This is a genomic window from Actinoallomurus iriomotensis, assembly GCF_030269445.1.
GTDB lineage: Bacteria > Actinomycetota > Actinomycetes > Streptosporangiales > Streptosporangiaceae > Actinoallomurus > Actinoallomurus iriomotensis.
In genome coordinates, this window is sequence record NZ_BSTJ01000005.1 from 114,601 (window position 1) to 225,066 (window position 110,466).

The window sequence follows — 110,466 nt, forward strand, 5'->3', positions numbered from 1 at the left end:
GCCGAGAGGGCGGCCAGCTCCGGGATCCGGGCCGGGCCGCGCAGCAGCTCCACGCCGATCGCGGCCTGCGCCGCGCCGCGCAGCAGGTCGGCGGCGAACACCACCCGCTGGGCCGGGAACCGGTCGGCGACCACCCCGGCGACCGGCAGCAGCAACAGCATCGGGAGCAGCTCACAGGCCAGGACGACGCCGAGCGTGGCGGCCGAGCCGGTGGCCCGCACCACGGCGAGCGTCAGGGTCGTCGGGATGAGCGCGGTGGCCAGGGCGGCGTTGGTCCGGCCGAAGATCAGTCGACGCATGCACCGGAAAGTAGTTCGCTGACATATGATTCGTCAACGAACTATTTGCCGACGTAGCATAATGGCCCGTGTGGAGGACTCCGTCGATCACCACCTGGCCCGGTGGCGCGGCAAGGCACCCTACGACGAGCGCACTGAGGCGATCATCACCCGGATGCAGTTCCTGGTGAAGCACGTCCACCAGGCCAAGGACCGCGCCCTGGCCGAGATCGGGCTGCAGGAGTTCGAGTTCGAGACCCTGCACCGGCTGGTCTCTCACGGCGGGTCGATGACGCCCTCCGAGCTGGCGCAGGAGCTGCTGCTGTCACCCGCCGGAATGACCGGGCGGCTGGACACGCTGGAGCAGGCCGGGCTGGTAAGGCGGCTGCGCGGCACCGGCGACCGGCGCCGGGTCGGGGTGGAGCTCACCGACGCCGGCCACGCGAAGTGGCTGGCCGCGATGGAAGTGCGCGCCGTGGTCGAAGGCGACATGGTCGCCGCGCTGGACCCGGCCGCCCAGGAGACGCTGGACGCGTTGCTCAGGCAGATGCTCGCCAAGGTGGAGACCGACCGGAACGCCGCCTCCACCCGCTGAACACCGGGGGCCCGCGCGGTTTCAGGCGTCGTCGACGAGGCCGAGGTGCACCCGGCCGTCCGCGTCGACCCGCCAGGCGGGGTTGTGGCAGATCTCCCAGACGAGGCCGTTCGGGTCGGCGACGTGACCGTGGTAGCCGCCGAACGCGGCCCGCTGAGGCGACTTCACCGTCCGCGCGCCGGCCTCGACCATCCGCCGTACGGTGGCGTCGACGGCGTCGGGGGAGTCCACGTTGTGCGACAGGGTGAGACCGCCGAGCCGGCCGTCCGCCGGAGTGCCCTCCATGTCGGCGACGAACTTGTCCGCGTCGAACAGGCCGAGCACCGTTCCGGGCGCCACCTGGAAGAAGATGATCTCACCGGGCACGTCCAGCAGGGGTCGCCAGCCGAGCCCGTCGCGGTAGAAGGCGCGGGCGGCGTCGAGGTCGGGCGTGGACAAGGTGATGAAATGGGCTCGTTGTTCCATGCCCTCAGCATGGCCGGACCAGGGGTGGGCTGTCTTGAACGGATCGGACGCGGGCCTGCCGTCGTGCTACCGCGAGCGGCGTGCGGCCGTGCCGCATCCGTTCGTCGCGTGCTGGTGGGAACAGCGGGTCGGCGACGACCGGGACGGCTACGTCCAGCGGGTGGTGCCGGACGCGTGCGCGGACGTCATCGTCTCCTCGGCCGGTACGGCGTACGTCGTCGGCCCGGCCACGAGCGTGCAGTTGCCGCGTCTGGCGGGCGGTGAGCGTCTGCGGGGGCTGCGCCTCCGTACGGCGGCGATCGGCGCGGCGCTCGGGCTGCCCGCACGGGACCTGCGCGACCTGCAGGTGCCGCTCGCCGAGCTGTTCCCGCGCCGGGAGGCGGCGCGGATCGCCGACGACGTACGGGGCGGGCGCCTGCCGTCCGTCCTGGACACCGGCGCCCGGGATCGCCGGGTGGAACACGCGGTGGGCCGCCTGCTGCGGCCCGCGTCGCGGGTCGCCGCCGTCGCGGACGACCTGGGGATCTCCGAACGCCACCTGCGGCGGCTGGTCGCCGACCATGCCGGGCTGGAGCCGTCGACACTCCAGCGGGTCGCGCGCTTCCAGCGGTTCCTGGCCCTGTCGGACGGGGGCGGGCGCGAGGCCGGGCTGGCGGAGCTGGCCGGGCGGACCGGGTACGCCGACCAGGCCCACCTCAGCCGTGAGGTGCGGGCCCTGGCCGGCCTGACACCGTCGGCCCTCCTCGCCGAGCGGCGTCGAAACGTGCCGCTCGGCGAGGAGACGGCCCGATGACGGGACCGCCTCCTCGTTCCGTCTGACGGACGGCGCGGACCGGCGGCCGCGCGGATCAGGCGGCCTCGGCCTCTTCCACCTCGGCCGGCGCGATCCCGGCGCGGTGCGCTCCGCCCTGCCGGGCGCGGCGGCGTACGACGAGGGGCAGGAGGGCCATCGCCAGGCCGGCGACGGCCACGAAGGTCACGAAGACCAGGCCGGGCCGGTACGCGTCGAGGACGCCGGCGGCCGTACGGGCCGGGGGACCGGCGGAGATGACGGCGGTGGTGATGGCCAGCACCAGGGCCGCGCCGACCTGCGCGGCCGTCTGCACGAGCCCGGCCGCCAGGCCCTGCTCGTCGTCGTGGATCCCCGCCGTCGCCTGGACGTTGATCGAGGGGAACCCGAGCGCGAAGCCGACGCCGAGCAGGATGGCGGTCGGCAGGATCGCCGTGACGTACACCGGGTGCGTGCCGATCGGCAGGAACAGCACGTAACCGGCGGACATCGCCGCCAGGCCGCCGACGATGAACCGCGCCGTGCCGAACCGGTCGATCATCGTGCCGGCGAACGGCGCGCTGAGCGCGACGAGCAGTCCGGCGGGCAGCAGCGCGAGCGCCATCTTCAACGGGGCCCAGCCGAGCACGTCCTGCAGGTAGAGAGTGATGATGAACTGGAACGACGTGTAGGAGCCGAACAGCGCGACGATGGCGAGGTTGGCCCGCACGAGCGTGCCCTTGCGCAGGATGCCGAGCCGGACCAGCGGGTGCCGCACCCGGCGCTCGACGTACACGAACGCGGCCAGCAGCACGATCACCCCGGCGGCCAGGGCGAGCGTCACGGGTGAGGTCCAGCCCCGGGCCGGAGCCGACACCAGGTCGTAGACGAGCAGGAGCATCGCGCCGGTGGAGGTGAGCGCGCCGAGGACGTCGTGACCGCCGGAGGAGGCGGGCGTGTCGCGGGGGATCAGGGTCAGTCCGGCGGTGAGCGCGACGATCGCGATCGGCACCGGCATGAGGAACGTCCACCGCCAGCCGAAGCCGGTCATCAGGCCGCCGAAGATCAGGCCGGAGGAGTAGCCGCTGGCGCCGAAGACCGTGTAGATCGACAGCGCCTTGTTGCGCATGCGGCCCTCGGCGAAGGTCGTGGTGATGATCGACAGTCCGGTCGGGGCGGTGAACGCCGCGCTGACGCCCTTGATGAAGCGCGTGGCGATCAGCAGGGGACCGGAGTCGACGAGGCCGCCGAGCAGCGACGCGACGGCGAACACCGCCAGGGCTATCAGGAAGACCCGCCGCCGGCCGAGGAGGTCCGCGGTGCGGCCGCCCAGCAGGAGCAGGCCGCCGTAGCCGAGGACGTATCCGCTGACGATCCACTGCAGGCTCGAGGTCGCCAGGTGCAGTTCGGTGCCGATCGACGGCAGTGCGACGCCGACCATCGACACGTCGAGACCGTCGAGGAACAGCACGAGGGAGAGCACGGCGAGGACGCCCCACAGGCGTGCGGGCCAGCGCTGCCGTCGGGGCAGGTCGTTATCGGACAGAAGGGAATCAGGTGTCACGGTCGTGGTCACCGGACCGAAGTTACATGCACATGCATTGGATGTCCACGCATTTAATGTGTTTGCATTGAAGTGGGGAAGGGTGGTATGTTCCGCCCATGAGCGATGCCGGTGAAGAGGCGGTCGTCCGGCGCTGGCGCGACCTGCTCGCCTGCTACAGCACGGTTTCGTGCGCGCTGGACCGCGCACTGCAGGACGCGCACGGCATCGGCATGAGCGAGTTCGAGGCGCTCGACCGGCTCGTCGACGCGACGTGCGAGCAGCGCCGCATGCACGACCTGGCGGGCGACATGTACCTCAGCCAGAGCGCGCTGTCCCGTACGGTGGCCCGCCTGGAGCGGGCCGGTCTCGTCGGGCGCACCATGTGCGACGACGACCGCCGCGCGATCTTCGTAACGCTCACCGAGGCCGGCCGCGAACGCCACGCGCAGGCCCGCCGCACGCAGCGCGCCGTCCTCGCCGAGCACCTCGCGCCCGAGCCGGAGCCTGCGCGAGCGGGCGCCTGAGCAGGACCGGTCGCACACGCCGGTTCGTCGCGTGTGGCGCCATCGGCGCGTCGCTCCGCGCGGCACCCTAGCCGGATGCCCTGCCCGAAGGGCGCGTTACGGTGCGTTGAACCACTGTGGGGTGTCGAGCTGGAACGCGTCGGGTGGCGTGACCTTGCGCAGGTCCTCCACCATGGCCCGCAGCCGGTCCTCGCCGATGGTCTCGGCCCACTGGCCACGCAGGTCCTCGAAGATCTGCTCCGACCGCTCGAGCGCGTCGTAGGCGTGCGGGGTCAGCGTGTAGGTCTTGCGGCGCGCATCGCCGGGATCGTGCCCGGGCCGCACATAGCCGAGCCCCTCCAGCGTGTCGATGGTCTTGCCCGCCGCCTGCTTGGAGACGCCCAGCGCCCGGCCCAGGTCGGCGGCCGTGGTCCCGTACCGGCCGCCGGCCCGCATGATGGCCTGGAAGACGAACCCGTGCATGGGCCGCATCCGCGGGTGGCCCTGCCGGGCGAGCTCCTCGTGCAGCTCGTCGATGAGCACCCGGAACCCCAGTAGCAGCCGCAGCGGCAGTTCGAAGCCCCGCAGTTCACTTGACACGATGGACAACCTCATTAACCATATAGACAACGACCTTGTCTATCTTAGGGATGTGAACCGTGACGCTCGTCCGTCATGCCGAAAGCCGTCGATCCGAGACCCCGAACGCCGTCATGACCACCTTCGCCTCGCCGACCCTGGGCGGTGCGCGATCCTCCGTCTGGCGTACCGAGGTCGAGCCCGGCGTGAAGGGCCCCGTCCACGTCTTCGACGTCGAACAGATCTGGACCTTCCTCGACGGGGAGGTGACCATCGAACTCGACGGCGAAACCTCCACGGCGGGCCCCGGCGACACGGCCGTCCTGCCCGCCCACACCACCCGCCGGCTCACCGCCGGCCCCCAGGGGTACACCGCCATCGTCACGGCTCCCGCCGGCGCTCACGCCTGGACCCTCGGCGACGCCGACAACAAGATCACACCCCCCTGGATCGCCTGACCGGCAGCCCTCACGGCCGGTACGCGACTTCTCCGTGGAACCGTGCGGCCCTGATCCGCCGCTCGTGGCAGCCGCGCCGCGGGCCGGGCCGCCGCGGCGGTCGGTTCGTTTCGCAGGTCGCGCCGGAACTGCCCGACGGCGGCGATCACGTTGATGACCAGGGTGGTGGTGGCGGCGGCCAGGTCGTGGGGTGAATTTCGGCCTAGGACGGTTTCGCTTCGGGGACGAAGGCGGGCAGCTTCTCGAGACTGCCGCGCACGGCCTCGGCGCCGTACTCGAACATCTGCCGCTCGTAGTCGTCGACCGCGCTGGGCAGATCCTGGCGGCCTTCGTCGACCTCGATCAGGCGGCGGCGCAGCAGGTCGGCATCGCGCAGCGCGGTGTTCGCGCCGTTGCCGCCGGTCGGGGAGGTGGCGTGGATCGCGTCGCCGAGCAGCGTGACCGGGCCGGACGCCCAGCGCTCACCGGGCTTGACCACCCGGATGGACAGCAGCGTGCTGTTGTCCGGGTCGGCCTGCTCGATCAGCGCGCGCAGCTCCGGGTGCCAACCTTCCATCCTGGACAGCACGGCGTCCTTCGCGGTCAGGTCCTCCAGCGAGCCGTTCGGCGGAAGGATCATGGCCCAGCGCACGTAGTCGCCGATGTCGGGCAGCGTGACTTCGGGGGCCAGTTGCTCGGCGGCCTGCCTCGGCGGGGTACGGAAGCGCATCGCGCCGAGCAGCAGGCTGACGCCGTCGCCCGTGACCTTCGAGCCGTAGGCCTTGGACAGGCCGGCGAACTCGTCGGTCAGCGGGGTGCGGCCGATGACGAACCGGACGCCGGTGTCGGTCGGGGCGGTCTGCGGCGACAACACTCCGCGGACCGCGGAGGTGACGCCGTCCGCGCCGACGAGCAGGTCGGCGGTGGCCGGGTCACGGCGGGCGAACCGGGCTTGGACGTTGCCGTCGGCCAGCACGTCGTAGCCGGTCAGCGTGGCATCGGTGTGCACGGTCAGGCCGGTCAGCAACAGGTGCCGCAGCACCTGCCGGTCGACCACGATGCCGGTCCGGCCCGCGCCGAGCTTGCCGATCTCGTTCAGCTGCGGGTCCAGGATCAGCTGCTCGGCGGAGGCGTCCATGACGATCTCGTCCAGCAGCGGGTGCCAGCGCGTCGGTAGGCAGTCGCGCACCGCCTGGAAACCGATCAGGTTCAGCACGAGCCGGTAGCCCTGGAACCGTGCGACGATCCCCGGGTCGCGCTCGAACACGTCGGCCTCGATCCCGGCACCACGGAGACCCTGCGCGAGAGCCAGACCTCCCAGACCGGCTCCTACAACGGAAACTCGCATCACACACCCCCGGGACATTGATACGAACTTAGTTCGTTCATGACGATCTAAGTTCTACCTCAACGAACTTAGATCGTGTCAAGCTATAGTGGCCGGCATGTCCGCCGATCCCCGCCAACGCCGCGCGGCTCGCCACGCCCAACCCGCGGCGGAGGCCGCCGCGTCGGCACCACGCAAGAAGCCGATCACCGTCGAACGGATCACCGACGCCGCCCTCGAGGTCGTCGCCACCGAGGGGTATGACGCGCTGACCATCCGCCGGGTCGCCGCCATGCTCGGCACCGGTCCGTCGTCGCTGTACGCGCACATCGTCAACAAGGCTGACATCGACGACCTGCTGATCGGGCGGCTGTGCTCGGAGCTGGTGCTGCCCAAGCCCGATCCAGCGCGGTGGCGTGAGCAGATCCGAGACGTGTGCGCCCAGATCCGCGACCAGTACCTGAGGTACCCGGGTATCTCCCGGGCCGCGCTCGCGATGGTCCCCACCAACCTGGAAACCTTGCGGGTGAACGAGGGGATGCTCGCGATCCTGCTCGCCGGGGGTGTCCAGCCGCAGACCGCGGCCTGGGCCATCGACGCCCTCTCGCTCTACGTCGCCGGCTACGCGCTGGAGACCTCCATGATCCAGCAGCGGCGGAAGGACCCGGAGGCGACCTGGGTCCTGACCCGGGACCAACTGGTCGATCGCTTCCAAGCCCTGCCCGAGGCCGCCTTCCCCAACACCAGGCAGTACGCGACCGAACTCACCTCCGGCACCGGATATGAGCGCTTCGACTTCGCCCTGGCGCTGCTCATCGACAACCTCGCCCCGCAGGCACCACCCGCGTGACCCCCGCCCCGTCGACGTGCCAGGTCAGGGGGTAGGTGAGCGGCTTGTAGCACAGCGGTAACAAGCGAGACCCAGACCCGAAACGCCTCCTCGTAAAGATCGTGGTCAAGTCGTCTCCGGGGAGAGGGTGAGCGGATGGCCGGCCGCTGCGGCATGGTGGGGTACGGGAGGGCGGCTCGTCGTCCGGCCGAAGCGTGGCCCGGTCGCGCGGGCCCGCACGAACCTTACTATGTAAAGGCGGCGGGCTGTGACGCGCCACCCGGGTCGTCCGCGATGACCCGGCGCCGGGTCGAGGCGGCCGCATCGTGAGCGCCGAGCCGCTGGCCGGGTTCACCGTCGGCGTCACGGCCGCCCGTCGTCACGAGGAGCTGTCCGGCCTGCTGGAACGCAAGGGTGCGCGGGTCGTGTACGCGCCGGCGATCCGCCTGGTGCCGCTCGCGGACGACACCGAACTGCTCGACGCCACCCGCGACCTGCTGGCCGAGCCGGTCGACGACGTCATCGTCACCACGGGGGTGGGCTTCCGTGGGTGGCTGGAGGCGGCGGAGGGCTGGGGCCTGCGGGGCGACCTGGTCAAGCTGCTGGCCGACGCCCGGATTCTCACCCGCGGGCCGCGGGCGAGGGGCGCGGTCCGCGCGGCCGGGGTGACCGAGACGTGGTCGCCGCAGACGGAGCGCTGGGAGGAGGTCCTGCGGCACCTGCTGGAGGAGGACCTCGGCGGGCGCCGCATCGCGGTGCAGCTGTACGGCGAGCCCACCCCGCAGCTGACCGGCATGCTCCGCCGCGCGGGCGCGCGGGTCGTGGAGATCCCGGTGTACCGGTGGGCGCGCAGCGACGATCCGACGCCCCTGCGCCGCCTGGTCGGGCAGGCGGTGGCCGGCACGGTCGACGCGATCACCTTCACGAGCGCGCCCGCGGTCGCCGCCACCCTGGCCGTCGCGGCCGACGACAACCTCGAAGGCCTGCTCCTGGGCGCGCTGCGGACCAACGTCCTGGCCGCCTGCGTCGGGCCGGTCACGGCCGCGCCGCTGGAGGAGAGGGGAGTGGTCCCGATCAGCCCGGAGCGCGCCCGGCTGAGCGCGCTGGTCCAGGTCCTGTCCGTGGAGCTGCCGGCCCGGCGGGCGAGCCGGCTGGCCGTCCACGGGCACGCGCTGGAGCTTCGCGGGCACGCGGTCGTCCTCGACGGCCAGCTCAAGCCGATCGCCCCGGCGCCGATGGCGATCCTGCGCGCGCTGGCCCGCCGTCCCGGGCACGTCGTCTCACGCGCGGAACTGTGCGGGGTGCTGCCCAGCCGCGCGCTGCCCGGCGGGGCGTACGGCCGGCCGCAGGCCGACGAGCACGCGGTGGAGATGGCGGTGGCGCGGCTGCGGCGGGGCCTCGGCGGAGGCGGGCTGGTGGAGACGGTGGTCAAACGCGGATACCGGCTGGCCTGCGATCCGATCTTCACCGGTGACCGTCCGCTGCCGACCGGGACCTCCGGCTCGCAAGAATCTACAATGTAAAGGCGGGCGGCGGGTCGTCACCGCATTCCTGCGGGAGAGCCCACATCCGGTTGCTACGAGGTCACCGTCGACTCGACGGTGACCAGCATGTCGGTGAGCCACGCGCGTTCGGCCGATGAGGTCACCCGGGCGATGTGCTGGATGCCCGCCTGGAAGGGGGAGCGGAGTTCGTCCTGGCGCAGCACCCGGTCGTCGTCGACGAAGAACCCCCGTCGCGGGTCCTGGAGGAACTCCAGGCGCTACCGGAGCACCCGGGCCTGAGCATCCGCCGACGGCAGCAGGTGCAGGAAGGCCGGCAGCAGGAAGTACTTGTTGCGGTCGCTGATCTCCAGCTCGTCCGGTCGCTCGAGGCGTCACCGCAGCTCGGCGCGGCCGGCGTCGGTCAGCTCGAAGACGCGGCCCTCCACCACGACAACCAGGCGCTACGCGAGCACCTGGACAGCCGCACCGGCAAGATCGTAGACCTGACCACCCGCAGAGAAGAACGGCGCGACGGGCCGGTCATCGGGCCCTGCTGACTCGCTGATCCTTCGGGGGCATCACGTCGATGGCGCGGTTTGGTCGTTGAGAGCTGCGGTGTACCGGTCTTCAGTTGCGAGTGCGCGCAGGAGCGGTCCGGCTAGCCGCCGTGTGACGGCCTCTGGGGCTTGGGTAAGTTCGGCCCAGGTGGCGGTGGTTGTTTCGGCGTAGGTGTCTTCGTCGTAGCGTGCTGGGTTGCCGAAGCCCAGGCTCCTGTGAGTCACACAACTCCAGACCTCGCCATCCAACCTGGGCCTGGGAGGGCCACGTCGCGCGCCTCGCCCGCAGGCACCGCCTGGTGCCATATCAGCCCAGCGGGCCAGTCACCGTGGGCGCCGACGGCGTCCATCTGGCGGTCTGCTGGTCACTAGGCCGTTCTTGATCGGACAGCCTACGGACCGGTTGCGATTCAACGCCATGTCCCATGAGCGCATCCGCTGAACGCGACACGGGCGACCACGCACCCACCTTGACAGCCCGACTGCTGGAACAAATCAACGCAGCACAAGGGGATCCTGCCGAGTGCGTGACCAGCACACGCGCTCTTGCCGCGTCCCTCGGATCGTCACGGCGCCGCATCCAGCGCATCATCGGCAAAACGCGGCATGGTTAAACGGGACTACGGAGACCGGACGGCCGATCGCGACTCGATTGCGCCGCATCACTCCGGTCGATGTACGGTGAGCGCCTAGCTGTACGAACCTTTGTGGGAAGGGTGGGCTACAGCTTCTGCCCGATCTCCTCGGCGACCCGGCCCGCGAGGTGAACGGCGCCAGCCCGATAGATTCGCGCACAGCTGATCGCGCCATGGATCACCAGCGAGTGCTTCCCGCCCCGCATCGGCCGAAGGACCTCCATCGCCCACGGCACGTCGCTCTTTCTGCCGCCCTTGGTGGCCGGCCCCGGCCACCGCTCAGTGCTCCAGCCACTCGTCAGGCCATGGCTTAGGCAATGCCTGACCTGGATCCAGGCCTGCGACTCTTCGAGCAGTTGCTCCCAGCCGATCGGCTCCGCCTTCCACCAGCTTTTCGCTCCAACGGCGGGCGGCCTCAGTCGTTCCTCGGCTTGCAACCCGTAGGGGCGCTGGTGGGCGCGGCCGGGGTGTCCGTGCTGATCCTCGCCGCCCAGTACGCCCGCAAACGGGAACTGACCACCAGGATCACCAGCGCGCCGCGGCCCGGACCGAGGAAGACCAGCGGCAGCGTCGACAGCGCGACGACGGCCGGCCCGGCGGCCAGCACCGTGCGGCTCCCGAGGCGTCCGATGAACCGGCCGGCGATCACTCCCGCGGCCACGGAGGCCAGGCCCGGCACACCGAAGATCAGACCGGCGGCGACGGCCTCGCTCCCGGCGATTCGATCGTCATCGGGAGCGAGGCCGGCCGGTCCGCGTCAGTGGCAACGGTGGGGTCCGTCCGGTCGCGGCCGTACGGCGCCGAGCTCGTCGGAGTGCCCGGCCTCCAGGCGCGGCCACTGGGCGATGGGGCGTCCGCCCGGCCGCCCCGACGCGGGCTGCCAGCGGGGCGAGCCGGCGTCGGACCTGGTGTCGGTGCACTCCTGCGGCCAGGCGGGCGGTGAGTCCTCCCAGGACTCCTGGCGTCCGTACACGGTGAGGTCCATGAGCGCGTAGGCGTAGTCCATCGCCTCGACGCCGCGCCGGGTCGTCCAGTAGGTCTCGAAGACGCGGTCGCCGTCCCGCAGGTAGCAGACCAGGTGGAACAGGCCGGCCTCGCGCCCGGTGAGCAGGCCGCCGAGGGACGGTTGCGCCGAGTACCAGGGCATCCGCCAGCCCATGAAGTCGCGATAGCGGAGGCTCTCCTCGTAGGAGGTCCGGGGGTCGGCGCCGCCGACGGCGACGTTGCGGCCCTGGCTGAAGACCGCGTAGGTGATGTCGCGCGAGTGCAGGTGGGACAGCTCGGCGACCTGGCCGGCGGAGAAGGTGCAGCCTTCGCACTGCTCGGCCGCGGGCCGGGCGGGGTTCCACATGAAGTAGTAGGCGATGAGCTGCCGGCGTCCTTCGAACGTCTCCAGCAGGGTGAGCGGCCCATCCGGGCCGATCAGCTCCTGGTCGGCGTCCACCTCCACCATGGGAAGCCACCGCCGGGCCGCGGCGATCGCGTCGCCTTCCCGGGTGTGCGCCTTCTCCCGTACGCGCAGCCGGTCCAGTTCGGCCTGGAAGGCGTCCCGGTCGACGACGGGCGGCAGGGCGGAGGGGCGAGGGTCGGGCGCATTGCTCATCGGGACTCCTCAGCGGGTCGGGTCTGGACGGAGTCGCGGTCAGCGCGAGGCGGCCACAAGCGGTTCGCTCCGCAGCGCCGGCCGCGCGTCCGGACGCGGTTCACGGGTTGACCTGTCCCGCCGACGTGTACGTGTTCACGACGATGCCGCACGCGTACGACTTGGAGCGTACGAGCGTAAGCCGGAGACCACCGGCGACAGACCGGAACAGGGACTCGCCGCGACCGACCGCCGTTGGATTGACGTACAACTGATACTCGTCGACCAGGCCCGCGCTGGCGAGAGCGGCGACGAATCCCGTGCCGCCGAAGGCGATCATGTCGGCGCCCGGCCCTGCCTTGAGGCGCGCGATGGTCGCAGCGAGCCCGCCTGCCGCCCATCGGGTGCGCGGCCATCGGAGATGACCGCCTTCGGGGGCAGTGGAGAAAACGATCTTCTCCGCGTCGCCGACCTTACGGGCGAAGGCGAAGTCGGGCTCGTCGGGATGACTCTCAGCGATTCGTGTCCAGTGATCGAGGTAGCCTTCCTCGACCATTTTGCGACTGAGGAGTATCCGGTCGACCGCGCGGAACGTCTCGTTGAAGTCTCGCTTGAGCTCGTCGTCCCATGGCCAGTTCTGCCCCCAGTCCCAGACCTGCCACCGCACCGCCGGGTCGGCCGCTTCGACATAGCCGTCGGCGGACGTCTGCATCTGCACGACGAGTCTGCTCATGTGGTAGCCCCGGCCAGCGCGGCGTGCGCCCAGTCCCGAAGCGACGTGGATGTCGTGGTCTCGTCGTCGCGAGGTGCCAGTGCCCACGGCTGGGCGTCGTTGAAGCTGCGGGCGGTCTCGACGACAGCGTCAGCGAAGGACGGCGGCATGCCTGATGCGAGCATGCTCGCTCTCGCCGCCTCGTAGCCGACTTGTTCGTACGCCACGTCGAGGAGTCCGGCGGCCTCCGCCAGGATCGCTGTCGCCTCCGTCATCGTGAGGTCGGCGTGGCCGTGCAGCTCGTGGACGCCGAGTCGCGGATGGCGCTGCGTCAGCAGTTCGGCGGCCCGCTGCCCGACGTCGCGCGCGGCCACTGTCGGCATCGGCCGATGGGCGGTGAAGGGGGTGCGGAACACGCCGGTGTTCTCTGCCTGTGCCCTGAAACCGAGCCCGTCGGTGAAGTTCTCCATGAACCAGCCCGCACGCAGCACGATCGGCTCGGGGACCGAGCAGGCGCGCAGCCGCTCCTCCATCAGGGCCGCGCCGAGGGATGTACCACGCCGCAGGTGCGCGTTCAGCCCGCTGAGCAGCACCACGCGAGGCACGCCGCTGCGGCGGATGGCGTGTTCGAGCCGTTCCGCGATCGCATCGTCGCGAGCATGCAGGTCCGCACTGGCAAGGTCGAAAGGAACGAGCACGAACGCCCCGTCGGCGTGCTCGAAGGCACGCTCAAGCGCCACGGCGTCATCAACGCCGACCCCACGGCTGCGGGCAACGGCCCGTACGTCGTGGCCATGGCTGGTGAGGTGTCGCTCGACCTCACGCCCGGTCTTGCCCGTCGCGCCGACGACGACGTACGTGCGGCGCTCACTCAACTGGTAGTTCTTCACCCCTGGTGCACCGTATGCACCAGGGCCATGATCGCGAGTCATCATCGTTGTCTCCTTCGCTCGGTGACGACGATGCCGGGTGACGATCGATAGGTCTAATGCCAGTTCTCGCCTGGACGCATGCCTAGAATTTATGGATGGTGACTCTGGTGCAGCTTCGCGTCATCGACGCCGTGCGGCGGCACGGCTCGGTGACCGCGGCCGCGAAGGAGCTGCGGTACACCCAGCCGTCGATCAGCCACCAGCTGTCCAGGCTGGAGGCGCAGGTCGGTGCCCGCCTGGTCCAGCGGGTGGGCCGCGGGATCCGGCTCACCGCGGCCGGCCACCTGCTGGCCGACCGGGCGGCCGAAATCATCGGCCGGGTGGAATCGGCGACCGCGGAACTGGCCGCGCTGGTCGGGTTGAACGCCGGCCGGGTCAGGCTGGCCGGCTTCAACTCCGTCATGAGTTCACTGGTCCCCCAGGCGGCGACCGTCCTTGCCGGGCAGCATCCCGGCCTGGAGCTGGGCCTGACCGACAGCCACCCCGAGGATGCGCTGGAGCTGCTCCGGGCCGGCCAGGTCGACGTCGCCGTCATCTTCCGGTACGACGACACCGTCCCCGAGGACGGCTCCGTCCGCCTGACCCACCTGCTCGACGACCCGCTCTACCTGCTCACCACCGGCGGCGGAACCCTCCTCGCCGACCACGCGAACAAGCCCTGGATCGCGGGCTGCGAACGCTGCCGTCGCCACCTCGTCGAGATGTGCGAACGCGCCGGCTTCTCCCCGCGCCTGGCCTACACCACCGACGACATGGTCGTCATGCAAAGCCTTGTCGCCGCGGGGATGGGCGTCACCACCATTCCCGGGCTGGCCCTGCGCGCCCATCAACACCCCGCGATCACCGCCACCCCGCTACCGACACCATCCCGCCGGATCTACGCGGCCACCTACGGCGAACCACCCGATCCCCCCGCCACCGCCGCACTCCTCGACGCCCTCACCCACGCCGCGACCATCCTGCGGTAGGGCGGTGAGCCCTGTCGCTGCCTCCGTCGGGTTGCGGCACCCGCGAAGACGGCGAGGTACGCCAACAACGGCAAGGCGAGCGTCTCGGCCACTATGGTGAGCGCAGCCGGCCATGGCGTGAACACTCCGCCGCCGCCGGTCAGCAGGGCCGCGGAGCACAAGCCCACGACGAGCACCTCGGCGGGCCGGTCCCTCAGCAGCCCGCCGACCGCGGTGACCGCCCGCGGCAGGCCGTCACGCGGAGGGCACTACCTCGATTCGAGGTAGCCGGTCGATGCTCATTCGCGGTGCCTTCCAGGCCGGGCTCTCCCGTTCAGGCGCCGGCGCCGCCGTCCACCGGTACGATCGCGCCCGTCACCATCGAGGCGCGGTCGCTGAGCAGCCACGCGGCCACCTCGGCGACCTCGCGCGGCTCGGCCATCCGTCCGAGCGGCACCGATGCCTTCACCTGCTCGACGATGCCGGGAGTCGCCGCCTCCCACGCGTCGATCATCTCCGTGGCGGTGCCGCCGGGAGTGATGCCGTTCACCCGGATGCCATCGCCGGCCCAGCTCACCGCGGCGGTCTCGGTGATGCTGTTGAGCGCGCGCTTCATGGCGCCGTACGCGGGGAGAGCGGGGTTCGCGCGACGGCTGCCGATGCTCGACGTATTGACGATCGCCCCGCCGCCGTTCCGCCGCATGAGCGCGGCCTCGGCGGTCATGGCGGTCCAGTGCGCCCGGAAGTTCACCGCGAACTGCTCCTCGACGTCCTCGTCGCTCGTGGTGTCGAGCGGACCGGGCCGCTGGATCGTCGCGCCGTTGTTGAAGGCGCCGTCGAGCCGGCCGTGCACCTCCTCGACGCGGTCGAGTGCCGCGCGGATGCTCGTACGGTCGGCGAGATCCACTGTCACGGCGTCCGCGACGCCGCCGTCGGCGCGGATCTCGGTGACGATCCGCTGGAGGGCGTCGGTGCCGCGGGCCGCGAGCACGACGGCGGCACCTTCGGCGGCGAAGAGGCGGGCCGCGGCCGCGCCGATGCCGCGGCTGGCGCCGGTGATGAACACGACCTTGCCGGTGAGCAGGCCGACGGGTGCGATGTTGATGTCGTTCGTCATGGCGACAGTGTCCGGCCGGCCTCCAGACCGGATGCAGGCACAGGTGGTACCAGGATCCGTCGCCGCGCCGCGTGCAGACTTGGGGTATGGACAAGCAGGAACTCGGGGCGTTCCTCCGCAGCCGGCGCGAACGGCTCCGGCCGGAGGACGTCGGCCTCCCCTCGGGCCCGCGACGCCGGACGCCGGGTCTTCGCCGCGAGGAGGTGGCGGTCCTCGCGCACATCTCCACGGAGTACTACGTCCGGCTCGAGCAGGGCCGGGCGCCGCGACCGTCCGGCGAGGTCCTCGCCGGGATCGCCGGTGCGCTGCGGCTCACGGACGCCGAGTCCGATCACCTCCACGTCCTCGCGGGCACCGCGCCGAGCCGTACCGGGCTGCATCGGCGCGACGTCCGCCCGAGCATCCTCGCGCTCCTCGAACGGCTGCCGCAGACGGCCGCTTTCGTGATCTCCGCCGCGTTCGAGGTGCTCGCGTGGAACGACCTCGCGGCCGCGCTCATGGAGGACTTCGCCGAACTCGCCCCGGAGCACCGCAATCTCGCGCGCCGGGCGTTCCTCGGGCGCGCCGAGGCGATGCTGTACGGGGTCTCCGACGCCGCGGAGTTCCGGCACCACGTCGTCATGGAGCTCCGAGCCACCCAGGCCCGGTACCCGTCCGACCCCGCGGTGACCGGACTCGTCGAGGAGCTCCGCGACGCCAGCCCGGAGTTCGCCCGGCTATGGGAGCGGCACGACGTGCAGGCCGCGTCGATGCTCACGAAGACCTTCCGTCACCCGGTCGTCGGGGAGATCACCGTCGACTGCGACACGCTCGCGCTGACGGACCGCGACCAGCACCTCGTGCTCTACAGCGCGCCGCCGGGATCCCGTGACGCCGAGGCTCTGGCGCTTCTGAACGTACTTGGAGCCCGGTGCGTCAACGAGAACAGACCGCTCTGACAGGCCGCCGCGACTGGTGAGTAGCGCGGCTCCCAGCGTCCCGCGCCGACGAGCAGGTCGTACGCGTGGTGCAGCGGCGGGGAGTTGGGTGCGGCGGCGAACGGCCCCTGCGCCATGCCGCCCACCCAGTGCACGGGCCGCGTCCACGTCGACGGGTCGTCCGGGTCGCAGCCCGTCTCCCGCCACAGCAGCCGCGCGCAGTCCGCGACCACACGCGGCGCGACAGTGCCCTCCAACCTCACGAAGCCGTCGCGGAGGAAACGGGATACCAAGGTCGTGTCATCCATGCCCTCATCGTGTGGCGACACCGGCCCCGCTCACCCGACATTCTCCGCACCGCCTTTGTCGGGTGATCACCGGAGCGCGTCAGGCGGCGTCCGGATCACGAGCGCGCCGAAATGATCCTCCATCCCGTCCCGGTAGGCCTGGTGGATGGTGTCGCACTTGCCGCGGTAGGTGTCGTCCACCGGGTCGACCCGAGAACAGAACAAACGAAGACAAAGCGGCTCACAGGGTTACGACAACGCCCCACCCGAGCCTGCCTGACGTGGGCGACCCGGAGAGCGCCGCGACATCTCCAGCCGTCGCACGCGCCGGAAGATCTCGACGGAATCTTCCTGTGGGCGGTGTCGGATCGGGTCGGTGGTGTTCGTGGTGGTGGTGAGAGGCCGCCCAGGAGGGGCGCCCCGACGGAATCGAGAAGGACGTTCCTCATGACCACCTTGATGGAGCCGGGCACGGTCACCGCACGCCGCTCCAGCCGCCTGATGTGGGCGATCCTGGGGCTGGTGCTGCTCGCCGACGCCCTCGACGTGATCGACGCGACGGTCACGAACATCGCCGCCCCGACCATCGCCCGAGAGCTCAACGGCGGTGAGAGTTTGATCAAGTGGCTGGGACCGGCGTACATGCTCGCCATGGGGGTCCTGCTCGTGGTCGGCGGACGGCTGGGTGACAGGTTCGGCCAGCGCAGGCTTTTCCTGACCGGCATGGGCGGGTTCACCCTGGCCTCGGCGGTCGCCGGGTTCTCACCCGACCCGGCCCTGCTCATCGTCGCCCGGGTCGCTCAGGGAGCGTTCGGGGCCCTGCTCATCCCGCAAGGCATGGCGATCATGACGAAGGCGTTCACCCCCGCCATGCTCGCCAAGGCGTTCGGGCTGTTCGGCCCGGTCCTGGGCCTGTCCAGTGTCGGCGGCCCGGTCCTGGCCGGTTTCCTCATCAGCGCCGACGTGTTCGGTCTGTCCTGGCGCCCGATCTTCCTCATCAACATCGTCCTTGGCGTCATCGGGCTGGTCATGGCCGCCAAGATCCTGCCGCGTGACGACGACGCCGACCGGTCCGCCGTCGTCGACGGCTGGGGTTCGGGCCTGCTCGCGGTGACCATGCTCGGGCTGCTGTACGGCCTGATCGAGGGCTCGACCAACGGCTGGAGCGCCCTCCCGATCGTCTCGATCGTCGTCGGCGTCCTGTTCTTCGCCGCCTTCGCCTACCGTCAGCGCACCGCGACCCACCCGCTCATCACGCCCTCGCTCATGAAGAACCGGGGTTTCACCTCCGGACTGCTCGTGTGCCTGGTCGCCGTCGCCGCCGGCACCGGCCTGCTCTTCGTGCTGTCGCTGTTCCTGCAGGAAGGGCTGCACGTCAGCCCGCGGGACGCCTCGCTCGGTCTGGTGCCGCTCACCCTGGGGCTCGTCGCCGCCGGGTTCGCCGCCATGGGAGGCCTGGTCGCCAAGCTCGGCCGCCGGCTCATCTTCATCGGCCTCACCGTCGACCTCGCCGGTTGCGGGTGGGTCCTGGTCCTCATCGATCACTCCGGGACGAACGCCGGCCTCTGGGCGCCGGCCCCGGCGTTCTTCGTCATCGGCATCGGCCTCGGCCTCAGCTTCGCCACGATCCCCACCGTCGCTCTCGGCGACGCCAAACCCGACGAAGCCGGCAGCGCCAGCGGCGCGTTCAGCTCCATCCAGCAACTCGCCTCAGCGATCGGCTCGGCCGCGATCACCTCGATCTTCTTCCAAGCCACGACCTCCGGACCCGCCCACGCGATGAAGGTCAGCCTCATCGTCGTCCTGGCCGTCACCGCTCTCAGCCTCCCGGTCGTCGCCCTGATGCCCCGCACGGCACCGTCAGAACCCCAGCAGTGAGCGACCGGCGATGGCCGGCCGGCGGGGTGCCTCCCAGCCCGTCGGCCGGCCAGACCGCTTCGGTCATGACGGGAGTCTGCGTGGACTCCGGATGTCGGGGCGCTCGGCGTACAGGTCGGTGTAGAAGCCGCCGCCGACGGCGATGACGCCGTCCGTGACCGGTCCGTAGACGTAGTCCGCCTCGCCGGTGATCGGGCTGCGGCCGAGGACCCTGCCGGTCCGGCCGTCGAAGACGGCGAGTTCGCGGACGGCCGTGCCGTTCCTGCTGACCTCGGACACGACGTAGACCCGGCCGTCGGCCACGGCAAGGCTCTCGCCGAGCTGGGGGATGTGGCCGGATGGGCTGCGCCACAGCTCGGCGCCGGTGACGGGATCGTATCCGCAGATGGCCTCGTCCTTCTTGTCCATGCAGACGTTGAGCTGGAGCCCTCCGGCGAAGGCGACCGGCTGGTCCTTCCACCGCCGCTCGGCCATGACCCGGCCGGTCGCCGGGTCGAGAAGGCTGGTGGTGTCATCGTTCGCCACGGCCAGCCGGCCGCCGACCAGCCCGAGGGTGTCGACCATGTCACTGGGGCGTGACGCCCCGGCGGACAGCTGTGAGACGCGCAGCACCCACCGTGTGGCGCCGGTCGCCGGGTCGAAGCCGACCACGGCGTTGTTCCGCGAGCCATAGTCGTTACAGGCGATGGCGAGGGTGCCCGGCACCACGGTCACATGGGAGAAGTCGCTGTCGTACGGACAGGTGCCGGGCCACTTCGTCGTCCAGCGGACCTTGCCGGTCGTACGGGAGATCCCGGCCATTCCGTCGCTGCCGATGAACGCCAGCGTCGCCGCCTCGGCGTCCGGCACGATGGAGCGGTCGTCTCCGATGCCGGGCATCTTCCGGGACCATCGGATCCGGCCCGAGCGGATGTCGACCCTCACGAGCTCACCGCTCGTCGATTCGAGGAAGACATCGCCCGCCGAACGATCGACGCCGCCCACCGGCACCCCCTTGCCCTTCGGGTAGCGCCAGTAGACCCGGCCCGTGACGATGTCGACGGCCCGCACACCATCACGGGCGGGCATGATCGCGAGCCCGCCGTAGATCACCGTGGACCGGGGGACGGAGGCCACCGGTCGCGCCGAGCGCACGGGTGGCTGCGCCGCCACCGGCTGAGGGAACCGCCCGTACGGCCCCCGCATCCCGTCGGCGAACACCGCCCAGAGACGAGGCGCACCCCAGAACGCCAGGACGACCGCGATCAGAGCCGCCACGACCACGCCCAGTCGCCACCACGGCCCCCGCCTGACCGCCGGTTCGTCGACCGTCCACGACATGACGGTCTCCACGCGCGGCGTGGTGGAGGACGGGCGGGGCCGCGGTTCGCTGTCGTCGGTCATCGGTGATCCAGTCTCAGTCGGCGGAAGTCAGGTTCAGGCCGGAAGGCCCCTGGACTTCTACCACGGCACCGGGCCGTCCTCGCTGAAGAAGCCGGCGGTCGGGCCGTCCGGGCCGAGGGTGGCCAGGCGTACCAGGACCGCGGCGCCCTCGGCGGGGGTGAGGTGGCCGGTGTGGTTGTTGGCGTCCGTGGCGACGTAGCCGGGCGCGACGGCGTTGACGAGGAATCCGTCCTTCCGCAGCTCATTGGCGTACTGCACGGTCAGGGCGGTCAGCGCCGTCTTGGAGGGCGTGTACGCGGCCGAGGGGAGCAGCGCCGTGAAGGGGCCGTCCGGGTCGCTGTTGATGGTCAGCGACGAGGCGTGGCTGCTGACGTTGACGATGCGCGGTGCCGCTGAGCGCCGCAGCAGCGGCAGCATGGCGTTGGTCACCGTGATCACCCCGAACACGTTGGTCTCGAACACCGTCCGCACCATGTCCAGGTCGACGGAGCTGGGGATCTGGTCGCGGGCGTCGGCGGGGTCGACCCGCCCGGAGCCGCTGATGCCAGCGTTGTTGATCAGTACGTCGAGGTGGCCGAAGCGCTCCTCGACCAGTTCGGCGGCCGCCTGCACGGTGGCCGGGTCGGTGACGTCCAGGGTGACCGCGTGCACGTCGCCGCCGGCCTCGCGCAGCGCCGCGGCGGCCTCCTCACCGCGCTGTGGATCTCTGGCGCCGATCAGCACCGTCATGCCCAGCGCGGCGAGTTGTTCGGCGGCCGCCCGGCCGATTCCCTTGTTCGCCCCGGTGACCAGCGCGACCTTCTGCTGTGCGCTCATATCCCGCTCCTCGTCATGGGAGGGTGCGTTCTGCTCGGCACCCGTCTTCGCAAACGGAGACGAGGCAGCGCGCCGCTCTGTGACATCCGGCGAAAAGAAAGGACCCCGCCGGTCGGGCGGGGTCCTTGACGGTGCGGTGCTCAGCTGGCGAAGTCGAGCAGCGGCCGGGCGTTGCTCGGGTGCCGCAGCTTCGACAGCGACTCCTTCTCCAGCTGACGGATCCGCTCGCGGGTCAGGCCGAGGTGCTTGCCGATCTCGTCCAGCGTGCGCGGCGTTCCGTCGTACAGGCCGAAGCGCATCGCCATGATCTTCTCCTCGCGGGCCGACAGCACGCCGAGGGCGCGCCGCAGCTGGTCGGCCATGAGCTGGCGGTCGACCAGTTCGGAGGCCTCGGGAGTGTCGGTGTCCTCGATGAGGTCGCCGATGCGGGTCTCGCCGTCCTCGCCGATCGTGGAGTCCAGGCTGATCGGCTGGCGGCTGGTGCGGAGCAGCTCCTGGACCTGGGCGGGGCTCTTGTCGAGCTCCACGGCCAGCTCCTCCGGAGTGGGCTCGCGGCCGAGACGCTGGTGCATCTCGCGCTCGACCCGGCTCAGCTTGCTCAGCATCTCCAGGACGTGCACGGGCAGCCGGATCGTACGGGCCGAGTCGGCGAAGCCGCGCTGGATGGCCTGCCGGATCCACCACATGGCGTACGTGGAGAACTTGTAGCCCTTGGTGTAGTCGAACTTCTCGACGGCGCGGATCAGGCCGAGGTTGCCCTCCTGCACGACGTCGAGCAGCGACAGGCCGCGGTCGGCGTACTTCTTGGCGACCGACACCACGAGCCGCAGGTTGGCCTCCAGCATGTGGGCCTTGGCCCGCTGGCCGTCCTCGGCGACGAGCCGCAGCTCTTCGCGGGCCCGTGCGGACAGCTTGGCGCCGCTCTCCAGCTTGTGCTCGGCGTAGAGCCCGGCCTCGATGCGCTTGGCGAGGTCGACCTCCTGGGCGGCGGTCAGCAGCTGCCGGCGGCCGATCGCCTTGAGGTAGGTGTGCACCGAGTCGCCCATGACCGAGGACTGGTCGTCCAGGTCGGTCGGGGCGTCCACCTCGAAGTCGTCCGTCTCGGCGGTGGTGACCGGCGTCTCGACGGGAGCGTCGGCGGCCAGGACCTCCTCGGCCGGGCCGTGCTCCTGCTCGACGGGCTCGGTGACCTCGGTGTTCTTGGCCTTGGCCGAGCGGGCGGTCCGGGTCGTCTTGGTCCGGGTCGCCTTCGCCTTCGGCTTCGCCGTGGCGCGGGCGGGCTTGGCCGGCGGGGCCTTCTTGACAGCGCCCGTACCCTTTTTCTTGGTGGACGAAGTCTTCGGCTCACCGGCGGCCTTGTCCTGACTGGCCAGTCGCACTCCGGCGTCGGTCAGCTCACGGATGATGGAACGGCCCTGCGCGGGGGTGATACCGGCTTCCTGAAAGGCGTTCCGCACCTCGTCAAGCGAGAGGTGCCCCTGAGAACGGCCACGGTCGAGAAGCTCCTCGAGAGGCGTCGTGGTCGGCGCTGCGTGCGCGGCGGTAGCAGCGGTTCGCGGCATGAGGACACCTCCCTCCCTTCGTACGTATCTTGGCGGCATGGGACGTGCGTCTCTGGCATATGCGCGCACTATCCGAAACGCGCAGTTGTGTCTGGGTTGTTCCCGCAGGGCGGAAACTTTCACCTGCCCGGGGTGGGCTCCACCGTAAAGCCTGACGCTCGCGGGCGTCGTCTCCGCGGCCGTTCGGGCCGGTCGGACCACGGTACGCCCCTTCCGAGGCGGACTCCAGCCGCACTGGTCACGCCGATCCGGCGGCCGCTCCGTGTGACAAGTAACACTATGGGACGCGGCGGCCCCGGGAGCCCCATGGTCAGCCGCGCGCCTGGATCGTCGTGGCCCTCAGCGTGCAGGTGGCGACCCTCAGGCGGGTCGAGCAGGTCCAGCGGTCGATCACGGCCAGACCGGCGCTGCCCTCGGCCGGAGTGGTGGGGTCGTAGTACTTACGGAACACCCGCAGCGCCGTGACGCAGGTCGTGCGTCCCTTCACGACGACGACCCGGGCCGGATACCCGCCGAGCGCGTCGACCCTGCCGCAGACGGCGCCGGCGAGGGCCGGGCGCGGCGGGCCGGTCGGCGTCCGGGCCGGTTTGGGGATCACCAGCGGAGGGCCGGAGGGCTGCTGTCGCTTTCCGGAGTGTCCTCCGGTCGAGCATCCGGCGAGCGCGACAAGCGCCACCAGAGCGAGTACGCGGGGTACGACCACGGGCAGCGATTCTCTCAGAGCGGGCGGCGCAGGCGTACCCGATCCGGCTTCCCCGACGCCAGCAGCGGAATCTCGGGGACCAGCTCGACGGCGCGCGGCGCGGCGTGCGCGGGCAGGGTCGCACGGACGTGGTCGCGCAGCTGCTCCAGGGTGGCGGATCCGACGACGACGGCGGTGACCCGCTCGCCCCATTCGGGGTCGGGCCGGCCGACCACGACGACGTCCTCGACGCCGGGGTGGGTGCGCAGGAGGTGCTCGACCTCGCCGGCGACGACCTTCTCGCCGCCGGTGATGATGACGTCGTCGGCGCGGCCGCGTACGCGCAGCTCCCCGTTCTCGATCACACCGAGGTCGCTGGTGACGAACCAGTCCCCGTCCAGGACCGCGGCGGTCAGGTCGGGCCGCAGCCGGTAGCCGTCGAACAGGACCGGGCCGGCGAGGCGGATCCGCCCGTCGTCGCCGACGGCCGCCGAGACGCCGTCGAGCGGCACGCCGTCGTAGACGCAGCCGCCGCAGGTCTCGCTCATGCCGTAGGTGGTCAGGACCCGGCCGCCGGCCGCGCGGGCGGCCGCCAGGAGATCGGGGGGAGTGGCGGCCCCGCCGAGCAGGATCGAGGAGAACACCGACAGGTCGTGGTCGAGCATGCGGCGCAGCTGGGTCGGCACCACCGAGATGTGCTGGGCACCGCTGGCCACCGCGTCGGCGGGGGAGAACCGCTCGTGCACGATCGGGGTGGTGCCCGTGACGATGGAGCGGGTCAGCACCTGGACGCCGGCGATGTGGTCGGTGGGCAGGCAGCACAGCCAGCGGTCGCCGGGGGCGGCGCCGATCCGGTCGAGCGTCGCGGTGGCCGAGCGGGTCATCGCCTCGGCGGACAGCTCGACGATCTTGGGTCGGCCGGTGGAGCCGGAGGTCGCGATGAGGACGGCCGCGTCGGTGGGCTGCCCGCCGTCGCGGCCCGCGATGCCGTCGGGGGTCTCGACCGCGGCGGGGGAGAGCGCGTCCAGGATCGAGCGCAGCGCGGGGTCGGGCAGCGCGGGGGAGAGGGGACAGATCGCGGGGCCGCTGCCGTCGAGGGCGGCTTCGAGCCGCTGGGCGATGGCGGGTCCCGGCGGGAGGATCACGGCGTGGAGGGGTCGGCTCATGGCGCCGTTCAGGCTATCGAGCGCCGCCGCTCCGGGCACGCCGGGGACGCATGAAACTTACTATGTAAAGGCGCCGGGCTTGAAAATCCTCCTTTTCGAACGAACACCAGACCCCGATCCACGACACAGGCGGCGGACCGCTTGAATGGCAGGGCGCCGATCGCCACGAAAGGACACGCATGGTCTCCGAGCTGTTCGACCCGGACGCCTGGAAGGCGGTGGAGGGCTTCGACCTCACCGACATCACCTACCACCGGGCCGTCGATCACGGCACCGTACGGATCGCGTTCAACCGGCCCGAGGTGCGCAACGCGTTCCGTCCTCACACCGTGGACGAGCTGTACCGCACGCTGGATCACGCGCGGATGTCCAGCGACGTCGGGTGCGTGCTGCTCACGGGCAACGGCCCGTCGCCGAAGGACGGCGGGTGGGCGTTCTGTTCGGGCGGTGACCAGCGGATCCGTGGCCGGGACGGCTACCGGTACGCCGAGGGGGAGACGGCCGAGACGATCGATCCGGCGCGGTCGGGGCGGCTGCACATCCTTGAGGTGCAGCGGCTGATCCGGTTCATGCCCAAGGTCGTCGTCTGCGTGGTGCCGGGCTGGGCCGCCGGCGGCGGGCACAGCCTGCACGTGGTGGCCGACCTGACACTGGCGAGCCGGGAGCACGCGCGGTTCAAGCAGACCGACGCGGACGTGGCGAGCTTCGACGGCGGCTTCGGGTCGGCGTACCTGGCGCGGCAGGTGGGCCAGAAGTTCGCCCGGGAGATCTTCTTCCTGGGCGAGACCTATGACGCCGAGGCGGCGCACCGCATGGGCATGGTCAACGCCGTGGTGCCGCACGCGGAGCTGGAGCGGACGGCGCTGGAGTGGGCCCGCAAGATCAACGGCAAGAGCCCGACGGCGCAGCGGATGCTGAAGTTCGCCTTCAACATGATCGACGACGGGCTGGTGGGACAGCAGGTCTTCGCCGGTGAGGCGACCCGCCTGGCGTACATGACGGACGAGGCCGCCGAGGGCCGCGACGCCTTCCTCGGCAAGCGTGAGCCCGACTGGTCTCGTTTCCCCTGGTACTACTGACCTCCGATGTACGTGCCGGGGACGAGCGGTCGTAGGGTTGGGCGAACGCGAGAGTGACAGGATGAGGGGTCGGGCCATTGCGGGTGTTCGCCATCCCGATGCGCACGCGGTTCCGCGGCGTGACGCGAAGAGAAGGGGCGCTCGTGCGCGGCCGGGCGGGATGGGGAGAGTTCTCCCCGTTTCCGGAGTACCGTCCGGCGGAGTGCGCCCGCTGGCTGGCGGCGGCGTACGAGGCGGCCGATGAGGGCTGGCCCGAGCCTCGGCGCACGCGGATCCCGGTCAACGTGACGGTGCCGGCGGTCGGCCCGGAGGCCGCGCACGCGATCGTCCGCTCCTCCGGGTGCCGTACGGCCAAGGTGAAGGTGGCCGAGCCCGGGCAGGACGAGCGTGAGGACATCGCGCGGGTCGAGGCGGTGCGTGACGCGCTCGGGCCCGGCGGCCGGGTGCGGGTGGACGCCAACGGCGCGTGGGATCCCGACACGGCTGTTCGCATGCTGCGGGCGCTGGGTGAGCTGGAGTACGCCGAGCAGCCGTGCGCGACCCTGGAGGAGCTGGCGGCCGTACGGGCGCGGGTGGACACGCCGGTGGCGGCGGATGAGTCGATCCGCCGGGCCGAGGACCCGTTGCGGGTCCGCGCGGCGGACGCCGCGGACATCGTGGTGTTGAAGGTGCAGCCGCTGGGCGGGGTACGGGCCGCGCTGGCCGTGGCCGAGGCGTGCGGCCTGCCGGTGGTGGTCTCCAGCGCGGTGGAGACGTCGGTGGGGCTCGCGGCGGGTCTGGCGCTGGCGGCGGCGCTGCCGGAGCTGCCGTACGCCTGCGGATTGGGCACCCTGTCGCTGCTGGAGGGCGACGTCGTCGCCGATCCACTGGCGGCGGTGGACGGCGTGATCGAGGTGCGGCGGCCGCGGGTCGATGAAGAGATGCTGGCGCGGTACGAGATCGACGGTGACGGCTGGCGGCGGCGCGCGGACGAGGCGCGTGCGGTGCTCGACGAGCGGCGGGGAGCGGCACTGTGAACCCGGCGACCGCCCTGGCGACCGTCCTGGTGGACGAGCTGACGCGCTGCGGGCTGACCGATGTGGTGCTGGCGCCGGGGTCGCGGTCGGCCGCGCTGGCGCTGGCGCTGTTCGAGCAGTCGAAGGTGCGGCTGCATGTGCGGATCGACGAGCGTTCGGCGTCGTTCCTGGCGCTGGGGCTGGCCAAGCGGAGCGGCCGGCCGGTGGCGGTGGTGTGCACGTCGGGTACTGCCGCGGCGAACTTCCACCCGGCGGTGGTGGAGGCGCACGAGTCGGGGGTGCCGCTGCTGGTGCTGACCGCGGACCGGCCGCCGGAGCTGCGGGGGACGGGCGCGAACCAGACGATCGACCAGGTGAAGCTGTACGGTTCGGCGACGCGGTGGAACTGCGAGGTCGGCGTGCCGGAGGAGCGGCCGGGCATGATCGCCTATTGGCGGTCGCTGGCGAGCCGCGCCTGGCACGTGGCGCTGGAGCCGGATCCGGGTCCGGTGCATCTCAACCTGGCGTTCCGTGAGCCGCTGATCCCCGACGGCGACGAGTCGTGGTGTGAGCCGCTGGACGGTGACGCGACGGGGCCGTGGACGAAGGTGCGGGCGGCGACGCCGGGGTCGGTGCTGCATGTGCCGCCGACGCGGCGGGGTGTGCTGGTGGTCGGCGACGGCGCGGTGAACGTCAAGCGGTACGTCGCGGCGGCGTCGATGGCGGGCTGGCCGGTGCTGGCGGAGCCCAACGGCAACGCGCGGTACGGCGATCACGCGCTGTCCTCGCATCACTTCCTGCTGGGGGTGCCGGAGTTCGTCGAGCGGCATCGTCCGGAGGTGGTGGTGACGCTCGGCAAGCCGGGGTTGTCGCGTCCGCTGCTGTCGTACCTGCGGCGTGCGGAGGAGCACGTGGTGGTGACGCCGTCGCTGGCGCGGTGGCCGGATCCGGTGCGGTCGGCGACGCAGGTGGCGCAGGAGGCGGAGATCCCGGTCGTGTCGGGCGACGACGCGTGGCTGAAGGGGTGGCGGACGGCCGACCTGGTGGCGCGGAACGCGGTGGACGCGGTGCTGGATGAGTCCGGTGAGCTGTCGGAGCCGCGGCTGGCGCGTGATCTGGTGTCGGCGATGCCGGGCGGGTCGCTGTTGCTGGCGGCGGCGAGCATGCCGATCCGGGATCTGGATCAGACGATGCATCCGCGGCGGGGGATCCGCATCCTGGCGAACCGGGGTGCGAGTGGCATCGACGGTCTGGTGTCGACGGCGGTCGGTGCGGCGTTGGCGCACGGCAACCGGGCGTTCGCGCTGCTGGGGGATCTGGCGTTCCTGCACGACCAGAACGGTCTGGTGATCGGGCCGCAGGATCATCGTCCGGATCTGGCGCTGGTGGTGGTGAACAACGCCGGCGGGGGGATCTTCTCGCTGTTGCCGCAGGCGGCGTTCCCCGAGCCGTTCGAGCGGGTCTTCGGCACACCGCATCAGGTCGATCTGGCCTCGGTCGCGGCGGCGCACGGGCTGCCGTACACGCGGCTGGAGGCGATGGACGGCCTGACGAAGGTCATGACCGGTGAGGGGCTGCGGATCGTGGAGGCGCGTACGGACCGGGCGGCGAACGCCGCGTTGCACGCGCGGATGCGCGACGCCGCGCAGGAGGCGGTCCGGGCGTTCATCGGCGCCTGACCGCCCGCGCCCCGCGCTCCTGCGATCGAGGCCGGGTCGTAGGCCGCTGGTGTCCGAGCGTCCGGTGGTCACGCCCGTAGGGCGGCGCGGAGGGCGGCGGTGTCGTCGTCGGTCCAGCCGTGGTGGTGGAGCCAGCCGAGCGGGCCGCCGTGGCGTTCGTCGAGGATGGTGAGGAACTTCTCCATCGTGGCGGCGTGCGGCCGGTGGGAGTCGGCGGGCCGGGAGTCGAGGTCCTGGGCGTAGGTCGTGCTGCCGCGCAGGCGGCCGAGGACGGCCTCGAGGCGGTCGCCGGTCGCGGCGTAGTCGGCGACGATGTGGTCGCGGGGGACGCCGAGGACGTCCAGGGCGAGGGCGATGACGACGCCGGTGCGGTCCTTGCCGGCGGCGCAGTGGACGATCGAGGGTCCCTGGGCCATGACGCGGAGCGCGTCCACGACGGAGTCGGGACGGTCGGCGAGGTAGGCGAGGTAGTGGTTGACGCTGCGTTCGCTCTCGGGGCCGTCCTCGTCGGGGCGGTTCTGCCAGGGGAGGATCTTGTCGGTGTCGACGGTGGGAGCGGTGTCGGCTTCGACGTCGGTGAGGCCGCCGCCTTCGGCGAACAGGGACAGGTGGTGGATCGTCACGCGGGGTTCGCGGGTGAGCGGGCCGGGGCCTTCGGCCACGACTTCGGTGTCGCTGCGCAGGTCGATGACGTGGCGGACGCCGATGTGGGTCACGAGGCGGTCGACGTCGGCGGGGGTGAGGCCCTGGAGGTTGTCCGAGCGGAGCAGCCGGCCGGTACGGAGTGCGCCGCCGTCGGTGGTGGTGAGTCCGCCCATGTCACGGACGTTGACCGCGCCGTCGAGTTCGATCCATCGAGTCATGCTGACGACCTTAGCCGGGGGAGATGTAACCTTCTGGGCGAGTTCGTCCCGTCGGGGTGGCGGGGCCGAGGCGCGTCGAGCGGGTGACGAGATTTCCCGGGCGATGCCATCGCCGCAAAGTGGCGAACTAACCGCAGGTCAGCGATTTCGTTGCGTGCCTATCTCGCCAACGCCGTTGTGAGCGCTCCAAGCAGGACCTGCGCCGGATCGCTCGGCGCCTCGGCGGTGCGCCAGGCGACGGCGCCATCCGGCCGGACCAGGCTCACACCCGACGCGCCGATCCCGTACCGGGCAAGGAACTCGCCCTCAGTGTCGGCCAGGTCGTCGCCGATCGTGTGGGTTCGCACGGTGATACCGAGGCGGGCGGCGACATCGTCGGCAACGCCGGTCCAGAATCCACCCTCAGCTCCAGACAACAGCACGAAACCGTGGCCAAAGAGGTCCACGGTGGACAGTTTTTCGCCGTTACAGCGCAGCCACACATGCGGTGCCCGGAATCCGGGCCGGCCGGTCGGCCGGTACGGATCCTCGGTGTCCGCGGGATCGTCATCCGTTGCGAGGATCGACGCAGAGCGGTAGCGGAACCCGAGCGTAAGCTCGACCGCACGCTTCTGGTCGGAGATCTGTTCGTCGGCCGGGTCCTCGGAGTCTTCGGTGGCCGCCGCGGGCCCGCGGCTGCCCGCCAGCCGCAACGCCTCGGCGACGACCCGCTCGGCGACCGGGCGCCGCTCGGCGTCATAGGTATCCAAGAGCGCGGTTCCGGCTGTGGAGCCGAGCACAGCGGCGAGCTTCCACGCCAGGTCGTAGGCATCACCGATCGCGGTGTTGCCGCCGAACCCACCGCTGGGCGGGGTGACCTTGGCGGCGTCGCCGGCCAGCAGTACCCGTCCCACCCGGAACCGGTCCGCCACCGAGGCTGCCATTTCCCACGGTCGCACGGCCCTGATCTCCGGTCGGAGGTCTGGCAACTCGGTGATCAGCCGGATCAGCTCGGTGCACCGTTCGGTGGTGAAGTCCTCCAGGGACTGTCCGGCGGCCGGGTCGTAACCGACGCTGTACAGGTGGCGGTCGATCGCATGGTCGACGGTGATGAACACGCCGTTGGCCTGCTCGTTGTGGAGCACGTGCAGTGTCGGCGGCTCCGGGTCGACCAGGTCACCGAGGTCGGCGTCGAAGATGATGCTGACGTTGTACCCGAGGCTGCCGGGACCGTGTCGGTCGACGCCGAGTGCCTCGCGCACGTCGCTGCGGTTGCCATCGGCGGCGACGAGGTAGTCCGATCGCACCTGGCTCATCTGCCCGTCGCGGCGCCCGCTGAGCATGGCGATCACACCGTCGTCATCCTGGCTGAAAGACACCAGCTCGGTGTCGAAGCGCAGTTCGGCGCCGAGATCCTCGGCGCGCCGACGCAGCAGCGGCTCCAGCTTGTCCTGGCCGGCCGTGCCCAGCCTGGCCGGGGACAGGGCGCTGAGGTCCGTGGTGTCGGTCTCGGAGACTTCCTCGTGAAAGGTCGGCCCAGGCAGACTGGCCGCAATCCTGACCCTGAACTTGGCCAGGCTCGGGGTGAGGGTCGGCACGTCCCCAGCGAGCCCGCCGAACCCCAGCAGCTCCATCGTGCGCTGGTTCTGCCCCACCGCCCTGGGAAACAATGAGGTTCCTGAGCGCCGCTCGACCAGCAGCACGTCGACTCCGCGCTGCGCCAGGAACATCGCGCTGGCCAGGCCGGCCAGTCCCGCCCCCACGACCAGCACCGACACCCGTTTCTCCACGACTCTTAAATCCTCCGCCAAGTGTTAGCTCTCTCTTTTAGAGAGAATAAGATCTCGAGGCTATCTGCTCAGGTGTCCGCAGTGCACGAAGATCGACGATCTGTCCCAGATGGCTGATGAACTCGTCGCCCGGCTCGGGGCCCGGCTGGCGTACTGACACTCACAGAACACGCCGTACGCCCGGACGCCATCGCGGTGCGCAAAGCCGGTGAGGCGGCGCTGCGCAGGCGGCTGGAGCAGGCCACCGATCGAGCTTGCGGTAGGCCTTGACGCGGCCGTCCGCGGGTGGGGGCAGTGGCCGTAGCGGCAGGACGCCCTGCCGGCCGGCGGTCCAGTCCAGGTAGCCGTCGGGGTGGTCGGCCGCGATCTCGTGCCGCCACACCGCCGGGGCGTGCCGTGGGTCGGGGGAGGGCCGCCAGGGGAGCAGGCTCCACCAGCCGGTGTGCGGCGGTCCGGGGGTGGTCCGGAGCCAGGAGGTGTACCGGTGCGGCCGGGACGGTGCGGTACGAGCCAGGGCGGCGGTGATCGGCGGCAGGATCGGGGCGGGCGGGGCGAGGCGGTGGTGGTTGACGCCGTAGTTCCGGTGCGCGACCTCGGCGAGCAGCAGCGGCCGGGTGTCCTGGCTGATCCAGAACGGGCGGGGGCGGGCGATCTCGACGCGCAGGCGCCGGGCGGGGCCGGGGCGCGTACGTGCAGGCGGAGTCCTCCGCCGGGCAGGTCCTCGGTGCGCGTGCCCTGGGGGCCGGTCAGGCTCGTACGGCGCCGGTGTCACAGGGCCTCGGGCGGGATGCCGACGAGTTTCCCGGTTGGAGTGGCTGAACAGCCTGGCCAAGGACGCGTCGGCGTCGGCGGTGAAGACCTCGATCGAGAAGCTGACCTGGTTCCGCAATATCGACGCCCACCTGCTGGATCTGTCGATGCTGCCGAACGAGCGGCGCCGGTTCCTGGCCACGGTCGCGCGCCGCTCCACCAACCAGGGTCTGGAGCGGCGCGGGGATCGCAAGTTCCCGATCCTTTTGGCGTTCGTCGCTCAGGCCGTCGTTGACCAGCTGGACGAGGTCGTGGCGTTGTTCGACCAGGCGGTGTCGGCGCGGGAGTCGCGGGCCAAGTCCAGAACCGATGAGGCGCTGGCCGAGCGGGCCAAGAAGGGCGAGGTCCGGCAGCTGCTGATGGATGTGATCCTTCCGGTGCCTGGCCGATCCTTCGATCCCGGACGAGGAGGTCGGCGGCATCTTGCGGAACCGGGTCGGGATGCGGATGCTGCGGGAACTGAACGCCGACACCTGGACGCCGCTGCCCAAGGACCACGGCCGGCTGTCGGAGCTGGACTCCTCCTACACCTACCTGCGGCAGTTCATCCCGAACGTGCTGACGGCGATCGACTTTGAGGGCGGGCCGGGCACCCGTGCGCTGATGCAGGCCGCAGCCATCCTCAAGGAGCTGAATGCCACGGGCGGCCGGAAGGTCCCAGCGGATGCGCCGACCGGGTTCGTCCCGGCCAAGTACGCCGACTACCTGGACAAGGCTCGCAGGTCCGAGGAGGACACCGCCTACCGGCATTACTGGGAACTGTGTGTGATCTTGTGTTTGCGGGACGGGCTCCGCTCCGGAGACGTCTGGGTGCCGGGGTCGCGCCGGTACGCCGACCCGGCCATGGGGGTTGACGAGCATCGGAACGAAAAGTCGCGCTAAGCAAGGCCTCGGGCGGTGCTTGGCGTGACTTTTCGTTCGAATGCGTCTCGCTGCATTGTTTGCGCAGGTCAGCTGCCGGTGAGCTGCTCGGACTGCCCGGTGGCGCGTAGCTCGCGCAGCTCAGGGATGTGGTTGTAGAGCGTGCCCGGGGAGACGCCCAGCAGCTTGGCGATCGAGGTGATCGAGTGGGCCGGGTTGGGCAGCATGTCGCGGGCGGCGCGCAGCAGGTCCTCATTCACCACGGTGGGGCGCCCGCCGATGCGACCGCGGGCGCGCGCGGCGGCCAGGCCTTCGCGGGTGCCGGCGACGATCAACTCGCGGATGAATTCGGCTAGTGCGGCGAAGACGTGGAAGACCAGACGGCCGCCGGGGGTGGTGGTGTCGAGGTTCTCGTGCAAGCTGGTGAATCCGATCTCCCGCTGCCGTAGGTCGGCGACCATGGTGATCAGGTCATGCAAGGACCGGCCATATCGGTCTAGGGACGGCACGATGAGGGTGTCACCTGCGGTGAGGAAGGCGTGGCAGGCATTCAACTCGGGCCGGTGGGCGTTCTTCCCGGATTTCTTGTCGGCGAAGATCCGCCGGCACCCGGCAGCGGTCAGCGCGTCAATCTGCCGTTCGAGCTTTTGCCCGCCGGTGGGCACCCGCGCGTATCCGATACGGATCTCGGTGGGCCGGGTGGGGAAGACGGCGAACGGGTCGGCGGGAAGCTCCAGGGGGCTCGTCACGCCTGCGATTCTCTCAACAAACGGTCCCGGACGGTTGTTGAACAGGCGAGGTTGTTGAAGGGGTTTTTGAAGGGCTGGCGGGCCGTCTGGCCCTTCTCGGGCGATCTTCAATAAACGATGGTTTATTGAAGATGACCATAGCGAAGGCGACCACCACCGGGCGTCGGCGTCGGCCCATCGAGCCGGAATCGGCGCTAGGGCTGCACCGGGCCACCCCGAACCACCCACAGTCACCATCGTCACGCGGAGCTACCTTTCCCTTCTAGAGACACTGACCCGAACAGAGGCAGGAGGGTGGCCGATCCCAGAAGGAACGATTGACGCATACTTCGTCACTCGATATATGCTGCCGTGTCATGCGGCCGATGAGCGAACCTACGTATTTCATCCTGGCGTCGCTTCTGGATGGTCCCCTGCACGGCTACGCGATCATCAAGCGCGCTGAAGAACTGTCCGGCGGCCAGGTCCGCCTGGCAGTCGGAACCCTCTACGGCGCACTCGACAGGCTGGCCAGCAACGGCCTGATCGCCATAGACCGGGAGGAGATCGTCGATGGACGGCCTCGCCGCTACTTCACCATCACCGACGACGGCGCCGACGCCGTCACCCAGGAGGCGAAACGCATGGCACAAGCGGCTCGGATCGTGGTCCGACGACAGCCCGGAACGGTGACCTCATGAGCGCCCTCGAATCGCACTACCGGCGTCTGATGCGGGCCTACCCGCCCGCCTACCGGCAGGCGCACGGCGAGGAGATCATCGGTACGCTGCTGCAGGCATCCGCGGACCGGCGCCTGCCTTCGCCACGCGAGGCGGCCGGACTCATCGGCGGTGGCGTGACCGCGCGGATGCGGGCCGCCACCGAGCATCCGGTGGCGTGGTGGGCCGATGGCCTGCATCTGGGCATCCTGTTGATCGCTCTGACCAATCTCGCCCTCAATCTGGCCTATGTCTCCGCCCCGTCGATCGCGTCAGCCCCCTGGGAGATCGGCTACGTGGTGCTGAGCGTGGCGCTCGTGCGGGGATGGCTCTGGGTGGCGCTCCCCATCGCCGTCGTCGTCGCCATCCCGGCGGTCGACTTCGTGTTCAGCGCACGGGTGCCCGGTGTTTTCGCAGGCCTTGCCGTGCAATATCTCGCGGTGGCGGCCGGATCGGTCGTGCTCGCCCTCCGCCGATCGCGCGGTCTCCGCAGGCGCTCGTACGTGTGGCTCGCCGTCCCTGTGATCGCGTGGGCGGCGGCGCATGTCCACACACCGATGACATGGACGGTGCAGCCGATAATCGCGCTGTTCCTGCTATCGGCGGGCATCTGGGCGACGGCGGCGGCGCGCGACCTGCGGTGGCTGCTGGCCGCCGCGATCTTCGTGCCGGCGACCATCGGCCCTGACGCGGTCATCACGCAGGTGTATCCGACGAGCACGACAGCCGCCACCATCGTCTTCTGGGGGGTCGAGGTAGCCCTCGTGCTGGTCATCGGCCTGACGGCCCAGCGGACGCGGCGGTCGCGCACATGACCCCATAGCCCTGCGATCAAAAGAGCGACGACGATCTGCCGTGCGTTGCCGAATTGGGGATGTACCGGCCGCTCCGCGGCATGGCGCGGGGCCGGGGGCGGCCAGCATCTACAGCAGATCGTCGTCGGCTTCGGTATCGGGGTCGCGTAGGTCGCGGACGCCGGTGGGGCCAAGGTCGGGTGGGGCGAAGGTGTAGGTGCCGATGACGTTGATGTGTTTGCGGACGAGCGGAGACAGGCGGGCGACGTCTTCGCCGGCGAGGGGGTAGCCGGTGGCGTGTAGCTGGGTCAGGGCTTTGTCGATGTAGAAGGTGTTCCACCAGGTGACGCAGTTCAGGACCAGGCCGAGGGTGCTGAGCTGGTCTTCCATGCCTTTGTAGTAGCGCTGGTAGATCTCGCCCTTGCGGCCGTGGAAGAGTCTCCCGGCCAGGGCGTGGCGGGATCCTTGTAGGTTGCGGATGCCTTTGATGTCGCGCCGATAGGGCTCCTCGACGGCGTAGGTGAGGATGTGCAGGGTCTTGAAGATCCGGCCGTAGTGCGCGATCGCCTCCCCCAGCTGGGTGGGGTTGCCGTCGCGTTGCAGCATCCGCATCACGTCGTGTGCCCAAGCTTCGCCGGTGTAGATCGACACGACCACGCGCAGGATGTCGTGCCAGTGCCGTTTCATTTTGGCCAGGTCGATCTTCCCGCGGGCGAAGCGGGTCAGTGTTCCGTAGTCGGCGTCTTGGATCCGCCAGCCTTTTTGGTCGGGCAGGTCGGCCAGCGCGGGCCGGTACTGCATGCCCAGCAGGTGGACCAGGCCGAACACCACGTCGGAGTAGGAGCCGGTGTCGGTGACGATGACCTCGGGGCGGCGGCCGCCGTCGCGGCGAAACAGCACGTCGATCATGTGCAACGAGTCGCGGACGGTGCCGGTGACGACCTTCGCGCCCAGACCGGCGCCCTGGTCGTTGATCAGGTTGAGCCAGGTCAGGCCGCGACGGGAGCCGAAGTACTTGCGGTTGGGGCGGGTGTAGATCGACGGCACCGGCACCACAAACCGCATCCCGTCGATCGCGGCGACCAGCCCGCCACCCAGCATCTGAGCGAACCCGATCTTGGCCTGGGTATCGATCAACGGGGCGTTGGCCGCGGCGAACGTCTCGGCCGACAGGTAGTTCTGCATCACGTGCGACAGCCGCGCCCGTTCCAGAGCGGCCGTGCCGGACTTGGTGACCGGCGCGTACCCGATGTTGAGCGCACTCGCGGTCAAGCAGGCGGCCACCGAGATCTCGAAATCGGCGAGCTTGCTGGTCCCGCCCGCCGTGGAGGTGAACGCGCGGGTGAAGGCGGGCACCCGATCCATCGTTTCCAGCAGCAGTTCCGGCAAGTCCACCAGCGGCAGCATCCCCACCACCCGTTTACGCAGATCGATCAGGGACGGCGGCTCGGGCAACGCCTGCAGCTTGGCCACATGCAACCGACCCTCGTCATCCACGCTGGCCTCGGCGCCTCCGGCGGTGATCTGCCCGGCCACATCCATCAGCGCCATGTGCAGAATCATCGCGTGCTCGGCCAGCAGCGACGACGGGTCTTCGGGCAGGCCCAGGTCGGTCAGCGCCGGCCCCTTGGCCGCCTCCCAAGCCACCCCGGCCAGCAGTTGAGCGCGCGGGTCACGCCACCGGGCGGAGGCCTCGGCGTAGATGTCGCGGCGCTTGAGGTGGCGGTGGAACTGGGTCAGCACGCACATGGTGTAGGCATTCTTGTCCACAGTGCTGCCGTGCGGCCCGGCGCGGAACACCAGCCGCTTCCACGACCCGCCCACCAAGCCAGGGTCGATGTCGGCCTGAGTGACCTTTTTCTTGCGGCCATCCAGCAGCCGCGGCAGCGTCTGGGTGGCCTCCAGCACCCGCGCCGCCTCGGCGGTCGCGCCGAACTCGATCACCACCGTCAAGGTCTTCAGGAACCCCGAGACCGTGCCGATCCGTTCGGCCAGCAGCGCCCGCATCGGCCCGTCGTCATCGGCCTCCGGGGGCGGGACCATCTCGGTCACCGCGGCCACCGCCGCCTTCAGATCCCGGCGCGGCACGATTGCGTCGATCGACTCCCACACCTGCTCCAGGCTCAGTTCCTCGCCGTACTCGGTGACCTCCAGCAATGTCTCAACCGCTGCCGCCAGCGTCGCCGAGTGCCGCGCCAGCTTCGGGTGCTGGCGGGCGCGTTCCTTGCCCACCGTGGTCTCGGCCTTGCCGATCAGCTCCGTGCTCATCAGCAGGTCCAGGCAGTCATCGACCGACTTGCCCTCCAAGTAGACGACCGTGGCCAGCAACGTCGCCAGCTGTCGGGAGGGGCGTGCCGCCGCAACGCCGTGGCGGTCGCCCCCATCCCGTACCGGGCCAGGTCCACCAGCCGCCGGTATCGCACCTCCGGCGGCAGCTTCACCGCGTCCAGCCCCAGCCCGAGGATCTCCTGCGCACGGACCAGGGCCTTCTCCAGGTTCTTGCCCGAGGCCACCGACGGGCCTTTGCGCCACCGCTCCAGATCCGAGGCCCGTGCTCCGTCCGGCACCTCCAGCAGCAACTCCAAGATCGCCCGCTGCCGCGGCGTCAGCACCCCGAACAGCGCCTGGTGCAGACGATCCAACGCCTGGTCTCGGACCCGGGCGACCAATCGTGCCAGCGTGGTCACGCCTGGCAGCAGCACCTTGCCGGTCCGCAGCCACATCCCCCCGTCGGTGAAGATGTGCCGGGCGCCGTCCCCGGTGTTCCACGCCCGCGCGTCCACCCACGTGGTGAACTCTGTCTCCGCCTCGGCGAAGTCCCGTAGGCCGTACGCCGTCTTGATCTCGCCCGCCCCAAAAGCTAGGACCAACCCAACGGGCGAAACCCCGCCCAAGATCCAACCGTTACGCCGTCACCCCGGAACGGACCTCCCCGCCAGTAAAAATCCGCAGGTCACACGTGCTGAAACAACTGCCGAATCCATGCCTGACGCCGCACCCTACTTAGCGCGACATTTCGTTCCGATGCTCGTCAACCCCCGCCACCTACCTGTACACGTCGGCGCAGTGGGCGCCCCGCCAGGACGACTATTGCAGGTTGGTGGGCAAGCCCACCTCCGCGGCCGAGGCGCTGGAGCAGGGCAAGGAGGAGCTGCACGCCGCCCTGCAGGAGCTGGAGGGGACGCTCGCGAACGCGTCGCCGGACGACACTGGCACCGTCCGCCTGGACGACGATGACCACCTGGTGGTGCCGCCTCTGTCGGCCGAGGACATCCCGGCCGAGGCCAAGACGCTCAAGGACGAGCTGGCCGGGATGCTGCCGTTCGCGCCGATCGCCTCGTGGTCGATCGAGTTGGATGCCCGCACGAACTTCGTGGACTGCTTCACTCATGCTGGTGGCCGCAAGCTGGCCAAGACCGCCGAGACCAAGCGGAACATCCTCGCGGTCCTGATCGCGATGGCCACGAACCTGGGCTTGTCGCGGATGACCGAGGCGTGCGGGGTGTCCTACGACGTGCTCGCCTGGACAGCCGAGTGGTATGTCCTGGCGGGCAGGGCCTGTCGACCTACACCCACGTGTCCGACCAGTGGTCGACGTACGGAACGAAGATCATCGTGCCGACGGCGCGAGAGGACCACTACGCGCTGGACGACTTCCTCGGCAACGCCACCGACCTGCCGATCACCGAGCACGCGACAGACACCCACGGCGCCACGCTCATCGACTTCGCGCTGTTCGACCTGGTCGGCAAGGCGTTAACGCCCAGGATGCGGGACCTGACCCGGGTCGCGCTCGTCCGCGACGACACCCCCACCGAGATCGGGAAGCTCTACCCTCACGCCGGGCCGCTGCTGGGCGCCCGCTGGAACGAAGACCTCATCTCTGGCTGCTGGCCGGATCTGCTGCGGATGGCCGGGTCGCTGAAGTATGGGCAGGCGACCGCCTCCCTGATCGTCGGGAAGTGGTCGGCCGCGTCCCGGCAGAACACGTTGGCCGCGGCGCTGAAGGAGTGGGGGATGCTGAGAAGGACCCTGCATACCGCCAAGTACCTGTCGGATCCGGTGTACCGGCGGAAGATCTCCCGGCAGTTGAACAAGGGCGAGTCGCTGCACGCGTTGCGGCGGGACCTGTACTACGCCCAGCAGGGCACGATCACCAAGCCGCACCTGGAGCAGCAGACCGAGCAGGCGTGGTGTCTGACCGTTTTGACCAACTCTGTGGTGGCTTGGACGACCGAGTACTACTCCCGTGCGGTCATCGAGCTGCGCGCCCAGGGCCGGGAGGTGCCTGATGAGGTCCTAGCCCACATCTCACCCGGGCACAGCGACAACATCAACTTCTTCGGCGTCATCAATGTCGATGTCGAAGCCGAGCTCGCCGAACTTGACGGAGCCGGCTGGCGACCGCTACGCCCGGCGCGGCTGCGCCAGCTCGGCCTCACCACCTGAGGCGTGGTCGGCATGGTGTCGTTGCCCGTTCGCTGCCTGCTAGTGGGTCCGGCGGGGTGGCGCGAGGATGCTGGTGATCTCGGCAACGGCCTCGCCACCAGGCCGGGTATAGCGCAGCGCGGTGCGCGGGTTCTTGTGCCGGGTCTTGGCCATGATGAGCTGGAGCGGCACGTTCTGCTCGCCGAGGTGGGTGGCCGCCGAATGGCGGAGCTGGTGGGGATCGAGGCCGGTGTACTGCTCAAGGAGGACGCGGGCGCGGTCGTAGCCGAGCCGGGCCCGACCGGTGTGCGGGCAGATGTGCTCGGGGCCTGGGCGGCGGGCGGGGACGGGTCGGCGGTCGGACAGGAACAGCGGCCCGCTGGTGCGGACCGGCCCGTCGGGGTGACCGTCGGGAAGGCCGGGACGGACGGCGCGGCCTACCTCTTCTTCACGGCACACCAGGTAAGCCACGACGACACGGCGGCGCGGTTGCGGTTCCAGGTCGCCGGCGCACATCCACCCCACAGTGCGACGAGGGCGTCGCCGATCTCGGAGTCGGCGACGTCGGCCAGGCGACGCGCCCCGCCGCCGACCGCCGCAATGGTCCGGTCGACTGCCGAGGCATAGGCGCGGTGAGTGTTGAGGTTGGCGACCCGGTGGGTCGAGAGGAACTCATCAGCCGCATCGGCAAGTGTGACGCCGCCGCCGCGCAACGCCGTGACCTTCCGGTCGGCGGCTGTGGTCATCGGCTCACCGTCGCGAGAATGATGTACCGGATAACGTGCCCGAGTCGCACATTGGCCCCGGACGCAGATCCGCTGGTCGGCCGTGATCGCTCAGGGCTCATGTACGTGGGAATAGTCAATTATCTCGTACAGCTGCGTGCCAGGAATCTTAGGACTGAGGCGAGATTGACTGGAAAAGAGACGACTCGCTTCTTGCGCGTATCGAGTCGCTGGACTGGCGTCAGCGATATCAGGCCACCGTGACGGCTCCCCTATGAACGCCTCAAGCAAAAAACCCAGGCCCAGACGTAAATGATCTTCGTCGGTCGCACATCGACAAGCTTGAGGCCCTGTTCCGGGGAGATGGCGTCGGAGCTGTACGGAACCTGAAGCATTCGGCGAACATCGGATAAGGATCTTGATTGATCCAGGCTGCGGATGTCCGAAGGAGAACGAGATGACCCCGCGTTTCCGGTGGCTCGCGTCGCCCGTGCTGGGCGGAGTGTGCGTAGCGGTTGCAGGCTGCACACCGGCGTCACCCGCCTCGCCTGCCCTGCCGAGCAGGCCCCAGGCGTGTGCGTCCAGGACTGCCGTGCCCAGCCCGCGACCGACGCCGACGGCCACGAAGTTGGCCTGGCGGGCCGAGGAGTTGCCTGACGGCTCCGTGGAGATGACGGTCGGCGACGTCGATGCCGCTCCTCGCGACCCTCGTGCCCTCAATGTCGCCGACTACCGGGCTCCCGCGGACGTGAACGACTGTGACCAGGTGCAAATCGTCTCGGTGCGGGGCTGGTGGTGCACGACCAATGTGAAGGCCCTCCGCGAGGACGGCGAGATCGTCGTGAGTGGCGGGCCGTCCCGCGCCAGGCTCAGCTCGGCGGGATTCGCGACCCGCTGCTCCGGCCCCCGCCCCGGCAAGATGCGCGAGCTGTATCAGATCGAGCGTGACAGCTGGTCGGGCTGGCGTAGCTACACCGGTCAACAGCCGACCGAGTGGACGCCGTCCAAGGACCAGACCGAAGGCCCGGTGTCGGCTCCCTGCCCTGTCGGACGGGTCGGCACCTACGACTACCGCGTGGCGGTGGCGCTGGACATCGAGGGTTCGCCGGTCGGCGACTCACCGGCCACCAGCACCCGGATCCGCGTCCCCTGCGGCACCGGCACGAGCTGAAACCCTCGTCCGCATTGTCAACGACACACCACAATCGGAGCCGCCGGCCTCCCCTTGAGCCCCACCCGGAGCGTGGGTAAGACTCGTGCAATGTCTCGCGTGCCGGTCCTCCCACCGGCCGTGCGACGCTTGGGCCGTGTCCTTCCCGGCTCGTGATACTGGAACATCGGAACGAAAACGTACGCTAAGCCGGTTCTGCCAGGTCAGCCGCCGTACGACGTTCGCGTTCGATGCGAGGCGCGTGCCGTAGAAAGCGGTTCCGGACGTCCGCCGGTCGGACGGGCCGACACCAGGCGCGTGGTGCGCCGGCGCGGTTGGGGTAATCGGGCGGCGGCGCTTCAGATCCGGCGGTCGGATTCGTGAAACCGCAGTGATCGCAACCCTACCAACCAGACCCTACGCCTCAACATCACCGCAGGTGGCGTCCATATCCGACCGAAATTTCGTCACTGCTACCGGGACCCCGCACAACGAGAGTGACCGCGACCCAAAAGGTCCGCATCTCCTGACTCAGGCCGACCCGGGCCTACGTACCGCCGGGGTGCGCACCGGACCTTCGAACGCGGTACTTAGTACTTCAGTTGACGTACTTCACCTGAAGTGGTTTCCTGGGAGTACTTCAAAGCGAGGAAGAGGTGTGGGATGCGTCAGAACCCGGCCCGTCGGGCCGCGCTGCTCGACGGCGCCATCGAGGTTCTCGCCCGCGAGGGGGCGCGGGGCCTGACGCAGCGCGCCCTCGACAAGGAGGTAGGGGTGCCCATCGGCACCACGTCCAACTACTTCCGCAACCGCGACGAGCTGCTCGTCCAGGCCGGCGTCCGCGTCTACGAGCGGCTCAGGCCCGCGGAGGACGCACTCACCGAGATGTTCGACCAGGCACGGGACGCCGCGTCGTACGGCACGATGCTGCGGGAGAGCATCGGCAGGGTCGCCGCCTTCCGCTCCGGGCACCTGGCGATGCTGGAGCTTCGGCTGGAGGCCACCAGAAGGCCAGAGCTGCGCACGCTGCTCACCGAGCGGGTCCGCGCCGACATCGATGAGAACGTCACCCGGCACGAGGCCGCGGGCCTGCCCGGCGGCGCAACCGCCGTCCTGCTGATGTACCTGGCCATGAACTGGCTGATCGTCGAGCAGCTCACACTTCCGGACGTCTTCACAGACGCCGAGCGCGACGAACTGGTCACTCAGGCAGTAGCGCGCCTCGTCACTCCGTTCCCCACAGCCACAAAGTGACACCCCGGTGGCGTCCGGCCCCGACCGGCACCGGCCACGCCGACCGATCAACAAAGGACTGACTTTGCGCAAGCTCGTGTACTTCATCGCCTCCACCCTCGACGGTTTCATCGCCGGCCCCGACGGCTCCGACCCCAGCGGCCCCGGCGGCTTCTGGTCCCCGTCCGAGGACTACATCCAGCACCTCATCGGGGAGTACCCCGAGACCCTGCCGGGGCCGGCCCGGGCCGCGCTCGGTGTCACCGCCGAAGGCACCCACTTCGACACCGTCGTCGAAGGCCGCAAAAGCTATGAGGTCGGCCTCGCGGCCAACGTGACCAACGCCTACGCCCACCTCAAGCACCTGGTCTTCTCCCGGACACTGACCGAAAGCCCGGATCCAGGCATCCAACTCGTCGCCGATGACCCGGTGGCGACGGTACGGGAGCTGAAGCGCGATGGCGGCAAAGACATCTGGCTCGTCGGCGGCGGGGAACTGGCCGGCGCACTGTACGGCGAGATCGACCGCGTGATCATCAAACTCAGCCCGCTCACCATCGGCTCCGGCATCCCCCTTTTCGGACGGACCACGGTCTTCGCGCCCAACGCCTGGGAGCTCATCGACCACACCGTCCTCAAGACCGGAGCTGCCTTCCTCACCTACGACCGGGCCCCCGGCACTCCGCAGTCCTCCAGCAGGTAGACGCAGGAGAAGAGCATCCTCACGGACGCCTGTACTGCGGCGACTCTCGGCGCGGCACAGGCATCTCGCCGAGCACGCCGCAAAGTCCCCGACAGCGCCCGCGGCTTTGACCCCTACTTCGGTGCCTGGAAGCCGCCGATCCTCTGCTCGAGCAGTTCGGCCAGCCGCAGCGGGGTGCGGTCCTCGAACATCGGACCGATGAGCTGCACTCCCACCGGCAGACCCTCGCAGGACCGGCCGGCGGGTATGGCGGTGGCGGGCAGGCCGGGCATGGTCGCCACACCGGCCCAGACGGACTGGTCGAGGTAGGGGTACTCGACGCCGTCGATGTCGATCCGGCGTTCCCCGCGATCGGAATTGTGGTCGTGCGGAAACGCGGGGACCGACGTGATCGGACACACCACGGCATCGAACTCGGCGAACAGCTCCCGCCAGCCACGGCGGTGCAGTTCACGGCGGAAGTCCGCCTCGATCCAGTCGCGGTGGCTGAACACCATGCCGCGCAGCCGCGCCGCGTCGAGACCCTGATCGTCCGCGCTCAGTCCCGCGGCGCGGATCCGCAGCCGCTCGTACGCCTCGGCGGGAATACGCGCGCCTTGGTTCGAACACAACAACTGCGCGTAGAGCGTCGCGGCTTCGGCCAGATCGGGCAGCAGCGGACTGTGCCGTTCGACGCGGGCCCCGCCGTCGACGAGTGCGTCGGCCACCCGGTTCACCCCGGCCCGCACCGCGGACCCGGTCGGAATGAACGGATGCTCGTCGAGGACCAGGACCCGAAAGTCGCTCAGCCGCTGATGGCGCGCGGGCGGCAGCGTCACGTCGTAGGCGACGCCGCGTGTCAGCGGGTCCGGTCCCGCCATCACGTCCAGCAGCAATGCGAGGTCGCGGGCGGTGCGGGCCATCGGACCGCAGACGGCGAGGTCGCCGTCGACCGGCAACGCCGGTGCGGGCGGCGGCACCATTCCTCGGGTCGCCACCAGCCCGAACGTCGGCTTGTGCGCGTAGACACCGCAGAAATGCGCCGGGTTGCGCAGCGAACCGGCGAGGTCGGAGCCGATGGACAGCGCACCGAATCCCGATGCCAGCGCCGCCGCCGACCCGCCGGAGGATCCACCCGACGTACGGTCGTGATCCCACGGGTTGTTGGTGGTGCCGTAGATCTCGTTGAAGCTCTGCCAGTCCTGCAGCATGAACGGCACGTTGGTCTTGCCGAGAATCACCGCGCCCGCGGCCTTCAACCGCGACACCGCTACCGCGTCCTCGACGGGCAGATGGTTCGCGTACTGCGGCATCCCCCAGGTCGTGGGCAGCCCGGCGACGTTGTAGGACTCCTTGACCGTCACCGGAACACCGAGCAACGGCCGGTCCTCACCACCGGCGCGCGCCTCGTCGGCCCGGCGCGCGGCGGCCCGCGCACGGTCGAAGTCCGGCACGCAGACCGCGTTGATCACCTTGTCGTCCCGCTCGATACGAGCGATGGCCTCGTCGGTCAGCTCCACCGAGGTGACCTCACCGGCACGCAAGGCGGCCGTGAGCGCCTCGGCCGGAAGAAAGCTCCACTCCACGAATTCGCCCCTAACGACCCGCGCCACAGGCGCTCGACCCGACAAGCCGCCTCTATCAAATCGCCTCGGACGACGCGGAAGGAACGCCTCCGCAGGACCTTGCGGTTCAGCCGTCGATGGCGTGGCGCATGGCGCGGAACTTGGTCTGGGTCTCGGCGAGTTCGGCGGCCGGGTCGGAGCCGGCGACGATGCCGCCGCCGGCGTACAGGCGGGCCCGGGTGCCCTCGATGTGGGCGCAGCGCAGCGCGATGCCCCATTCGCCGTCGCCGCGGGCGTCGATCCAGCCGACCGGCCCGGCGTAGCGGCCGCGTTCCATCAGCTCCAGCTCGCGGATCGTCTCGAGCGCGTCGGTGGTGGGCGTGCCGCCGACGGCGGGGGTGGGGTGCAGCGCGGCGACGACGTCGAGGACGGAGCGTTCTTCGCTCAGCCGGCCGCGTACGGGCGTGGCCAGGTGGATGAGGTTGGACAGGCGCAGCAGTTCCGGCTCGTCGGGCACGGTGAGCTCGCGGCACAGCGGGGCGAGGGCGGCGCGGACCATGTCGGCGGCGTAGGAGTGCTCCTCGCGGTCCTTGGCGGAGGCGAACAGGGCCGCGGCGGAGACGTCGTCGGCGGCGTCGCGGGCGATCGTGCCGGCCAGCACGAGCGACTCGACCTGCCCGCCCACGCGGCGTACGAGGAGTTCGGGGGTGGCGCCGACGAGGCCGGCGCAGGCGAAGGTGTAGCAGGAGGGGAAGCGGTCGGCGAGGCGCCGCAGCAGGACGCGCGTGTCGATGGGGGAGTCGGCGGTCGCGAGCAGGTCGCGGGCGAGCACCACCTTCGACAGGTGCCCGGCGCGGATCCGCTCGACGGCGGCGGCCACGGCGCGCATGTGGCGGGAGGCGTCGACCGCGCCGTCGGCCCAGCGGACGCCGGTGGGGGGTACGGGCGGGCGCAGCAGCGCCAGCGGCTCGGGGTTGCCGCCGATCGTGGTGTACCAGGCGTGGCCGTCGCGGCGGCCGAGGACGACGCGCGGGACGATGAGCACCGAGTCGCCGGACTTGGGATCGAAGGAGAAGCTGCCGAACGCGACCGGGCCCGACCCCGGGACGCCGAGCGGGTCCTCGACCGACGCGGCGGCGAACACGGAGGCGAGCCATTCGCGGGCGCGCGTGAAGCGGTCCTCGCCGCCCGGCAGGACGAGCCGCGCGGCCTCACCCCAGCCGACGATGCCTTCGCCGTGCCGGATCCAGGCGAGCGCCTCGGAGTGCGGCAGGCGTGCCACCAGGTCTTCGTGCGCTGAGACGTCGCCGGACACGACGGTGGTCCGGACGGCGAGCCGGTCGGGGATTCCCACAGCGACGTTCACAGTGAACCACTGTACGGGATTTTTGAACCTGTTCAAACAGTGGTGATCCCTGCATCCGGTGAGGTCGCGGGGACCGGTCCGACCTGCGCCGCCGCGCCTGATGCCGGATCCTGCCATGGCCGGGCGCGGCCATCGCCGACTGCCAGGGACATTCCACCTTGTTCGACGAACTCTCTAGATATATCGTTAACATGTCTAGATCATCGCTGGAGGTGCGACATGGACGACTGGCTGCCGGGGCCGATGGACCCGGCCGTATTCCTCGCCGCGGGCGGCCCGGGCGACGGCCCGCATCCCCCACCGCCACCGCATCCACCGCATCCACCGCACGGCGCGCCGTTCCCGCCGCCGGCTCCTCCTTTGGGCGCGCCGCCGATGCCGGATCTGTTCGGACCGGGCGCGCCGCCGCCCGGCGTCGCGCCGAAGGTGCGGAAGGGCGACGTGCGCGCCGCCGCCCTGGCGCTGCTCACCGAGGGCCCGCGCAACGGCTACCAGATCATCCAGGAGATCGCCGAGCGCAGCCACGGCCTGTGGCGGCCCAGCCCCGGCTCGGTCTACCCGGCGTTGCAGCAGCTGGAGGACGAGGGGCTGGTCCGGGCGAAGGAGGAGTCCGGGCGGCGCACGTACCAGCTCACCGACGAGGGCCGTGCGCACGTGGCCGCGCACGAGGAGGCGCTCACCGAGCCCTGGGCGGCGGTCGCCGAGTCGGTCAGCGAGGAGATGGTCGACCTGCGGACGCTGTTCGTGCGGATGGCCATGGCGCTGCGGCAGGTCGCGGAGGCCGGCACGCCCGCCCAGCACCAGGAGGCCGGACGGATCCTGACCGACGCGCGCCGGTCGCTGTACCGGCTGCTCGCCGAGGACCTCGGCGAAGAGGAGTGAACGCGCCCGCGGGGCCGGCCATCGCGGTGGAGGGCCTGGCCAAGCGGTACGGCGGCCTGGAGGCGGTCAAGGGCATCGGGTTCGAGGTGCGGCCGGGGGGAGGTGTTCGGATTCCTGGGACCCAACGGCGCGGGCAAGACCACGACGATCGGGATGCTGTGCACGCTGGTGCGTCCCAGCGGCGGCGCCGCGTACGTGGCCGGTCACGACATCGTCGGCGAGCGCGGTGAGGTCCGCCGCGACATCGGGCTGGTCTTCCAGGACCCCACCCTGGACGCGTACCTGACCGCCGAGCAGAACCTACCTGCACTCACCGCCGGTCCTGTTCCTGGACGAGCCGACCGTCGGCCTGGACCCCCAGACCCGCGCCGCGATCATCGATCACGGTGAGATCGTCGTGCTCGACATCCCCGGCGCGCTCAAGGCCGGCGTCGGCAGGGACCGCGTGCAGATCACGACCGGCGACGAGGCGGCGATCGCGGCACTGCGGGAACGCTTCGGCGTCGAGGCCGGCGTGCACGACGGCGCGGTCACCTTCGCGGTGCCCTCCGGCGAGGCGTTCGTGCCGCGGCTGATCGCCGAAAGTTCGTCCTGCACCGCGAGCTGCTGCGGTTCCGCTACGACCGCAGCCGCATGATCTCCCAGCTGATCCAGCCGGTGCTGTACCTGCTCGTGCTGGGCACCGGCCTGGGCTCCATGGTCTCCGGCGGCGGCACGGTGAACCTGAAGACCTTCATCTTCCCCGGCGTCATCGCGATGTCGGTGATGTTCACCGGGATGTTCTCGGCCTCCTCGATCTTTTGAGACCGGGAGTTCGGGTTCTTGCGGGAGATGGGTGTTCGCCCACATCACCGCGAGCCCCGCGCTGAAGGCCCGGTTCAACCCGGGAGTCACCTGGTTCGGCTGGCACGTGTCTCCGCTGCCGGAGGTCGGGCTGGTCATCGTGCTCGGCGCGGGCCTGCTCGCCGCCGCGATCGCCCAGTTCCGCCGGACCGACCAGCCCCGCCGGCCTTCACTCCGCGTACGGCCCCAGCGCGGCGGAGAAGGTCCGTACGGCGTCGAGCAGGTCGCCCGCCGACGGCACGCCGCCGGGGTCCAGGAGCCACTGGGCGGCCGTGCCCGACAGCAGGGCCTGCAGGTACGCGCCGATCCTCTCGGTCCGGTCCGGGCCGAGCGTCTCCGCGTCGACGCCGAACAGCTCGGCCAGGCCCAGGCGGGCCTGCCGGTTCGCGGCGGCGAAGACGCGGCGCAGCTCGGGGGTGCGCTCGATGTGGGCGAGGACCTCGAACTGGACCGCCCACAGCGGCCGGGTCTCGGCGAACGCGTCGAGGATGCTCGCCCACGTGGCCTCGAATCGTCCGGCCGGGTCCGCGTCGGCGCTGGCCGCGGCGGTCATCGCGGCGGCGATCCGGTCGCCCCACTCCTCGATCGCGCCGCGCAGTGCCTCGTGCAGCAGCACGTCCTTGGAACCGAAGTGGTAGCCGATGGCGGCGAGGCTGACCCCGGACGCCTGCGCGATGTCGCGCGCGGTCGTCCGCGCGTATCCCTTCTCCAGCAGGCAGCGCCGGGCGCCGTCCAGCAGATCCTCACGATTGCCCATGCCGCCGACTCTATCCACTGACGAGACGAACGTCTAACACGGACGTCTTGCACAATTGTCTAACACGCTTGTACCGTTGGCGTCACCCGAGGCGAACGGCCTGGGGCAGGACGGTGCGAGGAGCCGTGATCATGAAGAACGCCAACGTGTTGATCTCCGGTGCGGGCGTCGCGGGCGTCACCCTGGCCTACTGGCTGAGCCGGCACGGCTTCACCCCGACCATCGTGGAGCGCGCCCCCGCCCTGCGCGCGGGCGGCTACAAGGTCGACATCCGGGGCGCGGCGCTCACCGTCGCCGAACGCATGGGACTGCTGGAGGAGATCCGCACGCTGCGCACCGGCGTACGGCGCGGCACCGTCGTCGACGCGACCGGCAAGAGCGTGGCGAGCATGGACGGCGACACCTTCGGCGGCCGGACCCACGGCGACGCCGAGATCCTGCGCGGCGACCTGCACCACCTGCTGTACCGGCGGACCGCCGAGTCGGTCACCTGCCTCTTCGGCGATTCGATCACCGCCCTGCGCGAGACGCCCGACGGGGTCGAGGTCGACCTGGCGAGCGGGCGAAGCGCCACCTTCGACCTGGTGATCGGCGCGGACGGGCTGCACTCGGTGACCCGCGCGCTGGCGTTCGGGCCAGAAGAGCGGTTCGTCCGCGATCTGGGCTACCGCATCTCGATCTGCGACGTGCCCAACCACCTTCGACTGGATCGCGAGGAGGTCACCTACGTCGGTCCCGGCAAGACGATGCTCGCCTACAGCACCGCGGGGGAGGAGGGCGCCAAGGCGATGTTCCTGTTCGGCTCGGCGGAACTGGACGGCGAGCCGGACGGCCCCGCGGAACGGCGGCGCGCCCTGGCGTCCGTCTACGCCGGTGAGGGCTGGGAGGTGCCGCGCTTCGTCGAATCCGCCGTCGCCGCACCCGACCTGTACTACGACTCGATCAGCCAGGTTCACCTGGACCAGTGGTCGGCGGGCCGGGTCGTCCTGCTCGGCGACGCCGCGCACTGCGCCTCGCCGGCGTCCGGCCAGGGCACCAGCCTGGCCATGGTCGGCGCGTACGTCCTGGCGGGCGAACTGGCCGCGGCCGGCGGAGACCACCGCGGCGGGTTCGCGGCCTACGAGCGGGAGATGCGGCCGTTCGCCGAGGCGAACCAGCGGCTCGGCCCGGCCAACATCAAGCGGATGGTGATGCGCACGCGCGGGCAGGTCCGGCTCTCGATGGCGACGCTCGGCCTCCTGGACAAACTGCCGGGCAAAGACCGGATCATGGCCAAGGCCGTCGCGCCCATCCACCGGGCCGCCACCGCGATCACGCTCAAGACGTACTAGGGCCTAAGGCTCGATCATCGTGACGCCGGTGGGCGAGGTGGTTCCCATGGCCGCCAGCGCCTGCGGCGTCCCGGCCAGGCCGATCGTGGTGGTGATCAGGCGGTCCGGGCGCAGCGTGCCCGCGGCGACCAGGTCCAGCATCGGCCCGTACGCGTGGGCGGGCATGCCGTGGCTGCCCAGCACGCTGAGCTCGTAGGCGATGACCCGCTCCATCGGAAGCGCCGCCGGGCCCGCCTGCGGCGGCAACAGGCCCACCTGGACGTGCCGTCCGCGGCGGCGCAGGCACGCGATCGAGTTCGCGCAGGTCCGCGGGTCGCCGAGCGCGTCCAGGGACACGTGCGCGCCGCCGCCGGTGACCTCCGCGATCGCCTCGGGTACGCCGTCCGGGCCCTGGAGGCACGTCCCGGCGCCGAACGCGTGGGCCAGGTCCAGCGCGGCGGGGGAGACGTCGACGGCGACGACCCGCGCACCGGCCGCGGCCGCGATCATCACCGCGGACAGGCCGACACCGCCGCAGCCGTGCACCGCCACCCACTGTCCCGGCGCGACCCGCCCGTGCGTGGTGAGCGCACGGTAGGCGGTCGCGAACCGGCAGCCGAGGCCGGCCGCCGCCGCGAAACCGAGCCCCTCGGGCAGGCCGACCAGGTTCACGTCGGCGTTCTCGATGGCGACGTACTCGGCGAAGGAGCCCCAGTGGGTGAACCCGGGCTGGGTCTGCCGCTCGCACACCTGCTGTTCGCCGGCGGCGCACGCCGGGCAGCGCCCGCACGCGCACACGAACGGCACCGTCACCCGGTCCCCGGCCCGCCACCCGGTGACCCGCGGCCCGGCCGCCTCGACCACCCCGGCCAACTCGTGCCCGGGAACGTGGGGGAGCGCGATGGCCGGGTCGTGACCCATCCACCCGTGCCAGTCGCTGCGGCACAGCCCGGTCGCGGCGACCCTGATCACCACCCCGTCCGGCGACGGCGCGGGATCGGCCACCTCGCGCAGGTCCGGCATCCGCCCGAACTCCTCGAACACCACCGCTCGCACCCGGTCACCGTACCGCCGGCCGGGCGCGCGGCGGGCCTCAGGTCCGCGAGGTCGCTCGCGGGCCGCGGAAGGGCAGGGTCTGGCGGTAGACGATGTTGGTGGTGGTGCTGCCGAAGTCGGTCAGCTCGCCGACGATCTTCTCCAGGTGGGTCATGGAGGCCGCGGCGACCTTCAGCGTGTAACAGTCATCGCCGGTGGTGCGCAGGCACTCCAGGATCTCGGCGCGCTCCTCCAGCAGCCGGTGCAGCGGCTCGTGCCGGTTGCCCGGATACTTCAGGCGGACGACGGCGAGCACCGGGTAGCCGACCTTCTCCAGGTCCACCTCGGCTCGGTAGCCGGTGATGACACCGGCGGCCTCCAGTCTCCGGACCCGCTCGGTCGTCGCGGAGGCGCTGAGGCTGACCCGCCGGGCCAGCTCGGTGAGGGGGACGCGGCCCTCGCGCTGCAGCTCCCCCAGGATCGCCCAGTCCGTCGCGTCAAGATCCTCGGCCATGTCGTGAATATACCGTCAGATCAACGGCTGACCGCGGTCAACGCCGGTGATGATCCCTTCCGTCGGCGGTGATCGCCTGGATAGCGTGAAATGGTGAAAATCGGCGTGAACGTCCCGAACTTCGGGCCCGGTACCGACCCCGGCGTGCTGCGCGACTGGGCGCGCACGGTCGAGGGGCTCGGCTTCGACCTGCTGATGGTCTCCGACCACGTGGTGGTGACGCCCGACGTTGCCGAGCAGTACCCGGCACCGTTCTATGAGCCGTTCACCACGCTGTCGTGGCTGGCCGGCGTGACCGAACGGATCCGGCTCGGCACCACCGTGGTCATCGTCCCGTACCGGCATCCCCTGCTGCTGGCCCGCATGACCGCGAACCTGAACGACCTCAGCGGCGGCCGTCTCGTCCTGGGCGTGGGCGTCGGCTGGGCCCGGCAGGAGTTCGCGGCGCTCGGCGTGCCATACGGCGAACGCGGCCGGATCACCGACGAGCACCTGCGCGCGGTACGGGCCGCCTGGGCCGACACGGCCGACTACCGCGCGGGGTCGATCCCGCTGTGGGTCGGCGGCAACAGCGACGCGGGCATCCGCCGGGCCGTACGCTTCGGCGACGCCTGGCACCCGCTGCGGATCACCCTGCCGTGGCTGCGGCAGGCCCGCGAACGCCTCACCGCCACCGCGCGCGACCAGGGACGGCCCGTGCCCGCGCTGACGCCCCGCATCGCCCTGCGGCTCACCGCCGAACCCCTCACCGGCCCGGACCGGCTCGCCGGCCACGGCACCCTCGAACAGGTCACCGCGGACCTGGACGAACTGCGCCGCCTCGGCGCCGAGACCGTCGTGCTCGACCCGTTCCACGGCGACCCGGCCGAGACCCGCCGCCCGCAGGAGGCCTGGCGGGCGCTCGCGACCGTCGCCGCCTCCCTCACCACCGACCGATCGGAGTGACCATGCCATCCCACCCTCACGACCTGTTGCGCCGGGCCATCGCCCTGGCCGCCGAGGCGCGCGCGGCCGGCGACCCGCCGTTCGGGTCGCTGCTGGCCGGCCCGGACGGCGCGGTCCTCGCCGAGGAGCGCAACACGACCGTCACCGGCGCCGACATCAGCGCCCACCCGGAGCTGAAACTGGCCCGGTGGGCGGCGCGTGAGCTGGACCCCGCGACCGCGGCGGCCACCACGATGTACACCAGCTGCCAGCCGTGCCAGATGTGCACCGGGGCGATCGCACGCTCCGGCCTGGGCCGCGTGGTGTACGCGCTGTCGGACGAGCAGCTCGCCGGCCTCAAGCCGGGAGGCGGATGGCCCGACGTGCCGCAGGAGGGCCCGGCGCTGTACGAGGAGGCGCGCGTTCCCGTCGAGGGCTACTACTGAGCCTGCCCGGCTATATACCTTGACTGGCATATAGCCAGTTGGGTATGTTCCCTGCGTGCCCACACCATTCGATGTGCTAGCCGAGCCGACGCGGCGGCGGATCCTCGACCTGCTGCTGGAACGTCCCCGCCCCGTCGCGGAGCTGACCCAGGCGCTCGGCCTCACCCAGCCCGGCACCTCCAAGCACCTGCGGGTGCTGCGCGAGGCCGGGCTGGTGCGCGTCCGCGCCGAGGCGCAGCGCCGCTGGTACGAGCTGCGGCCCGAACCGCTCGCCGAGATCGACGCGTGGCTGCGGCCGTACCGGCGGCTGTGGGAACGCTCGCTGGACGCCCTCGAACGACACCTGGACGCCATGCCCGACGACGAGCCGGGCGGCGCGTCCGCGCAGACGGGAGACGACTCATGAACGCGACCCTGCACACCACCGACGGACGCAGCGTCCTGCGGTTCGAACGCCGCCTCGCGCACCCGGTGGAGAAGGTTTGGCGCGCGGTCACCGACCCGGCCGAGATGGCGCACTGGTTCCCCGCCATCGTCGAGATGGATCCGCGCCCCGGCGGCCGGATCCGCTACACCTACCCGGCCGGCGAGGCGGCGCCCGACGAAGGGCGGATCATCGAACTGGACCCGCCCCGGGTGTTCGCCCTCACCTGGAACGGCGACGCGCTGCGCATGGAGCTGACACCCGACGGCACCGGCACCCGGCTGGTCTTCACCCACACCTTCACCGACCGGCCCATGGCCGGCAGCTTCGCCACCGGCTGGGAGACCTGCCTCGGCGCGCTGGACAAGACCCTCGCCGGACCCGTCGAAGGCTCCCTCATCGCGCCCGAACGCTACGCCGAACGCCACGACGCCTACGTCGCGCGGTTCGGCCTGGGGGAGGGCACCCTGCGCGCCGGCGACGGCACGATCCGGTTCGAACGGCTGCTGCCCCATCCGGTCGAGCAGGTCTGGCCGGCGCTGACGCGTACCGAGAACGGGGAACCGGCCGTCGGCGGGCCGCCGCCGCTGCCCGCCACCAACGCCTACGTCCCCGCCGGCGACCTCACCGCCGTCCGCGACGAACAGCTGCTGGAGTACGCCTGGCTCCGCGACGGCGCACCGGCCGGGCGGGTGCGCTGGGAACTGACCGGCGGGCACCCGGCCGGCACCCGGGTCGTGCTCACCCAGACCGGCCCCGCCGACGAGCCCGCCACCACGCTGGCCGCCTGGCACACCCACCTGGAGGTGCTCGCCGACCACCTGCGCGGCGTCACCCACTGCCCCTGGCCCAAGGAGCGCACCGAGGAACTGGCCGCGCGCTACGCCGGGCGGGCCGAGGCCAGGTAGACCACGTCGGGTTCGCCGCGGGGCACCGGCACCGCGTGGGCGGCGACGTCGGCGAACCGCTCGCGCAGCAGCGCCTCGAACACCGGCGCGGCGCCGGCGCTCCAGACCGCCAGCACCCCGCCCGGCCGCAGCCGCCCGGCCAGCAGCGCGAGACCCTCCGGCCCGTACAGGGCGGCGTTGCCCTCGGTGACCGTCCAGTCCGGCCCGTTGTCGATGTCCAGGCACACCGCGTCGAAGGCGGCCTTGCTCGTGCGCAGCCACGCCGCCAGGTCGGCGCGTTCGACGCGCACGAGCGGGTCGGACAGGGCGCCGCCGGAGAAGGGCCGCAGGTGCGTCTCGTGCCAGCCGATGACCGCCGGCTCGCGTTCGATGACCGTCACCGACCGCGCGTACGGGGAACGCAGCGCCTCGGCGAGGGTGAAGCCCACACCCAGCCCGCCGATCAGGACGTCCGCGGGCCGCGCCAGGCGTTCGAGCGGCGCGCGGACCAGCAGGCGCTCGGACTCACCGGCGCGAGTGTCCATGAGGAACACGCCGTTGCTGATGATCTCCAGATGCCGGCCGTCGCCGCGCAGCACCAGCTCGCCGTTCTCCCCGTCCCGGCGCTCGTAGACCTCCACGCGGCCTCACCCTACCGAGTCGGAGCGCTCCTGAAAGCGGGCGCCGGGTCAGGTCCGGGGCCGCCACGGCGAGTCCGGCTGGGTCGGGCGCGGGGCGACGGCCACGCGCAGCCCGTACGTGGGGGTGTCGCCGTACGGCGGCGGCACGGGACCCAGATAGACATGGCCGGTCATGTGACACCAGGCGGCCAGGTCCAGCGGTGCGGCCGGATCGGCGGCGATGAGGTGGACGATCGTCCCGGCGGGCAGTACGGCCAGCCGTCCGCGCAGCTCCAGCAGGAGCCGCACGCAGGCGCGGTCGCCACCGTCGATCACTACCGGGGTGGAGCCGGTATCGGTGTCGGTCATGACGTCCCCTCGGGTGGTTCATCGGCTGCGGACGGTGGTGACACCGGCCGGGACGATGATCAAAGAGCGTACGCCACCGGCCACGGCGGCGGCCGGAACCTGGTTTCGGCGCGGGCGCGCCCGGTCACGGTGTGCGGAAGCCCCGGAAGGTCACGGGCTCGCGGGTCGTGAAGCCGAGCCGCTCGTAGAGGGTGATCGCGCCGGTGTTCGTCTCGGCCACGTGCAGGAAGGGACGTTCGCCACGCGCCAGGACCCGTGCGACGAGCGCGCCGACGAGGCGGGCGGCGTGGCCTCGCCCCCGTGCCTCCGGAGCCGTGCAGACGGCGCTGATCTCGGTCCAGCCCGGCGGCCGGAGACGTTCGCCCGCCATCGCGACCAACGTGCCGTTGTCGCGGACGCCGAGGTAGGTGCCGAGTTCGTGGGTGCGCGACCAGAACGGCCCCGGGCGGGTCCGCCCGGCCAGGTCGAGCATCTCGGGCACGCTGTCCGCGCCCAGTTCGACGACACCGGTGACGGGCTCGGCCCACGGGTGATCGGGCCGGCCGTCGCCGGGCCAGATCATCTGCCGGCCTTCGAGGACGAAGACCGGCTCCCAGTCCGGCGGCGGTGTCGCCGGGCAGCTGAACATGTCGGCGAACCCGCCCGGGCCCAGCAGCCGGGACAGGTCGGCCCACTCCGCCGGACCGGGGTCGGCGGGCACCGCGCAGAAGGTCGCGACTCCCGGCAGGTAGGTCGCGGCCCGGCCGAACCGGCGGGCGAGGCGCGCGTGGTGACCGCGAAGCGATTCGCCCACCGGATCCTCGAGCGCGGCTTCACGATTCACCATCGACGTGCGGCACCTCCCGTATCGCGCGGAACCATCAGCATCGGGTACGGGCCCGGCGTCACAGGAGCGGCAGCTGCTCGGCGACCGGCCCCGGGGCGGCCGGCGGAGGAGACGGGGCGGACAGGCGGCGGGGGTTGCGGCGGCCTCCGATGCCGTACTTTTCGGCCAGTTCGGCGACCTTGGCGGAGATGCGCCGCTGGTAGTCCTTGGGGACGTACGCGCCGCGCCCGTACAGCCGCTCGTACGGGGCGACCAGCTCGGGACGGCACTCGCGCAGCCACCGCATGAACCACTCGCGCGCGCCCGGGCGCAGGTGCAGCGCGATCGCCGACACCGAGGACGCGCCCGCCTCGGCGATGCGGCGGACCGCCGCGTCCAGCTGCCGGGGCGTGTCGGTCAGGTACGGCAGGATCGGGCCCATCAGCACGCCGCAGCCGATGCCGTGCTCGACGAGCGTGGCGCACACCTCCAGGCGTTTGAGCGGGCTCGGCGTGCCCGGCTCGATCAGCCGCCACAGCTCCTTGTCGACGAAACCCACCGACACGGCCGCGCCCACCTCGGTGCGCTCGGCGGCCTCCTCCAGCAGCGGCAGGTCGCGCAGGATCAACGACCCCTTGGTCAGGATCGAGAAGGGGTTGGCGTGGTCGCGCAGCGCCTCGATGATGCCCGGCATCAGCCGGTAGCGGCCCTCGGCCCGCTGGTAGCAGTCGACATTGGTGCCCATCGCGATGTGCTCACCGGCCCACCGGGGCGCGGCCAGTTCCCGGCGGACGAGCTCGGGCGCGTTGACCTTCACCACGATCTGGGAGTCGAAGTCCTGACCGGTGTCGAAGTCCAGGTAGCGGTGGGTGCCCCGGGCGAAGCAGTTGTGCGAGACGACGCCGTTCGCGATGAAGTCGCCCGTCCCCGTGGTGATGTCGTACATCGGCACGTCGATGCCGATCGCTTCGACGGACGCGACGCCCAGCTCGGCACTGCTCTTGAGCGCGACGCCTTCGATGTCCCGCTTCCGGGTGATCGCGGGGTCGGTCAGATGGAAGAACCTCAGATGTTCGGCGAGGCCACCCGGCAGCCGGACAACGCCCAGCGACCGCCGGTGCGGTCGCTCGACGGTGTGGTCGAATCCGAGACGTTCCAGGCTGCTCGTGATCGCATGGCTGGTGTCCGGGTCGCGGTGGGGGATGCGCAGGACACCGCCTGAGCAGCTTCCCTCGGCGTCGAAGATGCCGGCGAGGAAGCCCTTCCGCCATTCGTCCGTCGTAATGTCGGGCCAGGCGATCAGACGCTCGGCGGGGACACCGAGATCCTCCAGGAAGAACCGCGCGCGACGCAGGGCCTCATGGCCAGGAGAAGATGCGCATGACCCGAGATTCACGCCGCCGCGCAGCAATCCGCACAGATAGCCGAACCGGTAGTCCGCCTCATTCTTCGGAGGAGCGGCGAACCCGCCCGTCCCCACCAACCTGCTGTCGAGCTTCAGGTGCGGGCGCTGGTCGGTGCCGGTGACGTACCTCCATCCGAGGTCGCTCAGGAAACGGTGATCGCCACTGGCGATCAGCTCGGTTCCGTCCTTCAAGCGGATGCGATATGCGGGCTTGACCGTTTTCCAGTGCGCCAGCACCTCCGTCACGACATAGCGACGAGAGGAGCCCTTGACCTCCGTGCCGTAGATGGCGTCGCCGACGCGCAGGTCCCGAATCGGCTTGGTGCGCCCATCCGCCATGAGGATCGGCGTTTCGCCATATAGGCAATAAATACATGCATGACTGCAGCCCCGGTAGGGGTTGATCGTCCAGGTGAACGGCACCCGTGAGGCGCCGGGCACCTTGTTGATGATCGACTTGGCGCGGATCTCGTGGAAGGTGATCCCGCGGAACTCCGGCGTGTCGACCGTCACCGGCCGGCCGAACAGGCCCGGCTCCTGGCCGTCGAGTGACAAAGCGTCCCAGCGCATCCGCCCATGGTAGAACATACGTTCGAGGTGAATCCGCTGGGGTGCGTCGAACTTTGTGGCGAGGTCCGAGGTCGACCCTCGGATCGGCCCGAAGCCCGGGCCGGTCCGAGGTCGGGTACTCAGCGCCTGGTCTCGTACCTGGTCAGGAGCACGCCGTCGGGAAACGTCCGGGTCTCCACCAGGGTCAGGTTCACCCAGTTGTCCAGCGCCGTGAAGAACGGCGTGCCGCCGCCCACCAGGACCGGTGCGGTGACCAGCACGTACTCGTCGATCAGCCCGGCCCGCATGGCCGCCGCGGCGAGGGTGGCGCCGCCGATGTCCATGGGGCCGCCGTCCTCGGCCCTGAGCCGGGTGATCTCGGTGACCGCGTCGCCGGTGACCAGGCGGGTGTTCCAGTCGACCGTGCTGGTCCTCGAGGAGAACACCACCTTCGGCATGTCCCGCCAGCGGCGGGCGTACTCGATCTCCGCCGGTGTGGCGCCCGGCCGCTGGTCGGCGGTCGGCCAATGGGAGCTCATCGTCTCCCACAGCCTGCGCCCGTACAGCGCCAGGCCCGTCGCCCCCACCCGGTCGGACCACCACTGGAACAGCTCGTCGCTCGGCACGCTCCAGCCGAGATCGTCGCCGGGCGCGGCGATGTAGCCGTCCAGGCTCAGGTTCATGCCAAAGGTCAGTCTCCGCATGGCGTCAGCCTCCCGTAAGTCGGTACTCGGCCTACAAGACCAGCACGGTGCGGAAAAATCATCGGTACGGGGGCGCCCCGGTGTGTCCCCACAGCCGGAGACCGAGAGGACCGCCGATGACCGTTCCGTTGCCCAGGACGCAATACACGCCGCTGGTGCGCACCGGCTTCGCCGATCCGGCCGCGTGGGAAGCCCTGCGCACGGTGGTCGAGACGCCGAACGAGTACGAGTTCCTCGCTCACGTCGACTACATCGACGACCCGGCCTACCGCGACCTGCCGCCGGAGCGGATCCTCGAGCTGACCCCGGACGGGCATCCGATCGTGATCGTCGCCGACGACACCGCCCTCGGCTCGCCTGAGATGCCGCTGCTGGTCATCGACCTGCGCGCCGAGCGCGGGCGGGCGGTCCGGGTGATCGCCGAGAGACTGTGGAGCATCGAGAACAACCTGTCGATCTCCAACATGGACTTCGCCGAGTTCGCCGGCGCCGCCGGCGAGGACGGGATCTTCCGCGGCTTCTAGGAGGCCGGCAGGCGTTCGAGCGCGCGCGTCAGGTCGCGGGGCGTGACGATGCCGACGAGGCGCTCGCCGTCGAAGACCAGCAGGCGTTCGCGGGCGAGGCGGGGCAGCAGTTCGGCCAGCGAGGTCTGCGCCGCGGTGCGCCCGGCCTCCTCCACGACCGCGCCGACCGGCGCGGACGGGTCCTGCTCGCCGATCCGCTCGGCGGTCACGATGCCGCGGACGACACCCTCGTCCACCAGCGGGTAGGCGGTGTGACGGTGGCGGGGCAGCATCTCCCGCGAGAACTCCGCCGCCGTCATCGAGCCCGAAACCGTGAAGGGGTCCGGCGTCATGATCCGGCCGATCGTGATGCCCTCCAGGCGGGCGATCACGCGGGCCTGGCCCGCCTCCATCCCGGCCGCGGCGATCAGGAACCAGCCGATGACGATGAGCCACAGCCCGCTGAAGGTCCACAGCGACACGTAGAACCCGGCCACCATCGCGGCCCAGCCGAACCCGCGGCCGGTCTGGGCGGCGTGCAGGGTCGCCTTCGTACGGTCGCCGGACAGCCGCCACAGCAGGGCGTGCACGAGCCGCCCGCCGTCCAGCGGCGCCGCCGGGATCACGTTGAACAGGGCCAGCACCACGTTGATCGCCGCCAGCCAGGCCAGGCATCCGGCGACCAGGCCCTCCACGCCCGCCAGCAGCAGGACCGCGGACCCGGCGGCCAGCACCACGCCCAGCAGTAGACTCACCAGAGGTCCGGCCCCCGCGATCCGCAGTTCGGCGCCCGGGCTGTCCGGTTCGCCCTCGAACCGCGCCACCCCGCCCAGCAGCCACAAGGTGATGCCGTCGACGGTCAGCCCGTTGCGGCGCGCCACGACGGCGTGCGCGAGTTCGTGCGCGAGCAGCGACGCCATGAACGCCGCGGCGGTGACCAGCCCGCCGAGGACGTACACGACCGGGTGCAGGCCCTTGTAGGACTGGGGCAGGCGGTCGGCGGCCAGGCCATACGCCAGAAGAGTGAAGACGACGAGGACGGTCCAGTTGACGCCGACGCGCACGCCGACGATCCGGCCCAGCCGGAAGGTGTCGTTCATCCGCCGCCGCCTCATGAGAGTGCCCTTGCTGAACCGATACCCGGATGCGGGCCCGGACTCTCCGGCAGAATGCCATCCCATGGGCGGATCTCGGGGGCGGCACGGCAGGTGGAGATCGCGGCGGGTGAGCGCGGCGGCGGGCGCGGCGCTGCTCATCGCGGCCGGATCGGCGGCTTGTGGCGGGGGCCACGACGAGCCGCGGGCCTCGGCGGCGGGCGCGCCGGCGGCCGAATGCGGCCAGACCACCGCCGCGCGCGCCGGAGCGCGCCAGACCCGCGCGATGTGGATCGCGACCGTCAACAACGGCGACTGGCCGAGCCGGCCCGGGCTGCCGGTCGCCAAACAGCAGGCCGAATACCGCCACCTGCTGGACGTGGCCGAGAAGCTGAACTTCAACACCGTCTACGTCCAGGTACGCCCGGCCGCCGACGCGTTCTACGCCTCCCACTACGAGCCGTGGTCGCGGTTCCTCTCCGGAAAGCCGGGCGCCGACCCCGGATACGACCCGCTGCGGTTCCTCATCACCGAGGCGCACAAGCGCGGCCTGCAGCTGCACGCCTGGTTCAACCCCTACCGGGCCGCCACGCAGGCCGACCCCGGCAAGCTCGCGGCGAACAGCCAGACGCGGCTGCACCCGGACTGGGTGCACCGCTACGGCGGCGCGCTGTGGTTCGACCCGGGGCTGCCGCAGGTCCGTGACCTGGCCGTACGGGTCGTCCTGGACGTGGTGCAGCACTACGACGTCGACGGCGTGCACTTGGACGACTACTTCTACCCCTATCCGATCGCGGGCAAGGCCTTCCCCGACGCCGCGACGTTCAAGAAGTACGGCGCCGGCTACAAGAACCTCGGCGACTGGCGGCGGCACAACGTCGACGCCCTCATCCAGGACCTGCACACGCGCATCCACCAGACGAAGGGCTGGGTGCAGTTCGGTGTCAGCCCGTTCGGGGTGTGGCGCAACAAGTCCCGCGACAAGGCCGGTTCGGCCACCGCCGCGCTGCAGAGCTACGACGACATCTACGCCGACAGCCGCACGTGGGTGCGCAAGGGCTGGGTCGACTACATCGCCCCGCAGCTGTACTGGCCGGTCGGGTTCAAGGCCGCCGACTACCGCACGCTCGTCGCGTGGTGGGCCAAGCAGGTCGCCGGCACCCACGTCCAGCTCGTCATCGGCCAGGCCGCCTACCAGGTCGGGCAGCCCGGCACGTGGAAGGATCCCGCCGAGCTGTCCCGCCACGTCGCGATCGACGCGGGCTACCCGCAGGTCGGCGGTGAGGCGTTCTTCAGCGCGCACGACCTGGCCCAGGACCGCCACGGCTTCGCCACCCGGCTGCTGCGCGACCACTACTCCCGCCCGGCGCTGGCCCCGGTCGCCGGTCCCGGCGCGCCGCCCGCGGCCCCGGCCGAGCTGACGGCCAAGAACGGCCGGCTGACCTGGAAGGGCACCGGCGCCGCCGCGTACGCGGTGTACCGCGCCCCGGCCAAGAGCCCGGCGTGCATCGCGCCGGACGGCCGGTTCCTGCTGAAGGTCGTCGACGGCGACGCGCACACGACCTCCGACAAGACGGCCAAACCCGGCCACACCTACACCTACTACGTCACCGCGCTGGACAGCCGCCGCCACGAGTCGGCGACGACCCGCGGTGTCCAGGCGGCCGCGGCACACGACTGAACCCCGGCGCTTCCACGCGTACGGCCCGGACCTCGCCGGTCCCGGCGCGGCGACAACCCTGTGGATCTCGGCGGCGGATTTGCTGCACACTGATGGCAAACCGCCATCCGCGCCGATGAAGGACAGCCATGGAGCTCGCGCCACCCCTTCCGGCGTACTACCGGCTCAAGCGCCGGCTGCTGGCCGACATCGAGGCCGGTCACTACGGCACGGACGGGCGGCTGCCCACCGAACACGAGCTGTGCGCCGCCTACGGCCTGTCCCGTACGCCGGTGACGCGGGCGCTGTCGGAACTGGCCGCCGAGGGCGTCGTCGTACGGCACCGCCGCCGCGGCACCTTCGTCGACCCCGGCTGGATGGCCCGCCTGCACGCCGCGCCGAAGATCTCGGTGATGGCCACCCACGGCAGCTGGGAGGGGCAGTTAAGAGAGGCGGCAGGCAACGACCTGCGGCTGGAGTTCACCACGGCGCCGCTGTGGGAGACACGGGCGATGTTCCGGCGCGCGATCGCCGAGGGCCGCGGCCCCGACTTCGCCATCGTCGACTCGGTGTGGGTCGCCGAGTTCGCCGAGTCGCACATGCTCACCCCCATCGCCGAGCTGGACGCCGACTGGGCGGCCGAGCACGACGCCGACTTCCTGCCGCCCTTCGTCGACGCGTACCGGTTCGAGGGGCAGGGCCTGGTCGCGGTGCACGCGCCGGCCGACGTGGCCGGGCTGTGGTACGACCGCGCGGCCCTCGGCGGGGCGGCGCCGCCGCAGACCTGGCGTGAGCTGCGCGCGCTGGCCCGCGCCCTGGCCGCCGACGCGCCCCGCGGCGAGCACGCCCTGGTCATGCCGGGCGGTGCCGCGGCGGGGGAGACCACCACGTACGCGCTGGTGGCGCTGCTGGTGGCCAACGGCGCGACCGTGTTCACGCCCGAGGCGGTGACGCTGGACAGCCCGGCGACGGTCGCGACGCTGCGGTTCCTGCGCCGGCTCGCCGACGACGGCGCGCTGCCCGCCGAGGTCGTCACCTACGACATGGACCGGGCCGCGCAGATGCTCGCCGCCGGTCGCGCCCGCATGATCATCGGGGCGAGCTACCAGGCCGAGAGGCTGGCCGCTGAGACCGGCACGCCGCTGGCCGCGGTCGCCGGGCGGTTCGGGTTCGCGCCGCTGCCGGCCGGCCCGCACGGCCCGCCGGGGATCCTGTGCGGCGGCATGGTGTACTGCGTCCCCCGCCAGGCCCGCCACCCGGAGCTGGCGATGCGGCTGCTGCGCGCCGCGACCGCGCCCAAGTGGCTGGCGCAGGTGTGCGCCGAGACCGGTCAGCTCCCGCCCCGCCGCAGCGTCCTGGACGCCCTGGCCCCGGTCTCCCCGTTCCACGCCGAGACCGCCGCGCTGCTCGAGCACGCCGTCGTACGGCCCTCCGCGCCGACGTACGCGCTGGTGTCGGCGCAGTTGCAGACGATGCTCGAAGGCGTGCTCACCCGCCGCTGGAGCCCGGCCGCCGCGGTCAGCCTGACCGCCGACCGGATCAGCGCCATCACCGGCCGCCCGATCGTCCGCGGCTGACCGCTCCGGCGTCACTGGTCCTGCGCCGGGCGTGGCTCGGCGAGCCGGCGACGGGCGTGTTCGAGTGGTTCGCGCAGGCTCCGGGTCCGGCGTGTGCGCGCCAGGCGGACGAATCGTCGGTAGCAGTCCGCCGCCCGCTCGGTGCGGCCGGCGGCGTCGTGGCACATCGCCTCCCAGAAGTGCGCGGTGACCGCACCCGGGTCGAGCCGCGCGGCCTTGCGCGCCGCAGCGATTCCGCGCGCCGGGTCGCCCGTGCCCGTTCTGAGGGTGTGCTCGGCCGTCGCGGCCGCGAACTCCAGCAGCGCCCGGACGTCGTCGGGGTGCGCGCGGAGGTCGTCCGCCGCGTGGGCGAGCCGCTGCCCGAGCGCGCGGGCCGCCCGGCGTTCCCGGCGGCACTCGGGGCACGACGCGGGCGGCCCGCCCGCCACGGACAGTCCCAGGACCTCGTACCAGTGCCGCTGCCGCTCCGCGGGCCAGACGAACGCCGTGCCGCATGCGCGGCAGCGGAGTTCCCGGTCGACGTAGAAGTACCGCGGCGGCCGGCAGTGCGGGCAGAATCCCCGCTGCCGTGAGGGGTCGCCGCGTACGGCCCCGGAGGGCAGGTCGGGCTGGAACGTCAGGTCGTAGCCGGCCGGGGCGTGGGGGATCGGCCCGTAGAGCGGGTGGTCCTCCCACCGCACGCCATCACGCCCGCCGGCGCCGCGCTCCTTCGGGTTCGGTGTCACGTCGCGGCCCTTTCCGGCATCGGTGCTCTCTCAGCCGGCGTGAAGGATCCGGAGGCGATCGGGTTCCACCGGATCCCGATCAACGACCTGGACCGGCGTCCAGGCCCATTGCCAGACGCTGACGCCCGGCGTGTGGGAGAACCGGAACGAGAGCGCCGATCCGCACCGCTGATCCGTCGGGTCCGCTCCGCGCCATACTCCCCGCCTCAACTCGCCGTCGTGCGTGATTATGACGTGCGTCGGTGGCCACGCGCGGCGGCGATGTAACCAACCAGTAAGGTGTCTGTCACCTCTTCTGTCAGGCCTTGACGCCACACGCCCGTCCTTCCACATTTGCCACAACACAATGGCAATTCGCGGAGGTGCTGCGCATGCGGCGGCAATGGGCTCTCGTGATGACGGCGGTGACGGTCGCGGCGGGGTTGAGCGCCTGCGGCGACAGCGGATCCTCGGACGGTAAGACGATCAAGGTCGCCTACCAGAAGTTCGGCAACTTCATCGGCGCCGACGAGCTGTTCAAGAAGATCAAACCGGTCTTCGAGCAGCAGAACCCCGGTGTCAAGCTCAAGCTCATCCCGATCGAGGCCGACGAGAACTCCTACTACACCAAGCTCGGCCTGATGCGACGCTCCAAGTCCACCGCGCCCGACGTCGCCTACGAGGACACCTTCTTCGTCAACTCCGACGCCCAGGCCCGGTTCCTCATGCCGCTCGACGACAAGCTCGCCTCCTGGCCGGACTGGAGCCAGTTCGTCGCCGCGTCCAAGGCCGCCGGCAAGGCCGGTGACGGTCACACCTACGGCGTCCCGATGGGCACCGACACCCGCGGCCTGTGGTTCAACAAGAAGATCTTCGCCAAGGCGGGCCTGCCCGCCGACTGGCAGCCCAAGAACTGGAACGACCTGCTCACCGCGGCACGCCAGATCAAGGCCAAGGTCCCCGGCGTCATCCCGCTCAACGTCTACGCCGGCAAGGGCGTCGGTGAGGCCTCCTCCATGCAGGGCTTCGAGATGCTGCTGTACGGCACCGCCGACAAGCTGTACGACGACCAGACCAAGAAGTGGGTCGCGCCCAGCCGCGGCATGAACGACGCGATGAACTTCCTCAAGACCGTCTACTCCGAAAAGCTCGGCCCGACCCAGCAGCAGGCGCTGGACCCGCACTGGAGCGACAACGTCGCCGCACAGGAACTCCCGCAGGGCAAGCTCGCCATCGCCCTGGACGGCTCCTGGCTGCCGCAGGGCTGGATCCCCGGCGGCGTCTCCGCCTGGCCCGACTGGTCCAAGACCCTCGGCACCGCGCCCATGCCCACCCAGAACGGCCAGGCGCCCGGCAAGGTCAGCCTCTCCGGCGGCTGGCTGCTGTCGGTCGGCGCGAACACCAAGAACCCCGACGCGGCGTGGAAGCTGGTCCAGCTCGCCATGAACAAGGAGAACTCCCTGTTCTTCTACATCAAGGGGACCCAGGTCTCGGTCCGCAACGACGTGACCAGCGACCCGGAGTACGTCAAGGGCAACCCGACCCAGCAGTTCTGGACCAGCCTGGTCCAGTACACCCAGTACCGCCCCGCCTACAGCGTCTACCCCCAGATCTCCAACCAGCTCCAGGCCGCCACCGAGGCCGTCGTCACCGGCCAGTCCGCACCCGACAAGGCGGTCAATGACCTGGCCGGCCAGATCAAACAGCTCGCCGGACCGGACAAGGTCGAAGGGACCTCCTGATGGTCGCGGTGGACCTGCCCGAGTCCACCCGGCCCGCCGCCCGCCGCTCGCCCGCCGCGCGCGGGCGGCGGGCCGCCGGCCGGATCCTGCCGCTGGTTCCCGCGTTCGCGCTGATCGCCCTGTTCTTCCTCGGCCCGATCCTGTGGTGCGTCTACGCCTCCTTCACCGACGTCGCCCTCACCGGCGCCACCGCCAGCACCCCGCACCTGATCGGCCTGCGCAACTACCGGCGGATGTTCGCCGACCCGGCGTTCGGCCAGTCGCTGTGGCTGACCGTCGTGTTCGTGGTCGGCTCGGCCGTCATCGGGCAGAACGTCGGCGGCATGGCGCTGGCGCTGCTGATGAAGTCACGCCACCGGATCGCCCGCGCCGTCGTCGGCGCGATCGTGGTCGGCGCGTGGGTGATGCCCGAGCTGGTCGCCGGGTTCGTCTGGTACGCGTTCCTGGCCGACGACGGCACCCTCAACGCGATCCTGCGCGCGGTGGGCCTGCACGGAAAGAGCTGGCTGTACGTCATGCCGCTGCTGTCGGTGATCATCGCCAACGTCTGGCGCGGCACGGCCTTCTCCATGCTCGTCTACTCCGCCGCGCTGTCGAACGTGCCCGAGGACCTGCTGGAGGCCGCCGCCGTGGACGGCGCCTCGGCGTACCGGCGGCTGCGGCACATCACCCTGCCGCTGATGCGCCGCGCCGTCATGACCAACCTGATGACGATCACACTGCAGACGCTGGCGGTGTTCACACTGATCTTCGTGATGACCGGCGGCGGGCCCGGCACCAAGACCCAGACCCTGCCGATCTACATGTACCAGAGCGCGTTCAAGTTCTACCAGCTCGGCTACGGCGCCGCGCTGGCGATCGTGCTGCTCGCCGTCGGCGGCGTGTTCTCGGTCATCTACCTGCGGATGATGCGGGAGGAAATATGACCACGGCCGTGAGCGCGACCCCGCGCACCTCCCGGCCCCCGCGCCTGTCCACGACCGGACCGCGCCGCCGGGCCGCCGCCGCCGTGGCGTACCTGGTGCTGGCGCTGGTCGCGATCGCGTTCCTGCTGCCGTTCGGGTGGCTGTTCCTGGCCTCGGTCTCCGACCAGGCGTCGCTGAAGGCCGACGTTCCGCACCAGCTGACACTGCGCAACTTCGCCGACGTCCTCACCGGCGACAACCTGCACGCGCTCGCCAACAGCCTGGTGCTGTCGCTCGGCGCGGCCGTGCTCACCCTCGTGCTCGCCGCGCCGGCCGCCTACCCGCTCTCGCGCTACACCCGCCGGTTCGGCCGGCCGATCCTGCTCGGCCTGCTGTTCGCCACCGGCCTGCCCATCACCGCGATCCTCGTGCCGGTGTACGGGCTGTTCGTCCAGCTCGAACTGCTCGACTCCATCCCGGCCACCACCTTGTTCCTCACCGCGACCGGGCTGCCGATGGCGATCTGGATGATGAAGAACTTCATGGACGAGGTGCCGATCGCGCTGGAGGAGGCGGCCTGGGTCGACGGCGCCTCGGGGTTCCGTGCCCTGCTGCGGATCGTGCTGCCGCTCATGCTGCCCGGCACCACCGTGGTGTTCACCTTCACGTTCGCGTTGACGTGGGGGAACTTCTTCGTGCCGTTCATCCTGCTCGTCGACCCCGCCAAACAGCCCGCCTCGGTCGCCATCTACCAGTACTTCGGCCTGCACGGCACGGCCTCCTACGGCCTGCTCGCCGCGTTCTCCATCCTGTACTCCCTGCCCGTCGTCGTGCTGTACACCTTGGTCCAGCGGGTGCTGGGGAACGCCTTCGCCCTGTCCGGCGGTGTCAAGGGGTGAGGCGACCGGTTCGCGCCGAAGAAGAACGAACGGTAATCGGACTCCTTCCTCAAGGTTTCCCCCCGGAGGTAAAGGGGGGATGATTCGAGGAAATGTAAGACCCCCTGGAGGTGCGGCATGGCGCTCTCGATGGAGGAGGAGCGGATCCTCACAGAGATCGCATCTCAACTCGGCCAGGAAGACCCGGCGCTGGCGGGCCGCCTGGCGAACTTCGGGCGCCTGCGCAGGCGTCGGCGTATTCGCGCCATCGCGGCGATCGTGATCGCGGTGCTCGTGATCGCCGCACTGGTCGGAGCGGCGTTCGTGACGCTTCCCACCTGACAAACATGAACCGCCCCCGCCGGATCTGGATCCGGCGGGGGCGGCACGTCTGGGCCGGTGTGGTGGTCGCCTCGCGGCGAAGGCACAACGCGGCTCCTGCTCCGGCCGAGACCGGACGGTATTCCGCGAAGGCGATAGGTGCGGCCCGGGGACACATGCCACACCGGCACCACCAATGTAACCCCTTCCCACCGGTGGATATTCCATCGCCGCGCCTGCGGCCCCGGCCGGCACCCGCCGTGTCACCGGCGCGGCGCCTGCCAGCGGGTGTCGAGCCGGCCGTGCCGCATCCGGCCCACCACGCGGACGTACAGCGTCTCCGGCGTGTCGCCGCCCGCGGTCCTGCTGATCGCGAGCGCGCTGTGCCGTACCGACAGCTCGTTGGCGTCCATCACCATGCCCGGCGCGAGGACCAGCTCCACGTTGCCGCCGCGCACCTGCAGCTCGATGACCAGCTCGGGCGCGCTGCGCACCGCGCTGGTCAGGTCCAGCATCACGTCGCACCACGCGGTGCGCAGGACCAGCCGGCGCGGCAGCGTCCACCGGCCGTCGCGGCGCACCGAGCCGTGCTTCTCACGGATGGTGAGCAGTTCGGCGGCCGGCGTCCCGGCGAGCGGCGGAGGGAGTGCGCCGCCGCCCGGCACCGCGATCAGATCGGTGATGAGCGGGGTCAGCGCGTCGACGGTACGGGCGGCCAGCGCCGCGTCCAGCCGCTCGTCGAACTCGACCGGGTCGAGCCGGCCGTCGGTGACGGCGGCGTGCAGCAGTTGGATGATCTGGTCGCGGTCCGTGTCGGACGCGCGCAGCGCGGGGGAACTGGGCGGATCTGCCGGCATCCGGCCTCCTCGGCGGTGAGGTGATCGTTGACTGTTCGGCTAGCCGGCGACGATTCTGCGGCGGTAGGCGGCCATCGGACCGGCTGCTGTGCGAACAGGTCGCGGATCGTGTCGACGATGGATGTCACGGGTCGGTTGTCGGCGAAGCCGCGCACCGGCGCGGGCATGGTGTCGGTGGGGACGAACGCCGAGCTGATGAACGGCAGGAAGAGGAGCGGGTAGGAGAAGGCGCCCGCGCCGTCCGGGGTCTTGGCGGTGAGGCCGGCGACGACGGCGAGCCAGGTCAGGGCCAGGGTGAAAACGACGGTGACGTGGCGCATGGCTCGGCCCGTCAACAGGGCGGTGTCGCCGGAGAAACGCAGGGTCATCGTGATTCCTCGGTGGTCCGTGCCGCGGCGGTGTCACTCGCAGAACACCTGCACCTTGGTGTCGGGCTCGTCGACGTCGACGATGACGTCGCCGAGCTGATCGATGAGCTCTTCGAGGTGTTGCGGCTTGAGTTCGGTGAGGTCGATCGGCACCCCGGACCTGTCCAGCTCCGCGTTGACCCTGGCGAGCGCCGGCGGAGGGATGAGGCTCGTGAGCCGGACCCCGGCGCGCAGCAGCTGGAGCGGGACCCGGATGTTGATCCGGGTCGGCTCGGCGCCGGGGTGGTCCGCCGCGTTCACCACCACGCGCAGGTACTTGGGCCGGCGGCGTGGGTGGGACTCGGACGCCGGCGGCGACTCGGGCCGTGCCCGTTCGAGGGCGTCGATCAGCCGTTCGGCCTCATCCGCGGTGATCTTGCCCTCGGCCAGCATCTGCAGGATCTGGCGGCGCTGCTCGTTCATCGCTGTTTCTTTCCTCTGACTCATCTGACGCTTACCAGCACGGCCGTCCGGCCCTGCTCGATCTCGATCCGAGTGCCGGGCAGCGCCCACAGCAGCCGCCCGGTGCCGCGCAGCGCGCCCGTCGGGCTCACCCGGAAGACGAGGCATGCGACCAGTCCGGCCAGCACGCCGAGCAGCAGCAGCGGTGAAAGCACCAGGAGTATCGGCACGACAGGGACGTACAGCCGCAGCGACCGGCCGTTGCGACGGCGATGACGGACCGTCACCAGCTGCGGGATCATCAGGATTTCTCCAGCTCGGCCAGCGCCTCCTGGACGCTGATCTCCCCCCGCCGCAGGCGGTCGACGACGTCGGCGCCGGTGGGCTCCGGGTCGACGTCGACGAAGTCGAGGTGCTCGGCGATCCGGTTCAGGCGGGACTTGATGGTCGGGTAGCTCACCCCGAAGATCCGCCCCATCTCCTTGATCGAACCGTGCGACCGCAGGAACGCGGCGACGAACACCTGGTCGTCGACACTGAGCTGAGCCAGCTGCGGCGGCTCGAACCGGCCCTCGACCACGACGCCGCTGTCGGCCAGCCGGACCCGCTCGACCACGAACGGCCGCCCGTGCGTCAGGTCCGTCAGTTCCTGCCAGTCCACTCTCGGCCCCCTCACCCTCGGCGACATGCCTGCGGTTCATTTGTACCTTGATTTTCTTAAGCTCTCAACGCGTTGAACATAATTTTATTGATGTTGATCTTGAAGATCATATACCTCCAGCTCAGTGTCGCTCGCGTCACCACGTCCTTCGGCGGCGCGTCCCGGCGGTCATGCCGGCGGCCCAGACGCTGAGACCGATGCGAACACCGACCACACCCGCTCGTGGACCTCCTCAAGGGGCCGGTCCGCGGGCATGTGGACGTAGCCGGTGGCCGCGTCCAGCGCCAGGTAGGCGTCCCGCAGCGAGACGAGGTACTCGAGAGACTCCTCGTCATGGCCGCGGCGCAGGATCCGTTCCCAGGCGATCCGCGGGTCGAGGTCCAGCCAGACCGTCACCGTCGGGCGCGCCAGGTACAGGTCGGCGAGGACCTGGAGCAACCTCGCCGGATCCGGGGTTCGCGAGACCGCGTCGACGGCCAGGTGGCAGTCCGCGTAGCGGTCAGAGACCCAGACGGCGCCTCGGTCGACGGCCTCCTGCCGCGACCGGGCGATCCAGCCCGCAGCGACGTCGGCGAGAGCGACTCGCTCGGCCACCGAGTGCCGCTCGACGTCGACACCCGCTGCGTCCCACCGTGACCCGGCCTCCCGCCGTCCGGAAACGTGGACACGCCAGCGACCTGCGGCGATACCGTCCAGAAAGTCGCCACCGGCCGTTCCGATCTTCCTCGCGGGCCGCCCTGCACGGTCGTGGACATCACTCTCCGTATTTGCTTGTATTCAAATCGTCACCATCGAGGTCAAGTCTCGGGCACAACGGACTAAAGGAGATATCAATGTCCAAACTTCGCAGCTCACTCTGCGTCACGGCCGTGGCCGCCGGATTGGCCTTCGCGGGCGCGGCGGCCGCCGGTACCGCCCAGGCGATCACGGCCACGCCCACCAACCGGCACGGCACGCACCAGCGGGCTGACGCGATCTTCCGGCCCACGGTCACGCTGTACCGCAACGAGGCGCTGACCTCGGGCAACGGCCGGGCCATCCTGCGGTTGCAGGAGGACGGCAACTTCGTGCTCTACAAGGACGGCAGGCCGGTCTGGCAGGCGCCGAACGCCTGGGGCAACGGCGTCTCCGCGGTCTTCCAGGAGGACGGCAACTTCGTGGTCTACGCCAGCGGCGGCAGGCCGGTCTGGGCGTCGAACACCTGGCACAGGGGCGCCTACCTCGCGGTGCAGGACGACGGCAACGTCGTCATCTACAACAGCAACAGGCAGCCGGTCTGGGCCACCAACACCGGAGACTGACCGCTTCGCCGTCACAGGTGACCCGGGCGCCCTTCCGTGGGCGACCCGGGTCCGCTTGTTCCTGAGAGGCCGAATTCCCGGGGCGCGTGCCGTCCGGCCATCACGTACCGTGGCGTGCGGAAGCCGGCACGGGCCGACAGAGGAGCCGGCATAGGAGGAGGTCAGGGGCGTGACGGCGCTGATCCCGCGGCCGCGGGCGGAGGTGGCGCCCGGGGCGGTGCACGTCCCGGGCTGGCTGACCGCCGACGAACAGCGGCGGCTGCTCGACGCCTGCCGCGAGTGGGCCCGTTCCCCGGCGGGGATGCGACAGACCCGCCTGCCGGGCGGCGGCGTGATGTCGGTGCGCACCGTCTGCCTCGGCTGGCACTGGGTGCCCTACCGCTACCAGCGCACGGCCGACGACGGCGCCCCGGTCAAGCCGTTCCCCGCCTGGCTCGCCGACCTCGGCCGGCGCGCCGTCGCCACCGCGTACGGTCACGACGGCGGTTACCGGCCCGACATCGCGCTGGTCAACTTCTACGACGCCGAGGCCCGCATGGGCCAGCACCAGGACAAGGACGAACGCAGCCTCGCGCCGGTCGTCTCGCTCAGCATCGGCGACACGTGCGTGTTCCGTTTCGGCAACACCCGCGACCGGGGGCGGCCCTGGAGCGACGTCCAGTTGGAGTCCGGTGACCTGTTCGTGTTCGGCGGCGAGTCCCGGCTGGCCTACCACGGCGTGCCCAAGACCCTGCCCGGCACGGCCCCGCCCTTCCTGGGGCTGCGCGGCCGCCTCAACCTGACCCTGCGCGAGTCGGGCCTGGGCCCGGACGGCGGTGCGGTGTGAGCGCGCCGTGGTTCGCCGGCCCGCCCCGCCGCGTTGAGGTGGTGTTCAGGATCTTCGTGTTGACTGACCCGGTCACCCGTTGTCGAGCGCAGGGTTCTCCGTTTTGACCACCGTCGCCTCGGTCAGCACCACCCCGCCCGCACGCTCGCGTGCGGCCGTCCGTGACCCCTACTTCGACAACGCCAAGTTCCTCGCGGTCGTGCTCGTGGTGATCGGCCACGCCTGGGAACCGCTGCGGGCCGCGAACGTCGGCGGCCGGGTGCTCGAGGCGGCCCAGACATTCGTCTACGCCTTCCACCTGCCGGTCTTCATCGTCATGTGCGGATACTTCTCCCGCGGGTTCACCGCCGGACGCGACCGCACGCGCAAGCTCGTCGCCGCGATCGTCGTCCCGTATGTGATCTTCAGCGTGGCGTATCCGCTGTGGGCCGGCCTGCTCGCGGGCAACCACGTCGGCTGGGACCCGCTCGAACCGTACTACCTGACCTGGTTCATGCCCGCGCTGTTGCTGTGGCGGCTGTCGACCCCGCTGTGGCAGCAACTCCGCTACCCCATCACGGCCGCCCTGGTGATCTCGATGCTCGCGGGCTTCATCACGCTGCCGAGCATGCTCAACGCCGCGCAGGTGCTGTCGTTCCTGCCGTTCTTCGTGGTCGGGCTCACCCTGCGGCCGCACCACTTCGCGTTCCTGCGGCGCCGTACGATGCGCGTCGCCGGTGCGGTGCTGCTGGTGCTCGGCGGGGTGGCCGCCTACGCCGCGGCGCTGACCGTGGACCCCGAATGGGTGCACTGGCGGCGCAGCTTCGGCCAGCTCGGCGTCGGCGCGCCCGCGGGCGTGGGGTTCCGGCTGCTCGCGCTGGCCTCGGCGGTCGCGCTGACGGTGGGTTTTCTCGCCGTCGTGCCGGGCCGCCGCACGTGGTTCACCCGCTTCGGGTCCGCCAGCATGTACGTCTACCTGCTGCACGGCTTCGTCACCCTGTTCCTGTCCTACCAGGGCTGGTACTACCGGGTCTCCGGAGCGGAGCTCGTGCTGGTGACCGTCGGCTGCGGGGCCCTGGCCGTGGCGCTGGCCAGCGGCACCGTACGCGGGGTGTTCCGGTGGGCGGTCGAGCCCCGGCTGGACTGGCTCTTCCATCCCCGCGTGCCCGCACCGGCCGGAGCCGTACGGCGGCCGGCCGGCACGGACCACGCCGGCCCCGCCAGGTCGCGGGACCGGGCGCAGGCCCTGCCGCCGGAACGACAGGGCGGCGCATCACCTCGGTGACCGGCCCCGGATCGGCCACCGCGGGACGTACGGGCGTCAGCGTACGAACAGGGCCTGCCGGCTGATCGGCAGCGTGCTCGCGGCCTCGTAGATCTCGGTGATCTGCTCGGGGGTGTAGCGGACGCGCCGGTTCCGCAGCCATCGAGGCAGGCGGTGCGCGCGCAGCAACGTGACGCCCTCGGCGCTGACCAGGCCGCGCTGCAGATCGCCGCCGTAGACGACCTTCACCGGCTCGACGGGAACCTCGCGGCCGAGCCGTTCGCGCAGCATTTCGGCCGCCTCCTCGGCGGTTTCGCGCAATTCCGTGGCGACCTTGGCTCCGGACCGCTCATCGATATACAGCTTCCCGCGGTATTCGGCCAATTGCGTGTCCGGCGGCACCGCCTCGTTCTGGATGAGCATGACGCCGGTGCCGCCGACGACCAGATGGTCGATCTGCCCGCGACCGGGGATGTTCCGGCCGTGCAGCACGTGGAAGCCACGCCATTCGACGAGCGTCCGCAGGATCCGTGCCGTGCGGCGCTCGCCGCGCATCCCCTTGCGCCACACGCTGGAGGACGCGCGTTCCCGCCAGTGCCACAAGGTGTCCGCGGCCGCGACCACGAGCGCGGCCAGCAGTCCCCAGGGCAGGGAGAACAGCCAGGTGCCGACAATGAGGCCCGCGGCGGCCATGCCACCGCGGATCTGCAGGCGCCGGCGCCGGCCCTGCGCCCACAACTGCTCGTTGATGGACTGTGGTGACCCGCCGACCCACGCGGGGTTGTCCGGAACATAGATCGACCTGCCGAACATTTTTGCCGCCCCTTTCCGCGATGCATGCCTATTGTTACTTGCCTCGCGGTGAGGCGCACGAGCGGGTAAGCCATTTGACGCAGCCGAGCAATATTACAGAATGTGTAATGCCAGTGTTGATAAAAGTTGCAGCGCAAGCGCCGGTGGCTACGAGCGCGGGTCTCCTGCGGCGGGGACGTCCGTGTGGTCGAGGGCCTGAACCGGTCGGAGCCGAGGACCCGTCAGGGGCGCTCCGCGAACGTGACGTCCCGCCGGACCAGGGAGGTTGGCGGCCGAGGGCATGAGTTGGCAGGCTACCGGTGGCCGGGCGCCGCGCTTGTTGCCGAAGGTCGCCGCGCAGCACCCGGGCGGAGGACGGAGGCGGACCCGTGGGCGAAAGTGAGGCGGCGGCGCTGCTGGCGCGGTTGCACGCGGCGCAGAACGACTTCTACGGCGGTGGCGGGGACGCCGCGCTACGCGAGGTGCTCAGTCCGGAGATCTCCTGGCACGTGCCCGGCGACAACGCGATCGCCGGGCACTACGAGGGCATCGAGGCCGTGCTCGCCTACTTCGCCGGACGTCGTGACCTCGCCGGGCGCACCTTCCGGATGCGCCCCCGTGACCTGCTCACCGGCCACGGGGCGTGGGTGGCCTCGCTCACCGACGGCGAGGCGGTGCTCGGCGGGCGGCAGGTCGCCTGGTCGACGGTCGGGCTGTACCGGCTGAGCGGCGGCAGGGTCGCCGAGTGCCGGCTGCTGCCGCTCGACCCGGAGACGTTCGACGCGGTATGGGCGGACCCGGCCGAACGCCGGGCGGACGTACCGGCCACACTCGTCGGCGCCGAGGCGGCCCCGGCAACCAGCGCGATGAGTCGCGCGACGCCGTCCGCCGGGTACGACGGAGCCTCCCCGACCGGCACGCCGGGCGACGCCACGGCGGCCGGATCCGGCCGTACCCCGTCATCTCCGGAGACCGGGTCACGCGCGTCGAGCGTCTCGGCGTTCCGCGTGCGGCCGCGGCACTGTGACGCGCAGGGCATGGTGTACGCCGGTCGGTACCACGAGTTCTTCGAGGACGCCTTCCTCGACTGGCTGGACGAGCACGCCGGCGGTTACGCGCGCCTGCGGGCCGAGGGCGTCGACATGGTGATCGTCTCCAGCGCCTGCGACCATCGCCGTCCCGCCCGCCTGGGCGAACCGCTGACCGTCGAGGCCAGGCCCGAACGGACCGGCCGTACGTCGCTGACCATGGCGTTCACCGTACGCGGCCCCGGCGGGCCGGTCGCGGAGGGACGCATCACCTACGTCGCGGTCGGGTCCGGAGGCGTGAAGACCGGGCTGCCCGGAGCGCTGGCCTCACGCACCGAGGATCGGGGGAGATGAGCACCCGCTGCGGGCCCAGGCCTATGTTGTCGCGCTGAACGGCCCGCACCCGCGGGTGCTCCAAAGCCGCCAGCCAATCGGGCGAACAGGCGCGCCCGCAGCGGAAGCTCGGTGTGCGGCCGCCCGGCGGGCGGCCGCGCGTACACCACACCTTCATCGTTACCCGCCGGCCGCGGGAAACGCAAAGCTATGCGGCCGCGCTTCCCTCCAGCAGGACCTTGGTCACCTGGTCCGGGTCGTCGCCCATCGGCACGTGCCCGCAGCCGCGCAGCCACACGAACCGCACGTGCGGCAGGTTCTGCTGTGCCCGTACGGCCTGGCCGCTGCGCAGGAGCCGGTCGCGGGTGCCCCAGGCGATCGTCGCCGGGACGTCGCGCAACGCGCCCTGGAACCGGGCGCCCCGGCCGGCCCGCAGAGTCGGCACGAAGCCGACGGCGCCGTGCAGCGCGGCCGCGTCGGCGATCAGCGTTTCGACGTCGATCAGGTCCGGCCGGCCGTAGATCATGCCGAACATCAGGTTGCGGAGCCGTGGCGAGCGGGCCAGCCGGCGCATGAGCGGCTCTGGCACGCCGGCGCCGAGGCGGCAGGCCCGCAGCACGGTCGCGACGTACCGCAGTTCCATCGGTGTGAAGAAGCCCGCCGGGGACAGCGCGGTGACCGACCGGGCCAGGCCGCGGTCGGCGGCCTCGAGCGCGAACAGGCCGCCGAGGGAGTTGCCGGCCAGGTGCGGGCGGTCCAGGCCGAGCTTGTCGATGAACTCGCCGAGCACCGTGACCATCGTGTCCAGGCCGTACGGCATCTCGGGCGGCAGGGGAGGGGAGGCGCCGAAACCGGGCAGGTCCACGGCGATGACCTCGCGTTCTTTGGCGAGGCGGTCCATGACCGGCTCCCACGCCTGCCAGCGGTGGCCGATCCCGTGCATGAGGAGCAGCGGCGGGCCGTCACCCCGCCGCTCGAAGACGATGTCCACGCGCCGAGACTAGACCTGAGTTACCGCTCAGTCACCGTGACCGCTGTCACCATCTATGCCCCGGAAAGTCAGGGTCATCGGTTCCGGGACTGGTGGGCCGCGCGGCCGGCCTCGATGTGCGAGACGTGCTCGATGGCCCAGCCGGCGCGTACTCGACCCGTGGCGGCACCTCGGCGTACACCGTCCGGGAGACCAGGCCGTCGCCTTCGAGGTTCCGCGGCGTTCCGCTCAACATCGTCCTTCTGGTCGCGGCCGCGGCGGCCGTCTGGCTCGGCACCGTCTGGTTCCGAACGGCCGACGATCTTCGCTGCCCATGTCACAGGTCGGCGGGGCTGTCTCGTCTCGGGTCACAGAGACAGACTTCTGCGTCGGGAAGGTGACGATCATGCGGGTTTTCGTGGCGGGTGGGACCGGGGTTCTGGGGCGGAGGTTGGTGCCCCAGCTGGTGGCTCGTGGCCACCAGGTGACGGCCACGACGACGAGCGCGGCCAAACTGGACCTGCTGGTACGGCTGGGCGCGGACGGGGTCGTGATGGACGGGCTGGACGCGGCCTCGGTCGGCGAGGCGGTGGCCGGGGCCCGGCCGGAGGCGATCGTGCACCAGATGACCGCGATCTCCATGACGCACGCGGGCAAGCCCGACATCAAGCACCCGGATCGGTGGTTCGCCGCCACCAACCGGCTGCGGACCGAGGGGACCGACCACCTGCTGGCCGCGGCCCAGGCGACGGGCGTGTCGCACTTCGTCGCGCAGGGCTACGCGAGCTGGAACGGGATCCGCGAGGGCGGATGGGTGAAGACCGAGGAGGACCCGCTGGACCTGCTGGAGGGTACGGCGGCGCAGGTGGGCATGGAGGCGATACGCCACGTGGAGGACTCCGTCCTCAAGGCCGGCGGCGCGGTCCTGCGGTACGGCGCCTTCTACGGACCGGGCGCCATCGACGACCAGGTCGAGCTGGTGCGCAAGCGGCAGTACCCGCTCGTCGGGCGCGCCGGCGGCTACAGCTCGTGGGTGCATCTCGACGACGCGGCGAGCGCCACCGTCCTGGCCGTGGAGCAGAAGGTGCGAGGCGTGTTCAACATCGTCGACGACGAACCGGCCCCGGCGAGTGAGTGGCTGCCCCACCTGGCCGCGTGCGCGGGCGCCAAACCGCCGAGACGGATCCCCACGTGGCTGGCCCGGCTGCTGGCCGGAGAGCAGGCGGTGGTGATGATGACGCAGGGGCGGGCCTTCTCCAACGCCAAGGCCAGGGCCGAGCTCGGCTGGGAGCCGCGGTACCCGTCGTGGCGGCAGGGTTTCAAGGAGGAGCTGGCGTGACCCGGGAGGAGGAGTTCGAAGACCTGCGGCCGCTGCTGTTCTCGATCGCCTACCGGATCCTGGGCAGTGTGAGCGAGGCCGAGGACGCGGTCCAGGAGGCCTGGCTGCGCCACGAGGCCGCCGCCGCCCGGCCGGCCTCGACCAAGGCGTACCTGTCCGCCGTGGTGACCCGGATCTCGATCGATGTGCTGCGTTCGGCGCGCCTCCGGCGGGAGGAGTACCCCGGGCCGTGGTTCCCCGAGCCGCTGCTGAGCGACCCCTACGAGGACCCGGCGCGGTCGGCGGAGCTGGCCGACTCGCTGTCGATGGCGGCCCTGTTGTTGCTGGAGCGGCTCAGCCCGCTCGAACGCGCCGTCTTCGTGCTGCGGGAGGTGTTCGGGTTCGGGTTCCCCGAGATCGCCTCCGCCGTGGGGCGTTCGGAGGCCGCCTGCCGCCAGCTGGCGGTACGGGCCCGTCGTCATATGGACGAGGGCCGGCCCCGGTTCCAGGCCGACCGGATCGAGCGGGAGAGGCTCGCCGGGCGATTCCTCGACGCCTTCCGGGACGGTGACGTCGATGCGCTGCGGGAGCTGCTGGCCGCCGACGTCCACCTGGTCAGCGACAGTGGCGGCAAGGCGCCGCAGTGGGGCAGAGGCATCCTCGGCGCGGACAACGTCGCCCGGGTGCTCGCCACGCTCCTGCCGCCGTTCGTCCGCATCGGCGGCGTCGTCGAGCCGCACGAGGTGAACGGCCAGCCGGGCGCGATCTTCCGCGACCGCGACGGCCGGGTCATCAACACCTGGACCCTCGACATCCTCGACGGCCAGGTCCAGACGATCCGCACCGTGGTCAACCCCGACAAGCTCGGCCACGTGGGTCCCGTCGCGGACGCCTGGGCGATCGTCCACGACGCCTACCATGCGCGCCGCACCACGGACCGGCCGGAAGAACCACCCGCGCCCTGAGCAGGGGGCGGCCAAGGCCGGACAGAAAGTACGACGCACGGTGGCGGACGGCCCGGATGGCGTGCGCACACCGCTCATCAACGTGATCACCGCAGTCGGGCGGTTCCACCGCGACCTGCGGAACGAGCTCACCGCCGTAGGGTCGTAGATCCGGCCCTACGGACCGTAGGCATCACGACAGGGGAGTGAGTGCGTCCTCCAACGCCGCCCGCGCGCCGCGCAGGGCGAGACGGAGCTGGTCCGGTGTACGGCGGACCTGGGCGAGCAGGAGGCCGCCCTGGATCGCGGCCATCGTGAGGTCGGCCAGTTCCGTCACGTCCACGTCCGGGCGTAGCTCGCCCGACTCCTGCATCCGGCGCAGGCCCGCGATGAGGGGAGCCTCCCAGCGCGCGAAGGCGTCCACGAACGCCTGTCGGGTGAGGTCGTCCCGACCGCTGAGCTGGCTGGCCAACGATCCGATCGCGCAGCCGCCCACCGCGTCCTGCCGTGTCCCGTTGGCCACGATCGCGTCGAACCAGCGGTCGATGCCGGCCGGCGAGTCGACCTCCAGGAGCAGCGGTTCCTGCGCGGCCAACACCGTGTCCACAGTGGAGTGAACCACAGAGCGGATGAGATCGTCCCGGTCGTCGAAGTAGTGGTAGAGCTGGCTGCGGCCGACCCCTGCGGCGCGTTCAACATCGTCCAGCGTCACCGCCGCGACGCCGCGCCGCTGGATGAGGTCTGCCGCCGATTCGAGGATGCGCGCTCGGGTCGCGCGACCCCGCGCGGTGGTCGGTAGGTGTCCCACGATCCTCCCTCCCTGCTCTGTACTTTCCAATACAGAGATTCTGTACTCGGTGATACAGTCTCGCGCGGACCGTTCTGTACTGGACGATACAGTCCGCGAGGAGGAGTTGTGAGTCGGTTCGCGGTTACGAACACACGGGTCTTCACCGGGACACACGTGGCCGATGCCTCGGTGGTCGTCGTCGAGGACGGGGCGATCGCCGCGGTCGGCCACGAGGCCCCCGAGGGCGTGGAGGAGCTCGACGGCGGGGGCGGGACACTGCTGCCGGGTCTGATCGACGCCCACACCCACACGGACGAGGATGGTCTGCGCACGGCCCTGCGCTTCGGCGTGACAACCGAGCTGGACATGATGTCGGTGCCGGAGGTGATGGACCCGCTACGGAAGAAGGTGCAGACCGAGTTCGATCTGGCCGACGTCCGCACCGCCTCGTGGGGCCTCGCCCACCCCGACGGACATCCCCACCAGCTGCGGCGCGGCCTGAACGACCCGGTGTGGCCCACCGCCTCCGTTCCGAGCGAGGCTGCCGCCTTCGTCGCGGGGCGCCTGTCCGAGGGCGCGGACTACATCAAGATCATGGTCGAGGACGGCGCCACGTTCGGCACGTCGCTGCCCGTGGTGCCGCCCGAGGTCGTCGCCGCGGTGGTCGAAGCGGCTCACGAGCGCGGGGTGATGGCCCTGGTCCACGCCTTCAGCGCCACGGCCACACGGGTGGCCGTGGAGGCGGGCGCGGACGGCGTGACCCACCTGCACTATGACGAGGTCATCAGCGATGATCTGATCACCCGGATGCGCGAACAAGGCATGTTCGTCATCACCACCCTGGCCGTCACCGCATCCGGCGCCTCCGACGGCGCCGGCCCACGCCTGGGCGCCGACCTGCGTGTGGCATCGCGCCTGAACACGGCATGGCGCGACAACCTGGGCCGCGAGTTCGCCTGGAATGCCCGCTTGTCCAACGCCCTGCGCTCGGTCGGGTTGCTCCACGCCGCCGGCGTCGAGGTCCTGGCCGGTACCGATGCGGCCCACCTTGGCGCCCCGGGTCTCGCTCACGGCGCCAGCCTGCACGACGAGCTACGCCTGCTCGAGGCCGGCGGGCTGAGTCCGGTCGAGGCGCTCACCGCGGCGACACGGCGTACCGCTGACCGGTTTGGCCTCACCGACCGCGGGCGGATCGAGCCCGGCGCCTCGGCGGACCTGGTGCTCGTCGACGGTGACCCGACCTCGCAGCTCTCCTCGACGCTGAACACCCGCGCGGTGTGGCGTCGGGGGCACCGTCTGGCACCGGGGTGAGCCGAGTGGCCGTACGGACCGCGCCGAACGGCCTGCTGCCCGACCAGAGCACCCAGCCCGCTCGGACGGATGATCAAGCGGACGGGACGACGGCGACCTGGCCGGGCGGTCAGAATTCGAGTTCCGCCGCCACGCCGCTGAGGTCGCCGACGTCCAGGGTGAGGGAGATCTCGCCGCGGAACACCTGGGTCTCGCCGGCCTGGCTGAGATGCCGGCTGCACGCGCGGTCGAGGTAGGCCTCGACGAGGCGGGCGTTGGTGAGCCGCCCGCGCCCGCGCAGCACCCCCAGGTCGCGCCGGGCCTCCTCCCAGGCGCCGGCGGTCAGGCGCAGGTGCCGTTCGGAGGCCAGCAGCCCGGCCAGCGCGACCCGCGCCTGCGGATCGGCGAAGTCCGGCAGGCGTACGGAACGGAAGTCGGTGACCAGTTCGGGGCTGGCGTCGGTCAGGGCGCTCAGCCGGTCCGGCGCGCAGGTGGCGACCAGCGCGATGTCGCTGACGCCCTCGGCCCGCAGCCGGTACAGGGACGTGGCGTACGCGGCGCCGCGGGCGTCGTCGAGGATGAGAGTGTCCAGGCCCTCGACCAGCAGCGTGTGGCCGGAGTGTTCGGCGAGGCGTTCGCGCAGCTGCCGCGGGTCGATCTCGGTGAGGTCGTCGGCGTCGACGGTACGGACGTCGCCGCTGTTCATCCCGCCTTCGGCGAGCGCGCGGGCGATCATGCGGGTGAGGCGGCGCTGCCCACAGGAGATGTCGCCGACCAGCAGGACCGCCGGCGCGGAGGCGCTGGAGACCTCCTGGCCGCGCAGGCTCTGCGCCCACTTGCCGCGGCGCCGCAGCTCGGTCAGCAGCCGTTCGACGTCGTCGGCGCCGGGCAGGAACGAGATGCCGTACGCCTCGACCACGGCCGGCGGCTGGCCCGCGACCGATGTGGCCGGGGCGCCGGCCGCGACCGTGGGCGGGGAGGTGGAGTACGCGGGCGGCTCCGCGGTGGTGGGCGGGGCGCCGGACGTGCCCGGCCAGGCCGTCGTGCCCTCCGCCGCCGCGTCGGCGCCGGGCCAGGCCGTCGTGCCCGGCTGCTGTGCGGCCGGTTCCGTACCGGGCCAGGCGGTGGTGCCCTGTTGTTCCGCCGCCGCGTCGGCGCCCGGCCAGGCGGTCGTGCCCGGTTCTTCGGCCGCGGGGTCGGTGCCGGGCCAGGCCGTGGTCGCCTCGGGGGCGGGTGCGGGCGGTTCGGCCGCCGCCGCGTCGGCCTTGCGCTGCTCCGCCAGGTGTGCGCGCGCCGCCTCGATGATCTCCCACGGCGTCATCGACTCGCCCGCGACGGGGTCGGGCGCGGCGATCAGCGAGTTCATCAGCGCGGCCGGCACCGTGAAGCCCGGCCGGGGCGGTGCGGTGCCGGCGAGCCGGCACCAGGCCAGGTCGGTGGCGTAGGAGGCGGCCAGCAGGGTCCGCAGGATCTGCGGGTCGGCGCCGGCCACCGCGTCGGGCAGGGTGCCGCCGGTCGGCCACAGCCGCCGCAGCGGATGGCCGGGCTGGGCGAGGGACTGCAGCGTACGGACGCCGTCGGCGTCGAGCCAGGCCATGACGGGCCCCGCGGCGGCGGGTGAGTCCTGCAGGTCGGCGGCGAGCAGCGCGAGGGCGACGCGCCGGGCCTCGGCCGGCCCGCCCGCCGCGGCCGGCAGCATCGCCGCGGCGGCGGCCAGGTCGTAGCAGGCGAGGCGGAAGTGGTCGCCCGGCGTCGTCTCGCGCAGCACCGCGATCCGCAGCTGCGGCGGGCAGCGCCGCAGCCACTCCTGGTAGACGGCCGCGTCGCCGTAGCGGACGCCGGCGTGGTCGTTCTGGATCATCTGCAGGGTCGCGCCGCTCATCGCGGCCAGCGCGTCGGCGCGCGGCCGGAACGCCGCGCCGCCGCGCAGCGTCTCGGCGGTCTCCCAGATCGTGCGGACGATGTGCGTGGCGCCCATGGGGTCGTTCGCGCGCAGGCGTTCGGTGTAGGCCCCGACGATCAGCGACAGGTCGGGCTGCAGGAACCAGCGCGGCCCGCCGTCGGTGCTGCTGAGGAAGCGGCTGAAGACGCCGAGGATCGGGTGGTCGGCGTCGGCGACCGGCGCGCCCGCGCACCACAGCACCGAGAACAGGCAGACCGCCGCGGGGCTCGGCGTGCCGGGGATGAACTGCGGGTCGCGCATCGGGAACTGCGCCGGGTTGACGGCGGCGGCCGTGACCAGCGTCTGCTGGAGCCGGGCGAGCAGCGGAGGAGGCGGCGGCGCGCCGAACAGCCCGTCGGCGGCCAGCGGGCCGGGCGTCAGGTCGGGGCCGCTGGGCACCATCGACGGGGGCACGGGCGGGCTGCCGGCGCCCGGCGGCGCGGGCCTCATCGCCTGGCGCGTCATCGGGTCGAACGGCGGGGGGCACAGGTGCCAGTTGCCCTCCAGGCCGCAGCGGTACCAGCGGCCCCAGAGCCCGAACAGCCACCACTCGCCGGCGCCGGCGAGCATGCGCGCGGTGACGGCCTGGGCACGTTGCGGCGGCGCGGCGCTCATCCACCAGGGCGAGGCGGTCATGGCACGGATGTCCGTTTCGATCGCCGCGAACGGATCGGTGGGGGCTGCGCCGGGCCAAGTCACCCTGGGCATGGTAGTGGCGTCGGGAGAATCCCGTTGTCGTACGTAAGGAGCATGATGTATTGATGCTCCTGATTCGACAGGTGAAGGGGACTCCGTGGACGCCGCTCGAGTGAAGGCATGGGGACTGGGATTCGGGGTGTTCTCCTCGGTCTGCTTCGGCACGTCCGGCGCGTTCGGCAAGGCGCTGATCGAAGCCGGCATGTCGCCGTTGCAGGCGTCGTGGACCCGGGTGGCCGGAGCGACGCTGGTGCTGGTGCCGGTGATGCTGGCGGCGCGCCGCCGAGCGGCCGCCGCGGCGCTGCGCCACTGGCGCCTCCTGCTGCTGTACGGCGTCATGGGGGTGGCGGGCTGCCAGTCCTTCTACTTCGTCGCGGCGTCGCGGCTGCCGGTCGGGGTGGCGATCCTGCTGGAGTTCACCGGTCCGGTGCTGGTCGTCGGCTGGACCCGGTTCGTGCTGCGGGCGCCGCTGCCGCGTTCGGCCGCGGTCGGGGTCGGCATCGCGCTGGTCGGGCTCGCCTGCGTGGTCGAGGTGTGGTCGGGGCTGCGGCTGGACATGATCGGCGTGCTCGCCGGGCTGGGGGCGGCCGCGTGCCAGGCGGCCTTCTTCCTGGCCGCCGACCGGGCCGTCGGGCGCATCGACCCGCTCGTCATGACCGCCATCGGCTTCGCCGTCGCCACGATCGTCCTCGCCGCCTGCGCCCCGCCGTGGACGGTGCCCTGGCACGAACTGGGCATGGAGGTCGCGCTCGGCGGCCACACCGCCCCCGGCTGGCTCCTGCTCACGCTGCTGGTGCTGATCAGCACGGTCGTCGCGTACGTGACCAGCGTCGCGGCCGTGCACCGGCTGTCGGCGCCGGTCGCGGGCGCGGTGGGCTACGTCGAGGCGGTCGCGGCGGCGGTGTTCGCCTGGGTGACTCTGGGCGAGCACCTGTCCCCGGTCCAGCTCGCGGGCGGTGTGATCGTGCTGGGCGGCGCGTTCGTCGCCCAGCGGTCCGTGGCCGCCCGCGCGCAGGTGATCGGGGAACTGCCCGTCATGGAGACCGCCGCTCTCACGCGTTCCAGCGGATGAACGTCCGGGTGCCGACGGCGACGGCGACCGCCGCGAACGCCACTGACACGACGACGCCGCCGGTCAGCGTGGCCGAGGCGTAGTGGCCGGCGAAGGCCGCCCGCAGCCCCTCCACCGCGTACCGGAAGGGCGTCGCGCGGGAGAGCACGTCGAGCCAGGCCGGCGCCGTCGACATCGGCAGCAGCGCGCCCGACAGCAGCAGCATCGGCACGATGACCGTGCTGGACATCGGCGCGAACATCTCCTGACGGCGGAGCGTGAGCGCGAAGGCGTACGACAGCGCGGCCAGGCTGACGGCCAGCGGCACGATCAGCGCCAGGCCGATGAGCAGCCCGGCGATCGGCACCCGGAACCCGAACGCGAACCCCACGGCGACGACGAGCAGTGACTGGCCCAGCAGCACGACCACGTTGGTGAGCACGCGGCCCAGCAGCAGCGCGGTACGGGGAGCGGGGGTGACCCGCTGGCGGTCGAGCACGCCGAAACGCGCGTCGAAGACGATGCCGAACCCGGCCAGGCCCGCACTCAGCAGCGCCAGCTGCATCAGCACGCCGGGCACGAACACCTGCCAGCTGCCGGGCCCCAGGTAGGCGCTCAGCAGCGGGCCGAACAGCGCCAGGTTGAGGACGGGCTGGAGCACGCCGAACACCAGCCCGAACCAGCCGCCCAGGGACAGCCGCAGCTGGTGCCGGAAGATCAGCCAGGTGTCACGCGGCACGGGTCACCTCCGATGAGGTCAGGGCGAGGAAGACGTCGTCGAGGGTGGGCCGGGCCAGGCGCACCGACCGCGGCTCCACGCCGCCGGCGTCCAGCGCGCGGGCGAGCTGGAGGAGGATCCGGTCGCCGTGCTCGACGGTGAGGCGCAGCGTCCCGCCGGTCACCTGCACCTCCCGTACGGCGTCCAGGCCGGCGAGCGTGGCCCGGGCCCGACGCGGGTCGCCGTCGATCTCGACGGTGACGATGTCGCCGGACAGGCGGCGCTTGAGGTCATCGGGCGTTCCCTCGCCGATGACGCGTCCCCGGTCGATGATGAGGATCCGGTCGCACAGCGCGTCGGCCTCCTCCAGGTAGTGCGTGGTCAGGAAGACCGCGGTGCCGTGTTCGTCGCGCAGCCGCCGGACGTGGCGCCACACCTCGGCGCGGCTCTGCGGATCCAGGCCGGTCGTCGGCTCGTCCAGGAACACCAGGGCGGGGACGTGCACGATGCCCAGGGCGATGTCGAGGCGGCGTTTCTGCCCGCCCGACAGCGACCCGATGGGCCGGTCGGTGAGCCCGAAGCGCGCCATCAGGTCCCGCGCCCGCTCGTGCGGGTCCGGCACCCGGTACAGCCGGGCCTGCAGCACCAGTTCCCGCATCACCGTGCAGGAGGGGTTCGTCGTGCCGCCCTGGGCGACGTAGCCGATGCGGCGCCGCACGCCGGCCGGGTCGGCGACCAGGTCGCATCCGGCCACCGTCGCGGCGCCGGCCGTGGGACGCAGCAGGGTCGTGAGCATTCGCAGGGTGGTCGTCTTGCCGGCGCCGTTCGGGCCCAGGAACCCGACGATCTCTCCGGCCGCCACGGTGAGGTCGACGCCGCGGACCGCTTCCGCGCCGGTGAAGGACTTCGCGAGGCCACGCGCCTCGATGACGTGATCCATGCCGCCCACCCTCGCACAATCTTGGTGTCACTACAAATTTAGTGTGACACCAAGTAGGTACGATCGGCGACGTGGCAGAAGAACTGAGCCTGCGCGAGCGTAAGAAGCGCGAGACCCGCCAGCGCATCGCGGACGTCGCCATGGGCCTGTTCATGCTGCGCGGGTTCGAGAAGGTCACGGTCGCCGAGGTGGCCGAGGCCGCCGACGTGTCGGTCAACACGGTCTTCAACTACTTCCGCACCAAAGAGGACCTGTTCTTCGACCGGCAGGACGTCGTCGTGGAGAACATGGGCCGGATCGTGGCGGCCCGGCCGCCGGGCCAGTCGGCCATCGACGCGCTGCGCCGCGACCTCCTCGCCTCCATCGACGCGCGCGACTGGCGGTACGGCATCAACGGCGGCGCGTCCGACTTCTTCAAGATGGTGGCCGAGAGCCCCGCGCTGGCCAACCGGATCCGCCAGCTGCACGAACAGCGCGAGGAGTACCTGGCCCGGGTGCTGGCGGAGGAGACCGACGCCGACCCCGACGACCCCACCCCCAGGCTGGTCGCCGCCCAGCTGGCCGCGCTGACCCGCGCGGTGGGCACCGAGTTCCTGCGGCGGCGGCTGGCCGGGGAGAGCGTCGAGACGATCCTGCCGTCGGTGCGCGCCGCCGCCGAGCGCGCCTTCCACCTGCTGGAGTCCGGGGTCGGCGCGTACGCGGTCAAGCCGGCCTGACGCGCCGGCGCAACTACCGACGCCCGAACGCGGGTAGGTCCCGAAGGGGGGAGGGGCGCCCGGAAAGGGGGAGTCGGGTGCGCGTCGTCGTGGATCTCACGCGCTGCCAGGGGTACGGCCAGTGCGTCTTCATGGCGCCCGAGGTGTTCTCGATGAACGGTCGTGAGGCGCTCGCCTACGACCCCGCCCCCTCCGCGGACCAGCGCCAGAACGTGCTGCGGGCCGCGGCGGCCTGCCCCGTGCAGGCGCTGCACGTCGAGCGGAACGCCGCGGACCCCGAGCCCGGGCCGTACCCCGCGGACGGCGACGGTTTCCGCCGCGACGGGCGCGTCGTCATCGTCGGGTCCTCACTGGCCGGCACGCGCGCCGCGGCCGTGCTGCGCGGCGAGGGCTTCGCCGGCTCGCTGACCCTGGTCGGGGACGAGCCCGGCGAGCCGTACGACCGGCCGCCGCTGTCCAAGCAGGTGCTCAGCGGCCGGGTGCCCGCCCGCGGCACGGCGCTGCCCCGGCCCCCCGACCTGGACGCCGTGTGGCTGCGCGGCACACCCGCCACCGGACTGGACCTCGACCGCCGCCGCGTGATCCTCGCCGACGGCCGCGACCTGCCCTTCGACCGGCTGCTGATCGCCACCGGCACCCGGGCGCGGCCCTGGCCGGACCCGGCGGAGGCGGCCCTGGACGGGGTGTGCACGCTGCGCACGGCCCAGGACGCCACCGTGCTGCGGCGCCGGCTGGCCTCCGGCGACGGCCGGGTGCTGGTCATCGGCGGCGGATTCACCGGCTCGGAGATCGCCTCGGTCTGCCGCGAGCTGGGCCGCCCGGTGACCGTCGCCGAACGCGGACCGGCACCCCTCGTCGGCGCCTTCGGCGGCGTCGTCGGCGCGATCGCCGCCGACCTGCAGCGCGCGCACGGAGTGGACCTGCGCTGCGGGATCGGCGTCACCGCCCTGGAGGGCGAGGACGGCCGGCTGCGCCGTGCCCGCCTGTCCGACGGCGACGTCCTGGAGGTGGACCTGGCGGTCGCCGCGCTCGGCGCGGTCCGCAACGTCGAGTGGCTGGAGGGCTCCGGGCTGGCGGCCGGGCCCTGGGGCGTGGCCTGCGACGCGGGCTGCCGGGCGTTCGACATCAACGGCCTGGTCACCGATGACGTCTTCGCCGCCGGCGACGTCGCGCGCCTGCCGCACCCGGTGTACGAGTACCAGTTCCTCGCGCTGGAGCACTGGGGGAGCGCGGTCGCCCAGGCCGAGGTGGCCGCGCACAACATGCTCAGCGGCCAGACGCACCGCTGGCCGCACCTGGCGCTGCCGGTGTTCTGGTCCACCCAGTTCGGCGTCGAGATCAAGTCGGTGGGCGTGCCGACCTTCGCCGACGAGGTGATCATCGTGCAGGGGTCCGCCCGGGAGTTCCGTTTCGTCGCCGTGTACGGCTACCGCGGGCGGATCACCGCCGCGGTCACCTTCGACCAGGGGATGTGGCTGGAGTTCTACCAGGGCCTGATCGAACAGGCAGCGCCGTTCCCGCCCCGGTTCCGCACCGTCGACCCGGCCGGTGCGGCGTGCCCGGTCCCGGCGCAGGTGCCCGACCGGGTGGGGGCCACCCACGGCGCGACCGTCGTGGTGACCGGCCACGACCCGGCCGAACGCCGGGCCTGGCTGGTCCACCGCTCCCGGTGACCACCGCCGCGCGTCACCGGACACGGCAGAGGGGGAGCCATGACAGAGAGCCAGGTGTTCGGCCGGATCCTCGACCGTGCCGGGCGCGCCGACCCGTACCCGCTGTACGCCGAGTTGCGTAAGACCCCGGTGGCGGCGCTCGACGACGGAGGTTACGTCGTCAGCACCTACCGCGAGATCGTCGCGCTCCTGCACGATCCGCGGGTCAGTTCCGACCGCCGCAACCTCGCCGAGCACTTCGCCGACCGTGAACCCGCCCCACCGGGCCGCGCGCCCGCCTTCATCGTCGTGGACCCGCCGGAGCACGACCGGCTGCGCGGGCTGGCGATGCGCCACTTCGGCCCGCCCGGCTCACCGGACCTGGTGACGGGGCTGCGGCCGGAGCTGACCGCGATCGTCACCGAGCTGATCGACGCGATCGCCGGCGACCGGCGTGCCGACATCGTCGAGGCGGTCGCCTACCCGTTCCCGGTGACGGTGATCTGCCGGATCCTCGGCGTGCCGCGCGAGGACGAGCCACGGTTCCACGCGTGGTCGACCGAGATCGTGGAGAGCTTCGGTCCCGGCGATGACCACGTCGCCCAACGGGTGCGCCGCCGGGAGCGCGCCGCCGAGGCCCTGGGGGACTACGTGCGCGGGCTGGCGGACGCGCGCCGCCGCGACCCCGGCCGTGACCTGCTGTCGGGGCTGCTCACCGACGACGGCCCGGACGGCGGCATGTCGATGGAGGAGGTGGTCAGCACGGTGACGCTGCTGCTGGTCGCCGGGCATGAGACGACCGTCAACCTCATCGCCAACGGCATGCTCACCCTGCTGCGCCACCCGGAGGTGCTCGAGCGGATGCGGCACGAGCCGGGCCTGGTCGTCGGCGTCGTGGAGGAGCTGCTCCGCTACGAGCCGCCGGTGCACTTCCCCGCGACACGCGTGGCGCTCGACGACATCACCATCGGTGACACCACGATCCCGCGCGGCGCGCCGATCGTGCTCGCGCTCGCCGCGGGCAACCGCGACCCGGACCACGTACGCGCACCGGAGCGCTTCGACCCGTGCCGCGAGGCCAACGAGCACCTGGGCTTCGGCGGCGGCGTCCACTACTGCTTCGGCGCGCCGCTGGCCCGGCTGGAGGCCCAGACGGCACTGGCGGAGCTGACCCGGCGGCTGCGCGACCCCCGGCTGGTCGCCGACCCGCCGCCGTACCGGCCGAGCTCGGCGCTGCGCGGCCCCCGGCGGCTCCTGGTGGACTACGACGGCGTCGATCCCTGAACCTCCGGCGGCACGGTCGACGGCTCAGCGGATCGTGACGGCCGTGAGCTTGGCGGGGTTGCGGACGCAGTAGACGGCCGTCACGGTGTCGTCGCGAATCTCGATCGAGGTGACCTGGTCGAGCCTTCCGTCGATGAACACCGCGATGGAGTGCATCCCGTTGTGGACGCCGAGGCGGATGCCGAGTTCACCCATCCGGGCCCCCTTGACCAGCAGGCCGAGAACCATCCGGGCCACCTTGTCGGGACCCGTCACCGGACGGCGCGCCGCGCTCACGACACCGCCGCCGTCGGCCAGGAACACCACGTCGGGCGCGAGCAGGTCCATCAGGCCCTGGACGTCGCCGGTGGCGGCCGCGGCCAGGAAGCGTTCGGCGATCGGCCGGGCCTCGGCGGGGTCGGCGATCGCGGTACGGCGCCGCGCGTGCACCTGGTTGCGGGCACGCTGGTTCAGCTGCCGCACCGCCGCCTCGGACCTACCGACCGCCGCGGCGATCTCCGGGTAGTCGAAGTCGAACACCTCGCGCAGGACGAACACCGCCCGCTGGAGCGGAGTCAGGGTCTCCAGCACCAGCAGCATCGCGGTGGTGACCGCCTCGCCGGTGAGCACATGGTCGATGCCGGTGGGCCCGGCGCCGGCGGTGGTGTCGTCGGCCAGCGGGTCGGGCAACCACGGCCCCACGTACTCCTCCCGGCGCCGGGCGGCGGACCGCAGCACGCCAAGGGCCTGGCGGGTGACGATCCGCGCGAGATAGGCCCGCGGGTTGAGCACGGACGCGTGGTCGACCGACCGCCATCGCAGGTAGCTGTCCTGCAGGACGTCTTCGGCGTCGGCCACCGACCCGAGGACCTCATAAGCGATCGAGAACAGCAGCGGCCGGTGGGCCGCGTACTCCTTCTCCGGATCGGTCTGTTCGGTCACTTCGGGCCTCGGAGCCAGACGTAGTTGGCGGTGCGCGCGCCGTACCTCGCAGAGCGGCAGACGCGCTCCTTGACCATGGCCGCGCCGCGTCCGGCGATGTACAGCCCGCGCACGGTGTCGTCGCGTCGGCTGGCCTGGATCAGCCCGTCTCGGCGGCCCAGGCTGAGCGCCTGCCCGACATAGCCCATGGAGTACGGCGTGGGCTCGCGGCCGTTGAGCATTCGTGCCAGCGTATCGGCGGCGTGCGCGCCCTGCGGGATGGCCGTCGCGCAGGCCGCCCGGGAGCCGGGGACCGCGGCGCAGTCACCGACGACGAAGATCCGCGGGTCGGTCACGCTGCGCAGCAGGTCGTCGACCACCGCGCGCCCGTCGGCGTCCACCTCAAGCCCGCTGCGCGCGGCCAGATCCGGGACGGTCCCGATGATCGCCCACAGGGTGAGGTCGGAGTCGAGCCGCCGGCCGGACCGCAGACCCACCATGTCACCGCCTCGTTCTCCGCGGCCCGGGTCGAGCACCGTGACGAAGTCCTGCACGACCTCCACGTCCAGCCGGTCCAGGGCACGGCGCACCCGCCGGCGCGCCCCGTCCGAGAGGCTCGCGCCGACCGTCGGGCCCACCAGCCGGACACGCAGGTCGGGTCGTGCGAAGGCGACCTCGGAGGCCGTCTCGATGCCGGTCGGCCCACCGCCGACGACCGTGACCACGCCCCCGGCGGGCACCTCGGCCAGCTTCGTGCGCGCCTGTTCGGCGCTCTCCCACGTCCCCACCGCGACCGTGCCCGGCAGCGGTGTCGCCGTGCTCCCCACCGCGAGGATCAGGTGATCGAAATCTCCGGTCTCTCCATCGACGAGCGTGACCGAACCGTCGCCGATCTTCTCAACGGATCCGAGCCGCACGGTGATGCCGTCGCGCAGCATGGCGGCGAGCGGGGTCGCCGCGGCACCGGTTCCGGCGATCTGCTCGTGGAGCCGGACCCGCTCGACGAACTCCGGTCGCGGGTTGATCACTGTGATCTCCGTCTCCCGGCTCTTCCTGGCCAGCCGGTTCGCCGCGATCGTCCCCGCGTAGCCGCCGCCCACCACCACGACCTTCATGTTCTGCCTCCCTGCTGGGGATTCGGGTCGTGCATGGGATGCGAGACCAAGATCGTCTGTGATGGGGCGGAAGGGTGACCTGCGTCACCACGGCGGAAAGACCACCGCGCACCGAGGGAGCGGAAAGGTTCGCCCAGAGTCCCACCTCGCGCGCCGGGCCCCTGGCCTGGGGCCTCTACGATCGGGGTATGACCTCCGCCCAGGACAGGGCACCGCAGGCTCCGCAGCCCGGCGTTCCCTGGGCGGGACGGCCCCGGCGGGCCGACCTCATCTGCTGGTTCGGCATCGCGGCGAGCGGCCTGTACGCCCTGGCGATCATCCCGGTACGGCCGCTGCTCATCGGCCGCCATCCGGTGCTGCTGGAGCTGCTGACCGGCAGCATGACCTCGATCGTGACCGCCGGCGCGTTCGCCCGGGTCGGCCAGGTACCGCTGTTCCTGGCCGTCGTCTCCGCCGTCCCCGGCATGATCATGTTCGATCCGTTCTTCTGGTGGGCGGGACGGCGCTGGGGACGCGGCCTGCTGCTGATCTTCGCGGGCCGCAGCCGCCGCGGCGGCCGGCTGGTCGCCCGCGCCGAGAAGTACGGCCGCCGCCTGGGCTGGCTGGGCGTCGTGTTCGCCTACTACCTGCCCATACCGGCGGCGCTGCTGTTCGTGGTCGCCGGCTGGACCGGCATGCGGCTGGTCACCTTCGTGCTGCTCGACGTGGTCGCCGCGCTGCTGTGGATCGGGCTGCTCACCGGGCTGGGCTACTACCTCGGCCAGGACGCCGTCGACGTCGCCCGTGCCATCTCCCACTACGGACTGTGGATCTCCATCGCCCTGGTCGCCGGAGTGATCGTCACCCAGAGCGTACGGGGCCGCCGTGCCCCGGCCGCCGCCGACGCGGACTGATCAGTGCCGCTCCGGGGGCGGCGGGGGCGGCAGGGACTCCAGGCCCGGCGCCTCCCGCGGCCACACCACCAGCACCGGGCAGGGCGCGTGGTCGACGACGAAACGCGCCGCCGGGCCGAGGCTGTGCGGTCCGAGCCGCTCACGGTCGCCGTCGCGCGCGCAGATCAGCAGGTCGGCGTCCTCGGCGGCCCGTACGACCTCGCGTTCGACCCGGCCCCGGCGCCGCAGGACCGTCGCCGGGCGGCCCAGGCGTTCTCCGGCCGCCCGCAGCAGCTCCTCCGCGGCGGCCTCCGACAGCTCTTCCAGCCGGTCGCCGGGATCGCGTCGACCGCGCCCGCCGCGGCCGAGCAGCCCGGCGAATGCGGCGTGCGCGGCGCCGGCCGCCTCACCGCCGCTGACGTGCAGCAACGTGAACTCCGCGCCGGGCGGGGCAAGCGTGCGGGCCGCGTCGACCGCCGCCTGCCACGTGCCCTCCGTGATCCAGATGATCGTTACCACCGGCATGTCATCCTCCGAAGACCTTCAGCATCACCCACAGTGCCACCGTCGCCGCCGCCAGTGTGGCGGGCACCGCGACCAGTCCCAGCCTTGTGAAGTCGCCCAGGGCCGGTTCGGCGTCGCGTTCGTGCAGGACCCGCCGCCACAGCAGCGTGGCCAGCGAACCGACATAGGTGAGGTTGGGGCCGAGGTTCACCCCGATCAGCGCCGCGAGCACCGGGCCCGGCCCGCCCGACGCGAGCAGCGGCACCAGCACCAGCACGGCGGGCAGATTGTTGATCAGGTTGGCGAGCACCGCCGCGACGGCCGTGACCGCCAGCAGCGCGGGCAGGCTCGAACCGCCCGGCAGCACGTGCCGCGCCACGGCGCCCAGCCCGTTGTCGGTCACGCCCTTGACCACGACTCCGAGCGCCAGCACGAACAGGCAGAACAGCGGGTTCGCCGCCCCGGTCAGCTCTCGCACGCTCGTACGCCGCCGCGCCAGCGCCCGTCCCGACAGCACCAGCACCCCGGCCAGCGCCGCCCAGGCCGGGTTGTGCCCGGCGAGGGAGACCAGCGCGAACCCGCACAGCGTCAGCGCCAGCACCACCAGGGTGAACACCGGCAGGCGCGGTCGCCCCGCCGGCTCGGCGGGCGTGGCCCATGCCGCCAGATCCGCGCGGAAGAACCACCGGAAGACCGCGTACTCCACCGCGATCGCGGCCAGCCACGGCAACGCCATCAGCCCCGCGAACCGCGCGAAGGTCAGCCCGGTGGCGGAGAAGGCCAGCAGGTTCGTCAGGTTCGACACCGGCAGCAGCAGCGACGCCGAGTTGGCCAGATGCGTGCAGGCGTACACGTGCGGCCGTGGCCGGGTGCCGGCCCGCGCCGCCGTCGCGAACACCACCGGTGTCAGCAGCACGACCGTCGCGTCCAGGCTGAGCACCGCGGTGACCAGCGCGGCGACGGCGAAGACCCCGCCGAGCAGGCGTTCGGGGCGGCCCCGGCAGGTCCCCGCCATCAGGTCGCCGGCGGCGGTGAACAGGCCCTCGTCGTCGCACAGCTGCGCCAGCACCAGCACGGCGGCCAGGAACAGCACGACCGGCAGCAGCTCGCGGACCTGCGTCCACGCCCGTCCGGGCGGCACCGCGCCGATCGCCACGACCAGCGCGGCCGCCGGCACCGCGGCCACCGCCTCCGGCAGCCGCCGCGGGCGTGCCACGGCGAACGCCAGCACCGACAGGAGCGCCACGGCCGAGACGACCCCGGCGACGACGGTGTTCAGCACGGCCTCCCGGAGATGGTCCCGACGTCTCGAGGTCGGATTATGTCCGCGATCGCCGCCGCCAAGCGCGAGGTCGGCCCGCGCCGCGCCGATCCGATAGCGTTTCCGGCCGTGACGGGGTTCTTGGAGGAGACGTTCGGGCTCACCGGCCGGGTCGCGGTCGTGACGGGCGGAAGCTCGGGCATCGGCCGGGGCATCGCGACCGCGCTGGCGCGGGCCGGCGCGAGCGTCGTGCTCATCGCCCGCGGCGCGCCCGCGCTGCGCGAGACCGTCACCGCGCTGGAGTCGGCCGGCGGCCGGGCCGCCCATGTCATCGCCGACCTGGGGGAGCGTACCGAGGTACGGCGGGCGGCCGAGGACGCCGCGCGGATCTTCGGCGAACCCGACATCCTGGTCAACTGCGCCGGGATCAACCTGCGGCCGCCGATGGACGAGCTGGACGCGTCGGTGTGGGACCGGTCGATGGCGGTCAACCTCGACGCCCCGTTCCTGCTCGGCCAGCGGTTCGGGCCGGGCATGGCCGAGCGCGGCCACGGCCGGATCATCAACGTCGCCTCCCAGCAGTCCTTCCGCGCGTTCGGCAACAGCGGCGCCTACGGCGCCGGCAAGGGCGGCCTGGTCGCGCTGACCCGCTCCCAGGCCGAGGCGTGGTCGCCACGCGGGGTGTGCTGCAACGCCCTCGTGCCCGGATTCGTCGTGACGCCACTGACCACCCACATCCCGCCGGAGCGCCACGCCGCGATGGCGGACCGCACGCTGATCGGCCGCAACGGCCGCCCCGACGACTTCGCTGGCGCGGCCGTGTTCCTGGCGAGCGCGGCGTCGGCGTACGTCACCGGCCAGTCGATCTTCGTGGACGGCGGATTCTCCGCGCACTGAGCGACCGGCTCATACCGCGTGATCGCCCACGGGTCTCCTCGCCGCGCCTCGAGGGTCCTCGACGGCCTCACTCATAGCGTTCACTCCCAACGTGATGCAACGACTGAGATGCGAAAGTTCGACACCCCCCACCCGATCACCGTCGTCCTGAACGTCCCCGCCGGACGGGTCCAGCTGATCGCCGCCGACCGCACCGACACCACCATCGAGATCCAACCCGCCAACCCCGCCAAAAGCCGCGACGTCAAAGCCGCCGAGCAGACCACCGCCGAGTACGCCGACGGCGTCCTGAAAATCCAGGCCCCCGCCAAGAACCAGTACCTCGGCCCGTCCGGCTCCATCGAAGTGACCATCAACCTGCCCGCCGGCTCCCACATCCAGGCCACCGCCGCCAGCACCGAACTACACACCACCGGCCGCCTCGGCGACATCACCATCGGCGCCGCGGCCGGCGTCTCCGCCACCCTCGACGCCGGCACCACCCACGGCCGCGTCAGCAACACCCTCACAAACGACGGCACTCCCGGACTCGACATCCACGCCACCACCACCCACGGCGACATCACCGCCCACACCCTCTGAAGGAGCAGAGCCAGGGCCATCCGGCCGGGTCGTCGCCGACGGCCCGGCCGTCCGTTTCCCCAAGGCCGGTACCGGCGCGTGCGGTGGTCAGCTCGACCGGAGTAGGCGTTCGCCCAGCTCCCGTACTGCTCCGCGCAGTTCCGGTGGCGTGCGGACGGTGAACGGCCACCCCAGCCCGGCCAACATCTGGGCCATGCCGTCCAGGCGTTCGGCGCGGGCCCGCAGCAGCACACCCTCGGGCACCTCGGACAGCTGCGCCATCGTCGGCGGCAGCCGCCGTCGTGCCTCGGTGAGCGTCGTGTCCAGCACGACCTCGACCTCGTGCGCGTACGGGACGGACGCGAGCGAGCCGGTCACGTGCGCCACGACGTCGAACTCGCCGGGGTCCGCGAACGTCACCGGCAGCGGCTCGGCCGCGGCGACCCGGTCGACGCGGAAGGTGCGGACCTCGCCGCGCCGGTGGTCCAGCCCGGAGGCGTACCAGCGGCCGGAGTGGAACACCAGGCCGTAGGTGTCCAGCTCGCGTTCGCTGTCCTCGCCGCGCCAGGAGCGGTACCGCAGCCGTACTCTCCGCCGGTCGCGCGCCGCGGCGGCCAGGACCAGCAGCGCCGACGCGTCCGGCACCGTCGCCTCGCGCGGGGTCAGCGTGAACCCGAGGGTCTCGCGCAGCGCGGCGACGCGGTCCCGCAGCGACGCCGGCAGGACGCGATGGATCTTCTCCAGCGCACCGTCGGTGCCGACCCCGAGGCGTCGGCCGACCAGGAGGGCGAGCACGACCGCGACCGCCTCGTCCTCGGTGAACATCAGCGGCGGCAGCTTGTAGCCGGGCAGCAGCCGGTAGCCGCCGTACCGGCCGCGCCGTGCCTCCACCGGGATGCCCAGGTCGGCCAGACGCAGCGCGTAGCGACGCACGGTGCGCTCGTCGACACCGAGCGCGTCGGCCAGTTCCCGGCCGGTGAGCTCCCGGCGGGCCTGCAACAACTCGAGCATCGTCAGCACACGGGTGGTCGGATGTGACATCGAAGTCCTTCCCGGGCCGATTCTGCTCTTTATACCGGACCGGACTTGTCCGGAATCGCCTCTAGGTTCGGGGCCAGGCGAACGAAAGGACGCAAGATGGCGACATACGTACTGGTCCCGGGGTTCTGGCTCGGCGGCTGGGTGTGGGAGACGGTCGGCGCGCGGCTGCGGGCGGCCGGGCACGAGGTGCATCAGGTCACGCTCACCGGCCTCGGCGACCGGGCGCACCTGGCGACACCCGAGGTCGGCATGGAGACCCACACCCTCGACGTGGTCAACACCCTGCGGTACGGGGACCTGCGGGAGGTGATCCTCGTCGGGCACAGCGGCGGCGGGCTGCCGGTGGCGCAGGCCGCCGACCGGGTCCCCGAGCGGCTGACGCGGGTGGTCTACCTGGACTCGGTGCCGCTGCCGGACGGGATGCGGCAGTTCGACGCCAACCCGCCCGAGGAGCGCGAGGCGATCGAGAAGCGGGTCGCCGCGGAGGGAGAAGGCTGGCGGCTGCCCCCGCCGCCGTTCGCCGACGTCGCGGAGGACCCGGTCAACCTGGCCGATCTGAGCGCGGCCGACCTGGCGCTGCTGCGGGAACGGAGCGTGCCCCAGCCGTTCGCGACCGCCACCGACCCGCTGCGGCGGACCCACGGCACGCCCGTGCCGGAGACGCTGATCGCCTGTGTCTTCACCGAGGAGCAGGTGCGGCGGATGTTCGAGGAGAGGCATCCGATGATGGCCGGCTTCGACGGCGTGCCGCAGGTCGTGCCGCTGCCGACGGGGCACTACCCGATGCTGTCGCGGCCGGCCGACACCGCGCGGGCGCTGGCGTCACTCGTGTGACTCGGCGCGTTTCTTCAGCGCGGCGTTCATCGCGTCGAAGCGGTCGCAACTCGCGGCCAGGCTGCCGCGCAGGAACGGCACGGCGATGCCGCGGAACGTCTCGGCCTGGGTGAACCGCACCCGACCCGGACCGGCGGCCTCGATGGTGAACCGCTGCTCGCCGTCGGCCAGCCCGCCGACCTCGTGATAGCGGCTGAACCAGCGCAGCTCACGGCCCGCCTCGGCCGCCCGTACGGTCGTGCGGACGGTCGAGACGCCGCCGCCGGAGTGCAGGCGAAGGGTGAGGGTCCGCCCGACGGCGAGGCGGCCGTCCACGTCGGTGATCTCGGGATTCCAGCGGTCGTAGGAGCGCAGGTCGGTGAGGACCTGCCAGACCCGGGCGGGGGAGGCGGCGATCTCGGTGGAACGCGTCACGGTGTACGGGTGGGAGCGGCCCCACAGGTAGAAGCCGGCGAGGACGATGGCGGGTGCCAGAATGCCCGCGATCAGCCGGTTGAACATGAGCGGGAGCATGCCACAACCGCCGCGCAACGCACGCACCGGTAGGAGATCCCCTGCGTTCGACGCGTAGGGGATCTCCTACCGGTGGTCGCCGGCGTGAACGGCGTTCCCTCCCCGGGTGAGACCGCGAACGCCGTTTCATGGGCTCTGGCCGGAAAATCCGGTTGCCTCTGAGGGGGCGAGGCGCGCTGAATACAACGCATGGCCGCCATTCAGGGCTCATACGATGAACGGTTCACCGCGGTGCCCCGTGCGCTGGCCCGGCTGCTGGACGAGGGAGACGCGGGCGCCTCGGTCGCTGTCTTCGTGGACGGCGAGCCCGTGGTGGACGTTTGGGGCGGGTACGCCGACGCGGACCACACCGTCCCGTGGCAGCGGGACACGATCACGAATGTCTGGTCGGTCACCAAGACGATGACGGCGCTGTGCGCGCTGGTCCTGGCCGACCGCGGCGAACTCGACCTGGCCGCACCGGTCGGCCGATACTGGCGGGAGTTCGCCGTGGCGGGCAAGGAGAAGGTGCTGGTCCGGCACCTGCTCGCGCACACCGCGGGCCTGCCCGACTGGGACGGGCCGGTCGAGGATCTCTATGACTGGCCGTCCGCCACCGCCCGTCTGGGCGCCCAGGCCCCGCAGTGGGAACCGGGCAGCGCGGCCGGGTACCACTCGCTCACCCAGGGGTTTCTCGTGGGCGAGGTCGTGCGTCGGATCACCGGCCGGACCGTCGGCGGCTTCTTCGCCGAGGAGGTGGCCCGGCCGCTGGGCGCCGACTTCCACATCGGGCTGCCCGCCGAGCACGACCACCGGGTGGCGCTCACGGTTCCGCCGCCGTCGCGGGACGAGGACTACGCCGCCGGCGCGCCCGGCGGCAGCGCACTCCCCGCCGCCGGCACGACCATACGGGTCCGTGACGGCAACAGCATCGCCTGGCGCCGGGCGCAGATCCCCGCGGCCAGCGGATTCGGCAACGCCCGCTCGGTCGCCCTCGTACAGTCGGTGATGGCCTGCGGAGGAGCGGTGCGCGACCTGCGACTGCTGTCGCGGGCGGGCTGCGACCGTGCGAGGGAGGAGCAGTTCAACGGCGTGGACCGCATCCTGGGCATGCCGGTCCGCTACGGCCTGGGCTACGGACTGTTCGGCGGCACCCATGGCTGGGGCGGCTGGGGCGGCTCGATCGTCATGGTCGATCCCGACGCGCGTATGGCGGTGGCGTACGTGACGAACCAGATGCGCGAACCCGCGGACGACGATCGAGGGCTGGAGATCATCACGACCGCCTACGCCTGACCCTCGGGTCAGCGGTGGTACTCGCCGGGCCTTCGCGGCATCGCACCTTGATGTCGGATTCTCGCTAGCGTAGGCCGGTGGGCAGAGACGATGCTGGGGCACATGCATGAGGACGTGGAACGCTGCGTACGCGCGGTGCGGTCCAAGGACGCGCGGTTCGACGGATGGTTCTTCACCGCGGTGCTGACCACGGGGATCTACTGCCGGCCGAGCTGCCCGGTGGTGCCGCCCAAGGCGGAGAACATGCGGTTCTACCCCAGTGCCGCGGCGGCCCAGCAGGCCGGGTTCCGCGCGTGCAAGCGGTGCCGGCCCGACGCCAGCCCCGGCTCACCGCAGTGGAACGAGCGCGCCGACCTCGTGGGCCGCGCGATGCGGCTGATCGCCGACGGTGTCATCGACCGTGAGGGCGTGCCGGGCCTGGCCGCTCACCTGGGCTACAGCACCCGGCAGATCGAGCGTCAGCTGAACGCCGAGCTGGGCGCCGGTCCGCTGGCGCTCGCCCGTGCCCAGCGCGCCCAGACCGCGCGGCTCCTGATCGAGACGAGCACGCTGCCGATGAGCGACATCGCGTTCGCGGCCGGGTTCGCCAGCATCCGTACGTTCAACGACACGGTGCGAGAGGTCTTCGCGCTCTCGCCCACCGAGCTGCGCCACCGCGTCGGCCGCGGCCGGCCCGCCCAGGCCTCCGGCACGATCACGCTCCGGCTGCCGTACCGTGCGCCGCTGTGCCCCGACAACCTGTTCGGTCACCTGGCCGCGACCGCCGTTCCCGGCGTCGAGGAGTGGCGCGACGGGGCGTACCGGCGCACCCTGCGGCTCCCGCACGGCCACGGCATCGTCTCGCTGCGGCCGGGCCCGGAACACGTCACCTGCCGGCTGGCCCTCACCGACCTGCGCGACCTGGCCAACGCGATCAGCAGGTGCCGCTGGATGCTCGATCTGGACGCCGATCCCGTCGCCGTGGACGATCTGCTGCGCCGCGACCCGGTGCTGGCGCCGTACGTGGACAAGAGCCCCGGGCGGCGGGTGCCGCGGACCGCGGACGGCGCGGAGTTCGCCGTCCGCGCCGTGATCGGCCAGCAGGTGTCCACCGCCGCGGCCCGTACGCACGCGGGCCGGCTGGTCGGCGCGCTCGGCGACCCGGTGACCGACACCGAGGGCGGACTGACCCATCTGTTCCCCGCCTCCGAGGCGCTGGCGGAGATCGATCCGGCCACGCTGGCCTTCCCCCGGGCGCGCCGCGTGACGCTGACGACCCTGGCGGCGGCGCTCGCCGCGGGCGAGATCGACCTGGGGCCCGGCAGCGACTGGGCCGAGGCGCGCGTGCGGCTGGGCGACCTGCCCGGCCTGGGCCCCTGGACGATCGAGACGATCGCGATGCGGGCGCTCGGCGACCCGGACGCCTTCACCGCCACCGACCTGGGCGTACGCGCCGCCGCCCGGCACCTCGGCCTGCCCGGCACCCCGGCGGCGCTGATCCGCCACTCCGCGGCGTGGCGGCCCTGGCGCGCGTACGCGGTGCAGCACCTGTGGGCCACCGGCGACCACGCCATCAACCGGATCCCCGCCTGAACCCCTTCGACCCGATCAGGATCACACCATGCCCCACACCGTCGTGGACAGTCCCATCGGTCCGCTCACACTCGTCGGCGCCGACGGCGCCCTCACCGGCGTGTACATGGACCGGCAGCGGTACCGGCCCGAGCCCGAGACCTTCGGCGACCGGGACGACGTGCCCTTCACCGAGGCGGCACGGCAGCTGGAGGAGTACTTCGCCGGGACGCGCACCCGCTTCGACCTGCCCCTCGCCCCGGCCGGCACGCCGTTCCAGCGGCAGGTCTGGGAGGCGCTGCAGGTGATCCCGTACGGGCAGACGGTGTCGTACGGGCAGCTCGCCGACCGGCTCGGCCGGCCTGCCGCCGCACGCGCCGTCGGTTTCGCCAACGGCCACAACCCGATCAGCATCATCGTGCCCTGCCACCGGGTCGTGGGTTCGAACGGCGACCTGACCGGCTACGGCGGCGGGCTGGAGCGCAAGCGGCGGCTGCTGGACTTCGAGCGGAGCGTCAGCGAGGGCCGGTCGTGACGGTGTGGCGGGCGCGCCACTCGTCCTCGAGTATCGCGTACACCACCTCGTCCACCCATTCGCCCTTGACCCGCTCGTTCTGCACCAAGTGGGCCTCGCGGCGCATGCCGAGGCGTTCGAGCACGCGGGCGGAGGCGGTGTTGCGGGCGTCGAGGCGGCCGGTGACGCGGTGCAGGCCGAGCTCTTCGAAGGCCAGGCGCAGGATCACCTCGGCGGCCTCGGTGGCGTAACCGTGCCCGCCGTAGTCGGGGTGGAAGATGTAGCCGATCTCGCCCTGCCGGTGGGCCTCGCTGATCCAGAAGAGCTGGACATCGCCGATCATCTTCCCGGTCTCGGGCAGCTCCACGGCGAGCGTCAGGTTGTCGCCCTCCTCGCGCAGCGCGGACGCGGCGATCTTCATGGCGAGCGATCCGCGCGCCTGGGTCAGGTCCCGCGGGCCCCAGTACAGGTAGCGGGTCACGTCGGGGCGGGACTGGATGGCCGCGAGATCGGCGAGGTCGTCGTCGGTGTAGCGCCGCAGCAGCAGCCGCTCGGTCTTGATCGGGAGCTCCGGAGACAGCACCGGTCGATCGTAGTGACCGGCCCGTCCCGAGCGCGAGGTGTTTTTCGCCGATCTGGGGCTTTCGCGGCCGCGCCGGGCTGCGGCACGCTGGGACGATGCTGATCACGACCGGCGCGGACGTCGCCGAGGAGACCCGCGCGTTCAACCAGACCCTGGCCGAGACCCTCGCGGCTCTCCCGGCGCACTACGAGGTGAACGACCCCGTGGCGTCGCGTGCGGCGCGCGCCCGCGGCGAGGGCCCCTTCCCGGTCCCCGTGCGCCTGGACGTGGGCCGGGACCGCACGATCCCCGGCCGCGCCGGGCGGATCCCGCTGCGGGTGTTCGTCCCGCCGGTCGTCCGCGGCGTTCACCTGCACATCCACGGCGGAGGCTGGACGTTCGGCTCGGCCTCCGACCAGGACGCCCTGCTGTGGCGGCTCGCCCAGGCAGCCGAGATGGCCGTGGTCAGCGTCGACTACCGGCTCGCGCCGGAGCACCCCTACCCGGCCGCCCCGGACGACTGCGAGGACGCGGCGCGCTGGCTGGTCGCCAACGCCCAGAACGAGTTCGGCACCGACCGGCTGACGGTCGGCGGCGAATCGGCCGGCGCGCACCTGGCCACGGTCACCCTCCTGCGTCTCGGCGGGCGGGGATTCCGCGCGGCCCAGCTCACGTTCGGGGCCTTCGACCTGTCGATGACGCCCAGCCAGCGGCTGTGGGGCGAGCTGAACCTCGCCCTGTCCACGCCGGTCATGGCCTGGTTCTACGACCAGTTCCTGCCGGGCACCGACGCCGAGGCGCGCCGGGCCCCGGACGTCTCCCCGCTGTACGCGGACCTGAGCGGCCTGCCGCCGGCCCGTTTCGTGGTCGGCACGCGCGACCCGCTGCTGGACGACACGCTGTTCATGGAGTCGCGCTGGCGCGCGGCGGGCAACGAGACGGCGCTGGAAGTGATCGCCGAGGCCCCCCACGGGTTCCTGTCGTTCCCGCTGACGGTCGCCGAGCGCGAACTGACCGCACAGGCGGAGTATCTGGCCAAGGCCGTCGCCGACTAGATGAGTGATTCCGAGGGTGTCAGTGGTGGGGGCGGGGCGGGGGTGTCGGACCGGGCGGGAGGCGGGTGTTCCTCTCAAGGTGTTCTTCTGACAGGAAAAATTTCTCCTCTCAGAAGAAGCCCGCCATCGGCTACCCCCGCCTCCGGCGCGTGACGCACCACCGGGAATCACTCGTCTAGGGGACGCGGGCGCCGGGCCAGTGCGCGGGGCGTACCCGGGTGGCCGGCAGGCGCGTGCCGGCGTCGCCCTTCGCGGCGTCCAGCTGGGCCTGGGTGAGGAACAGGCTCGTGCCGAGATCGGCGCCGCGTACGTCGGCGTCGCGCAGGTCGGCTCCGGTGAGGTCGGCGCCCGCCAGGTCGGCGTCCTTCAGGTTCGCGCCGATGAGCAGGGCGCCGCGCAGGTTCGCGCCGCGTAGGTCGCGTCCGCTGAGGTTCCGGCCCATCAGGTCGGCGCCGCGGTGGTCGCGTCCGGGCGTCCCGGCGCGGGCCAGCTCACTGGCGCGCGACAGCAACGCGTTGGCCTCGCGCCGCCACGCGTCGACGTCGATCTTCAGCAGGTCGTCGGGGTCGCCCTCGGCGAGACGCTCGATCTCCCGGCGCGTACGGCCGAGCCGGTCGGCCAGCGGACGCGCCGGGGGCAGTGCCAGCGCCTCGGTCAGGTACCACAGCAGCTCGTGCAGGTCCCGCATGATCGGGAAGACCGCGAACATCCGCCGCGCGGTGTCCGGGTCGGCGCGCCAGTCGCGGCCGCCGAAGGTGTGCTGGGAGACCTGCTGGCCCGCGCCGAAACAGTCGTAGACGGTGCAGCCACGAAAGCCCTTGTCCCGCAGGTCCGCGTGGATGCCGCAGCGGAAGTCGGCGCGCAGGTTCGGGCAGGGCCGTCCGGCGTCCTTGTCGATCGCGAAGTCCACCGACGCCGCGAACGCCGGTGCGACGCAGCACAGCGCGAAACAGTTCGCGCAGTCGGCGCGCAGCTCTCGTTGCTCGGGCAAGGCGGATCCCCCGTGGTGACTCAGCCGATCGTTCGCAGCCTAATCCCGGCGCGGTGCCGGTCGGTCACCAGCCGGCGATGACCTGCCGCCCCTGGGGGATGGCGAGGTCGAGCAGGCCGGGGAACCGGGCGTCGAGGTCGTCGCGGCGGAGCCGGTTGAGCCGGCGTGTGCCCTCGTCCCGCTGGCGGATCACGCCGGCCTCGCGCAGGGTCTTGAAGTGGCCGCTCTGCGTGGACTTGCTGACCGGCAGCGCGAACGTCGTGCACGCGAGCTCGCCGTCCGGTTCGACGTCGGCGAGCCGGGCCACGATCGCCAGCCGGACGGGGTCGCCGAGAGCCGCCAGCACGGTGGTGAACCGCAGCTGGGCACGATCGGGATGCAGGAGTTCGGTCGCGGTCCGGCTGGCCATGGCATCCATCATAGCCGCCATGTTCGGCGAACCCGAACATCTGCTATGTTCGCGATTCCCGAACATGATGGGAGTCGCGAATGCCGTTCCACCTCACCGCCGCGCGCCGGACGCCCGGGCGCGACCACCGCTCGCCGGACCCGGACCCCCGGCCCGGGCGATGGCGGTTCTGGGCCGTCGCCTACGCGCTGCTGATCCTGCTGACCGGCACGAACCTGCCGACGCCGCTCTACCGCGGCTACGCGGTGGAGTTCGGCTTCTCGTCGCTGGTCGTCACGCTGATCTTCGCCGCGTACGCGGCCGTCCTGATCCCCTCACTGCTCGTGGCGGGCCCGCTGTCGGACGCGGTGGGGCGCCGGGCCGTACTGGTGCCGGCGGTGGCCCTGGCCGCCCTCGGCTCGCTGGTGTTCGCGCTGGCGGAAGGCACGGCATGGCTGTTCGCGGCCCGGATCCTGCAGGGTGCCGCGCTCGGCGCGGCCTCGGGTCCGCTGACCGCGACGCTGACCGAACTCGAACCCGGGGGAGACCGCCGCCGGGCGGCCCTGGTGGCCACCGTGGCCACCGCCGGCGGGCTCGGACTCGGGCCGGTGCTGGCCGGGCTGCTCGCCCAGTACGCGCCGGCGCCGCACGTGCTGCCGTTCGCGGTGGAGCTCGTGTTGCTCGTGCCGGCCTGGGCGGCGATCGCCACGCTGCCGGCGAGGCGCACCCACGCCCGCTGGGTTCCGCGCCGGCCGCAGATCCCCGCCTCGATGCGGACGGTGTTCGCGACCAGCGGGACGGCGAGCCTCCTGGCCTTCGCCGTGATCGGGCTGTTCCTCACCCTCGTGCCGCCGTATGTCGCCGCGCTCTCCGGCAGCGGAAACCTCCTGCTGGGCGGTGCGGCCGTGGCACTGATGCTGGCCTGCTCCGCGCTCGCCCAGCTCACCGGCTACGGCCGGGCGGCGCGACGGCTGGAGTCGGCCGGACTTCCGCTGCTCGCCGCGGGGCTGGTGCTGCTCGCCGTCGCCGGCACCGTGTCCTCACTGGCGCTGCTGCTCGTCGCGACCGTGTTCGCCGGTCTCGGTCAGGGCCTGGTGTTCCTCGGCGGCCTCACCGCGGTGAACCAGGCGGCTCCTCCCGGCCGCCAGGCCGACGTGCTGTCCAGCTTCTACGTGGTGCTCTACCTCGGCGTCGGCGTACCGGTCGTCGGCGTCGGGTTCCTCGCCACCGCCGTCGGGCTTCTCGCCGCCGTACGGTACTTCGCGGGCGTCACCGCCGCGCTGTGCGTGGTGGTGCTGCTCGTCCTCGCCCGCACCCGCCGCTGACTCACCGCTCTCGGTCGAGGAACCCGGCGAGCACGGCCCGCAGCGCTTCGGGGGCGTCGAGGTGGACGTCGTGCCCGGCGCGCGGGACGGCCACCATCACGGTGTCCGGCCGCGCCAGAGCCATCTCGCGCTGCTCGTCGGGGGAGATGATGCCGGACTGACCGAGGACGACGAGCGCCGGACAGGCCACCCGCCGCCACTCGGGCCAGAAGGACGGGCGGACCAGGCCGGCCAGGGACCGCACCATCAGCCCGGCCTCGAACCGGGGCCACCAGCCGTCGCCCCGTAGCTCCAGCCCGGCGGCCCAGCCCGCTCCGGCCGGGCCGCCGCCGAAGAACTGCGCCGCGGCGTCGAGCGAGGCGAACGGCACGGGCCAGCCGGCGAGCCAGGCGCCGATCCGGTCCACTTCGCGCGGGTCGACGCCCCGGGCACCCGCCTCGACCATCACCAGCGCCCGTACGAGGTCGGGGCGGGCGGCGGCGACCAGCATCGCGGTGTTCCCGCCGAGGGACTGCCCGACCAGGGCGACCTTCTCCAGGCGCAGCGCGGTGATGATCTCGATGACGTCCGCCACGTACGCCGACCGGGACATGTCGCCGTCGAGCGGACGGCGTTCGCTGGCACCATGCCCGCGCTGGTCGAGGGTCAGCACGCGGTGCCGGTCGCGCATCCCGGCGACCGTGGCGTCCCATTCGCCGCCGTACCCGGCGAGCCCGTGCAGGAACAGGACGGGACGCCCGGCGCCTCCGTGGTCACGCGCGACCAGCCGGACGCCGTCCCGTACGACGGTGTGCTCCGTCCAGCCGGTGTTCGGCTCGCTCATCGATCCCCGCCGAGTACGCCGGTGCCGGTCACGTGACGTCCGGTCCCTCCGGCGGGGCGCCTTCCGGCGGCCGGTCGCGGGCCGCCAGTTCCTCACGCGCGGCCTGCAGGTGCGCCTCTGCCTGAGCGGCGCGTTCGCGCTGCCGGTCGGCCTCGGCCCGGGCCGCGCCGCGATCGTGGCGGAGCCCGTCGACCTCGGCCGTCACCCGGTACAGGTCGGCGCGCGCCTGTTCGGTCTCGCGCCGCTGGTCCTCCAGCTTCTGGGTGAGTTCCCGTACGGACCGCTCGGCGCGGTCGCCGACCGCGGCATTCGCCGCGGCGGTCCGCTGTGCCTCCGCCGCCTGCTGTTCGGCGGTCTCGGCCCGCTGCCTGGCGGCGCGTGCGTCGGCTCGGGCGGTCTCGGTCGCGGTGTGCGCCGCGGTGAGTTCGGCCTGTGCCGCGGCGAGGTCGGCCCGGCAGTGCGCGAGTTCGGCGGCGAGGCGCTCCCGGTCGCGCCGTTCCTCCTCCAGCCGTTCGGTGGCCGCTTCCAGGCGTGCGGCCAGGGACTGCTCGGCCTGACGCGCGAGCGTGGCGGCGCGCTCGGCGTGTTCGCTGGCCTGCTGATGCGCGGCGACGGTCTCGGCGGCCCGCTGCCTGGTCTCGGCCGCCTCGGCCCGGGCCTGAGCGGTCTGCGCCTCGGCCTCGGCGCGGGCCCTGCGGTCCTGCTCGCCACGGGCGGCCGCCTGGGACGCCCGGTCCTCGGCCTGGTCCGCCTGACGACGTGCCGCTTCGGCCTCCTGCCGGGCCGCCTCGGCGTCGGCCTTCACCTCGGCGACCTGGACGCTGGTGACGTCGGTGATCGCCGCGAACCCCTCGATCGCCCTGGCCAGCATCGCCTGGACCTCGGCCATCACGGGAACGGCCTCCTCCGCCACGGCCGTCACCATCCGCAGCGGATCACCGAGCGCCTCGGCGACCCGCGCCTCACGCATGGACTGCGCCCGTTCCTTGCAGTCCTTGGGCGGCGGGCAGTAGAGACGCCGCCGTCCGCCCTTGTACCGGCCGTCGGCGCGTCGGACCGGCTCCGGAAGCGGAACCCGGCAGACCTGACACCGCCCGTACGGAGCGGGTCCCTCGCCCTCACCGTCCGCCGGCTGCGGCTCACCGGCACTGAGCGCGGCTGCGGGTTCCTCGGTGTTCGCTTCGGCATCAGCCATGATCGAGAAGCTATCAGGTTCTGTTGAGCGATACTCGAAACTCGTAAGGAGAAAAGCGAAACTTAACAATGCCGTGCTGATGAGAGTAGATGAGAATGACTCTTATCATTCACTCGCGTGACGAGCGCCGACGGAAGCCTTCACGGCCGTACGGGAGGCCACTCAGACCCAGCAGGCCGCCGACTCGCCGCCCGGCGCGGCCGGCGATGCCGAACGCCGGGTGACAGAGATCAAGGAGCGCGGAATCCCTCCGCCCGTCTCACGCGCACCGAGCAAGGAACCGAGCGTCCAGGCGAACGCGACGTCCAAGCCGCGCGGCAGGACACCGAGCGCTTGATCGCCGAACGCGGCCAGGCCCGCACCGGCCTGGCCGCCACCCAAGGCGGTCGCCGAACCCGGCCCGCGAGACGAACCCACCGCAGCCCGGGGCGGATGGCGCCGAGCGGCGCGAGCGTGCCGGGCGTGCGTCTGCGGTGGTGCGGGGTTCAGTCGGTGCGGCGCGCGGCCCAGACGGTGCGTTCGGTGCGCACCACCAGGTCTTCGCGGCGCAGGATGCTGTGCGGGCCGTGGGTGTCGAGCAGCCGGTCGAGTGCGGCCAGGTCCTCGGTCGAGAGGGCGTCGGCGACGCTGCGGCGCATGCGCTGCAGGCTGCCGAGGGCGTAGGCGCCGACGGCCTCGCCGTGGGGGCTTTCGATGTTCACGGTGATGGTGCGCTCACCCTCGACGGTGAAGCCGGCCTCGGCCAGCTTCGGCCCCCAGTCGGCGCCGCGGTGGGGGACGTGTTCGGCGTGGAAGCGGTCGCTCGCCTCATGGCAGCGCTCCTCCAGGCCGGGCCGGTCCGCTGGGGCGTCTTCGGGGAGGAAGCGGGGGAAGCCGGACAGCTCCACCACCGCGAAAAGGCCGCCCGGGGCGAGCAGGTCATGAACGATGCGCAGGGCGCGGTCGGGATGGGCCATGTGGTGCATCGAGGCCGACGCCCACACCAGGTCCGGCGTGCCGAGATCGGGCCAGTCGGGCTCGTCGAGATCGGCCTGCACGGTACGTACCCGCTCCTCAACGCCTCGGGCGCGCGCCTTCTCCCGCAGGCGCTGCAGGTGCCCGGATGAGGCGTCGACCGCTGTGACGTGGGCTTCGGGGAAACGCTCGAGGAGCGCGAAGGTGCCCGCCCCCGTGCCGCACCCCAGATCCACGATCTGGCCGGGAGATTTCCGGACGGGCAGCCACTGGGCGATGGCGAGGGTGTGCTCGGCCAGGACCTCCGCGTCCAGGTCGAGGATCTCCGCCTGGCCGTCGGTGTCGTGCTGGTGGCCGTCAGGGGAGATGCGCGGATGCACGTGGGTCATGACCTCACGCTAAGGCGATGACGCGCGGATGACGCGATCGCTTCCCGGATCCGCAAGGAGATGGCCGTACGGGATGCCGGACGCGCAAAACGTCCTCCCCGGCGGGGCGGGCGGTCACGTGGAGGAGCCCTCTGATTCGCGTTCGCCGGCGGCGCGCTGGTGGCCGCGGCGGGCGTCGCGGTCGAAGATGCCCAGGATCTCGCAGGGGCCGCCGTCCGCGCCGATGGCGTGCGGCAGCATCGTGGGGAACTCCGCGGCCTGGTTGGTCTCGACACGAAAGCGCCGGTGGCCCAGGAGAAGGACCGCGGTGCCGGACAGGACGACGAGCCATTCGTGGCCCGGATGGGCGCGCATGCGTGCGGGGTTGTCCGGGGGTGGCTCGGTCATCCGCTGACGCACGACGCTCAGGCCGGGGTCGCTCCTGACGGGCCAGCGCATCAGCCCGTGCGCGCCGTCGATCATCGGGCTGATGATGACGTCGTCGGAGGCGGTCTCCACCAGCTGGTCCAGGGAGGTGTCCAGGGCGCGTGCGAGGGTGACCAGCTGGTCCAGTGCGAGGCGGCGCCGGCCGTTCTCGATGCGGGAGAGCGTGGACTGGCTGACCCTGGCGCGGGTGGCCAGTTCCTCGAGCGACCAGCCCTGTGCCACCCGCAGAGCACGGATGCGTTTGCGTACGAGGCTGTCCAGCTCGCCATCATCTTGCGTCATACGCAACACTGTATGCCCCTATCGCAAGACGCGGCTAGCGTCGTGTACCGAAGCCCGACACCACCGGGGTCCGAGCACGAGCGAAGGGGGCACGGCCATGGCTGCCACCACTGCCGCGTACGCGAGCGAGCGAGACCGTGGACGCCGTGCTGATCGGCGGCGGTGCCGCAGGTCTGAGCCGGGAGCCTGGTCATCGTCGGCGCGGTCACCTCGGCCGAGCCCGCCGCCCCGTCCGCCGGCGGAGACCCGCGCTTCACCGTCACCCTGGCCGACGGCCAGACGGTGACCGCGTGCCGGGTGCCGGTGGCCGCCGGACTCTGCGACGGGACATGGGTCCGGCGTCGCTCTCCGCATGCCCTTCTTGAGAGGAACCATGAGTACGAACCAGTTCGCTCCAGCGGCAGCCGACGCCGGCGGTGTGCCGGATGCGCGTCAGCTGCGCACCATCCTGATCGCGGTCTGTGTCGCGTTGATGGCGGTCATCGCCTCGGTGTCCGGGCTGAACGTCGCGCAGCCCGACCTGGCCGTCGAGTTCGGCGCCTCACAGACCACGATCCTGTGGATCATCAACATCTACACGCTCACCCTGGCCGCGCTGCTGCTGCCGCTCGGCGCCATCGGTGACCGCCTGGGCCGCAAGCCCATGCTGCTCACCGGCCTGGTCGTCTTCGGCGTCGCCGGCGCGATGGCCGGACTCGCCCCGTCGGCCGGAGTCATGCTCGCCGCGCGCCTGCTCAGCGGCATCAGCGCGGCGATGATCATGCCCATCACCCTCGCTGTGATCACCT

At 71.6% G+C, this 110,466-nt stretch carries 118 protein-coding genes and 1 pseudogene (2 of these 119 cut by a window edge); 59 read left to right on the forward strand and 60 right to left on the reverse strand.

Annotation, left to right across the window (positions count from 1 at the left end):
* Positions 1 to 299: the 5' end (the start) of an MFS transporter gene (locus QSK37_RS21305; RefSeq protein ID WP_285623770.1), read on the reverse strand. It extends 958 nt beyond the left edge of the window; 299 of the gene's 1,257 nt are visible here — the first part of the coding sequence; the start codon lies at positions 297 to 299; its stop codon lies off the left edge, out of view.
* Between the two features lie 70 nt (positions 300 to 369).
* Between QSK37_RS21305 and QSK37_RS21310 the strand changes: the two genes are divergently transcribed.
* Positions 370 to 873 (forward strand): MarR family winged helix-turn-helix transcriptional regulator, encoded by a 504-nt coding sequence (locus QSK37_RS21310; protein WP_285623771.1) that lies wholly within the window; start codon positions 370 to 372, stop codon positions 871 to 873.
* 21 nt (positions 874 to 894) lie between these two features.
* Here QSK37_RS21310 and QSK37_RS21315 read toward each other — a convergent pair whose 3' ends face one another.
* Positions 895 to 1,338 carry a VOC family protein gene (locus QSK37_RS21315; RefSeq protein WP_285623773.1) on the reverse strand — a complete coding sequence of 148 codons (444 nt, stop codon included), beginning with the start codon at positions 1,336 to 1,338 and terminating at the stop codon, positions 895 to 897.
* Positions 1,339 to 1,372: 34 nt separating this feature from the next.
* On the opposite strand from QSK37_RS21315, the gene QSK37_RS21320 reads away from it, so the two are divergent.
* The gene (locus QSK37_RS21320; RefSeq protein WP_285623775.1) at positions 1,373 to 2,131 is read left to right on the forward strand and encodes a helix-turn-helix domain-containing protein; all 759 of its coding nucleotides are present in this window, start codon (positions 1,373 to 1,375) and stop codon (positions 2,129 to 2,131) included.
* A 55-nt stretch (positions 2,132 to 2,186) separates the two neighbouring features.
* Here the strand turns inward: QSK37_RS21320 and QSK37_RS21325 are convergent, their stop codons facing one another.
* Positions 2,187 to 3,683 (reverse strand): MFS transporter, encoded by a 1,497-nt coding sequence (locus tag QSK37_RS21325; RefSeq protein WP_285623777.1) that lies wholly within the window; start codon positions 3,681 to 3,683, stop codon positions 2,187 to 2,189.
* 86 nt (positions 3,684 to 3,769) lie between these two features.
* Here QSK37_RS21325 and QSK37_RS21330 point away from each other — a divergent pair, with 86 nt between their 5' ends.
* Entirely contained in the window at positions 3,770 to 4,177 is a 408-nt protein-coding gene (locus QSK37_RS21330; RefSeq protein WP_285623778.1) for a MarR family winged helix-turn-helix transcriptional regulator, read from the forward strand.
* A gap of 96 nt (positions 4,178 to 4,273) precedes the next feature.
* Here QSK37_RS21330 and QSK37_RS21335 read toward each other — a convergent pair whose 3' ends face one another.
* Positions 4,274 to 4,756 (reverse strand): MarR family winged helix-turn-helix transcriptional regulator, encoded by a 483-nt coding sequence (locus QSK37_RS21335; protein ID WP_285623780.1) that lies wholly within the window; start codon positions 4,754 to 4,756, stop codon positions 4,274 to 4,276.
* A 59-nt stretch (positions 4,757 to 4,815) separates the two neighbouring features.
* Here QSK37_RS21335 and QSK37_RS21340 point away from each other — a divergent pair, with 59 nt between their 5' ends.
* Positions 4,816 to 5,193, forward strand: a complete 378-nt coding sequence (locus tag QSK37_RS21340; RefSeq protein WP_285623782.1) for a cupin domain-containing protein — start codon at positions 4,816 to 4,818, stop codon at positions 5,191 to 5,193.
* A 202-nt stretch (positions 5,194 to 5,395) separates the two neighbouring features.
* On the opposite strand, the gene QSK37_RS21345 is transcribed toward QSK37_RS21340, so the two are convergent.
* Positions 5,396 to 6,520 (reverse strand): FAD-dependent oxidoreductase, encoded by a 1,125-nt coding sequence (locus QSK37_RS21345; RefSeq protein ID WP_285623783.1) that lies wholly within the window; start codon positions 6,518 to 6,520, stop codon positions 5,396 to 5,398.
* 97 nt (positions 6,521 to 6,617) lie between these two features.
* Here QSK37_RS21345 and QSK37_RS21350 point away from each other — a divergent pair, with 97 nt between their 5' ends.
* The 3 genes from QSK37_RS21350 to QSK37_RS21360 all read left to right on the forward strand — a co-directional run bounded on the left by QSK37_RS21350 (position 6,618) and on the right by QSK37_RS21360 (position 9,369).
* On the forward strand, positions 6,618 to 7,349 hold the full coding sequence (locus QSK37_RS21350; RefSeq protein WP_285623784.1) for a TetR/AcrR family transcriptional regulator: 732 nt from the start codon (positions 6,618 to 6,620) through the stop codon (positions 7,347 to 7,349).
* A 302-nt stretch (positions 7,350 to 7,651) separates the two neighbouring features.
* Positions 7,652 to 8,851 (forward strand): uroporphyrinogen-III synthase, encoded by a 1,200-nt coding sequence (locus QSK37_RS21355; protein WP_285624948.1) that lies wholly within the window; start codon positions 7,652 to 7,654, stop codon positions 8,849 to 8,851.
* A 134-nt stretch (positions 8,852 to 8,985) separates the two neighbouring features.
* Complete coding sequence (locus QSK37_RS21360) at positions 8,986 to 9,369, forward strand: hypothetical protein (RefSeq protein WP_285623786.1); 384 nt, start codon at positions 8,986 to 8,988, stop codon at positions 9,367 to 9,369.
* A 1,050-nt stretch (positions 9,370 to 10,419) separates the two neighbouring features.
* On the opposite strand, the gene QSK37_RS21365 is transcribed toward QSK37_RS21360, so the two are convergent.
* The 4 genes from QSK37_RS21365 to QSK37_RS21380 form a co-directional block, all read right to left on the reverse strand.
* Positions 10,420 to 10,683 (reverse strand): hypothetical protein, encoded by a 264-nt coding sequence (locus tag QSK37_RS21365; RefSeq protein WP_285623788.1) that lies wholly within the window; start codon positions 10,681 to 10,683, stop codon positions 10,420 to 10,422.
* A 78-nt stretch (positions 10,684 to 10,761) separates the two neighbouring features.
* Complete coding sequence (locus tag QSK37_RS21370) at positions 10,762 to 11,607, reverse strand: DUF899 family protein (RefSeq protein ID WP_285623789.1); 846 nt, start codon at positions 11,605 to 11,607, stop codon at positions 10,762 to 10,764.
* Positions 11,608 to 11,707: 100 nt separating this feature from the next.
* Complete coding sequence (locus QSK37_RS21375; RefSeq protein ID WP_285623791.1) at positions 11,708 to 12,319, reverse strand: dihydrofolate reductase family protein; 612 nt, start codon at positions 12,317 to 12,319, stop codon at positions 11,708 to 11,710.
* Positions 12,316 to 13,188, reverse strand: a complete 873-nt coding sequence (locus QSK37_RS21380) for an NmrA family NAD(P)-binding protein (protein WP_285623794.1) — start codon at positions 13,186 to 13,188, stop codon at positions 12,316 to 12,318. The genes QSK37_RS21375 and QSK37_RS21380 overlap by 4 nt, the downstream gene beginning before the upstream one ends.
* Positions 13,189 to 13,325: 137 nt before the next feature.
* Here QSK37_RS21380 and QSK37_RS21385 point away from each other — a divergent pair, with 137 nt between their 5' ends.
* Complete coding sequence (locus tag QSK37_RS21385) at positions 13,326 to 14,198, forward strand: LysR family transcriptional regulator (RefSeq protein ID WP_285623797.1); 873 nt, start codon at positions 13,326 to 13,328, stop codon at positions 14,196 to 14,198.
* Positions 14,199 to 14,511: 313 nt separating this feature from the next.
* Here the strand turns inward: QSK37_RS21385 and QSK37_RS21390 are convergent, their stop codons facing one another.
* Positions 14,512 to 15,294, reverse strand: coding sequence for an SDR family NAD(P)-dependent oxidoreductase (locus QSK37_RS21390; RefSeq protein WP_285623799.1), 783 nt, complete (start codon positions 15,292 to 15,294; stop codon positions 14,512 to 14,514).
* Between the two features lie 86 nt (positions 15,295 to 15,380).
* On the opposite strand from QSK37_RS21390, the gene QSK37_RS21395 reads away from it, so the two are divergent.
* Positions 15,381 to 16,232, forward strand: coding sequence for a helix-turn-helix transcriptional regulator (locus QSK37_RS21395; RefSeq protein WP_285623801.1), 852 nt, complete (start codon positions 15,381 to 15,383; stop codon positions 16,230 to 16,232).
* Positions 16,233 to 16,945: 713 nt separating this feature from the next.
* A complete protein-coding gene (locus QSK37_RS21400) occupies positions 16,946 to 18,376 on the forward strand; it encodes an MFS transporter (RefSeq protein WP_285623803.1) in 1,431 nt (476 codons plus the stop codon).
* 63 nt (positions 18,377 to 18,439) lie between these two features.
* On the opposite strand, the gene QSK37_RS21405 is transcribed toward QSK37_RS21400, so the two are convergent.
* From QSK37_RS21405 to QSK37_RS21425, 5 genes are all read right to left on the reverse strand, one after another.
* Positions 18,440 to 19,759 carry an outer membrane protein assembly factor BamB family protein gene (locus QSK37_RS21405; protein ID WP_285623806.1) on the reverse strand — a complete coding sequence of 440 codons (1,320 nt, stop codon included), beginning with the start codon at positions 19,757 to 19,759 and terminating at the stop codon, positions 18,440 to 18,442.
* Between the two features lie 57 nt (positions 19,760 to 19,816).
* Positions 19,817 to 20,575: an SDR family oxidoreductase gene (locus tag QSK37_RS21410; RefSeq protein WP_285623809.1), complete on the reverse strand. Its 759-nt coding sequence runs from the start codon at positions 20,573 to 20,575 to the stop codon at positions 19,817 to 19,819.
* A 140-nt stretch (positions 20,576 to 20,715) separates the two neighbouring features.
* Positions 20,716 to 22,137 (reverse strand): RNA polymerase sigma factor, encoded by a 1,422-nt coding sequence (locus QSK37_RS21415; RefSeq protein ID WP_285623812.1) that lies wholly within the window; start codon positions 22,135 to 22,137, stop codon positions 20,716 to 20,718.
* 310 nt (positions 22,138 to 22,447) lie between these two features.
* Positions 22,448 to 22,840 (reverse strand): hypothetical protein, encoded by a 393-nt coding sequence (locus tag QSK37_RS21420; RefSeq protein WP_285623816.1) that lies wholly within the window; start codon positions 22,838 to 22,840, stop codon positions 22,448 to 22,450.
* Positions 22,841 to 22,854: 14 nt separating this feature from the next.
* On the reverse strand, positions 22,855 to 23,985 hold the full coding sequence (locus QSK37_RS21425; RefSeq protein ID WP_285623819.1) for an AMP-binding protein: 1,131 nt from the start codon (positions 23,983 to 23,985) through the stop codon (positions 22,855 to 22,857).
* Positions 23,986 to 24,164: 179 nt separating this feature from the next.
* On the opposite strand from QSK37_RS21425, the gene QSK37_RS21430 reads away from it, so the two are divergent.
* The 3 genes from QSK37_RS21430 (at position 24,165) to menD (ending at position 27,738) form a co-directional block, all read left to right on the forward strand.
* Positions 24,165 to 25,064: a 1,4-dihydroxy-2-naphthoyl-CoA synthase gene (locus QSK37_RS21430; RefSeq protein WP_285623822.1), complete on the forward strand. Its 900-nt coding sequence runs from the start codon at positions 24,165 to 24,167 to the stop codon at positions 25,062 to 25,064.
* Between the two features lie 77 nt (positions 25,065 to 25,141).
* Positions 25,142 to 26,080: an o-succinylbenzoate synthase gene (locus tag QSK37_RS21435; protein ID WP_285623825.1), complete on the forward strand. Its 939-nt coding sequence runs from the start codon at positions 25,142 to 25,144 to the stop codon at positions 26,078 to 26,080.
* Positions 26,077 to 27,738 carry a 2-succinyl-5-enolpyruvyl-6-hydroxy-3-cyclohexene-1-carboxylic-acid synthase gene (gene menD / locus QSK37_RS21440; RefSeq protein WP_285623828.1) on the forward strand — a complete coding sequence of 554 codons (1,662 nt, stop codon included), beginning with the start codon at positions 26,077 to 26,079 and terminating at the stop codon, positions 27,736 to 27,738. The genes QSK37_RS21435 and menD overlap by 4 nt, the downstream gene beginning before the upstream one ends.
* Positions 27,739 to 27,806: 68 nt before the next feature.
* On the opposite strand, the gene QSK37_RS21445 is transcribed toward menD, so the two are convergent.
* From QSK37_RS21445 to QSK37_RS21455, 3 genes are all read right to left on the reverse strand, one after another.
* Positions 27,807 to 28,601, reverse strand: coding sequence for a tyrosine-protein phosphatase (locus tag QSK37_RS21445; protein ID WP_285623831.1), 795 nt, complete (start codon positions 28,599 to 28,601; stop codon positions 27,807 to 27,809).
* A 158-nt stretch (positions 28,602 to 28,759) separates the two neighbouring features.
* Entirely contained in the window at positions 28,760 to 30,370 is a 1,611-nt protein-coding gene (rdmE, locus tag QSK37_RS21450) for an aklavinone 12-hydroxylase RdmE (RefSeq protein ID WP_285623834.1), read from the reverse strand.
* A gap of 160 nt (positions 30,371 to 30,530) precedes the next feature.
* On the reverse strand, positions 30,531 to 31,142 hold the full coding sequence (locus QSK37_RS21455) for a hypothetical protein (protein WP_285623837.1): 612 nt from the start codon (positions 31,140 to 31,142) through the stop codon (positions 30,531 to 30,533).
* A 34-nt stretch (positions 31,143 to 31,176) separates the two neighbouring features.
* Here QSK37_RS21455 and QSK37_RS21460 point away from each other — a divergent pair, with 34 nt between their 5' ends.
* Complete coding sequence (locus tag QSK37_RS21460; protein WP_285623839.1) at positions 31,177 to 31,758, forward strand: hypothetical protein; 582 nt, start codon at positions 31,177 to 31,179, stop codon at positions 31,756 to 31,758.
* Positions 31,736 to 32,062: a hypothetical protein gene (locus QSK37_RS21465; protein WP_285623842.1), complete on the forward strand. Its 327-nt coding sequence runs from the start codon at positions 31,736 to 31,738 to the stop codon at positions 32,060 to 32,062. The genes QSK37_RS21460 and QSK37_RS21465 overlap by 23 nt, the downstream gene beginning before the upstream one ends.
* A 68-nt stretch (positions 32,063 to 32,130) precedes the next feature.
* Here QSK37_RS21465 and QSK37_RS21470 read toward each other — a convergent pair whose 3' ends face one another.
* A complete protein-coding gene (locus QSK37_RS21470) occupies positions 32,131 to 32,901 on the reverse strand; it encodes a recombinase family protein (protein ID WP_285623845.1) in 771 nt (256 codons plus the stop codon).
* Positions 32,902 to 33,155: 254 nt separating this feature from the next.
* Between QSK37_RS21470 and QSK37_RS21475 the strand changes: the two genes are divergently transcribed.
* Positions 33,156 to 33,470: a PadR family transcriptional regulator gene (locus tag QSK37_RS21475; RefSeq protein ID WP_285623848.1), complete on the forward strand. Its 315-nt coding sequence runs from the start codon at positions 33,156 to 33,158 to the stop codon at positions 33,468 to 33,470.
* A complete protein-coding gene (locus tag QSK37_RS21480) occupies positions 33,467 to 34,303 on the forward strand; it encodes a hypothetical protein (RefSeq protein WP_285623905.1) in 837 nt (278 codons plus the stop codon). The genes QSK37_RS21475 and QSK37_RS21480 overlap by 4 nt, the downstream gene beginning before the upstream one ends.
* Positions 34,304 to 34,411: 108 nt before the next feature.
* Here the strand turns inward: QSK37_RS21480 and QSK37_RS21485 are convergent, their stop codons facing one another.
* A complete protein-coding gene (locus QSK37_RS21485) occupies positions 34,412 to 36,589 on the reverse strand; it encodes a Tn3 family transposase (protein WP_285623907.1) in 2,178 nt (725 codons plus the stop codon).
* The gene (locus QSK37_RS21490; RefSeq protein WP_285623909.1) at positions 36,550 to 37,152 is read right to left on the reverse strand and encodes a DUF4158 domain-containing protein; all 603 of its coding nucleotides are present in this window, start codon (positions 37,150 to 37,152) and stop codon (positions 36,550 to 36,552) included. Before QSK37_RS21490 ends, QSK37_RS21485 begins: the two co-directional genes overlap by 40 nt.
* A 443-nt stretch (positions 37,153 to 37,595) precedes the next feature.
* Here QSK37_RS21490 and QSK37_RS21495 point away from each other — a divergent pair.
* Together QSK37_RS21495 and QSK37_RS21500 are read left to right on the forward strand one after the other, a co-directional pair.
* Positions 37,596 to 37,814, forward strand: a pseudogene (locus QSK37_RS21495) (Tn3 family transposase); the annotation flags it as partial.
* Positions 37,815 to 37,858: 44 nt separating this feature from the next.
* On the forward strand, positions 37,859 to 38,731 hold the full coding sequence (locus QSK37_RS21500) for a Tn3 family transposase (RefSeq protein WP_285623913.1): 873 nt from the start codon (positions 37,859 to 37,861) through the stop codon (positions 38,729 to 38,731).
* Between the two features lie 39 nt (positions 38,732 to 38,770).
* Here QSK37_RS21500 and QSK37_RS21505 read toward each other — a convergent pair whose 3' ends face one another.
* Together QSK37_RS21505 and QSK37_RS21510 are read right to left on the reverse strand one after the other, a co-directional pair.
* Positions 38,771 to 39,181: a tyrosine-type recombinase/integrase gene (locus tag QSK37_RS21505; protein ID WP_285623916.1), complete on the reverse strand. Its 411-nt coding sequence runs from the start codon at positions 39,179 to 39,181 to the stop codon at positions 38,771 to 38,773.
* Complete coding sequence (locus tag QSK37_RS21510) at positions 39,148 to 39,456, reverse strand: hypothetical protein (protein ID WP_285623918.1); 309 nt, start codon at positions 39,454 to 39,456, stop codon at positions 39,148 to 39,150. The genes QSK37_RS21505 and QSK37_RS21510 overlap by 34 nt, the downstream gene beginning before the upstream one ends.
* Before the next feature lie 571 nt (positions 39,457 to 40,027).
* Between QSK37_RS21510 and QSK37_RS21515 the strand changes: the two genes are divergently transcribed.
* From QSK37_RS21515 to QSK37_RS21525, 3 genes are all read left to right on the forward strand, one after another.
* Positions 40,028 to 40,606: a hypothetical protein gene (locus QSK37_RS21515; RefSeq protein WP_285623920.1), complete on the forward strand. Its 579-nt coding sequence runs from the start codon at positions 40,028 to 40,030 to the stop codon at positions 40,604 to 40,606.
* A gap of 642 nt (positions 40,607 to 41,248) precedes the next feature.
* Positions 41,249 to 41,839 carry a TetR/AcrR family transcriptional regulator gene (locus QSK37_RS21520; RefSeq protein ID WP_285623923.1) on the forward strand — a complete coding sequence of 197 codons (591 nt, stop codon included), beginning with the start codon at positions 41,249 to 41,251 and terminating at the stop codon, positions 41,837 to 41,839.
* Positions 41,840 to 41,903: 64 nt separating this feature from the next.
* Positions 41,904 to 42,521, forward strand: a complete 618-nt coding sequence (locus tag QSK37_RS21525; RefSeq protein ID WP_285623926.1) for a dihydrofolate reductase family protein — start codon at positions 41,904 to 41,906, stop codon at positions 42,519 to 42,521.
* Between the two features lie 113 nt (positions 42,522 to 42,634).
* On the opposite strand, the gene QSK37_RS21530 is transcribed toward QSK37_RS21525, so the two are convergent.
* Complete coding sequence (locus tag QSK37_RS21530) at positions 42,635 to 44,086, reverse strand: amidase (protein WP_285623928.1); 1,452 nt, start codon at positions 44,084 to 44,086, stop codon at positions 42,635 to 42,637.
* Between the two features lie 106 nt (positions 44,087 to 44,192).
* Positions 44,193 to 45,431, reverse strand: coding sequence for an isochorismate synthase (locus QSK37_RS21535; RefSeq protein ID WP_285623932.1), 1,239 nt, complete (start codon positions 45,429 to 45,431; stop codon positions 44,193 to 44,195).
* A 219-nt stretch (positions 45,432 to 45,650) separates the two neighbouring features.
* Between QSK37_RS21535 and QSK37_RS21540 the strand changes: the two genes are divergently transcribed.
* The 4 genes from QSK37_RS21540 to QSK37_RS21550 all read left to right on the forward strand — a co-directional run bounded on the left by QSK37_RS21540 (position 45,651) and on the right by QSK37_RS21550 (position 47,117).
* Positions 45,651 to 46,313: a PadR family transcriptional regulator gene (locus QSK37_RS21540; protein ID WP_285623934.1), complete on the forward strand. Its 663-nt coding sequence runs from the start codon at positions 45,651 to 45,653 to the stop codon at positions 46,311 to 46,313.
* A 102-nt stretch (positions 46,314 to 46,415) separates the two neighbouring features.
* Positions 46,416 to 46,703, forward strand: coding sequence for an ATP-binding cassette domain-containing protein (locus QSK37_RS51475; RefSeq protein WP_349497981.1), 288 nt, complete (start codon positions 46,416 to 46,418; stop codon positions 46,701 to 46,703).
* 7 nt (positions 46,704 to 46,710) lie between these two features.
* Positions 46,711 to 46,950, forward strand: coding sequence for a hypothetical protein (locus tag QSK37_RS51480; protein WP_349497982.1), 240 nt, complete (start codon positions 46,711 to 46,713; stop codon positions 46,948 to 46,950).
* Positions 46,947 to 47,117 carry a hypothetical protein gene (locus QSK37_RS21550; protein ID WP_285623937.1) on the forward strand — a complete coding sequence of 57 codons (171 nt, stop codon included), beginning with the start codon at positions 46,947 to 46,949 and terminating at the stop codon, positions 47,115 to 47,117. The genes QSK37_RS51480 and QSK37_RS21550 overlap by 4 nt, the downstream gene beginning before the upstream one ends.
* A 208-nt stretch (positions 47,118 to 47,325) precedes the next feature.
* On the opposite strand, the gene QSK37_RS21555 is transcribed toward QSK37_RS21550, so the two are convergent.
* Positions 47,326 to 47,913, reverse strand: coding sequence for a TetR/AcrR family transcriptional regulator (locus tag QSK37_RS21555; protein WP_285623940.1), 588 nt, complete (start codon positions 47,911 to 47,913; stop codon positions 47,326 to 47,328).
* A gap of 131 nt (positions 47,914 to 48,044) precedes the next feature.
* On the opposite strand from QSK37_RS21555, the gene QSK37_RS21560 reads away from it, so the two are divergent.
* Positions 48,045 to 49,244 carry an FAD-dependent monooxygenase gene (locus QSK37_RS21560; RefSeq protein ID WP_285623943.1) on the forward strand — a complete coding sequence of 400 codons (1,200 nt, stop codon included), beginning with the start codon at positions 48,045 to 48,047 and terminating at the stop codon, positions 49,242 to 49,244.
* A 3-nt stretch (positions 49,245 to 49,247) separates the two neighbouring features.
* Here the strand turns inward: QSK37_RS21560 and QSK37_RS21565 are convergent, their stop codons facing one another.
* Together QSK37_RS21565 and QSK37_RS21570 are read right to left on the reverse strand one after the other, a co-directional pair.
* Positions 49,248 to 50,279 (reverse strand): zinc-dependent alcohol dehydrogenase family protein, encoded by a 1,032-nt coding sequence (locus QSK37_RS21565; RefSeq protein WP_285623946.1) that lies wholly within the window; start codon positions 50,277 to 50,279, stop codon positions 49,248 to 49,250.
* A gap of 37 nt (positions 50,280 to 50,316) precedes the next feature.
* A complete protein-coding gene (locus tag QSK37_RS21570) occupies positions 50,317 to 50,772 on the reverse strand; it encodes an Lrp/AsnC family transcriptional regulator (RefSeq protein ID WP_285623948.1) in 456 nt (151 codons plus the stop codon).
* 93 nt (positions 50,773 to 50,865) lie between these two features.
* On the opposite strand from QSK37_RS21570, the gene QSK37_RS21575 reads away from it, so the two are divergent.
* The 4 genes from QSK37_RS21575 to QSK37_RS21590 are packed head-to-tail and all read left to right on the forward strand — an operon-like array spanning position 50,866 to position 53,474.
* Positions 50,866 to 51,717: an LLM class flavin-dependent oxidoreductase gene (locus QSK37_RS21575; RefSeq protein WP_285623950.1), complete on the forward strand. Its 852-nt coding sequence runs from the start codon at positions 50,866 to 50,868 to the stop codon at positions 51,715 to 51,717.
* 2 nt (positions 51,718 to 51,719) lie between these two features.
* Complete coding sequence (locus tag QSK37_RS21580) at positions 51,720 to 52,142, forward strand: nucleoside deaminase (protein WP_285623952.1); 423 nt, start codon at positions 51,720 to 51,722, stop codon at positions 52,140 to 52,142.
* 55 nt (positions 52,143 to 52,197) lie between these two features.
* Positions 52,198 to 52,548 (forward strand): ArsR/SmtB family transcription factor, encoded by a 351-nt coding sequence (locus QSK37_RS21585; RefSeq protein WP_285623955.1) that lies wholly within the window; start codon positions 52,198 to 52,200, stop codon positions 52,546 to 52,548.
* Positions 52,545 to 53,474: an SRPBCC family protein gene (locus QSK37_RS21590; RefSeq protein WP_285623958.1), complete on the forward strand. Its 930-nt coding sequence runs from the start codon at positions 52,545 to 52,547 to the stop codon at positions 53,472 to 53,474. Before QSK37_RS21585 ends, QSK37_RS21590 begins: the two co-directional genes overlap by 4 nt.
* Here QSK37_RS21590 and QSK37_RS21595 read toward each other — a convergent pair.
* From QSK37_RS21595 to QSK37_RS21615, 5 genes are all read right to left on the reverse strand, one after another.
* Positions 53,447 to 54,094 (reverse strand): spermine/spermidine synthase domain-containing protein, encoded by a 648-nt coding sequence (locus QSK37_RS21595; protein ID WP_285623960.1) that lies wholly within the window; start codon positions 54,092 to 54,094, stop codon positions 53,447 to 53,449. The genes QSK37_RS21590 and QSK37_RS21595 overlap by 28 nt on opposite strands.
* Positions 54,095 to 54,142: 48 nt before the next feature.
* Positions 54,143 to 54,442, reverse strand: a complete 300-nt coding sequence (locus QSK37_RS21600; protein ID WP_285623961.1) for a sulfurtransferase TusA family protein — start codon at positions 54,440 to 54,442, stop codon at positions 54,143 to 54,145.
* Positions 54,443 to 54,566: 124 nt separating this feature from the next.
* Positions 54,567 to 55,268 carry a GNAT family N-acetyltransferase gene (locus QSK37_RS21605; RefSeq protein ID WP_285623965.1) on the reverse strand — a complete coding sequence of 234 codons (702 nt, stop codon included), beginning with the start codon at positions 55,266 to 55,268 and terminating at the stop codon, positions 54,567 to 54,569.
* Positions 55,269 to 55,326: 58 nt separating this feature from the next.
* The gene (locus QSK37_RS21610) at positions 55,327 to 57,222 is read right to left on the reverse strand and encodes an intein-containing Rv2578c family radical SAM protein (protein ID WP_285623967.1); all 1,896 of its coding nucleotides are present in this window, start codon (positions 57,220 to 57,222) and stop codon (positions 55,327 to 55,329) included.
* 119 nt (positions 57,223 to 57,341) lie between these two features.
* Positions 57,342 to 57,905: a dihydrofolate reductase family protein gene (locus tag QSK37_RS21615; RefSeq protein ID WP_285623969.1), complete on the reverse strand. Its 564-nt coding sequence runs from the start codon at positions 57,903 to 57,905 to the stop codon at positions 57,342 to 57,344.
* Positions 57,906 to 58,021: 116 nt separating this feature from the next.
* Here QSK37_RS21615 and QSK37_RS21620 point away from each other — a divergent pair, with 116 nt between their 5' ends.
* Positions 58,022 to 58,429: a DUF6924 domain-containing protein gene (locus QSK37_RS21620; RefSeq protein WP_285623972.1), complete on the forward strand. Its 408-nt coding sequence runs from the start codon at positions 58,022 to 58,024 to the stop codon at positions 58,427 to 58,429.
* Here the strand turns inward: QSK37_RS21620 and QSK37_RS21625 are convergent.
* Positions 58,426 to 59,508 (reverse strand): site-2 protease family protein, encoded by a 1,083-nt coding sequence (locus QSK37_RS21625; RefSeq protein ID WP_285623975.1) that lies wholly within the window; start codon positions 59,506 to 59,508, stop codon positions 58,426 to 58,428. The genes QSK37_RS21620 and QSK37_RS21625 overlap by 4 nt on opposite strands.
* Positions 59,509 to 59,632: 124 nt before the next feature.
* Between QSK37_RS21625 and QSK37_RS21630 the strand changes: the two genes are divergently transcribed.
* Both QSK37_RS21630 and QSK37_RS21635 read left to right on the forward strand, forming a co-directional pair.
* Positions 59,633 to 61,183, forward strand: coding sequence for a glycoside hydrolase family 10-like protein (locus QSK37_RS21630; protein WP_285623978.1), 1,551 nt, complete (start codon positions 59,633 to 59,635; stop codon positions 61,181 to 61,183).
* Between the two features lie 128 nt (positions 61,184 to 61,311).
* Positions 61,312 to 62,739 carry an extracellular solute-binding protein gene (locus QSK37_RS21635; RefSeq protein ID WP_285623979.1) on the forward strand — a complete coding sequence of 476 codons (1,428 nt, stop codon included), beginning with the start codon at positions 61,312 to 61,314 and terminating at the stop codon, positions 62,737 to 62,739.
* Positions 62,740 to 62,750: 11 nt separating this feature from the next.
* On the opposite strand, the gene QSK37_RS21640 is transcribed toward QSK37_RS21635, so the two are convergent.
* On the reverse strand, positions 62,751 to 63,464 hold the full coding sequence (locus QSK37_RS21640) for a zinc-ribbon domain containing protein (protein WP_285623982.1): 714 nt from the start codon (positions 63,462 to 63,464) through the stop codon (positions 62,751 to 62,753).
* A 371-nt stretch (positions 63,465 to 63,835) separates the two neighbouring features.
* On the opposite strand from QSK37_RS21640, the gene QSK37_RS21645 reads away from it, so the two are divergent.
* The 4 genes from QSK37_RS21645 (at position 63,836) to QSK37_RS21660 (ending at position 67,310) form a co-directional block, all read left to right on the forward strand.
* On the forward strand, positions 63,836 to 65,185 hold the full coding sequence (locus QSK37_RS21645) for an extracellular solute-binding protein (protein WP_285623985.1): 1,350 nt from the start codon (positions 63,836 to 63,838) through the stop codon (positions 65,183 to 65,185).
* Positions 65,185 to 66,111: a carbohydrate ABC transporter permease gene (locus QSK37_RS21650; RefSeq protein WP_285623989.1), complete on the forward strand. Its 927-nt coding sequence runs from the start codon at positions 65,185 to 65,187 to the stop codon at positions 66,109 to 66,111. Before QSK37_RS21645 ends, QSK37_RS21650 begins: the two co-directional genes overlap by 1 nt.
* The gene (locus QSK37_RS21655) at positions 66,108 to 66,989 is read left to right on the forward strand and encodes a carbohydrate ABC transporter permease (protein WP_285575904.1); all 882 of its coding nucleotides are present in this window, start codon (positions 66,108 to 66,110) and stop codon (positions 66,987 to 66,989) included. The genes QSK37_RS21650 and QSK37_RS21655 overlap by 4 nt, the downstream gene beginning before the upstream one ends.
* Before the next feature lie 117 nt (positions 66,990 to 67,106).
* The gene (locus QSK37_RS21660; protein WP_285575903.1) at positions 67,107 to 67,310 is read left to right on the forward strand and encodes a DUF3040 domain-containing protein; all 204 of its coding nucleotides are present in this window, start codon (positions 67,107 to 67,109) and stop codon (positions 67,308 to 67,310) included.
* A 242-nt stretch (positions 67,311 to 67,552) separates the two neighbouring features.
* On the opposite strand, the gene QSK37_RS21665 is transcribed toward QSK37_RS21660, so the two are convergent.
* The 5 genes from QSK37_RS21665 to QSK37_RS21685 all read right to left on the reverse strand — a co-directional run bounded on the left by QSK37_RS21665 (position 67,553) and on the right by QSK37_RS21685 (position 70,210).
* Positions 67,553 to 68,146 (reverse strand): DUF1707 SHOCT-like domain-containing protein, encoded by a 594-nt coding sequence (locus tag QSK37_RS21665; RefSeq protein WP_285623992.1) that lies wholly within the window; start codon positions 68,144 to 68,146, stop codon positions 67,553 to 67,555.
* Positions 68,147 to 68,547: 401 nt separating this feature from the next.
* On the reverse strand, positions 68,548 to 68,976 hold the full coding sequence (locus QSK37_RS21670; protein WP_285623993.1) for an SHOCT-like domain-containing protein: 429 nt from the start codon (positions 68,974 to 68,976) through the stop codon (positions 68,548 to 68,550).
* A 20-nt stretch (positions 68,977 to 68,996) separates the two neighbouring features.
* Positions 68,997 to 69,257: a hypothetical protein gene (locus tag QSK37_RS21675; RefSeq protein WP_285623996.1), complete on the reverse strand. Its 261-nt coding sequence runs from the start codon at positions 69,255 to 69,257 to the stop codon at positions 68,997 to 68,999.
* The gene (locus tag QSK37_RS21680; protein WP_285623998.1) at positions 69,257 to 69,616 is read right to left on the reverse strand and encodes a DUF2089 domain-containing protein; all 360 of its coding nucleotides are present in this window, start codon (positions 69,614 to 69,616) and stop codon (positions 69,257 to 69,259) included. Before QSK37_RS21680 ends, QSK37_RS21675 begins: the two co-directional genes overlap by 1 nt.
* A gap of 168 nt (positions 69,617 to 69,784) precedes the next feature.
* Entirely contained in the window at positions 69,785 to 70,210 is a 426-nt protein-coding gene (locus QSK37_RS21685) for a dTMP kinase (protein ID WP_285624001.1), read from the reverse strand.
* Between the two features lie 239 nt (positions 70,211 to 70,449).
* Between QSK37_RS21685 and QSK37_RS21690 the strand changes: the two genes are divergently transcribed.
* From QSK37_RS21690 to QSK37_RS21700, 3 genes are all read left to right on the forward strand, one after another.
* A complete protein-coding gene (locus tag QSK37_RS21690; RefSeq protein ID WP_285624004.1) occupies positions 70,450 to 70,917 on the forward strand; it encodes a hypothetical protein in 468 nt (155 codons plus the stop codon).
* A 169-nt stretch (positions 70,918 to 71,086) separates the two neighbouring features.
* Positions 71,087 to 71,743: an alpha-ketoglutarate-dependent dioxygenase AlkB family protein gene (locus tag QSK37_RS21695; protein ID WP_285624007.1), complete on the forward strand. Its 657-nt coding sequence runs from the start codon at positions 71,087 to 71,089 to the stop codon at positions 71,741 to 71,743.
* Positions 71,744 to 71,846: 103 nt separating this feature from the next.
* A complete protein-coding gene (locus QSK37_RS21700) occupies positions 71,847 to 73,007 on the forward strand; it encodes an acyltransferase family protein (protein ID WP_285624010.1) in 1,161 nt (386 codons plus the stop codon).
* Between the two features lie 36 nt (positions 73,008 to 73,043).
* On the opposite strand, the gene QSK37_RS21705 is transcribed toward QSK37_RS21700, so the two are convergent.
* Positions 73,044 to 73,799 (reverse strand): nuclease-related domain-containing protein, encoded by a 756-nt coding sequence (locus tag QSK37_RS21705; protein WP_285624013.1) that lies wholly within the window; start codon positions 73,797 to 73,799, stop codon positions 73,044 to 73,046.
* 368 nt (positions 73,800 to 74,167) lie between these two features.
* Between QSK37_RS21705 and QSK37_RS21710 the strand changes: the two genes are divergently transcribed.
* Positions 74,168 to 75,160: a hotdog domain-containing protein gene (locus QSK37_RS21710; RefSeq protein WP_285624015.1), complete on the forward strand. Its 993-nt coding sequence runs from the start codon at positions 74,168 to 74,170 to the stop codon at positions 75,158 to 75,160.
* Between the two features lie 187 nt (positions 75,161 to 75,347).
* Here QSK37_RS21710 and QSK37_RS21715 read toward each other — a convergent pair whose 3' ends face one another.
* Together QSK37_RS21715 and QSK37_RS21720 are read right to left on the reverse strand one after the other, a co-directional pair.
* Positions 75,348 to 76,130, reverse strand: coding sequence for an alpha/beta fold hydrolase (locus QSK37_RS21715; protein WP_285624017.1), 783 nt, complete (start codon positions 76,128 to 76,130; stop codon positions 75,348 to 75,350).
* Positions 76,131 to 76,176: 46 nt separating this feature from the next.
* Positions 76,177 to 76,365 (reverse strand): winged helix-turn-helix transcriptional regulator, encoded by a 189-nt coding sequence (locus QSK37_RS21720; protein WP_285624950.1) that lies wholly within the window; start codon positions 76,363 to 76,365, stop codon positions 76,177 to 76,179.
* 150 nt (positions 76,366 to 76,515) lie between these two features.
* On the opposite strand from QSK37_RS21720, the gene QSK37_RS21725 reads away from it, so the two are divergent.
* Both QSK37_RS21725 and QSK37_RS21730 read left to right on the forward strand, forming a co-directional pair.
* Complete coding sequence (locus tag QSK37_RS21725) at positions 76,516 to 77,448, forward strand: NAD-dependent epimerase/dehydratase family protein (RefSeq protein ID WP_285624020.1); 933 nt, start codon at positions 76,516 to 76,518, stop codon at positions 77,446 to 77,448.
* Positions 77,445 to 78,392: an RNA polymerase sigma-70 factor gene (locus QSK37_RS21730; protein ID WP_285624023.1), complete on the forward strand. Its 948-nt coding sequence runs from the start codon at positions 77,445 to 77,447 to the stop codon at positions 78,390 to 78,392. Before QSK37_RS21725 ends, QSK37_RS21730 begins: the two co-directional genes overlap by 4 nt.
* 172 nt (positions 78,393 to 78,564) lie before the next feature.
* Here QSK37_RS21730 and QSK37_RS21735 read toward each other — a convergent pair whose 3' ends face one another.
* Complete coding sequence (locus QSK37_RS21735) at positions 78,565 to 79,179, reverse strand: TetR/AcrR family transcriptional regulator (protein ID WP_285624025.1); 615 nt, start codon at positions 79,177 to 79,179, stop codon at positions 78,565 to 78,567.
* A 108-nt stretch (positions 79,180 to 79,287) separates the two neighbouring features.
* Here QSK37_RS21735 and QSK37_RS21740 point away from each other — a divergent pair, with 108 nt between their 5' ends.
* Positions 79,288 to 80,472 carry an amidohydrolase family protein gene (locus QSK37_RS21740; protein ID WP_285624028.1) on the forward strand — a complete coding sequence of 395 codons (1,185 nt, stop codon included), beginning with the start codon at positions 79,288 to 79,290 and terminating at the stop codon, positions 80,470 to 80,472.
* Positions 80,473 to 80,581: 109 nt separating this feature from the next.
* Here QSK37_RS21740 and QSK37_RS21745 read toward each other — a convergent pair whose 3' ends face one another.
* On the reverse strand, positions 80,582 to 83,092 hold the full coding sequence (locus QSK37_RS21745; protein WP_285624031.1) for a hypothetical protein: 2,511 nt from the start codon (positions 83,090 to 83,092) through the stop codon (positions 80,582 to 80,584).
* A gap of 94 nt (positions 83,093 to 83,186) precedes the next feature.
* Between QSK37_RS21745 and QSK37_RS21750 the strand changes: the two genes are divergently transcribed.
* Positions 83,187 to 84,161: an EamA family transporter gene (locus tag QSK37_RS21750; protein WP_285624033.1), complete on the forward strand. Its 975-nt coding sequence runs from the start codon at positions 83,187 to 83,189 to the stop codon at positions 84,159 to 84,161.
* Here QSK37_RS21750 and QSK37_RS21755 read toward each other — a convergent pair.
* Positions 84,142 to 84,879 carry an ABC transporter permease gene (locus tag QSK37_RS21755; protein ID WP_285624036.1) on the reverse strand — a complete coding sequence of 246 codons (738 nt, stop codon included), beginning with the start codon at positions 84,877 to 84,879 and terminating at the stop codon, positions 84,142 to 84,144. The two genes, QSK37_RS21750 and QSK37_RS21755, sit on opposite strands and share 20 nt — an antisense overlap.
* A complete protein-coding gene (locus tag QSK37_RS21760; protein ID WP_285624039.1) occupies positions 84,869 to 85,798 on the reverse strand; it encodes an ATP-binding cassette domain-containing protein in 930 nt (309 codons plus the stop codon). Before QSK37_RS21760 ends, QSK37_RS21755 begins: the two co-directional genes overlap by 11 nt.
* Positions 85,799 to 85,869: 71 nt before the next feature.
* On the opposite strand from QSK37_RS21760, the gene QSK37_RS21765 reads away from it, so the two are divergent.
* From QSK37_RS21765 to QSK37_RS21775, 3 genes are all read left to right on the forward strand, one after another.
* Positions 85,870 to 86,514, forward strand: a complete 645-nt coding sequence (locus QSK37_RS21765; protein ID WP_285624041.1) for a TetR/AcrR family transcriptional regulator — start codon at positions 85,870 to 85,872, stop codon at positions 86,512 to 86,514.
* Between the two features lie 77 nt (positions 86,515 to 86,591).
* Positions 86,592 to 88,187, forward strand: a complete 1,596-nt coding sequence (locus QSK37_RS21770) for an FAD-dependent oxidoreductase (protein WP_285624043.1) — start codon at positions 86,592 to 86,594, stop codon at positions 88,185 to 88,187.
* 39 nt (positions 88,188 to 88,226) lie between these two features.
* Positions 88,227 to 89,450 (forward strand): cytochrome P450, encoded by a 1,224-nt coding sequence (locus QSK37_RS21775; RefSeq protein WP_285624045.1) that lies wholly within the window; start codon positions 88,227 to 88,229, stop codon positions 89,448 to 89,450.
* Positions 89,451 to 89,474: 24 nt separating this feature from the next.
* On the opposite strand, the gene QSK37_RS21780 is transcribed toward QSK37_RS21775, so the two are convergent.
* Together QSK37_RS21780 and QSK37_RS21785 are read right to left on the reverse strand one after the other, a co-directional pair.
* Positions 89,475 to 90,371 (reverse strand): RNA polymerase sigma-70 factor, encoded by an 897-nt coding sequence (locus tag QSK37_RS21780; protein WP_285624047.1) that lies wholly within the window; start codon positions 90,369 to 90,371, stop codon positions 89,475 to 89,477.
* Positions 90,368 to 91,465 carry an NAD(P)/FAD-dependent oxidoreductase gene (locus tag QSK37_RS21785; protein ID WP_285624050.1) on the reverse strand — a complete coding sequence of 366 codons (1,098 nt, stop codon included), beginning with the start codon at positions 91,463 to 91,465 and terminating at the stop codon, positions 90,368 to 90,370. The genes QSK37_RS21780 and QSK37_RS21785 overlap by 4 nt, the downstream gene beginning before the upstream one ends.
* A gap of 188 nt (positions 91,466 to 91,653) precedes the next feature.
* On the opposite strand from QSK37_RS21785, the gene QSK37_RS21790 reads away from it, so the two are divergent.
* Entirely contained in the window at positions 91,654 to 92,358 is a 705-nt protein-coding gene (locus tag QSK37_RS21790) for a DedA family protein (protein ID WP_285575851.1), read from the forward strand.
* Here QSK37_RS21790 and QSK37_RS21795 read toward each other — a convergent pair whose 3' ends face one another.
* Positions 92,359 to 92,862 (reverse strand): universal stress protein, encoded by a 504-nt coding sequence (locus QSK37_RS21795; protein WP_285575849.1) that lies wholly within the window; start codon positions 92,860 to 92,862, stop codon positions 92,359 to 92,361.
* Position 92,863: 1 nt separating this feature from the next.
* Positions 92,864 to 94,123: an SLC13 family permease gene (locus QSK37_RS21800; protein WP_285624064.1), complete on the reverse strand. Its 1,260-nt coding sequence runs from the start codon at positions 94,121 to 94,123 to the stop codon at positions 92,864 to 92,866.
* Positions 94,124 to 94,162: 39 nt separating this feature from the next.
* Here QSK37_RS21800 and QSK37_RS21805 point away from each other — a divergent pair, with 39 nt between their 5' ends.
* Positions 94,163 to 94,999, forward strand: coding sequence for an SDR family NAD(P)-dependent oxidoreductase (locus QSK37_RS21805; protein WP_285624067.1), 837 nt, complete (start codon positions 94,163 to 94,165; stop codon positions 94,997 to 94,999).
* 108 nt (positions 95,000 to 95,107) lie between these two features.
* Positions 95,108 to 95,581, forward strand: coding sequence for a DUF4097 family beta strand repeat-containing protein (locus tag QSK37_RS21810; protein WP_285624069.1), 474 nt, complete (start codon positions 95,108 to 95,110; stop codon positions 95,579 to 95,581).
* 87 nt (positions 95,582 to 95,668) lie between these two features.
* Here the strand turns inward: QSK37_RS21810 and QSK37_RS21815 are convergent, their stop codons facing one another.
* Positions 95,669 to 96,601, reverse strand: a complete 933-nt coding sequence (locus tag QSK37_RS21815; RefSeq protein ID WP_285624071.1) for a helix-turn-helix transcriptional regulator — start codon at positions 96,599 to 96,601, stop codon at positions 95,669 to 95,671.
* Between the two features lie 96 nt (positions 96,602 to 96,697).
* Here QSK37_RS21815 and QSK37_RS21820 point away from each other — a divergent pair, with 96 nt between their 5' ends.
* A complete protein-coding gene (locus tag QSK37_RS21820; RefSeq protein WP_285624073.1) occupies positions 96,698 to 97,435 on the forward strand; it encodes an alpha/beta fold hydrolase in 738 nt (245 codons plus the stop codon).
* Here QSK37_RS21820 and QSK37_RS21825 read toward each other — a convergent pair.
* A complete protein-coding gene (locus tag QSK37_RS21825; RefSeq protein WP_285624076.1) occupies positions 97,424 to 97,936 on the reverse strand; it encodes an SRPBCC domain-containing protein in 513 nt (170 codons plus the stop codon). The genes QSK37_RS21820 and QSK37_RS21825 overlap by 12 nt on opposite strands.
* Positions 97,937 to 98,137: 201 nt before the next feature.
* On the opposite strand from QSK37_RS21825, the gene QSK37_RS21830 reads away from it, so the two are divergent.
* The 3 genes from QSK37_RS21830 to QSK37_RS21840 all read left to right on the forward strand — a co-directional run bounded on the left by QSK37_RS21830 (position 98,138) and on the right by QSK37_RS21840 (position 101,309).
* On the forward strand, positions 98,138 to 99,223 hold the full coding sequence (locus QSK37_RS21830) for a serine hydrolase domain-containing protein (protein ID WP_285624080.1): 1,086 nt from the start codon (positions 98,138 to 98,140) through the stop codon (positions 99,221 to 99,223).
* A 102-nt stretch (positions 99,224 to 99,325) separates the two neighbouring features.
* The gene (locus QSK37_RS21835; RefSeq protein WP_285624103.1) at positions 99,326 to 100,795 is read left to right on the forward strand and encodes an AlkA N-terminal domain-containing protein; all 1,470 of its coding nucleotides are present in this window, start codon (positions 99,326 to 99,328) and stop codon (positions 100,793 to 100,795) included.
* Positions 100,796 to 100,823: 28 nt separating this feature from the next.
* Entirely contained in the window at positions 100,824 to 101,309 is a 486-nt protein-coding gene (locus QSK37_RS21840) for a methylated-DNA--[protein]-cysteine S-methyltransferase (RefSeq protein WP_285624105.1), read from the forward strand.
* Here QSK37_RS21840 and QSK37_RS21845 read toward each other — a convergent pair.
* The gene (locus QSK37_RS21845) at positions 101,290 to 101,871 is read right to left on the reverse strand and encodes a GNAT family N-acetyltransferase (RefSeq protein ID WP_285624108.1); all 582 of its coding nucleotides are present in this window, start codon (positions 101,869 to 101,871) and stop codon (positions 101,290 to 101,292) included. The genes QSK37_RS21840 and QSK37_RS21845 overlap by 20 nt on opposite strands.
* Before the next feature lie 95 nt (positions 101,872 to 101,966).
* On the opposite strand from QSK37_RS21845, the gene QSK37_RS21850 reads away from it, so the two are divergent.
* Positions 101,967 to 102,905 (forward strand): alpha/beta hydrolase, encoded by a 939-nt coding sequence (locus QSK37_RS21850; RefSeq protein WP_285624110.1) that lies wholly within the window; start codon positions 101,967 to 101,969, stop codon positions 102,903 to 102,905.
* 175 nt (positions 102,906 to 103,080) lie between these two features.
* Here the strand turns inward: QSK37_RS21850 and QSK37_RS21855 are convergent, their stop codons facing one another.
* Both QSK37_RS21855 and QSK37_RS21860 read right to left on the reverse strand, forming a co-directional pair.
* Positions 103,081 to 103,896, reverse strand: a complete 816-nt coding sequence (locus QSK37_RS21855; protein ID WP_285624113.1) for a pentapeptide repeat-containing protein — start codon at positions 103,894 to 103,896, stop codon at positions 103,081 to 103,083.
* 64 nt (positions 103,897 to 103,960) lie between these two features.
* Complete coding sequence (locus QSK37_RS21860) at positions 103,961 to 104,305, reverse strand: ArsR/SmtB family transcription factor (RefSeq protein ID WP_285575815.1); 345 nt, start codon at positions 104,303 to 104,305, stop codon at positions 103,961 to 103,963.
* A gap of 80 nt (positions 104,306 to 104,385) precedes the next feature.
* Here QSK37_RS21860 and QSK37_RS21865 point away from each other — a divergent pair, with 80 nt between their 5' ends.
* A complete protein-coding gene (locus QSK37_RS21865) occupies positions 104,386 to 105,609 on the forward strand; it encodes an MFS transporter (protein WP_285624115.1) in 1,224 nt (407 codons plus the stop codon).
* A gap of 1 nt (position 105,610) precedes the next feature.
* On the opposite strand, the gene QSK37_RS21870 is transcribed toward QSK37_RS21865, so the two are convergent.
* From QSK37_RS21870 to QSK37_RS21885, 4 genes are all read right to left on the reverse strand, one after another.
* Positions 105,611 to 106,432, reverse strand: a complete 822-nt coding sequence (locus tag QSK37_RS21870) for an alpha/beta fold hydrolase (protein ID WP_285624117.1) — start codon at positions 106,430 to 106,432, stop codon at positions 105,611 to 105,613.
* A 28-nt stretch (positions 106,433 to 106,460) separates the two neighbouring features.
* Positions 106,461 to 107,627: a coiled-coil domain-containing protein gene (locus tag QSK37_RS21875; RefSeq protein ID WP_285624119.1), complete on the reverse strand. Its 1,167-nt coding sequence runs from the start codon at positions 107,625 to 107,627 to the stop codon at positions 106,461 to 106,463.
* Between the two features lie 485 nt (positions 107,628 to 108,112).
* Positions 108,113 to 108,970, reverse strand: a complete 858-nt coding sequence (locus QSK37_RS21880; protein WP_285624122.1) for a class I SAM-dependent methyltransferase — start codon at positions 108,968 to 108,970, stop codon at positions 108,113 to 108,115.
* A 114-nt stretch (positions 108,971 to 109,084) separates the two neighbouring features.
* Entirely contained in the window at positions 109,085 to 109,678 is a 594-nt protein-coding gene (locus QSK37_RS21885) for a helix-turn-helix domain-containing protein (protein WP_285624124.1), read from the reverse strand.
* A 373-nt stretch (positions 109,679 to 110,051) separates the two neighbouring features.
* Here QSK37_RS21885 and QSK37_RS21890 point away from each other — a divergent pair, with 373 nt between their 5' ends.
* Positions 110,052 to 110,466 carry the 5' end (the start) of an MFS transporter gene (locus QSK37_RS21890; protein ID WP_285624126.1) on the forward strand. It continues 1,133 nt past the right edge of the window, so 415 of the gene's 1,548 nt are visible here — the first part of the coding sequence; the start codon lies at positions 110,052 to 110,054; its stop codon lies beyond the right edge, outside the window.

Coding starts and splice junctions, on each gene's coding strand:
- QSK37_RS21315 (WP_285623773.1), bottom strand. CDS start 1,338: ATGGAACAACGAGCCCATTTCATCACCTTGTCCACGCCCGACCTCGAC.
- QSK37_RS21330 (WP_285623778.1), top strand. CDS start 3,770: ATGAGCGATGCCGGTGAAGAGGCGGTCGTCCGGCGCTGGCGCGACCTG.
- QSK37_RS21345 (WP_285623783.1), bottom strand. CDS start 6,520: ATGCGAGTTTCCGTTGTAGGAGCCGGTCTGGGAGGTCTGGCTCTCGCG.
- QSK37_RS21350 (WP_285623784.1), top strand. CDS start 6,618: ATGTCCGCCGATCCCCGCCAACGCCGCGCGGCTCGCCACGCCCAACCC.
- QSK37_RS21370 (WP_285623789.1), bottom strand. CDS start 11,607: ATGAGCAATGCGCCCGACCCTCGCCCCTCCGCCCTGCCGCCCGTCGTC.
- QSK37_RS21375 (WP_285623791.1), bottom strand. CDS start 12,319: ATGAGCAGACTCGTCGTGCAGATGCAGACGTCCGCCGACGGCTATGTC.
- QSK37_RS21385 (WP_285623797.1), top strand. CDS start 13,326: ATGGTGACTCTGGTGCAGCTTCGCGTCATCGACGCCGTGCGGCGGCAC.
- QSK37_RS21390 (WP_285623799.1), bottom strand. CDS start 15,294: ATGACGAACGACATCAACATCGCACCCGTCGGCCTGCTCACCGGCAAG.
- QSK37_RS21395 (WP_285623801.1), top strand. CDS start 15,381: ATGGACAAGCAGGAACTCGGGGCGTTCCTCCGCAGCCGGCGCGAACGG.
- QSK37_RS21400 (WP_285623803.1), top strand. CDS start 16,946: ATGACCACCTTGATGGAGCCGGGCACGGTCACCGCACGCCGCTCCAGC.
- QSK37_RS21405 (WP_285623806.1), bottom strand. CDS start 19,759: ATGACCGACGACAGCGAACCGCGGCCCCGCCCGTCCTCCACCACGCCG.
- QSK37_RS21410 (WP_285623809.1), bottom strand. CDS start 20,575: ATGAGCGCACAGCAGAAGGTCGCGCTGGTCACCGGGGCGAACAAGGGA.
- QSK37_RS21415 (WP_285623812.1), bottom strand. CDS start 22,137: ATGCCGCGAACCGCTGCTACCGCCGCGCACGCAGCGCCGACCACGACG.
- QSK37_RS21425 (WP_285623819.1), bottom strand. CDS start 23,985: ATGAGCCGACCCCTCCACGCCGTGATCCTCCCGCCGGGACCCGCCATC.
- QSK37_RS21430 (WP_285623822.1), top strand. CDS start 24,165: ATGGTCTCCGAGCTGTTCGACCCGGACGCCTGGAAGGCGGTGGAGGGC.
- QSK37_RS21445 (WP_285623831.1), bottom strand. CDS start 28,601: ATGACTCGATGGATCGAACTCGACGGCGCGGTCAACGTCCGTGACATG.
- QSK37_RS21475 (WP_285623848.1), top strand. CDS start 33,156: ATGAGCGAACCTACGTATTTCATCCTGGCGTCGCTTCTGGATGGTCCC.
- QSK37_RS21480 (WP_285623905.1), top strand. CDS start 33,467: ATGAGCGCCCTCGAATCGCACTACCGGCGTCTGATGCGGGCCTACCCG.
- QSK37_RS21510 (WP_285623918.1), bottom strand. CDS start 39,456: ATGACCACAGCCGCCGACCGGAAGGTCACGGCGTTGCGCGGCGGCGGC.
- QSK37_RS21520 (WP_285623923.1), top strand. CDS start 41,249: ATGCGTCAGAACCCGGCCCGTCGGGCCGCGCTGCTCGACGGCGCCATC.
- QSK37_RS21540 (WP_285623934.1), top strand. CDS start 45,651: ATGGACGACTGGCTGCCGGGGCCGATGGACCCGGCCGTATTCCTCGCC.
- QSK37_RS21550 (WP_285623937.1), top strand. CDS start 46,947: ATGATCTCCCAGCTGATCCAGCCGGTGCTGTACCTGCTCGTGCTGGGC.
- QSK37_RS21555 (WP_285623940.1), bottom strand. CDS start 47,913: ATGGGCAATCGTGAGGATCTGCTGGACGGCGCCCGGCGCTGCCTGCTG.
- QSK37_RS21560 (WP_285623943.1), top strand. CDS start 48,045: ATGAAGAACGCCAACGTGTTGATCTCCGGTGCGGGCGTCGCGGGCGTC.
- QSK37_RS21570 (WP_285623948.1), bottom strand. CDS start 50,772: ATGGCCGAGGATCTTGACGCGACGGACTGGGCGATCCTGGGGGAGCTG.
- QSK37_RS21580 (WP_285623952.1), top strand. CDS start 51,720: ATGCCATCCCACCCTCACGACCTGTTGCGCCGGGCCATCGCCCTGGCC.
- QSK37_RS21590 (WP_285623958.1), top strand. CDS start 52,545: ATGAACGCGACCCTGCACACCACCGACGGACGCAGCGTCCTGCGGTTC.
- QSK37_RS21600 (WP_285623961.1), bottom strand. CDS start 54,442: ATGACCGACACCGATACCGGCTCCACCCCGGTAGTGATCGACGGTGGC.
- QSK37_RS21605 (WP_285623965.1), bottom strand. CDS start 55,268: ATGGTGAATCGTGAAGCCGCGCTCGAGGATCCGGTGGGCGAATCGCTT.
- QSK37_RS21610 (WP_285623967.1), bottom strand. CDS start 57,222: ATGCGCTGGGACGCTTTGTCACTCGACGGCCAGGAGCCGGGCCTGTTC.
- QSK37_RS21615 (WP_285623969.1), bottom strand. CDS start 57,905: ATGCGGAGACTGACCTTTGGCATGAACCTGAGCCTGGACGGCTACATC.
- QSK37_RS21620 (WP_285623972.1), top strand. CDS start 58,022: ATGACCGTTCCGTTGCCCAGGACGCAATACACGCCGCTGGTGCGCACC.
- QSK37_RS21625 (WP_285623975.1), bottom strand. CDS start 59,508: ATGAACGACACCTTCCGGCTGGGCCGGATCGTCGGCGTGCGCGTCGGC.
- QSK37_RS21635 (WP_285623979.1), top strand. CDS start 61,312: ATGGAGCTCGCGCCACCCCTTCCGGCGTACTACCGGCTCAAGCGCCGG.
- QSK37_RS21645 (WP_285623985.1), top strand. CDS start 63,836: ATGCGGCGGCAATGGGCTCTCGTGATGACGGCGGTGACGGTCGCGGCG.
- QSK37_RS21650 (WP_285623989.1), top strand. CDS start 65,185: ATGGTCGCGGTGGACCTGCCCGAGTCCACCCGGCCCGCCGCCCGCCGC.
- QSK37_RS21655 (WP_285575904.1), top strand. CDS start 66,108: ATGACCACGGCCGTGAGCGCGACCCCGCGCACCTCCCGGCCCCCGCGC.
- QSK37_RS21660 (WP_285575903.1), top strand. CDS start 67,107: ATGGCGCTCTCGATGGAGGAGGAGCGGATCCTCACAGAGATCGCATCT.
- QSK37_RS21665 (WP_285623992.1), bottom strand. CDS start 68,146: ATGCCGGCAGATCCGCCCAGTTCCCCCGCGCTGCGCGCGTCCGACACG.
- QSK37_RS21670 (WP_285623993.1), bottom strand. CDS start 68,976: ATGAACGAGCAGCGCCGCCAGATCCTGCAGATGCTGGCCGAGGGCAAG.
- QSK37_RS21675 (WP_285623996.1), bottom strand. CDS start 69,257: ATGATCCCGCAGCTGGTGACGGTCCGTCATCGCCGTCGCAACGGCCGG.
- QSK37_RS21690 (WP_285624004.1), top strand. CDS start 70,450: ATGTCCAAACTTCGCAGCTCACTCTGCGTCACGGCCGTGGCCGCCGGA.
- QSK37_RS21705 (WP_285624013.1), bottom strand. CDS start 73,799: ATGTTCGGCAGGTCGATCTATGTTCCGGACAACCCCGCGTGGGTCGGC.
- QSK37_RS21720 (WP_285624950.1), bottom strand. CDS start 76,365: ATGTTGAGCGGAACGCCGCGGAACCTCGAAGGCGACGGCCTGGTCTCC.
- QSK37_RS21725 (WP_285624020.1), top strand. CDS start 76,516: ATGCGGGTTTTCGTGGCGGGTGGGACCGGGGTTCTGGGGCGGAGGTTG.
- QSK37_RS21760 (WP_285624039.1), bottom strand. CDS start 85,798: ATGGATCACGTCATCGAGGCGCGTGGCCTCGCGAAGTCCTTCACCGGC.
- QSK37_RS21775 (WP_285624045.1), top strand. CDS start 88,227: ATGACAGAGAGCCAGGTGTTCGGCCGGATCCTCGACCGTGCCGGGCGC.
- QSK37_RS21785 (WP_285624050.1), bottom strand. CDS start 91,465: ATGAAGGTCGTGGTGGTGGGCGGCGGCTACGCGGGGACGATCGCGGCG.
- QSK37_RS21790 (WP_285575851.1), top strand. CDS start 91,654: ATGACCTCCGCCCAGGACAGGGCACCGCAGGCTCCGCAGCCCGGCGTT.
- QSK37_RS21795 (WP_285575849.1), bottom strand. CDS start 92,862: ATGCCGGTGGTAACGATCATCTGGATCACGGAGGGCACGTGGCAGGCG.
- QSK37_RS21805 (WP_285624067.1), top strand. CDS start 94,163: ATGTCCGCGATCGCCGCCGCCAAGCGCGAGGTCGGCCCGCGCCGCGCC.
- QSK37_RS21810 (WP_285624069.1), top strand. CDS start 95,108: ATGCGAAAGTTCGACACCCCCCACCCGATCACCGTCGTCCTGAACGTC.
- QSK37_RS21815 (WP_285624071.1), bottom strand. CDS start 96,601: ATGTCACATCCGACCACCCGTGTGCTGACGATGCTCGAGTTGTTGCAG.
- QSK37_RS21820 (WP_285624073.1), top strand. CDS start 96,698: ATGGCGACATACGTACTGGTCCCGGGGTTCTGGCTCGGCGGCTGGGTG.
- QSK37_RS21825 (WP_285624076.1), bottom strand. CDS start 97,936: ATGTTCAACCGGCTGATCGCGGGCATTCTGGCACCCGCCATCGTCCTC.
- QSK37_RS21830 (WP_285624080.1), top strand. CDS start 98,138: ATGGCCGCCATTCAGGGCTCATACGATGAACGGTTCACCGCGGTGCCC.
- QSK37_RS21835 (WP_285624103.1), top strand. CDS start 99,326: ATGCATGAGGACGTGGAACGCTGCGTACGCGCGGTGCGGTCCAAGGAC.
- QSK37_RS21840 (WP_285624105.1), top strand. CDS start 100,824: ATGCCCCACACCGTCGTGGACAGTCCCATCGGTCCGCTCACACTCGTC.
- QSK37_RS21850 (WP_285624110.1), top strand. CDS start 101,967: ATGCTGATCACGACCGGCGCGGACGTCGCCGAGGAGACCCGCGCGTTC.
- QSK37_RS21860 (WP_285575815.1), bottom strand. CDS start 104,305: ATGGCCAGCCGGACCGCGACCGAACTCCTGCATCCCGATCGTGCCCAG.
- QSK37_RS21865 (WP_285624115.1), top strand. CDS start 104,386: ATGCCGTTCCACCTCACCGCCGCGCGCCGGACGCCCGGGCGCGACCAC.
- QSK37_RS21870 (WP_285624117.1), bottom strand. CDS start 106,432: ATGAGCGAGCCGAACACCGGCTGGACGGAGCACACCGTCGTACGGGAC.
- QSK37_RS21875 (WP_285624119.1), bottom strand. CDS start 107,627: ATGGCTGATGCCGAAGCGAACACCGAGGAACCCGCAGCCGCGCTCAGT.
- QSK37_RS21880 (WP_285624122.1), bottom strand. CDS start 108,970: ATGACCCACGTGCATCCGCGCATCTCCCCTGACGGCCACCAGCACGAC.
- QSK37_RS21885 (WP_285624124.1), bottom strand. CDS start 109,678: ATGACGCAAGATGATGGCGAGCTGGACAGCCTCGTACGCAAACGCATC.